Below are 115343 nucleotides of genomic sequence, written 5' to 3'. Positions count from 1 at the left end.
TGAGTAATACCAAGACAATATGCTACAGCCGAACCTGCGGCAGAACCACGTCCAGGACCGACAGACACATCAAGTTTGTTTCTCGCGGCAGAAATAAAGTCCTGTACAATGAGGAAGTATCCCGGGAAACCCATTGTCTTCATAATATGCAGCTCGAACTTTATTCGCTCGCTCACTTCCTCGTTCAAGACTTCGCCATATCTGCGTTTGGCACCGTCGTATGCCAACTTTGCAAGATAGTCGGCTTCCAGTTTTATACGATAAAGTTTCTCGTATCCGCCCAATCTCTTTATCTTGGCATTTGCAGACGCCTCGTCCATCACCACATTTCCATTCTCGTCCTGTGTAAACTCGTCGAACAAGTCTTTCTCAGTGAACTTCTGACGATATTCCTCCTCTGTGCCAAAATCTTTAGGAATCTCAAAAGTCGGCATGATAGGCGGATTATCTATTGAATAGAATTCCACGCTATTGCATATATCCACAGTATTGGACAAGGCTTCAGGGACGTCAGCAAATATCTCGTTCATTTCCTCACGAGTCTTCATCCATTCCTGCTTGGTATATAGCATACGGTTAGGGTCGTCAAGATCCTTACCGGTACTCAGACAGATAAGACGGTCGTGAGCCTCGGCATTCTCTTCATCCACAAAATGCACGTCGTTGGTACAAACCAGCTTAATATTATATTTCTTGGAATATTCAAGGAGTTTGGCGTTCACCACTTGCTGTAACCTATACGCCTCATGGTTGGCCCTCGGGACAGTAGCCTTATGGCGCTGCAATTCCAGATAATAATCATCGCCAAACAGATTCTTATACCATTGTATTGCCTCTTCAGCTTCCTCAAACTGTCCAGCAGTAATTCTTTTAGGGATTTCACCACCCAAACACGCAGAACACACAATCAGGCCTTCATGATATTTTTCAAGTTCCGTCCGGTCGGTACGCGGACGCATGTAGAAACCCTTAGTCCATGCCTTCGACACTAATTTGATAAGGTTGTGATAACCTTTCAGGTTCTTTGCCAACACTACAAGGTGGTAACCGCTCTGGTCTTGCTTTCCATCTTTGTCTTTAAGTCCACGGCGTGCCACATACATTTCACAGCCTATGATAGGTTTAAACAGCTTTTCCTGAGCAGCCTGCAACTGTTTTCTGCATTCTGCCAGCTCTTCTTCAGGATTTTCAGATTCAGTTTCTCCCTTCTCAAGAGCTGCAATTTTCTTCTTCAAATCCTTGATTTCGCCATTTGTTCCTCCGTTTTTCTTATTTACATAATTAAAAAACTCTTTTATGCCGAACATGGCACCATGGTCAGTCACGGCAATGCCTCGCATTCCATTTGCTATTGCCTTGTCAACTAACTTAGGGATTGAAGCCTGTCCGTCAAGTATAGAGTACTGTGTATGAACATGTAGATGAACAAAATCCTGCATATAATTATACTAAATTTACTTCTTCAGTTGATTAAAATAAACATCCAGCAGTTTTTTTGCCGCTGTAAATGATGTGGCCTGTCCGCTCAAGACCTCTCTTTCCTTGATTTCGAGCATGTCGGCTATCAACGGGTCCTGATAGAAACTGTCGCGAAGATGTTCGTTAATAGTTTCGTACATCCAATATTTGGCCTGTTCGTTTCGTCTGTAATCGAAATATCCGTTTTTCTTGACGAAATCAATATAGTTGTACACCATATCCCATATTTCCTTTACGCCAATGTTATAAAATCCGGAGTACGTAAGCACCTGTGGTGTCCATCCCGATTCAGGAGCGGGGAAAAGGTGAAGAGCATTACGGAAATGTGCGGCGGCAAGTTTAGCTTTCTCCACATTATTGCCGTCAGCCTTATTAATAACTATTCCATCAGCCATTTCCATTATACCTCTCTTGATGCCCTGCAGTTCGTCACCGGTACCGGCAAGCTGTATGAGAAGGAAAAAATCAACCATAGAATGAACAGCGGTCTCACTCTGGCCTACACCAACAGTCTCAACAAAAATCTTGTCGAATCCTGCAGCTTCGCATAATATTATGGTTTCACGTGTTTTACGGGCAACGCCTCCAAGCGAACCGGCAGACGGGCTGGGACGGATAAATGATTTAGGATGAACGGAGAGTTTCTCCATTCTGGTCTTGTCGCCAAGAATACTACCTTTAGAGCGTTCACTACTCGGGTCGATAGCCAAAACAGCAAGTTTACCTCCCTTTTCTTCGAGAACATGAAGTCCGAAAACATCAATAGAAGTACTCTTTCCGGCTCCGGGAACACCACTGATCCCAACCCTGACAGAATTGCCGGAATAAGGCAGACATTTCTCTATCACCTCCTGAGCAATCGTCTGATGTTCAGGTTTAATGCTCTCAACCAAAGTTACAGCACGGCTCAACATGGTGATATCACCTTTCACTATACCTTCTACATATTCACCTACAGAGAACTGTCTTTTCTTAGGTCTCTTCCTGAGGTTTATATAAGGATTTACAATCGAAGGCTGCTCCACTCCCTGATTTACAGTCAAGCCCTTATATTCTTCATTGTTTTCAGGATGTTCCATAATGGTAATATATTTAATGGTTAATAAGTCTGTATTGTTCCGTAACCGAAAACCATATCATTTTATCACGTCGGCATTTATGCTTATGGTTATCTTAGGACTCTTTGGATCGTTTGTTATCATCAGTACTCGTGGCTTGCCTTTTGAGCGTGAAAGATTATTAGCCAGGACTGTAACTTTCATTTTGGCAGATTCGCCCGGCTTGATAACACTCTTGTTAAGTTTCACATTCAAGGCCATCGTAAACACCTGCAAGTCCATTATTTCAAGATTGGAATTACCTTTGTTTGTGATAATAATAGTTTGAGTCTTCTTCTGTTTTGATTTCAGCCCGTGGAAATCAAGAACTTTAGAGCTTAATTCCGCAACAGGAGGGTTATTTTTCTGGAAATCAGTCTGTCCGGTAAGGTCAGGCAACAATACTATGGATACAGGTATCTCATTTTCGCTGTTAACCTTATCACCCATAAACCTTGAAAGGAAAACAGTAGTACGTGTTATTCCAAGTTTAGGCAATTTTTCCGTGTCAAGCGTAACAGTTATCTTTCCGTTCTTTTGCGAACCCAAAGTTTCAGGCTCTGCCTTTGCCGAAAGATAAGGAGGCAGATGCATCAATACCGGATTATAGGCTTTATTCGAAGTGTTTGCCACCAGGATTTCAAACTGCGGTTTATCACCCTTATTCACATCGTCGAAAACTATTTCATCTTCATTTGTCCTCACCGCTCCATAGCTATACTTATGAGTAAAGGCATAATCCTTCGAGTCGGCGGTAACCTCGCCCGAGAAATCAAGATAAAGAGGAACGTTCGAGGCATTGCAATACACTCCAACTTCCTTGTAGAACTTACCTATGGCCTCAGCATCAAATACTGCAGTAACTTCACCTTTTGCCCCTACGGCTATCGGCTCTTTAGTCCAATCGGCCTGCATACATCCGCACGATACGGTTACATTGGATATAACCAAAGGTTTGTCGCCTGTGTTCGTAAAAGAATATTTTACAGATACAGGATTACGCCAAAGGATGTATCCCAAGTCTTTTGAAGTATTATCGAATGATATTTGCGGTTGGGCATTAACGCACACAGCAACGGCAAACAATATGAATATCAATGAATATAATCTTTTCATTTTTCAGCAGTCTATTATATGTATAAAATCATAAAAATGCGGAAACAAAGATAGACAGAATTTTAATTCTTAACAAAAGTAGGGTTGCAATAAATCATAAGAAAAAGTAACAAATGTCAGATTGTCCCATACCAGCAAACATATAACAAAAACAAAAAAAGGCATTTGTGCTAACAGCATTGCATAATATTTATAAAAATAAGAATGCTAAAGCCAATAAGATTAAATATATAGATTAACTTTGTAGAATAAAATATCAAAAATATATGATTCCGTCAATATTAATAGTTGAAGACGACATAACTTTTTCCACCATGCTTAAGACCTGGTTAGGAAAGAAAGGTTTTGATGTACAGACAGCCGGCACATGCGCAAAGGCCAGAAAACTGATTACATCAAATGACTTCAGTTTGATTCTTTCCGATTTAAGATTACCTGACCATGACGGGATGCAGCTGCTTACGTGGATGAGAGACCTTGAAATATTCGCGCCATTCATAATGATGACAAGCTACGGAGAAATCCAGAATGCCGTAACAGCCATGAAACTTGGCGCTACAGACTATATCAAGAAACCTGTACAACCGGATGAACTATTAAATAAAATAAACGAAGCATTAGAATCATCGAAAAACAGGAAAGACACTGCCGGCAAGAAAGACGCTTCAAATCCATCAAAAACCGACAATTACAAGAATAATTTCCTTGAAGGCGAAAGCGAGGCCGCGCAAAAACTGTTCAGCTATGTAAACCTCGTGGCCCCTACGCAAATGTCTGTCCTTATTAGCGGGGCAAGCGGAACAGGAAAAGAGTATGTTGCCCATCGCATTCACCAGCTCAGCAAGCGAGGTGAAAAGCCTTTCATAGCTATCGACTGTGGCTCAATCCCCAAAGACCTTGCAGCATCCGAATTCTTCGGACATGTAAAAGGTTCATTCACCGGAGCGCTTACCGACAAGACAGGAGCCTTTGAAGAAGCAAACGGCGGTACACTTTTCCTCGACGAAATAGGTAACCTCAGCTATGAGGTACAAGTACAGCTGTTACGTGCCCTCCAGGAAAGAAGGATAAGGAAGATAGGCTCTACTAAGGAAATTGAGGTAGATGTAAGGCTGATAAGCGCAACCAATGAAAATCTGAAAGAAGCCATAGCAAAAGGCAGTTTCAGAGAAGACCTTTATCACCGAATCAACGAGTTCACATTACGCATGCCGTCGCTTAACGAACGCCGCGAAGACATACTTCTGTTTGCAAATTTCTTTTTAGACCAGGCAAACAAGGAACTTGACAAGAATCTGATTGGTTTCGATGCGGCAGCAAATGCCATACTCCAAAACTATTCATGGCCGGGAAATCTGAGACAGCTTAAGAATATAGTAAAGAGAGCGACACTGCTTGCCCGAGGTGAATTCATTACACCTGTAGAACTGGGAGACGAACTTACAGAACATAACAACAATAATGCAGACACGGGGAACACAATATCAACGCTTAACAAGGAAGAAGCCGAAAAACAGCTCATCATCAATGCCCTGAAACAAACGGCCAACAACAAATCGAAAGCCGCCGCAATACTTGGCATAGACAGAAAAACGCTATACAACAAACTTAAACATTATAATATTCCACAATAGTCTGTAGAAAAAATCCACATATTCCACAACATATTCCACACTCATTCATGCATGGGTGTGGATTTTTTTCATACAACACTTTGTTTTACAACACATTAAGAATGACATTCCATTCATGGCACGACATTTGCGAATATATTTATGAATAAGATTTTAAAATAAGATAAACTAGACTAAACAAAAGGATAAAAAACACACAAAACCCAACCCCATAGAATTGAATTTCTGAGATTGTGTATCAATATATACAAAACTACAATCTTATGATAATGAAGATGCCTATGTGTTAAAAACGGAAAAGAGCACGCTGTGAAGCATGCTCTTTTTTTTATATTCCGAATCCGTTCCATAAATTTCCAGACGGCAAATCCGCAGTAACATCTATAACTTCCTTCGACACCGGATGTATGAATTTCACTCTACGCGAATGCAGACATATACTTCCATCCGGATTAGAACGTGGAAATCCATATTTCAAATCGCCCTTGATAGGACAACCCATCTTTGCGAGCTGGCATCGTATCTGATGATGGCGTCCGGTATGCAGACGCACTTCAAGCAGGAAATAATTCTGCGAATGACCTATAAGTCTATAATCAAGTATAGCTTTTTTTGAGTCCTTCACTTCCTTATCGTACGCATACGATTTGTTCTGCTTTTCATTTTTCACCATATAATGTACGAGTGTTCCCTCTTCGGCAGCAGGTCTGTTCTTCACAACTGCCCAATATGTTTTCTCCACCTCACCATTTCTGAACATATCATTCAGCCTGCTCAGCGCCTTACTGGTTTTAGCGAAGACCACAAGTCCGCTCACTGGTCTGTCCAGTCTGTGAGTCACACCTACAAACACATTTCCCGGTTTGTTATATTTCTCCTTCAGATACTGTTTCACAGTTTCCGAAAGCGGAGTGTCACCAGTCTTATCGCCCTGCACAATTTCCGAAGCGGTCTTATTTACTATTATAATATGATTATCCTCGTAAACTACAGTCATAGATATTTATTTACAAAAAGAGGCACAGCGTCCATTATAAAAATGGAAACTGTGCCCGAAATTATAAAATGAAAATTACATATTCATACCGCCGTCAACCTGAATAACCTGTCCTGATACATAACCAGACAAATCAGAAGCAAGATACAACGCAGTATTTGCAACATCTTCAGGAGTACCTCCACGACGCAAAGGAATACGTTTGTTCCATTCAGCCTTAACTTCGTCAGAAAGCTGTGCTGTCATTTCGGTAATGATAAATCCAGGAGCGATTGCATTTGCACGGATACCGCGAGAGCCAAGTTCCTGAGCGATAGACTTAGCCAGACCAATCATACCTGCCTTAGAAGCAGAGTAGTTGCATTGACCGGCATTACCGTGTACACCTACTACAGATGCCATGTTGATGATGTTACCACTCTTCTGGCGCATCATGATAGGAGTGCAGGCATGAATGAAGTTGAAAGCAGATTTCAAGTTTACACCGATTACAGCATCCCACTGAGCTTCGCTCATACGCATCATCAGTCCGTCCTTAGTAATACCGGCATTGTTTACAAGAATATCGATTGTTCCGAATTCTTCCTTAATCTGTTCTACCACCTTAGCAGTATCTTCAAAGCTGGCAGCGTTTGAAGCATAGCCTTTAACCTTAACGCCATAAGCCGCAATTTCTTTTTCTGTGTTCAATCCGTTTTCGTCGATTACCAAATCAGTAAACGCAATGTTAGCTCCTTCAGAAGCAAACTTCAAAGCTATAGCCTTACCGATACCACGAGCAGCACCAGTAACAATAGCAGTTTTTCCAGTTAATAATCCCATAATTATTTAATTTAAAATATTACTGTCAGTTTATTTATAACTATTCTTCGGCTTTACAACCTAAAGCTCCATAAACTATTTTCTTTACATATCTCCACGATGTTTCGTCGTCAAGTTCCTCTGCAATCTGTCCTCTGATGAAAGGTACCTCAATGCCTTTTAAGCAGTAATGCAGGATAGAAGCTGTAATCTCCACATCATCAATATCGAATACCCCCGAATCCTTGCCTTCCTGGAGTATTTTCCTGAACAGAACCACTTCCTTAATGTCAAAATCCTTTCTTTCAGCCTCAACCTTCCATATATCGCGGAAAAAGTCGGCTCTTAAAGTGCCATTCCTGTAAACTATAGTCTTTGTAGTTTCAAGATGTGTAAAAATGAGTTCCAGAATTTTCTTTTCAGGCGAAATATCTTTACTGGCCACTTTATGAAGTGTATCGGACAACATTTCAATTTCAGCCTCCACTACAGCCATATAAATCTCTTCCTTACTTTTGAAATAAGTATAAAGAGTTCTGCGTCCCTTCTTGGAAGCAATGGCTATATCATTCATAGTAGTATCCTCAACTCCTTTTTTAGCAAAAAGCTGTCTGGCTACATCCACTAATTTGGCTCTTGTCTTTAATACTGTCATACTGTCCTTTCTATTGCACAACATCTGTATCTGTGTGCAAAAGTACATCTTTATATCATATTATACAAATATACAGTAAATTTTGTAGATTACCCAACAATCTTCATTTTCTAACAGCATTTTTTTAATGATCTACCTCGTAAAAATATGTGTAGTTTTATTGATTAAAAAACATGACCGTGTTTTATCTTGAACGCGGTCACGTTTTACTTTAAACGACAGGTCGTTTTTAAAAGAATGTATTACCTGCGTTTTTTAAAGAAATCTTTCATCAGTTTTCCACATTCATCGGCCATGATGCCGAACTGCACTTCAGTCCGTGGATGAAGTGAATCGGGTGCATATCTCATGAAACCGCGTTTCTCGTCAGACGCGCCGTAAACCAGTCTGCCCAATTGCGACCATGCTATCGCACCGGCACACATCACACAAGGTTCAACAGTGACATACAGCGAACAATCATTAAGATACTTTGCCCCCAACGCATTCTCGGCTGCAGTGATGGCCTGCATCTCGGCATGGGCAGTAACATCATTTAGAGTCTCTGTAAGATTATGCGAACGGGCTATTATACGGTCACGACAAACCACTACGGCTCCCACCGGAACCTCTCCCCTCTGTGCCGCACGTTCTGCCTCGGCAAGGGCCTGCTTCATATAATAATTATCGTCTGCCATATGACTATCTGCGCATTTCGTGTTCGTTGAAAAGAGTAGGATAATCATCGTCCAGCTGCTGATGGATATGAGCCAATACAGTCTCGCGAAGCCATCGCGCCTTGTTAGTTATCTTATATTTCTTGAGATAACATTCCACAATGCGGATTTCTTCTTCACTCATCAGACATACCATACGCTGCTTGCGCGGTGGGACAGATGACGGAACCTTATTTCTCGTTTTACCCTTTGATACCATTCAGGATACAAAAATAATCTACTTCCGGCTAATTAAGAAAAAATAAATAAGTATTTTTGCAAAAAACGGTAAAATGGCAAAACATAACATTTTGGGCAAAAGAGGAGAAGACATAGCCTGCCGGTTTCTCCAGGAAAATGGATATGAGATACTGGAAAGGAACTGGACTTGGAGAAGACTGGAGCTGGACATTATAGCCCGGAAAGGGAACTGTCTGATTATAGCCGAAATAAGAACCAGGAGCACAGACCTTTACGGTGAGCCTGAATATACCGTTTCCGACAAGAAAATCAGGAGAATAATCAATGCCGCCGACGTTTATATAAAGAAAAACATGATTGACCTTGATGTCAGGTTCGACATAATATCCATAACCGGACATGAGGGGGATTTCAAAATCAAACATATCGAAGATGCATTTGTATCTCCGGTATGGTAAAATTAATATATTAAAAGACTCACAATGAATTATCCTAAACCTATTTATATACCACAAACCACATCGACCAACGTTAGTCTTGCTGATATCTGTTCGAAAGGCGAAGCAGACAACCTCACCTCGGTTTACTCATCGTTTCAGACCGACGGCAGAGGACAGCGGGGCAACAAATGGGAATCGGAAGACAGAAAAAACCTGCTGTTCAGCTTTGTAATTTTTCCCAAAGGACTGCCTGCAAAGGAACACTTCATACTGCTGCAAATTACTGCGCTTGCCCTGTTCGAAACTCTGACTGAATATACAGACGGGATAAGCATAAAATGGCCGAATGACATTTACTGGATGGACAAGAAGATTTGCGGGACACTGATTGAAAACGACTTGAGCGGTATGAACATAGAACGTTCCATTTCCGGAACGGGGGTAAACCTGAACCAAAAGATATTCAGAAGCGGCGCCCCAAATCCTGTCTCATTATCGCAAATCACAGGCAAGGAATACGACATAGAGACCGTTCTATACAAGATTATGGATTACGTAAACGGATATTACGGCATGTTCTGTAACGGAGAAAGCGAAACCATAAGGAAGAAATACTTTGACGCGATATACAGAAAAGACGGATTTCACACCTATAAAGACGATAACGGCACGTTTGAGGCCATGATAGAAGACATAGAAAAAGACGGAAGATTCATACTGAAAGACAAAGAAGGAAACGTAAGAAAGTATCTGTTTAAGGAAGTGTCGTACATTATATAATATATCACACAAAAACATGAACCAGACAAACAAGGAAATACTTCAGATAGCCATACCATCAATCATCTCGAACATCACTGTACCGCTGTTAGGATTAGTGGATGTAACAATAACAGGACATTTGGGCAATGTGGCTTATATAGGCGCTATAGCTGTTGGGGGTATGCTCTTCAATATGATTTATTGGATTTTCGGTTTTCTGAGAATGGGAACAGGAGGAATGACATCGCAGGCATACGGAAGCAGAAACGGCGACGAATGCAGGAATATACTGCTACGCTCGCTAAGTATCAGTGTCTTACTGGCTTTGTCGCTCATAATATTACAATCTATAATTGTCAGCACAGCATTCATTTTCATTGATACCGGTACAGAAGTAAAGGCTTATGCCACAAAGTATTTCCATATATGTATCTGGGGAGCACCCGCCGTGCTTGGACTATACAGTTTCACCGGATGGTTCTTAGGCATGCAAAATTCCAGATACCCAATGTTCATAGCCATAACTCAGAATGTAATAAACATAGCCGCCAGCCTTTTCTTAGTCAGAGAAATGGGAATGAAAATTGAAGGAGTGGCATACGGCACTCTGATTGCGCAATACGCCGGATTGCTGATGGCCATACTTTTAGGACTTAAATATACAAAAAACTATACGTGGAATATTTCCGCGAGACAATTATTCTGCAGGAAAAGCATGTCGGTATTCTTCAGGGTGAACAGAGATATATTTTTCCGCACATTATGCATCGTGGCGGTCACAGTGTTCTTCACATCATCCGGAGCAGGATATGGCGACACCACATTGGCAGTCAACACCCTACTGATGCAGATGTTCACTATTTTCTCTTACATTATGGACGGATTCGCATACGCCGGCGAGGCTCTTGTGGGAAAACATGTAGGTAGCAGAAATAATTTGTTGCTACGCACCACAATAAGACATCTTTTATACTGGGGAACAGGAGTAGCCGTATTATTCACATTATTATATTGTGTTGGAGGCAGAGATTTCCTCCGGCTGCTCACCGACGATACAGATGTTATACAGAATTCATCCGAATATTATTACTGGGTTCTTGCAATACCTTTTGCCGGGTTTATGGCCTTCATACTGGACGGTATATGTATAGGAGCCACCGCTACAGGAATAATGCTCCGTTCGATATCCGTTGCCTCGGTTATATTTTTTGCCGTATATTATATATCGGAAAGTACTTTGGGCAATCATTCTCTGTGGTTGGCGTTCATCATATACCTGTTCGTCAGAGGAAATGTTCAAGCCCTTCTCACCTATCGTTTTATTCAGTCTGACTTTCGGGCCAGTTGACCAGGTAAAGTTTCTCGCTTGCTCTGGTCAGTGCCGTATAAAGCCAGCGGTAATAGTCTGGAGTAAAGGTTTCATCGGTGATGTATCCCTGATCGATAAAAATTCTTTTCCACTGTCCGCCCTGAGCTTTATGACATGTCACGGCGTATGCATACTTTACCTGTAGAGCATTATAGAAGCTGTCTTCCTTGAGTTTCTTCATCCGTTCCCTCTTGTTCGTAATGTCCGAATAGTCTTCCATAACAGCATTGAACAGCCGGTCGCTGTCTTCTTTCGACAAAGAAGGATAATCGGAGTGAAGAGTGTCAAGCAATATCTTCAGTTCGAGTTCTATATCATTATGGTCGGAGAAAGACAGAACCACATCGGCAAACCTGAACCCGTACATTTCACGGGTGCGACGCACCCGGCGTACCACAGCAATGTCGCCGTTGGCAATGAAATCCATCTCTTTACAGTCCGCCGTCCAATGATAATTATTCTTTGCTATCATAAGGATGTCGCCAGTATTCAACTCATCTTCCCTATACAAGATAGTATTCCGGATACCTTTATTATACAGATAAGCCCTTTTGTTGGAACGGCATATTATCATTGTCTCATCCATACCGGCCTCATTATATGAAGTATTTATGGCTTCTATCAATTCGCTGCCAGGCACTGAAGATATATCCCCGTATCCTTTAAGACTCAGTTTAGGAAGATCGTAAATATCATCGGCTGCCATCCTTTCGCGAAGCATCGTCGCATTCGAAAGAATTCCATTCCTGCCGGAATATCTGATAACCTCCGTGAGAAGACATTCTGTAACATCAAGCCCATATCCGCCCAATATTTCGGCACTCAGAGCGGGGCTCTCCTCTTCGCCCACCGGTGGCAACTGCGCTTCATCGCCGATAATCAGAAGGCGGCACCCATGGCCTGAATATACATACTCAATCAAATCGTCAAGAAGCCTGCCGCTTCCGAATGACGCGCCGGAAAGCCCGTCGTTCGAAATCATGGAAGCCTCATCAACAATAAACAACGTATTTTTGTGAAGATTATCATTTAAAGAAAAATTATCAAGCTCGTTTGAAAAGTTTTTCTGCCGGTAAATTTTCTTGTGAATGGTATAAGCCGAAAAACCGGAATAGCGCGAAAACACCTTGGCTGCCCTTCCGGTAGAAGCCATCAGAACGTAACCCGCATGGAACTCTGACAAAGTCCTGACTACCGCGCCAACAAGAGTGGTTTTACCTGTTCCGGCATACCCTTTCAGCAACAGCAACGCATCATTTTGGGGCTTAAACAAGAAATCTGCTATACATTGCATTGCTTTTTCTTGTTCATCTGTTGGTTTATAACAAAAATTTCGCTTAATTTGTTGCGTTAAATAGTTATTTAACATAAAAGTAGATAAAAAGATTGAGTAATATTTACGTTGTTCAAGTTATTTATTTTATTTTTGCGCTACGAATATAAACTAAAAAAATAATATTATCATGAAAACAGTTATTAATCTTGTTTTAGCAGCCTGCGTTGTAGGTTTGGTTTACATCTGCTACGGCAGTGTTATGGGTCCTATCAATTTTGACAAAGAAAGAGACATTAGAGAAAAAGCAATCATCGCTCGTCTTATCGACATCCGTAAGGCACAGCAGGAATACCGTGGTATGCACCAGGGTGCTTATACTGCAGACTTCGATTCTTTGATTGACTTCGTAAAAACTGCCAAACTTCCATTTATCCTTAAAGTAGGATCTCTTACAGACGCTCAGCTTGAAGCCGGTATGACTGAAAAGAAAGCAATGGCTATCATCAACAAGGCTAAAAAAACAGGTAATTATAAAGAAGTTGAAAAAGAAGGACTACAGAACTTCCGTCGTGATACAATGTGGGTAGCTGTACTTGACACAATCTTCCAGAAAGGTTTCAACGCTGATTCACTTTGCTATGTTCCTTACGGTAACGGAGCTAAATTTGAGATGGCTGTCCGCAAAGATACTATGAAGTCTGGTGCTCCTCTTAACTTGTTCCAGGCACAGGTTGCATATGATGTTTACTTGGATGGTATTAACCGTCAGGAATTGGCTAACTTGAAAGACATGCAGTCTAAACTTGGTAAATATTGCGGTTTGAGAGTCGGCGACATCGAACAGCCAAACAACAATGCCGGAAACTGGGAATAATCAATCTCACTCATAAATGACAAAAGATTTAGATTTTAATAAATCAGAACAATATACATTATCCATCCGTCTCAGTACGGATGGATTTTCTTTTTCTATCTATAACCCTATTGACGGCAACGACTTCTACCATAGGACGTTCCCCGTAAACACCCAGAGGTCAATGGCTGCAAACGTAAAGGCTTTCCTTGCAGCTACAGAAGAGCTCAAACATAAATTCAAGCAGACAAACATTCTTATTCACTCGCCTCGATATACGATAATTCCTTTGGAATTCTTTGAGGATGACTCGATGGAAAGTATCTTCTATCAGAACGTCAGAGAAAAAAAGAATGAAATCATTCTGTGCAATATTCTGAGTAACAGCAGTTCCGTTGTCATCTTCTCATTGGACAAACTGACACACGTATTCCTGTCCGAACAATTTCCCGGGGCAAGATTTTTCTCATCGATAAGCCCTCAGATAGAACATCTGACAATAAAGAGCAAACTTGGAAATTGCAAAAAGCTCTACACTAACATTCATCATGACAGTATTGACGTCACAGCGTTGGACAAAGGAAGGCTTTTGCTTGTAAACACTTACCCTACTCCATCTAAAAACGATATTGAATATTTTATACTCAACATCTGGCAACAGGCAGGTTTCGACCAACAGAGAGACGAACTGCATATTGCGGGAGCAACAGAAACAAAAAAAATAATTATCCCTGAGCTGAGGAAATACATCAGCCACGTTTACAGTATTAACCCACAGGCGGAATTCAACGATTCATCAACAACTGAAATCGAGAATATCCCGTTTGATGTACAATCACTAATTTTATGCGAGTAATAAGCGGCATATACAAAAGAAGAAGATTCGACGTTCCACACACATTCAAGGCAAGACCGACAACTGATTTCGCAAAAGAAAACCTGTTCAACGTTCTTAGCAACTACATTGATTTTGAAGACAATGTCACTGCTCTGGATTTGTTTGCAGGTACGGGAAGCATCAGCATCGAACTTGTATCCAGAGGATGCGATAAAGTTATCTCTATAGAAAAAGACCCTCTGCATCTTTCATTCATCAATAAAATAATGAAAGAAGTAAAGACAGACAAATGCTTTGTACTAAGGGCCGACGTATTCAAATATATAGAAAAATGTCAGGAAAAGTTCGATTTCATATTCGCCGACCCTCCATACGCGTTAGAAAGGCTGTCGGAAATACCGGATATGGTTTTCAAATACGAACTTCTGAAAAAGGACGGTATGTTTGTTTTGGAGCATGGTAAAGATCTGAGTTTCGAATCTCATCCTTACTTTATCGAACACAGACATTACGGCAGTGTAAACTTTTCTTTCTTCGGCTATCCTTCCGACGAAAGTTCAGATAAAGCAGAGGAGGATACTAAAGAAGAGGAGACAACAGTCTTATAACAGACTCAGTAATCCTGTTCTTTCCCGAACGGGACTTCCAGACTTTCTGTGTAAGCAGAATACTTGACTTCATATCATTAAAAAAAATATTTTTCAGGGCCAACGCAGTTTTTTTGTCATAAAAAAATGCATTGGCCTCAAAATTATGCTCAAAACTCCTGAAGTCCATATTTGTTGAACCAACAGTAGAAAGCTCGTCGTCGCTCACCATAAGCTTTGAATGCAGAAAACCGGACTTGTAAAGATAAACCTTAACTCCTGCCTCAAGCATATCGCCTATATACGACATTGTTCCTTTATGAATAAACCATGAATCACCACGTTTTGGTATCATAATCCTTACATCTACGCCTGAGAGAGCAGCCGACTGTAAAGCAGTAAGCACAGGTTCAGTAGGAAGCAAATAAGGAGTTTGTATATAAACATAGCTTTTCGCGTTATTAATGGCCATAACATAACCCTGCATAATGTCTCTCCACTCGCCTACAGGATCGGACGTCACAATTTGTGCAACAGAACTATAAGCATCGCTTCCACACGGTTCTGGAGATGACATTTTAGGAAAGTATTCAGGGGCAGTAATCAGCGATCGTTCAACAGTAAACCAATCTGTCAGAAACGCTGTCTGCAAGCCATATACAGCCTTACCGCTTATTTTGACATGAGTATCTCTCCATATACCCCAATTCAAACCATAAAGATACCTATAAGCTATATTCATACCGCCAATAAATCCCACCTTACCATCTATTACAACTATCTTTCTATGATTTCTATAATTGACTTTCGATGTAAACACCGGGAAGCGGACCTTTAGAAAACTTTGTACTTCTATACCTTCGCACAGCATCTGTTCGTAAAATTCATGATTCACCTTCCAGCATCCCACATCGTCATAAAGCACCCTTACCCGGACCCCCTTCCTTGACATATCAATCAGCGCATCCCTGAGCAAACGGCCAACCGGATCGTTTTCTATTATGTAGAACTCAACATGGATATGGTGGCGGGCACTGTAAATAGATTTCAACAATGACATATACATAGACTTTCCGTCGGTATATACTTCGACATTATTGCCATCGAACGGCAAAGCCCTGTTTACATTCATAAAAAAAGACATTATCCTGGACTTTTCAGTCTTGATGTTCAATGACTCCTGCATTTGGAATTCAGCCATAGGCCTTTTTATCAGTCTGGAATAACCTTTCCTGCTTATCAGCCTTCCTTTTCTGTTACTCTTACCCAAAAAGAAATACAGTATAAGTCCTACCAACGGAAGAAATGTAAGCACAAGTATCCACGCCATCGTCCTTACAGGATTTCTGTTATCAAGCACAACATATACTACAGTCGAAAACACTATCAACATGTAAGTGAAATAAATCAGTGCAAAGAATATATCATTCATAATAACATCATATCAGGTTAAAAACAAAAATACATGTTTTTCATGAAAATATATCGCTTTTTACCAACATAAAAACAGAGAGCCGCATAAAATCTTGTCTCATTTTATGCGGCTCTCTGAAAGTAGCGTTATCTTCTTGGTCCGAATCCAGGTCCATGTCCTCCCGGAGGGCCAAATCCAGGACCTCCCATAGGACGTCCGCCTTGTTTTCCACCAAAGAGGTTAAGACGATAGATAAAGTGTACCATACAATAACTGTATATAGCATTATATTCTGTATCAGAACGCATAGCGGCTGATATCGCACGGCTTATATTACTCTGATTACGCAAAATATCATAGAACTGAACGCTGATTGTAGCAGCATTTCCTTTCAGGAAGTTCTGTGAAATCTGAGCATTCCACAGCAGTTCATCACGGTTCATTGAAGCATCGGTATAACCTCGTCTGGAATTCTGTGACAAATCTGTTGAAATCGACATATTCCACGGCAGGTCTATATTAGTGCTGGCACCGTAAGAGAACTGATAGGTATCCATATTGCTTGATTCCTGATAACTGTTTCTGGAATGCATGTAATTGATAGAACCATTCAAAGAAACCTCCCACCAATCTGACCTGTAAGTACCTCTCAACCTTTCACCAAGATTCAGCTGTTTGGTGATATTCTTATCCGAATCTGTTGTAACTTCCTTACTGCTGATATAGCTTACCATATTACTATATCTTGTATTAGTGAATGTATTAATGGTAAATTTCTTATTCTTTAAAGCAATATTTCCACCCACCATTCCAAAGATATTCCAGTTACCGTTAATATTCTCCGGCCTTGTAGTATATCCACCGGTGGTCACATCGTATGTACGTCGGTTACTAATACTGTTAAGCGTATTGTTATATGAGAAATGCGTCATCACACCTCGCTGAGTATCCACATTAAACGTATTATACATAACTCGCAATGTATTCATAAACGCCGGTTTCAGATTAGGATTTCCCACTCTGACATTCAACGGGTCGGTATTGTCGCTTATCGGCAACAGGTCTGTCATACTTGGCTGTGAACTACGGCCTCTATAATCCACCCTCAACTGGCTTGTCTTCGAGAACTTATATCTGAAATCCAGAGTCGGTGTGAAATTGAACACCTTACGTGTGCTAATGGTATCGAGCTCACCCTTCTTATAATCCAATTTGGTATTTTGCGGCTGGAATGAAACACCTAAATTAAACTGTGATTTCTCAGTAATCCATTTATAGGATACATCGACCTGATGATTAAAGTAATTATACGCCGCACTCTTACTCAAGTCATTATTATAAGTACCGTTTATTTCGCCAGCCAATCCATTATCAACTGTCCATCCGTTAGGCATATCGTATGTGGAATTATCCGAAGTATTACGCTTGTACTGGAAGTTATAGCTGAACTGCAGGAACATATTCTTGAATATAGGTTCGCTATATGAGACGCGCGCACTATAATTATAACTCTTTGTTGGAGTTGTTATATAACGGTTCAATATTTCCAACTGCTCTTCAGGGGTTTTCTGGAAATAATTAGTCTCTGATGTTGAAAACTGTTCGGATTTACTATTTGTATAGTTATAATATAACCTAAATGTTATATTCCTTCCGGCCTTACCAAGACGCCTGTTATACATCAATGACGCGCCATGAGTAAACGAATTGGAACGCGAAAGGCTGTTACGAGCTATTGTATTTATGATATTTTCTTCAGGAACCAATTCCGTCAGATTCCCCTGTTCATCAGCATCTATCAGCTCGTCTGTTGAATATACCGGATCCTGGTTGAAAGTATAAGTGTTTGATTTTGTTCCATTATCAGTATCTCCATATTGGATTCTCGGTCGGAAAAGAACCATAGTCATAGTGTCAGGATTCCATTCTATTCTGAAATCGGCAGTAAGATTCAGGGTCTTATTATCCTGAAGACTCATAGCATTAGTAAATGAACTTGAAGAACTCGATACGAAAGTTTCAGATGCGCTCTTACTCCTTATGTCGGAATTTTTCATATTAAAGTTCACACTACCGTTATTCTGCCATTTTTCAGTTTCTGTAGCGAAGTTAAAACCAGCCATGTGGATAGTATTCAATCCGTTCTGACTTCTCCAACGTCCACCACCTCCACCGCCTGGGAAACCGTTATCATTAACATTATTGGATGAGCCAATTACAGTAAACTGATTACCGTCATAGAAACGATTTAAAAGGACCTTACCGCTATATCTGTCCTGAGTTCCTCCGGCAACATCGGCGTTACCGAACCAACCCCTATTCATTCCAGGTTTTACTGTAAGATCAAGTACAGTTTCTTCTTCACCATCCTGAATACCTGTAGCTTTTGCCATATCAGACTGCTTGTCGTAAGCACGAAGTTTATCAATAATGTTTACAGGCAAATTCTTAAGTGCTATATTAGGATCGTCGGCAAAAAATTCTTTACCGTCTATCATAATCTTGCTTACTTCCTTACCATTTATAGTTATCTTACCTTCATCATCAATTTCCGCTCCCGGAAGTTTCTTTACCAACTCCTCAAGAGCCGAACCTTCAGGTAGTCTGTACGCCGATGAATTATAGACTAAAGTATCGGCTACAGCAGTAACTTCAGGGGCCTGCGCAACTATCACAGCTCCCTCCAGCATTATCGCATCCGAAGCTAATTCTATATTACCAACTGCAGTCTTAGGCTTCTGACGGGTAATCTCAATATTTTTATAAACAGGCCTATAACCAACGAATGAAACCTTAAGCAGATACTTGCCTACACGTGCATTAAGCGAGAACTTACCGTCTATATCGGTAATATTACCTGTAACCATACTACTGTCCTTAGGCGACAGTATCTGTACGGTAGCCTGCATGACCGGCATCTTATCTTCTGCATCAACAACTGTTCCAGAAACAGTTCCTCGAGGTGTCCTTCCTTGCGGAAAGATTAGCAAAGGGGTAAAAATCCCTATCAAAAAACACAAAACCCAACTTTTCATAGTCCCAAAATCATCATTCCATATTTTATTTAATAAATTATTTTCAATACGCTTTTGACAGATATATTGGGAAAAGGTTTAATACCGTAAACATCATTTTAATTTTTCCTACCAATTTTTTTCTCAATTTTACGTTTTTGCACCAAAAACTCAAAACAGATAACATTCATTACCATATAAAAGATTCCAACGGAATTATCTGCACTCTGATAGTTCAAGTCAAAAGCAGATTTGCCAAGTGCAAAAAGATAATACAGCCCCCAAATCAACAAAGCTAATTTGGCAGCTTTAGCACGAAGAGACGAAGTAACCTCGTCTTCATCATCAGATTTGGCGAAAAATATAAAAAACAAAGAAATCCATATTACTGATTTAGCCCCAAGCTTTACGTATATCAAACCGGCATCAGTGGTTATCATTCCAAACATATACATCAACATAGGGAGAAACACAGATAAAATGAGAAGCGTATAACCTAATACACGAAAACAAATTGGGAAAAGTCCTTTCATAATCTTTATCATTTAGTTTTTAATCATTGGTACAAAAATAATTATTTGTAAACATTATAAAGTTATTTTCTAACTTTTTTTCTATTTTTGCCATCAAATTTGTATAATTATGAATAAACAAGAAGTAATCATCTGCAAGAATCTGGAAGAGGATTTAAGAAATGTAATTTCATCACATAAATTTGACAAGCTGTTCATTCTTACAGACAACAATACGTCACAATTCTGTCTGCCATTGACGGAAAATATAGACACAGTAAAAAATGCGACCAAAATCACAATAGGTGTTGAAGACAGCAACAAAAATCTTGAAACACTGACTCATGTATGGTCCGAACTCAGCAATGGTGGAGCGACCAGACATTCGCTGTTAATAAACCTTGGTGGAGGAATGGTTACTGACCTTGGCGGTTTTGCCGCTGCCACTTTCAAAAGAGGTATATCGTTCATAAACATACCGACTACACTCTTATCGATGGTTGACGCAGCCGTAGGTGGTAAAACCGGCATTAACTTCAATGGTCTGAAAAACGAAATAGGCGCTTTTGCACCGGCATCGGAAGTTATTATAGACAGTGAATTTTTAAAAACACTTGACTATGAAAATATCATGTCCGGATATGCCGAAATGCTTAAGCATGGACTAATCAGTAATCATGAAAACTGGCGTGAGCTTTTATTATTCAATTTTAATGACAATATTGACTACAAATCATTACAAGAGCTGATAGGTAAATCAGTAGCAATAAAAGAGAATGTAGTGGAACAGGATCCATTCGAAAAGAATATAAGAAAGTCTTTGAATCTTGGACACACTGTAGGACATGCCTTTGAAAGCTATTCATTGAAGGGAGAACATCATGCTCTTCACGGATATGCAGTAGCATGGGGACTGGTATGCGAATTGTACTTATCACACATCAAGACAGGATTTCCAAGTGAGAGACTAAGACAAACAGTGACATTTATAAAGGAGCATTACGGCAAACTGCATTTCACATGCAAAGACTATGAAGCTCTATACGAATTAATGACACACGACAAGAAAAATGAATCTGCAAATTCTGTAAACTTCACCCTACTGAGTGATGTCGGAGAAATAAAAATAAACCAAATAGTATCAAAAGAAGAAATCTTCGAAAGCCTTGACTTCTATTCAGAAACAATGGGATGATTTTTCAATAATAGATATTCATGACACATAACACTTCTAAAACAGGTTTTATTTGGTTTTTAAGAAAAAAACAGTAAATTTGCGCCAGCAATTCGGGGTGTAGCTCAGCCCGGTTAGAGTACGCGTCTGGGGGGCGTGTGGTCGCTGGTTCGAATCCAGTCACCCCGACTGGTGAAAATAAAGGAGTTAAGTGATAAACTTAGCTCCTTCATTTTTTATTCCTACAACAAATCTACAACATTTTTACGTTGCTCCCCCTTGACCCCTTGTTTCTGACAAAATGGCAACAAAAAAGGAGTCTCTCTTGAGACTCCTAAATTATTCATTAGTTGCGGAGGCCTGACTCGAACAGACGACCTTTGGGTTATGAGCCCAACGAGCTACCAACTGCTCCACTCCGCGATGTTATTTCCTAATTGCGAGTGCAAAGGTACGGCATTAAATTGTAAAAAACAAATTTTACCAAAAGAAAAAAGCCGTCTTAGAGTTAAATTAGGTAAACTATGACGTAAAAGAATAAAAAAAGAGATGAATGTCAATCCTTTATCTCTTCAAAATCAATATACTCACCTTCATTGTCATCGAATACCTTATTCTTAGACTTGGATTCATTCGTTTTCTTATATTCCGTATGATCTGAATCTCTATAATTATCGAATTGTTCCGATCGTTTTCTTGAACTTTTTCCTATTCCAGATACCGTCTTTATTATCTTATACAGAATGAAGAATCCTATAATTACTATAAAAAAGATTATGAAAAATATCAAACCTAAAATTTGAAACATAGTTATTGCGTTTTTAAGTATTAATATACAATAACCGTGCCACGATTATTATATTATGATTTTCTGTTTGTTAAAGCTGATAATACTATATACCAAACAATTACTGCCGCCAAACCGCTTATGCCAAATAATACAAGCAATATAATGCTAACTACAAGGAATATATATCTAATCTTATTGTTCTGCCATTTAAGGTTCTTGAATTTCAATGAAAACATTGGAAGTTCGGATACCAAAAGCAAAGACATTACTACAACCAAAAGAAGCAAACACAATGCATTAAACAGCTGAGCTACATACTGATGTTCATGAACGAATATTGCCAGTGAGCTCCAAAATAATGCATTTGCCGGTGTGGGCATTCCAATAAAAGATGTAGTCTGTCGTTCGTCAAGATTAAACTTTGCAAGGCGTAATGCAGAAAAAACTGAGATCAAAAATGCCGTATATGGTAAGTAATCAGAGATACCGGAAATGAAATCAGGGATATAGACTTCCTTGAATAAAGAGAAAACTATTGCCGAAGGAGCCAAGCCAAAAGTAATATTATCTGCCAAAGAATCAAGTTCCTTACCAATAGGTGAAGATACATCCAACAATCTTGCGCTCATCCCGTCGAAAAAATCAAATACTGCACCTAATACGATAAACAACATTGCCATTTGAAAATCGGACATAAAAGCCATATAGGATGCTATACACCCACAAAAAAGGTTACAGCTGGTAATACTATTAGGGATATTCTTAGTTATTATATTCGGCATAAAGCAACAGATTATTTAAGTTTTGCAATAACAGTTTCGTTACCGGTAGTTTTTTGGTTCATTTTTACACAAACCTCTGTACCTAAAGGCAGATATACATCAACTCTGGAACCGAATTTTATAAATCCCATGTGTTCGTCTATGTAACAATCTTCACCGGGAGTTGCATAAGTAACAATTCTTCTTGCCACAGCACCTGCAATCTGTCTTGCCATTACAGTCTCGCCTTCAGGAGTCTCTATTATTATAGTTGATCGTTCGTTTTCAGTACTGGCCTTAGGGAGCCAAGCTTTCATAAATCTTCCGTTATGATGTTTAACCATCTTCACGACACCGTCAACAGGATACCAGTTGGCATGTACATTTGTTATGTCCATAAAAATAGAAATCATCAATCGGCGGTCATGAAAATATTCATGTTCTTCAACTTCTTCTATCACCACTACCCTTCCGTCGGCTGGAGCGACAACAGTTTTTTCCGTTTCACCTTTAAAAAGTCGTATAGGACACCGGAAAAAATTAACCATAAGAATATAGAGCACAATACTGACTGTTGTCAATGCATAAGACACTACATTAGTACCGAATATAAAATAAAATGCAAAATTAATAGCCAACAACACTATTGCACTACTGATTAATATATTTGTACCTTCATGGTGAAGGCGAATCTTTTTCAGTTTTTTAATTCTATTCATGATGATAAAAGTAATGAAATTTGTCTTTTAACATGCAAAAATAATTGTATTTTGATTACTCTGCAAATAATACATTGGAAAAAAGCATTTTTATGAATCATTTGTAACTTTCGGACTATAACTATTATTATATCACCAATATAAAAAAAATCCCAGACCATACAATTCATACAGTCCGGGAATAAATTATGTTATCTGTTTTTACAATCAAAAATAATGATTATCAAATTGAAAGCTCATTCAGAACATTAACAAGTTCACGATCGATTGGCTTATCATTCTTGATAGCTTTTGCGAACGGCACATAAACTATTTTGTCGTTCTCAATACCTATCATAACGTTTCTCTGACCTTCCATCAAAGCCTCAATACTTGCCACACCCATACGGCTTGCAATAATACGGTCATGAGCGGTAGGACTTCCGCCACGCTGAAGGTGACCAAGAATTGTCACACGCACGTCATACTGTGGATATTCGTTCTTAACACGTTCCGCATAATGCATTGCTCCTCCAGTGATTTCACTTTCAGCTACAAGAACAATAGAGCTGCTCTTTGACTTACGGAAACCGTTTTTGATAAATTCTTCAAGCTGGTCAACTTCTGTATTGAATTCGGGGATGATGGCAGCTTCCGCACCTGCTGCGATAGCTCCGTTAAGAGCAAGGAAACCGGCATCGCGCCCCATTACCTCAACAAAGAACAAACGTTCGTGTGATGTAGCAGTATCTCTGATTTTATCCACAGCATCAAGTATAGTATTCAATGCCGTATCATAACCGATAGTAGTATCTGTTCCATAAAGGTCGTTGTCAATAGTACCAGGCAAACCGATACAAGGTACGTCAAATTCCTCAGCCAAGAGTCTCGCACCCGTAAGAGAACCGTCACCACCTATAACTATGAGGGCATCAATGCCTTCACGAACCATAGTATCATAAGCTATCTGCCTTCCTTCTGGTGTCTTGAACTCCATACATCTTGCAGTCTTCAGGATTGTACCTCCCAACTGAATGATGTTACTTACATTTTGAGTTTTAAACTCCTGTATTTCACCGGTTATTAGGCCCTTATATCCTCTATAAATACCTTTGACCTTCAATCCGTTATAAATAGCCGCACGGGTCACAGCACGAATAGCAGCGTTCATACCCGGAGCATCTCCTCCCGAAGTGAGGATTCCAACACATTTAATACTTGCCATACAGTTAAATATCATTAGTTTGTTTCAACGCTACAAATTTACAAAATCTATAGTTAAGTTGTATTAAGATTATATGTATTTTAATTTTACCGGACAAAAACATTTTCAATCCATTTCCAATATTACATTTCTACATTTGTCCATGAGCCATTTAGGAGTAGAGGTAGCCCCACATATCCCGATTGATTTAGTTTCGGCAAACCATGATTTCTTTATATCTTCAGGCTTGTCAACCTGATATGTTCGCGGATTTACGTCCTTACACTCATGGTACAATATCTTTCCATTAGAACTTTTAGGTCCGCACACAAATAATATGACATCATGCGACGCGGCAAATTTTCTAATATTAGGCATTCGATTGGCAACCTGACGGCATATAGTATCAAAATACTGAAAAGTAGCTTCCGGCGATATATGTTGTTCAATGTACGAAACAATTCTCCTGAACCCATCGAGCGATTTTGTTGTCTGAGAATAAAGTCTGACATCCTTGCTCATGTCTATTTTATCAACTTCCTCAATTTTTTCTATTACTATCGCTTCGCCGTTAGTCTGACCGACAAGACCAAGAACCTCCGCATGACCGTTCTTCCCATAAATGACAATCTGCTTTTCTCTATCAGAAATCTTGGATATGTATTCCTGCTTGATTCTTTTCTGCAACCTCAGCACCACAGGACATGTAGCATCGATAATCTCAATATTGTTTTCTTCGGCTATCCTATAAGTCTCAGGGGGTTCTCCGTGGGCACGCAACAGCACTTTCACATTTTTAAGTTTCGAATATTCTTCATGATTTATCGTAATCAAGCCCATATCCTTAAGACGCTCACATTCACGGTCATTATGCACTATATCGCCCAAGCAGTATAAAGGGGTTCCTTTGGAAAGTTCCTCCTCAGCTTTCTTTATGGCTGTTGTTACTCCGAAACAAAAACCAGACTCCTTATCTATCTCAATATTATACATTTGTCACTTTATCGAATACATTTTTCAACCATATTTTCTGCTCAGGTATCGACATATCGCTATTATCGAGAACAATGGCATCATCAGCCTTCCTAAGTGGGCTGACTTCCCTTGTCTGGTCTATACGATCCCTTTCAACGACATTCGCAAGTATCTCCTCGTAAGAAACGGTTTGACCTTTTGCCGTCAATTCATCATATCTACGTTTCGCACGGATTTCGGCAGAGGCAATAACAAAAATCTTCAACTCCGCGTCTGGGAATACCACAGTTCCGATATCTCTTCCATCCATCACTATACCCTTGTTCTTACCCATTTCCTGCTGTAATTTCACAAGAGCTTCTCTTACAAACCCCAAAGCCGCCACGATGCTGACTTTGGAAGACACCTCCATAGTTCTAATTTCCGTTTCAACATTTTCACCATTCAGCAATGTCTCAGGTCTGGAAGTAATATCATTCAAGCGGAATGATATCTTTATATCACCAATATGCTTTTCCAATGCTACAGCATCTATTCCACCATCATCATTAAAAAGATTATTTCTAAGGCAATATAATGTGACAGCTCTATACATTGCACCGCTGTCTATATAGATATAACCTATTTCCTTCGCCAAATCTTTTGCCATTGTACTTTTGCCACATGACGAAAATCCGTCAATCGCTATGGTAATTTTCCTCATAATATGAATATTGTATAATATATTATAATGTGTAATTACACTGTTTCTAAGTCAAAGATATGTAAAAGTTTTTACTGATTTATACGCTTCACATGGAAAACTTTAAGTTTTAATCTATTTTTATCCTTTTAAGGTTGCTTTTTAAAATAAATGTACTACATTTGCAACCAGAGAATTATTAACCAATTAACAAAAACTTTATGGAAGTTAAAAAATCGCCCAAAGCAGACCTCGAAGGTAAGAAATCCACGTGGATGCTGATTGGTTACGTGCTGATATTGGCAGCAGTGTTTGTGGCTTTCGAATGGACAGAACGCGACAAACAGGTGACTACCGATACTGGTGTCGTTGAACCGATTTTTGAGGAAGAAATGATTCCTATTACAGAAGAGCCGGAGCAAAAGCAAGCACCTCCTCCACCAGAAGCTCCGAAAGTAGAAGAAGTAATTCAGATTGCAGAAAACGATGCGGATGTAGAAGAAACTACTATCAAATCAAGTGAAGATGACAATACAGCCGTAGAAATCAAGTACATCGAGCCTGTAGTTGAAGAAGAAGAGCCCGTTGAAGAAGAAATCTTCATGGTTGTAGAACAGATGCCTGAATTCCCAGGTGGTATGGCAGAATTGATGAAATTCCTCAGCAAGAACATCAAGTATCCTACAATCGCACAGGAAAACGGTATTCAGGGACGTGTAATCGTTCAGTTTGTCGTTAATCAGGACGGTTCTATCGTTGACCCTGTAGTTATGCGCTCTGTCGATCCATATCTTGACAAGGAAGCTCTTCGAGTTATCAGCACCATGCCAAAATGGAAACCAGGTATGCAGCGTGGTAAAGCTGTACGTGTAAAATACACAGTGCCTGTAACATTCAGATTGCAGTAATAACTTTATAACATTAAAAAGGCTGTCCGGAAAAGGGCAGCCTTTTTGTTTATCCTCAAACGTATCTTATGAAGCAGTATCAAGACAAACACATATTAGAGCAAATACAGGAGTACATCGGAAAACTTGGATATACTCACGAACCTGAAAATCTATACAAACCTATAGAATATGTATTAGGACTTGGAGGAAAACGTATCAGACCTGTATTGATGTTGATGGCATACAATCTGTACAAAGACGACTTGGAAACCATCTTCAAGCAAGCGGCAGCAATAGAAACTTATCATAACTTCACCTTGTTGCACGACGACCTTATGGACAATGCCGACATGAGAAGAAACAGACCTACTGTACACAAGAAGTGGGATAAAAACACTGCAATCCTGTCAGGTGATGCCATGCTGATATTATCATACAAACTCATGATGGAATCATGCCCGCCAGAACACATCACAGAAGTAATGACGACATTCAGCAAAGCCGCACTCGAAGTATGCGACGGTCAGCAATGGGATATGGAATTCGAAAAACGCAACGACGTTTCTGTTAATGAATACATGAATATGATTTGCCTGAAGACTTCTGTCCTACTTGCCGCTTCACTAAAAATAGGGGCTATACTTGGAGGAGCTACAAAGGAAGACGCAGACAGGCTATATAATTTCGGCATTAAAATGGGGCTGGCATTCCAGTTACAGGACGACTACCTCGACGTATATGCCGACTCGTCAGTTTTCGGAAAAAACATTGGAGGAGACATCTGCTCTAACAAAAAAACATTCATGCTTATCACAGCTTTAAACAAAGCCGGAGAGAAAGACAAAGCCGAGTTACAAAAATGGATTGACGCAGAGTCATTCGACTCCACAGAAAAAATCAAAGCCGTTACACAAATATATAATAACGTAGGTGTTCCTGCAATATGTATGGAAAAAATCAACTCACTATACTCCGAAGGCTTGAATATACTCAACGAGGTATCAGTTGACGATAACCTGAAAAACAATTTAAGAGATTTCACTGCAAAACTAATGAACAGAGTGTTATGACGGGACTTATAGATACACATACACACATTTTTTGCGAAGAATTCGACGAGGACAGGGATTTAGCAATAATCAGAGCCAAAGAGGCCGGAGTCACAAGACTGTTTATGCCTAATATAGACGATACAACCATTGACGCGCTTTTGAAACTATGCGATTCGAAAAGCAATTGCTATCCACTGATGGGATTCCATCCTACATCTGTTGATTCCAACTGGGGAAGCAGACTTGCCACAGTAGAAAAAGTATTGCGTTCAGGTAAAAAGTTCTATGGTATTGGCGAAGTCGGATTAGACTTATACTGGGATCAGACATACAAGGAAGAGCAAATAAAAGTATTCATAATCCAACTTGAATGGGCTTTGGAGCTCAATCTTCCACTTATCATACATTGCAGAAACGCACAAGCAGAGTTACTCAAAGCAATGCAACCATATAAGAACAGTAATCTTAGAGGTATATTCCACAGCTTCGGAGGATCACTCGAAGATGCGTTAAGCATGCTTGAGTTCAAGAATTTTATGCTTGGAATAAACGGTATAGTAACTTTCAAGAAAAGTACTCTACCTGACACTATAGCCAAACTTCCATTAGAAAGACTTGTTCTGGAGACAGACTCTCCATATCTTGCCCCTATACCCTACAGAGGAAAAAGGAATGAAAGCGCTTATCTTGTATCAATCGCTGAAAAATTGGCAACAATATACGACACTACACTCGATGAGATTGCATCGTTCACAACAGCCAATGCATTAAAAGTCTTCCAAAATGCCGACTAAACCCTTTAAATAATATTAATTTTAAGGATAATCGAAAACTTTTTCGTCATTTAGGCTATGTAAGAAAAAAAAAAAGAATACATTTGTGACTGAAAAAGGACAAATGAGTACCGATTACGGATATTATTAAATATGTAAGAAGGGAAAAACAGGTGCTGAGGAGAGGTGCTCGAGTGGTTGAAGAGGCACGCCTGGAAAGCGTGTATACGCCAAAAGCGTATCACGGGTTCGAATCCCGTTCTCTCCGCTATATCTAATTGAGAATAAATACAAATAAGAATAAACAATAAACTATTAATTAATTAATCTTAAAAAATTAGACACACAATGAAAAAGTTATTTGCAATTCTTGCAGTAATGGGAGTTCTCTCATTCGGAATGACTCAGTCTGTTATCGCACAGGACGCTCCTGCGGCAACTGAAACAGTAGTAGTTGAAGAAGGTGGTATGCACAAAGAACTTAAAACTAAGTTCATCGAAGGTGACGCTGGTTTCATGTCTTTGGTTGCTATCGCATTGGTACTTGGTTTGGCTTTCTGTATCGAACGTATCATTTACTTGAGCCTTGCTGAAGTTGACACTAAGAAATTGATGGCAAAACTTGAAGAAGCTTTGGAAAAAGGTGATGTAGAAGGTGCAAAAACTATCTGCCGTAACACTCGCGGACCTGTTGCCTCTATCTGCTATCAGGGATTGATGAGAGTTGACGAAGGTTTGGATGTTGTTGAACGTTCTGTAGTTTCTTACGGTGGTGTTCAGGCTGGTTACCTTGAAAAAGGATGCTCTTGGATTACATTGTTTATCGCGATGGCTCCGTCACTCGGATTCTTGGGTACTGTGATTGGTATGGTCATGGCGTTCGACCAAATCCAGATGGCAGGTGATATTTCTCCGACAGTCGTAGCAGGTGGTATGAAAGTGGCCTTGATTACTACTATCTTCGGTCTTATCGTAGCTTTGATTCTTCAAACTTTCTACAACTACATCTTGTCTAAGATTGAAGCTATCACAAGCCAGATGGAAGACTCTTCAATCACTTTGCTTGATATGATTATGAAGTACAACTTGAAATACAAAAAATAATAAGAACGATGACTAAATTATCATATAAAGTATCTTACTACGTATTCTATGTCTGCGTAGCACTTATCTTGGTGGTACTTGGCATGTTCTACGGTGTAGGATACAGCGAAACAAACGCAGCAGGTTTGACAGAACCTGCCAATACTCCGGCTTTGATGTATTTAATGTACGGATTGTTTGCATTATGCGTGGCTGTGACTATCATAGCAGCGGTTATCCAATTCGGTGCCGCACTAAAGGATGACCCAAAAGCTGCATTGAAATCATTCTTGGGATTTATTCTTTTGGTAGTTCTACTGATCGTAACTTATAATATGGGTTCTGACGAAACCGTAGTTTTAGGTGGTGGCGTAACCTATGACAATAAGTTCTTGATTAAGGTTACTGATATGTTCTTGTATTCAACCTATGTACTGCTCGTAATAGCAGCAATAGGTACTTTGCTGAATTTATTAGGCGTATTCAAGAAAAGATAAAGTTTTAATTTTATTGTAAGATAAAAAGATATGGCAAAAACAAAAAGAAAAGTGCCAGGAATCAATGCAAGTTCCACGGCCGATATTTCTTTTATGTTGCTTATTTTCTTCCTTATAACGACATCAATGGACACCGACCGTGGTTTGGCAAGGCGTCTGCCCCCACCACCGGAAAGTGAAGAACAAAAAAATGACATTATCATTAAGGAAAGAAACATTCTCCAGGTTAAAATTAACAAAGATGACAATTTGATGGTTAACGGAGAAATTGGTTTTGACATAAGACAACTTAAAGACAAAGCAAAAGAATTCATTGCCAATCCGAATGATGACCCTAATATGCCGGAAAAGCATAGAAAGAATCTACCATTCTTTGGCGATGTTATGATAACTGAAAAGCATGTAATTTCTGTACAGAACGACGTTGGTACAAGCTATGATGTTTATATCCAGGTTCAGAACGAATTGGTAGCTGCTTATAATGAATTGCGTAACGAATTAGCGATGTCACAATTCGGCAAATCATTTGCAGACTGTTCAGAAGAACAAAAAGAAGCTATCATAGATTACTATCCACAGAAGATATCTGAAGCAGAACCTAAAAAATATGGAGGAAAATAATAATGGGAAAGTTTAATAAAACAGGTAAGCGAGAAATGCCGGAGTTGAATACTTCGTCTCTGCCTGACCTTATTTTTACCATTTTGTTCTTCTTCATGATTGTGACTACTCTTCGTGAGGTTACATTAAAGGTTCAATTTAGGGTTCCACAGGCAACAGAATTGGAAAAGCTTGAAAAGAAGTCATTGGTTTCCTTCATCTACATAGGCAAACCGTTACCTGAGTTCCAAAAGAAAATGGGTACTACAGACCGTATCCAGCTGAACGATAAATTCGCTGAATCAAACGAAGTTCAGGATTATATCTATCAGGAACGTGAAAACATGAAAGAAGAGGACAAACCTTTTATGACAGTATCACTGAAAGTTGACGCAAAAACTAAGATGGGTATTGTACAGGAGGTTAAACAAGCACTTCGTCAAGCATACGCTTTGAAAATTAACTATTCTGCAACACAACGTCAGTAATAGTATTAAAGATAAAAAAGAGTTACTCAATCGAGTAACTCTTTTTTTTATACCTATAAGTTTATACCAAATAAACATTCTTATATATTTCGGATGTTATAGTGTCGAACATCCCATCAATTGAATCTGTTCCGGAAAACATGATGTACATTGGAATAGGACTACCTGATTTCCTATACGGCGGCTGCATGTATGGCTTTTCACAAAGAGTAAAACCGTTTCTTTCATAAAAACCAATACGACGCTTACATAACTCATCTTCGGGAAGCTCAACTTCAAGAACTATTTTGGAATCAGGAAAATTATTCAATAATGCCTGCATAATCATCTTTCCATATCCTTTGTTTCTAACACTGGGCGAAGTGGCAAGATGTTCTACATAAAGGAACCCTGACAGCATCCATAATGTAATAAGACCTATATTTTCAGCATCATCAGTAATCAGATATGCAGTAAACAAAGGATTATTGTCTGTATTATACCTCTGCATATCATCATCTCTTCTTTCTTCTTCCGGAAATGATTCATGCAATAAATTTTCTACAAAAGCATACGACACATCAGTTGTCTTAACTGGATTAAATTTAATCATAATGAATATATTAATTGATTATTTTTCTGTATAAAAATCTATTAACCGTTGTAGTGCTCTTTGGCAGACTGGGCAAAAGGCTTTTGCTTCATTTGTCCGCATCCTGCAGTCAGGAACAGGTCTGTAAATACCCTTCATACTATATCCAGCTCCCTCATAAACTCCCAAGGCTTCAGTTGAACTATAATTATCTTTTGTAATCTTGGTTGGAGAAGCAAATCCCTTGGGCAACATATCACTCCATTTACTTACAAAATCAACCAATGTAGTAATATTCTGTTCCCACGGTTCAACATCATACGGATAAAGCGGACTCGGTGCATCTGTATAAGCATATTCATCAGCCAAACCTCCAAAGCTGTGCCCGAACTCATGCACAACCACAGGCTCAAACTTTGAATGATGAGCGGTAGTCAGAGTAAACGAATTATATATTCCTCCTCCACCGTAAGTATCGGTATTAGCCAAAATTATTATATGCTCGTATGGTATACCGGCAAGCAAATCATGTATATCGTTAACATTACTAGAAGTCAGGTATCTGTCGGAATAAAACGTATCAAAATGCGAAGTTACAGCTGTAGATTTCCATACGTTTTCCCTAGGAATACTAACTCCACTGTCAATTGATTCGCTGCCTACAGCAACCACATTAAAATGATTTTTATTCTCTTTAAAAGGAGAATGACTGAAAATTGCATCACAAGCTTTCTGTGCATCACTGTAGAACATTTGCATATCTTCCCTAGAATATCCCTCTGCCATTATTACAACATCAATACAATTTTCAGGCGAACCGCTTTTCAACAAATATTTATGCTCGGTTACGTTGTTATGACCAATCTTTTTAATTAAAATATCATCAGGTCGAACAGTATGTGTAAACGAGGCTGAAACCTCATGTCGGGCATTAAATAGCTCAACTGTTACCAAAGCTTCTTTCTTCGGGAAAGGCATCAGGAACGTATTTTCATGTCCCTTACTTAAATTTTCCGCCTCACTTTCACCCAGCCACTCCTGGAACAGACTGGAAAAAGAAGTCTTGTAAATAACTACACCGGTTTCCTTGTCAACCATAGTCAACTGTCCGTTTCCGGATAGAGGAAGCTTGTCCAGATTATTTCTTCTGCCAGCCCACCCATCCATAGACTTAAGTTCGTCCAGAACAACTGACTGATTTTTTTTATTTCCTGTGAACAAATAGTCAGCCCTAAGTGTTTTATCAGCAAAGAACTCTTCAAAACTTTGGCAATATCCGGAGGTGCACACAGAAAATCCTAAAAAAAGAGATAAAAAAGTTTTTGTCATAATAATTTAAAACTGTTTTTATTTATAATATATAAAAAAATAAAGTATCTATTACAAAGATAATTAAATATAAAACAATTATAAGACATTAGTTAGATATAGTTTGAATAAAAACACTACCTTTGTATAAATTTAAATTTTAAGAAATGGGACATCATCAGTTGGATAGTTTGGATGAACAAATTCTGCGTATGATAGCAGATAATGCTCGAATTCCTTTTTTGGAAGTAGCTCGTGTGTGCAATGTATCTGGTGCCGCAATTCATCAGAGAATTCAGAAACTTACAAATTTAGGCATCTTAAAAGGTTCCGAATTTATAATTGACCCTGAAAAAATCGGATATGAGACATGCGCCTATATCGGTTTGTATTTGAAGGATCCTGAACAGTTTGATACAGTAACAGAAGAATTGAAAAAAATTCCTGAAGTAGTAGAATGCCATTTCACAACAGGACAATATGATATGTTTATAAAGATATATGCAAAGAACAATCACCATCTTCTGAGCATAATCCATGATAAACTCCAGCCTCTCGGCTTGTCGCGCTCCGAAACAATAATATCGTTCCATGAGGCAATCAAACGCCAGATGCCAATAATCGATCTGGCGGATGACGAAGAATAAAAATTATTTTATACGGTCGTAATCGCAAAAGCTATATGAGTAGAGATGCTTTTCATCTGTTGAATGGCATTCTCTACTTTTTTCTTCCCATATATCAAGAGATATTTCAGGAAAGAAAGCATCTGCCTCTTTTTCAGAATCATCTATCTCTGTTATATAAAGACGGTCGGCTATAGGCATTGCTTCCTTATACAGACTGGCACCACCGATAATAAACACCTCTATTTCATCTTTACATGCCTCAAGAGCATCATTCAGACTGTGAAAACACTCTGCACCGGGGAATGTAACATCCTGACTGCTCAGAACAATATTTCGTCTGTTAGGCAGAGCACCCTTGGGAAGAGATTCGAAAGTCTTGCGTCCCATGATTATGGTATGACCTGTAGTCAGAGTCTTGAATCTTTTCAGGTCATTCGGAAGCCAGTACAGAAGTTCGTTCTTATATCCTATACCGTTATTCTTATTTATAGCTACAATAATCGAAATCATAAATATCCTTCAGTTAATAATTATTATACAGAAACCTTACCGGCAATGTGTGGCCAAGGGTCATAGTTCTCAAGCTGGAAATCCTCATACTTGAAACTGAAAATATCCTTTACGTCAGGATTGATTTTCATCACAGGAAGAGGGCGCGGAGTTCTTGTCAGCTGCAGGTCAACCTGTTCCAAATGATTAAGATATATATGAGCGTCACCCAAAGTATGTATGAAATCGCCCGCTTTCAATCCTGTCACCTGTGCCATCATCTGAAGCAGGAGAGCGTACGAAGCTATATTGAACGGCACACCGAGGAATGTATCCGCACTTCTCTGATACATCTGCAGGCTCAAACGTCCGTTAGCCACGTAGAACTGGAAGAACATGTGACACGGAGGCAGATTCATATTATCAAGGTCGGCCACATTCCATGCATTCACGATTATACGTCTTGAATCAGGGTTATTCTTTATCATATTCACAGCTTCCGAAATCTGGTCGATAAACTTACCGTCGTAAGTAGGCCACGAACGCCACTGATAGCCGTATATATGTCCAAGATTACCATCCTCGTCTGCCCACTCATTCCATATTCTAACACCATTTTCCTGAAGATACTTCACGTTTGTATCACCTTTCAGAAACCAGAGAAGTTCGTGAATAATGGATTTAAGATGAAGTTTCTTGGTAGTTACGAGTGGAAAACCATCTTCAAGGTTGAAACGCATCTGATGTCCGAACACGCTGACAGTACCCGTTCCGGTACGGTCGTCTTTCCTTACGCCCTCGGTCTTTATGCGTTGAAGTAAGTCTAAATATTGCTTCATGAATCTTTAAGTTTTTAAGTTTGTAAGTTTTTAAGTTTGTTGGTTTATATGCAAACTTGAAAACTAAACATTTATTTGAGGGCAAAGTTAATCAAAAACATTATGAAAAACATTACCTTTGCAGATATTAATATATACTGAAATATATGAATTTCCCCGTTTCATTTATATCCCGGACATCAGCCCTTATGGGCGAGGAAAACTGTAAAGCCCTCTGCGAAGCGATGCAGAACGATACACCCGTGAGCATACGAATCAACGGAGCAAAGACCGGACAAGTACCGGACGAAGCAAAACTTATCCCCTGGACAACAGACGGATATTACCTTGCCGCACGCCCTACATTCACGTTCGACCCGCTGTTCCATGCCGGCAGCTATTACGTTCAGGAAGCATCATCCATGTTTCTCGAAAGAGCCTTGAGCCAGTATGTAGGATCACCGGTTGTCGCCCTCGACCTGTGTGCGGCTCCCGGAGGCAAGTCCACACTACTCCGCTCCTCACTCCCCGAAGGAAGTCTGCTCATAGCCAACGAAGTGATGCGAAACCGCTCGCAGATACTTGCCGAAAACATAGTAAAATGGGGAAATCCTGAAGTGATAGTAACCAACAACGACCCTTCGGACTTCACACCGCTTGAATCCCTTTTCGATGTGATTCTGACTGACGTACCATGTTCCGGCGAAGGAATGTTCCGAAAAGACGAAGTGGCTGTAGAAGAATGGAGCCCCGCCAACGTAGGACTATGCTGGGAACGCCAGCGCAGAATACTCCGCGATATATGGCCTTGCCTGAAACCAGGAGGACTGCTAATTTACAGCACATGTACATTCAACCGTGAAGAAAACGAAGACAACGTAGCCTGGATAGCAAGCGAACTTGGAGCAGAAGTACTTCCTGTAGAAACAAACGAGGAATGGAACATTACAGGCAACCTTGCCGGATACGACTTCCCGGTCTATCGCTTCCTGCCACACAAAACCATCGGTGAAGGACTCTTCATGGCCGTACTCCGCAAAAACGGAACATCAGACGAAGAATATGATATTCTGTCCGACTGCAATCCTAAAAAGAGCAATAAGAAAAACAACAAGAAGCAGGACAAGAAACAAAACACCCCGACCATAACCAGCGAAATAAAATCATGGATATGCGAAAGCGAAGATTTTGAATTCTCTATCGACGGAACTACAGCAGTGGCAAAATCACAAAGGCTGAACAGCCTGGAAAACCTTCTGAAAGACAAGGGAAACAACATCCGCATACTCCATCGCGGCATCACCCTTGCCGAAAACAAAGGCAAAGACTGGCAGCCTCATCACTCGCTCGCCATGAGCACAAGCCTCAACAGAGAGACTTTCCCAAAGGCAGAACTCACTTACGAACAGGCAATAGCATATCTCAGGAAGGAGGCTGTCACACTCGATGCTTCAGTTCCCAAAGGCTATGTACTCGTGACATACCGCGACACTCCTCTAGGCTTTGTGAAGAACATAGGAAACCGCGCGAACAATCTCTATCCGCAGGAATGGAGAATCCGCAGCGGATATATGCCCGACGAGGTTAGAACGGTTTTCTGAAACCACAACCGTTCTTCCACTCCGAACAACCGTATGCTGTTTTACCCTTTATGATGGTACCCTTACCGCATAAAGGGCAAACCTTCCCGACAATATCATCGCCCACGATTTCCGGTTCAACGGCTTTTTTCTCCACATTCGGAGCAGCTTTCTTGCGCGGAGTCTTTGCAGCAGCCGGTTTCGCAGCCGTATCTTTTCCTGCAGAACCTTTCTTCGCAGCAGCCTTCACGTCCTCCTCCGAAGTAACAGTCACACGGCGGTTACTCGTATCCCTTATCACGCTATATACAATCTCCGTAACCATCTGCTTCAGTTCGCTGATGAATGTAGCGGCATCATAACTTCTCTTCTCTATCTCGCGAAGCTTCTTTTCCCAGATACCAGTCAACTCGGCAGATTTCAGCAGTTCCTCATGAATAAGTTGTATCAGTTCCACCCCCGTAGGAGTAGCTATAAGATTCTTCTTCTCCTTACGGATATATCTTCTTTTGAACAAAGTCTCAATTATGGCGGCACGCGTAGAAGGACGACCTATACCGTTTTCCTTCATCGCATCGCGCAGTTCGTCGTTTTCCACCAGCTTACCGGCAGTTTCCATTGCCCTTAGGAGAGTAGCCTCAGTATATGGGCGTGGCGGCTGAGTCCACTTTTCGAAAAGCGAAGGATAGTGCGGTCCGCTCTCCCCTTTCGTGAATGCTGGCAGAGTCTTTTCCTCGTCATTCTCCTTCGTATCATCCTGCTGTTCCTTTGCGAACACCACTCTCCATCCCTGTTCCAGGATTTGCTTTCCCGTCACCTTGAACTCTATAGAATCCGCCTCGCCTATCACAGTAGTGGTAGAGAACTTACAGTCCGGATAGAACACAGCGATGAAACGCCTTGCAATAAGGTCGTAAACCGTTTTCTCCATATTCGTAAGTTCACGCGGCTGCACGCCCGTAGGAATAATGGCATGGTGGTCCGTAACCTTCGAATTATCGAACACCTTTTTCGATTTTATAAGCGGTTTGCCAGCCAGAGGAGCCGTATATACGGCATAATCCTTCAGTCCCTCAAGAATCTTCGGACACTTGGGATATATATCATCACTCAGGAAAGTAGTATCCACACGCGGATAAGTGGCCACCTTCTTTTCGTAAAGCGACTGTATGAGCTGTAAAGTCATATCGGCAGAATAACCGAATTTCTTGTTACATTCCACCTGGAGCGAAGTAAGGTCGAAAAGTCTTGGCGGTGCCTCAGTTCCTTTCTTCGATGAAATATCGGTGATAGTAAACGGAGCGTTCTTTATGCGTTCCAGCAATTGTTCGCCTGTAGCCTGGTCGATGATAGGCGGAATACCCCTGTTGGCATCCTCCTTTGCAGGAGTTTTCTTTTTCAGCTGCGGATTTTCCTTTTCAGCGGCAGCCTCTTCAGCCAGTTCCTCATCACTCTTGCGCACTATGGCAGAGAACACAGTATCCCTGTACGAAGTCTTCAGCTCCCAGTACTGTTTAGGTACGAAATTCTCTATCTCCTGCTGTCTTTTCACGATAAGAGCCAGCGTAGGAGTCTGCACGCGCCCGATGGACAACACCTGTTTGTTCTGTCCGTATTTCAGAGTATAAAGTCGTGTGGCATTCATTCCGAGCGTCCAGTCGCCTATCGCACGGCTTAGTCCCGCCTCATACAAAGGCTGAAATTCCGACTGGTCCTTCAAGTTTGCAAACCCTTCTCTGATAGCCTCTTCCGTAAGCGACGAAATCCACAGACGCTTCACCGGGCATTTCGCTCCCGCTTTCTGCATCACCCATCGCTGTATCAGTTCACCCTCCTGTCCGGCATCACCGCAGTTTATAATCATATCCGCCTTCTGCATCAACGATTCTATTATCTTGAACTGCTTTTCTATACCGGAGTCGTTTATCAGCTTTATCCCGAAGCGCGGCGGTATCATCGGCAGACTTGCAAGCGACCACGATTTCCACTGCGGAGTATATTCGTGCGGCTCTTTCAGCGTACACAGGTGTCCGAATGTCCATGTCACCTGATAACCGTTTCCTTCTATGAAACCATCCTTCTTATTGTGTGCGCCAAGCACTTCCGCTATGTCTCTCGCCACGCTGGGCTTTTCGGCTATGCAAACTATCATTCTCTGTCAGTATAAGCTTATAAAATCATTAAATGTCATGCAATTTTCGTGATTTTTTCCGATATAACCAAATAAAAGCCGGAATTATGGAATGAGGAGATTGGGTGAAAATTAAATTTTCCAAGGAAATAATCAGGGCAAAAATTGAAAAATCCAAGGAAATAATTAGGCTGATTTTTAAATTTTCCAAAGAAATAATGGATTTGTTTGTAGCGGATATTGGAAGAATCAAAGTAGCAAACAAGACTTTTTTATGATTTCCGACTATACTTATTTTGGTGCTGACTATAGTCAGCAGCATTGCCCACTATAGTCGGCAGCATTGCTGACTACAGTCGGCAGCTCTGCCCACTATAGTCGGCACCAAAAAATGTAGTGTATTTTATGCCTGCTTGTTCGAAATCCATTCAAATACTGTTTAAATACCGTTTAAATGACATAAAAATATAACAAAACACACATTGCTCCTCGCAGTGTGAAGGATGTGAAGGTGATTTGTACTATCATTTTGCAGATATCTGCAAAATAGTAATATTATAATCCGAAATAATCCAACATTTAATTATTTTTCATTTTGGAATAAAAAGATTAATTTTGTTGATGAACTGATTATTTTAAAAGAGTTATAAAGAAATTTCCACGAAATGAATATAATTACATGGCAAATAAAAATATGAATAAAGCTAAGGAAGCAAAGAAAGATGAATTTTATACACAACTATAAGATATTAATAATGAATTCTGTGTCTACAAAACAAATTTTTCCTCTTATTATGAAAGGCAAAATGTGGTTAGGAGCCAGTATTCATAGTGGCAACAGAAAATTCTGGGTTCCTGATAACTATGAATTGAATGCAGCAGGATGTGGTATAGATGCAAATGGAAGAAAATTCATTCGAGTAAAAGGTGTAAGATGGTTCACAAACCTCGACTATAAAGAACGACATGATGATTTGATATTATATAAAACCTATGACAGTTCATATTACCCATATTTTGATAATTTCGATGCAATAGAATCCTATTACATTTTATCTTGGCCCTAATGGAGAAATTGTACATTCTTCATATAAGAGAATATTAATCCGTAAAATCAAGAAGTAAACCTATGAAAGCCGAAGAAATAATAGAACTATTCCAACAGTTTGAATCCATCGCCAACGAATACGAAGGAGTGGAATGCTGGAGTGCAAGAGAACTCTCTACCTTATTGGGTTATGCTCAATGGCGTAACTTCGAGAATATCATAGAGAAAGCAAAGACAGCATGTGAAAATGCAGGCCAAGAAACAGCATATCATTTTGCTGACGTCAGCAAAATGATAGAATTGGCCAAAGGTGCTCAGCGTGAGATAAATGACTACATGCTGACGCGCTATGCCTGCTATCTTATAGCACAAAATGGGGACCCCCGCAAAGTACAAGTAGCATTTGCACAAAACTACTTTGCTGTACAGACACGCCGGGCCGAACTTGTGCAAAAAAGAATATTAGAGCATGAGCGAGTTGTAGCACGCAACAAATTGGCTGAAACAGAAAACCGCCTGTCTGGTATCCTTTATGAGCGCGGAGTTGATAACAAAGGATTCGGCATCATCCGTTCTAAAGGCGACAAGGCATTATTTCATTTAGACACAGCATTGTTGAAACGCAGATTAGGTGCTCCTGATAACCGTCCTTTAGCTGACTTCCTTCCAACAATCAGTATAAAAGCAAAAGATTTCGCCGCAGAAATGACTTCAGTGAATGTACAACAAAAAGATTTGCACGGACAAGAACAAATCACCCGTGAGCATGTAGACAACAATGCTGCTGTAAGGAATATGCTGCTTCAACGTGGAATTGTTCCAGAACAGTTGCCGCCGGGAGAGGACGTAAAAAAGGTAGAACGACGATTAAAATCTGAGGAAAAATCCTTGACCAAGAAACAAAGCACAAACAAAACTTCAAAAAAAGGAAAGGAGTAAGATATGCAGATAGAATTGAAATCAATAAAAATTGCAGATCTTATTAAATGTTCGACAAATATGGTGATGGTGTCTATGACACAGCTGCATTAGAAAAACAAATCCATGATTTGATGGAAGATGATGAAATCATGAAAAAATCCGGTATCTACCGTTATGTTCTGAGCGGTAATTTGCGTGATTTAAGTTTCCGTACGTTTGATAAAAAGCAGAAACGTGAAGCCTATGAACACCAAAAAGATATTTGCGTACATTGCGGCAAACACTTTGAACTTGAGAAATGGAAGCTGATCATATCACACCATGGAAAGATGGAGGTACTACTGTGGCTGAAAATTGCCAGATGCTTTGTAAGAATTGCAATAGGATTAAAGGAGGAAAATAGAAATTTGAAAATATTGGAAATAAGGAACTCGAAATACCCTATTTCCTTTCTGTATTGAACAATATAAACACAAGCATCAAATGAACGGAGATGAGACATATGGGATAATCTTTGATATATAAATATCAAGAAACAAGGAATTGATACGCATATATCGTGATATGGAATTAGTTGAATCTTTAGGCTCCGGAATACCTCGTATATTGAGAGCGTATGGGGGAAGATTGTTTTAAGTTCAAAAGGTTTGGCATTGAAGAAGACTTTGAAAAATAGCAAATAACGATGATGAACGAATAAAATAATCCTATTTAAGCAGTGCTTAAATAGCGTTTAAACACTGTTTAAATGGTTTTTAAGATAGCTGTCTTAACAATATATCCGAACTGTTTTTAGCTCCTTTGAATAGAGCTACCGCATCAGGATTCTCAAGAAAATTAATTTCGATGAAACTTTTGAATGTCCTTCCAAACTCACGGATTGAGTAGGTCTTACCAATTTGACGGGCTCCGGTAATCAAAAGAGCATTACAGTTAGTCGCGTAATAATCAGTCAGATATGTGTCTATTTTTCTCTTCAACATAATGCAACATCTTTATTTTTCCACTTTTCCAAGACAAAAATACATAGTTTTTGCCGCTTTTCCAAGGTATAAACGCGGTATTTTTGCCACTTTTCCAGGATTTCTTTATAATCAGCTACAATAAGAAGACATCATAAAAACTAAATGTATAATATTATAATTTAAAGTATTATCTGTATCTTTGTAACACACGCAACTAAAAGATACACAATGAATACCGAATCACAGAACATAGAATTCAAAGAATCATGGAGGGATGATTATCTGAAATGGATATGCGGTTTTGCAAACGCGCAAGGAGGAATACTCTATATCGGCATAAAAGACAATGGTGATATTTGCGGAGTACAAGATGCCCAAAAACTGATGGAAGATATACCTAATAAGATACGTGATATGCTCGGTATTCTGGTAGATGTAAATAAAAAAGAAAAAGAAGAAAAAGTATATCTGGAAATTGTGACTGAGGCATATCCTTATCCTATAAGTTATCGTGGCAAGTATTATCAGAGAAGCGGTTCTACAAATCAGGAATTGAAAGGTGCGTCACTCGACAGGTTCATGCTTCGCAAGCAGGGAAAGACTTGGGATGGTGTGCCTGTTCCATATTTGAATGAAAAAGACCTGGATAATGCCACTTTTGATTTATTTCGTAAATATGCCAAAAGAAGCGGGCGCATGGAGGAAGCCGACCTTATGGACGATAATCACGGGCTGTTAGAAAAATTACGACTTTACGAGGGTGATTATTTAAAGCGTGCTGCCGCCTTGCTGTTTCATCCTGACCCTGAACGATATGTTACAGGAGCTTTTGTCAAGATTGGTTTCTTTCGTGAAGGTATGGACTTGGTATATCAGGATGAAGTTCACGGAAATCTGTTTCAACAAATAGTGAAACTCATGGATTTACTGTGTACCAAATATATGAAAGCCATCATTACTTACGAGGGAATCCAACGTGTGGAAACTTTACCTGTACCAAGAGAAGCTCTGCGTGAAGCATTATTGAATGCGTGTATCAATAAAGATTATGCAGAACCATCACCGATACAAATCCGCGTTTATGAGAATAAAATGGAAATAGTAAATGGTGGTGTACTACCGGATGGTTGGACTGTAGAAACTTTACTTTCTTCACATCGAAGTTTCCCTTACAATCCTGATATAGCAAATACATTCTTCCGTTCCGGAGAAATTGAAGCCTGGGGGCGTGGTATTGAACGTATAATTACGGATTGTAAAAACGACGGATTCTCTACACCTGAATTCCGTTATGACGCATCCGGCATATGGACAATATTCAAATTTGAGTATCCTGAAAGGGCAACTACCCAAAAGACCATACAAAAGACCATACAAAAGACCATACAAAAGACCATACAAAACCTTACAGAACAACAAAAGAATATATTATCATATTTAAAAGAAAATCCTAATGCAACACGTAAAGAGCTATATGAGAATATCCCTGATGCAACAATGGGGGGCATTATTCATAATCTCTCACGCCTTCAAGAACTTGGACTACTTAAACGCATAGGGGGACGAAAACAAGGTTATTGGGAAATTATAGAAGAATAATCCTTTGATTCCATTTCAATACTATTAAGGAAAGAAACACTTTTCGAAAGGTGTTTTTTCAGTCAAAAGTCACTTTTCGAAAAGTGTTTTTTGTATTGTATAAAACTCACTTTTAAAACTTTGGCAAGGTTTTTGTACGTCAATTCATTGATTAATAATTATAAATAGAAAAGATATGGCATTAAGTTGGATTATTTTTATCGGAATCGCTATACTGAGTTTTATAGTGCAGTCCAGTTTGAAAAGCAAGTTTGACAAGTATTCTAAGGTTCCTCTCTACAGCGGGATGACAGGACGCGAGGTGGCAGAAAAGATGCTGCGCGACAATGGAATATACGATGTAAGGGTTATCAGCACTCCGGGAATGCTTACAGACCATTTTAACCCAACCAACAAGACTGTGAACCTGAGTGAAGGTGTTTACTCATCATGCAGCGTGGCTGCGGCTGCGGTTGCTGCCCACGAATGCGGTCACGCCGTACAGCATGCACGCGCGTACGCTCCTCTGCAGATGCGTTCGGCTCTGGTACCGGTGGTACAGTTCTCTTCATCTATAATGTCGTGGATACTGCTTGCAGGTATATTGCTCATAAATTCGTTCCCTCAGCTGTTGCTGATAGGTATCTGCCTTTTCGCAATGACAACACTTTTCAGTTTCATCACTCTTCCTGTGGAGATTGATGCCAGCCGCCGTGCACTGGTTTGGCTGAACAGCGCGGGTATCACAAATGCTTCGAATCACGGTATGGCTAAAGATGCGCTCAAGTCGGCTGCATACACATACGTGGTTGCCGCACTTGGCTCGCTTGCCACTCTGGTATATTATATAATGATATTCATGGGTCGCCGCGAAGAGTAATTTCCACGATTATTTCCTTCTTATAAAATAATTGTCTAATTTTGTGACCAAAAATAATTAAAACAGAAACAATATGGCTACAAAACCGGGAATACCGAAAGGAACAAGAGATTTCTCGCCTGTTGAAATGGCTAAGAGAAACTATATATTCGATACCATACGCGAAGTTTTCCACCTCTACGGATACAGTCAGATAGAAACTCCTTCTATGGAGAACCTCTCAACATTGATGGGTAAATACGGTGAGGAAGGCGACAAACTTCTTTTCAAGATACAGAACTCAGGCGACTACTTCTCAGGCATCACTGACGAAGAACTTCTGAGCAGAAACGCGGCTAAGCTTGCGAGCAAATTCTGCGAGAAAGGACTCCGTTATGACCTAACTGTACCTTTCGCCCGCTACGTGGTTATGCACCGCGACGAGATTACTTTCCCGTTCAAACGTTTCCAGATCCAGCCGGTATGGCGTGCCGACCGTCCTCAGAAGGGACGTTACCGCGAGTTCTATCAGTGTGACGCCGACGTTGTGGGAAGCAACTCCCTTATCAACGAGGTGGAACTGGTGCAGATGATTGATTCTGTGTTCAACAAGTTCGGAATTCGTGTTTCCATCAAGATAAACAACCGCAAAATCCTTACAGGTATAGCGGAAATCATCGGCGAGGCCGACAAGATTGTTGACATCACAGTAGCCATCGACAAGCTGGACAAGATTGGTCTGGAAAATGTAAATGCTGAACTTGCTTCGAAAGGTATCCCTCAGGAAGCTATCGACAAGTTGCAGCCTATAATCCTGCTGAGCGGAACGAACGAAGAGAAGCTTGAGACTCTGAAAACCGTTCTGGCTGCAAGCGAGACAGGACTTAAGGGTGTGGAGGAAAGTGAATTCATCCTGAAGCATGTAGCTCAGCTTGGTGTTAAGTCGGAAGTGGAACTCGACCTTACTCTTGCCCGCGGACTGAACTACTATACAGGCGCCATCTTCGAAGTGAAGGCTCTCGACGTTCAGATAGGAAGTATCAGTGGCGGTGGACGTTATGACAATTTGACAGGTGTATTCGGAATGGATGGTATGTCAGGTGTGGGTATCTCTTTCGGTGCCGACCGTATCTACGACGTACTGAACCAGTTGGATCTTTATCCTAAGGAAGCAGTAAACGGAACCCAGCTTCTGTTTGTCAACTTCGGTGAAAAGGAAACTGAATATTCTCTTCCTATATTGTTCAAGGCTCGTGAGGCAGGCATCCGCGCTGAAATCTATCCCGACAGCACAAAGATGAAAAAGCAGATGAGCTATGCCAACGCAAAACAGATTCCTTTCGTGGCTATAGTTGGTGAAAACGAGATGAACGAAGGCAAGGTTACTCTTAAGAATATGACAACAGGCGAACAGTTGCTTCTAACTCCTGATGAACTGGTAGCCGCCATCAAATAAAAACATACATTTTAATCATATACATTGATAACGTCACTATGGAACTTGTTTTCATGGTGGCGTTTTTTTATAAATTCCCAAATCTTTTCAGTTTTCATTAGTATGTTTGCGTTATAATAATTTTTAAACCAGACATTATGAAGAAATTTAAGTTAATTACTACCGCCCTGATTTGCGGAACTATAGCTCTCTCGTCATGTGACAAACAAAACAACGACGGTTATATTGACAATGCTGTTTACGAAGCATTCAATCGCGAATTTCCTGGCGCAAAGGATGTTTCATGGAAAATAAACGGCAATTACGCAATAGCGTCTTTCGACTGGAACGGTTCACGTGCCGGAAATGACACAGACTATACAGCATGGTTCGACAGAACAACCGCCGAATTCAAAATGCATGAATATGATATCCCTTTCTCTTTATTACCGCAGACTGTATCGGCCGCATTCAATGAAAGCGATTATTCAAAACTTCCATGGAGGCACGACGACGAGGTGGATGTAATAAAGAAAAACGGCGAAAATCTGGTTCTATATGTAATAGAGGTTGAAAAAGAAGAGAACAATAAGGAAACAGAAGCCGATTTGTATTACTCGGAAGACGGAGTTCTGGTGAAAGAAGTTCTTGATGCAAACCAGAATCCTGATTATACAGACCTGCTGCCTACACAGCCTGCCAACGATGCGTACTCATGGGTTGATAGCAAATATCCAGGTGCAAGGATAGTTGATGTGGAATTTGAGGATGGCGGTGTTGAAGTGGAATTCATCTATGAAAACATCAAGCACGATGCTTTGCTGACAGCCGGATATGAATGGATTTACACAAAAAAGGATTATAACAGAAACTCATCCGTACTGCCGGAAGCTGCAAAAACTTATATCGCCACAAACTATCCTAATTACTATATAGATGACATTGAATACTACGAAACAGCATCGAAAGGTAATTACTACAGCGTTGAGATAGAAGGAAGAAATGACAATGACATTGAATTGCAATTTAATGACGACGGAACTCTGAAAGCTGAATACAGAGACTGACAACATACTGTTACAATCCTGTTTCGCAAGACGCGATAAGCGTAGCGAAACAGGATTGTTTCATTTTAGAATATCAAATTATACATCAACTATTGCAAAAGAGCAAAAAAACACATACATTTGTTCACTTTAATTATTATTACATAACAGCATAACCTAAAAATTAAGAATAATGGCAGATTCAAAAACTATAATCAGCGAAGCTGAAGAGAAAATGGACATGGCAGCCATGTACCTTGACGAAGCATTGGCACATATCCGCGCAGGAAAAGCAGATGTACGTTTGTTGGACGGCATCAGAGTGGACTCATACGGAAGCATGGTTCCAATCAATAATGTGGCAGCAGTAACTACTCCTGATGCCAGAAGCATAGCTATCAAGCCTTGGGACAAGAGCATGTTCCGCGTGATTGAGAAAGCCATCATCGACTCAGAACTTGGAATTATGCCTGAAAACAATGGCGAAATCATTCGTATAGGAATACCTCCATTGACTGAGGAACGCCGTAAACAATTGTCAAAACAGTGTAAAGGCGAAGTTGAAACTGCAAAAGTAAGTATCCGTAACGCTCGCCGCGATGCAATCGACGCATTGAAGAAAGCTGTAAAAGACGGTATGCCTGAAGACGAACAGAAAAACAGCGAAGCAAAACTGCAGAAGATACACGACAAGTACATCAAGCAGATTGACGATATGTTTGCCGCCAAAGACAAAGAAATCATGACTGTATAATGTATTTCTGACGGTTAGTCAATTTGACAAATACCGGTTTCAGACAATCTTACTCAAATATAAAAGAAAGAAGAATCTGCACTACCATGAACCATACACAGTGATGCAGTTTCTTCTTTTCTTTATTTCATTTATCATATATTTATAATTACAAAAATCATTTCTTTTGGACAAAGGTTTAGTAATAAAAAACACCGGCAGCTGGTATCTTGTAAAGACTGACGACGGTAGCTGCGTAGAATGCAAAATAAAAGGCAACTTCCGTCTGAAAGGTATCAGAAGCACAAATCCGGTAGCCGTTGGCGACCGAGTGAAAATCATACGCAATCAGGAAGGTACAGCATTCATAACAGAAATAGAGGACCGTAAGAATTATATCATACGACGTTCGTCAAACCTGTCGAAGCAATCGCACATCATAGCGTCAAACCTTGACCAGTGCATGCTTATCGTGACTGTAAACTATCCGGAAACTTCAACCACCTTCATCGACCGCTTCTTAGCGTCGGCAGAAGCATACCGAGTGCCTGTATGCCTCGTTTTCAACAAGACTGACCGTTATTCGGAAGATGAAAACAGATACCTCGACGGACTTATAAACTTATATACCACTATAGGATACCAGTGTTACAAGACATCGGCCATTAACAATGAAGGCATAAACGAAATTAAACAGGCGCTGGCCGGAAAAATCACACTCTTCTCCGGGAACTCCGGAGTGGGAAAATCAACACTTATCAATTCCATATTGCCTGAACAGAACCTGAAGACAGGCGATATATCAAATGCGCATAATAAAGGTATGCATACCACTACATTCTCCGAAATGTTTCCTGTAGATGGCGGAGGTTATATAATAGACACACCGGGAATTAAAGGTTTCGGCACGTTCGATATGGAAGAAGAAGAAGTGGGACATTACTTCAAGGAGATATTCAAATTCTCAGCCGGATGTAAATATGGCAACTGTACGCACCGTCATGAGCCGGGATGCGCAGTGAGAGAGGCTGTGGAGAAACATTATATCAGCGAATCAAGATATACTTCTTATCTGAGTATCCTGGATGACAAAGAGGACGGCAAATACCGTTCGGCATATTAGAAAATATAAAAACATATACAACTAAAACAGAATGGGACTATTTATAAGAAAAAGTATTGAAGTTCTGCAAGCAGAAGCACAGGCTTCAGGCAGCAAGACTCTGAAAAGAGTGCTTGGTCCTATAAGCCTTATAGCTCTTGGAGTGGGAGTAATAATAGGTGCAGGACTTTTCTCAATCACCGGAACAGTAGCTTCAGAATTTACCGGACCTGCCATAACACTGTCGTTCATCATTGCAGCAATAGGATGTTGTTTTGCAGGTCTGTGTTATGCAGAATTTGCATCCATGATTCCTGTGTCGGGCAGTGCATACACATATTCGTATGCCACTATGGGTGAGCTCATTGCATGGATTATAGGCTGGGACCTTGTGTTGGAATACACCGTCGCCGCAACTACCGTAAGCATTAGCTGGAGTAGGTACATGGTAGTCTTTCTGGAAAGTATAGGCATATCACTCCCCCATCATCTTACGGCTTGTCCATGGGACGGAGGTATAATAAACATACCTGCAATACTTATTGTAATAATGATGAGTATCATACTGATGCGGGGTACAGCTGGAAGCTCCATATTCAACGGTTTTATAGTATTTCTGAAAATAGCGGTAATTCTGGTGTTCGTAGTTCTGGGGTGGAAATTCATTCAGGCAGACAATTATATTCCATATATTCCTGAAAATACCGGAAAACTTGGTGAATTCGGAATATCTGGAATATTTCGTGGAGCGGCAATAGTATTTTTCGCTTTTTTAGGATTCGATGCCGTAAGTACAGCCGCTCAGGAAACAAAAAATCCTAAACGTGACATGCCTATAGGAATTCTGGTTTCACTTCTGGTTTGTACTATCTTATATATTCTGTTTGCTCACGTGATGACTGGTGTGGCAAACTATACCGAGTTCAAAGGTCACGTAGGAATAGCTCCTGTTGCTGTAGCTATAGAAAATATGGGAACTGCTGATGCCTCAGGAATAATTACTCCTGCATATCCATGGCTTAACAAGGCCATCATACTCGCAATATTATTTGGATACTGCTCCGTTATAATGGTTACACTCATGGGGCAGAGCCGTGTTTTTCTCAGTATGAGCCACGACGGATTACTGCCAAAGTTTTTCTCAAAAATAAATGAAAAGACAAGGACACCTGTACATAGTAACTTCTTGTTCATGGTAATTGTAAGCCTGTTGGCAGGATTTGTCCCCGCACAAGTAGCTGGCGAAATGACAAGTATAGGAACACTGCTTGCATTTACACTGGTATGTGCAGGAATACTTGTAGTAAGGAAGACAATGCCAGACGCTCCAAGAGCTTTCAAGACTCCATTTGTACCTGCTGTACCAATATTGGGAATACTTACTTGCCTGTGTATGATGTGTTTCCTCCCTGCTGATACGTGGATAAGACTTGTACTTTGGATGCTTATCGGTCTTGACGTATATGCTTCGTATGGCATAAAACACAGTAAACTGGAATACGGGATAAGAATACGAAAAGGAGATATGATACTGAATATCATGGGTATATCACTGTCTGTACTGAGTATCATAACAGGGTTATGGCATCAACAGACTGTAGGCTGGGAAGCCGACAAAACATTATTGGCCATATCATTTGTATTTGCTGTCACACACTGTGCATACTACATGTACAGAATGTGGAAACATTCCAAACCAGCAGAAGTATAATCAATGTTTTCTTAAAATAAGTTATAAAACTTAACTTAGTCCAGGATTTCAGAGTTTTCAACTATAGGCTTTTAGAAAAAAAGTACTTATTTTACAGCGATTTATAGATTATGGATAAAAATATATTGATGGTCGCAGTCCGTGCTGCAATAGAAGCAGGTGCGAAAATTATGAGCGTATATACAGATTCGAATGCGGATTTTGAAATAGAAAAGAAAGCTGACAATTCACCTCTGACAATAGCCGACAGGAAAGCGCATGAAGTTATCAGCGGAATACTTTCATCGACAAACATACCTGTGCTGAGTGAGGAAGGAAAGAAACTTCCGTTCGAAAACAGAAAGGAATGGGACGAGTTGTGGATAGTCGATCCGCTGGACGGAACAAAAGAATTCATAAAAAAGAACGGCGAATTCACCGTTAATATAGCATACGTAAAGAACGGTACGCCTCAAGCCGGAGTAATTTATATTCCGGTAAAGAAAGAATTATACCTTGGTGACTGTGAATATGGTGCATTCAAAGTGGAAAATATAAGTTCCATTTCTGAAGAAGAAACATTCTCTTCGCTGACATCAAGAGCAATCAGCCTTCCGATTAAAGAAGAGAGAAATACATTTGTCGTAGTGGCTTCTCGCTCACATCTTTCTCCTGAGACAGAAGAGTTTATCGAAAAGGTTAAAGAGTTACACCCAGACGTAGAGACTGTGTCAAAAGGCAGTTCCCTCAAACTATGTCTCATAGCCGAAGGCAAGGCTGATATTTATCCGCGTTTCGCTCCTACTATGGAATGGGATACCGCCGCAGGTCATGCCATAATACGAGCAGCCGGAAAAGAGGTTTATCATACAGACGGGGAAACTCCTCTCTCATACAATAAAGAAGATTTATTAAATCCGTGGTTTATAGCCAAGTAAGATAAGTAAAAGAAAATGTCGCACGAAATAATCATAGTACTTGTCTCACTTGTCGGAATGCTTGCCGCTCTTATTGCTGACAAAATGAGACCGGGGATGATATTATTCTCCGTACTGGTAATATTCCTATGTACTGGAATACTCAGCCCCAAAGAAATGCTCGAGGGCTTCAGCAACAAAGGCATGATAACTGTGGCCATGCTGTTCCTCGTCAGTGAAGGAGTGCGCCAAAGCGGGGCACTGACTAAACTTATTAAAAAACTGCTTCCGGTAGAAAATATCAACGTATTCAAGGCACAACTGAGAATGCTTCCAAGTATCGCTTTCATTTCGGCATTTCTAAACAATACTCCAGTAGTTGTTATTTTTGCTCCGATTATCAAGCGATGGGCAAACTATGTAAAGTTGCCAGCCACTTATTTCCTTATACCTCTTTCGTATGTAACCATACTCGGAGGTATGTGTACACTGATTGGTACATCTACCAACCTAGTGGTACACAGTATGATACAAGATGCCGGTATGGAAGGTTTCAGTATGTTTGAGTTGGGCAAAATAGGTATTTTCATTGCTTTGGCAGGAATAATATACCTGTTCATATTCTCAAGCAAACTATTGCCCGCACAACGTCCTGACCCGATTATGTCAGGTGAAGAAGATTCTCCACTACACCCAATTGAAGCTGTGATAGGAGCTCGTTTCCCTGGTATCAACCGCCGTATCTCCGATTTCGACTTCAAACGCCACTATGGTGCAGAGATTAAGGAATTGAGAAGAAACGGTAATACTTATACCAATCTTTCGAAGATGCACTTCCGCGAGAACGATACGCTGGTGATAATGGCAGACGACAGTTTCATCAAGACATGGGGTGAATCATCTGTCTTCATCATGCTGGCAAACGGGAAGGATGTGGAGCCTGTGGGACAGAAAAAACGCTGGCTTGCCCTGACATTATTGTTGATTATGATTATCGGAGCTACAGTGGGTGAGCTTCCTGCCGTTCAGAAGATGTTGCCCGAAGGAATTAAGCTGGATATGTTCTTTTTCGTGTCGGTAACTACAGTTATTATGGCATGGACAAAGATATTTCCTCCACGCAAATACACCAAATACATATCATGGGACGTGCTGATAACCATTGCATGTGCATTCGGTATCAGCAAGGCTATGGTGAATTCGGGGGTTTCCGACCTGATAGCGAGCCAGATTATAGGGCTTAGCCATAGTTATGGCCCGTATGTATTGCTGGCGGCAATGTTTATAATAACGAACATCTTTACCGAACTGATAACAAACAATGCAGCTGCGGCGTTGTCGTTTCCGCTTGCCTTGTCGCTATCGCAACAGCTTGGAGTAAGCCCTATGCCATTCTTTGTCATCGTATGTGTGGCAGCCTCGGCCAGTTTCTCAACTCCTATCGGTTATCAGACAAACCTTATAGTACAGGGTATCGGTAATTATAAGTTTACAGACTTTGTACGCATAGGTCTGCCGCTTAATATCATTACTTTCATAATTTCGGTACTGCTTATACCGCAAATTTGGCCATTTTAAGAAATAAATAAAAACTAGACATATATGGAAAATAAAAACAACATTTATCCTATATTCGACAAGATGCTCACCAGAGCCGACAAGGAAGCTCTGCTCAACCAGCACAGCGTGATGATATGGTTTACGGGGCTGAGCGGCTCAGGTAAAAGCACGATTGCAATAGCTCTTGAAAGGGAATTGCAAAAACGTGGTCTGCTATGCAGAATTCTTGATGGAGACAATATCCGCAGCGGAATAAACAACAACCTGGGTTTCTCTGAAGAAGACAGAGTGGAAAATATCCGACGCATAGCCGAAATAGGAAAACTGTTTGTAGATACCGGCATAATAACTATTGCAGCATTTATAAGCCCGAACAATGACATTCGTGAAATGGCTGCCAATATAATAGGCAAGGAAAATTTCCTTGAAATATTTGTTAGCACACCTATAGAGGAATGTGAGAGAAGAGACGTGAAAGGTCTTTATGCCAAGGCCAGACGTGGAGAAATAAAGAACTTCACAGGTATATCAGCACCTTTCGAAGCTCCGGCAAACCCGGCTTTGTCTATCGATACATCAAAACTGAGTGTTGAGGAGTCTGTAAACAAACTTTTGGAACTTATACTTCCTAAAATATCATTCAAAAAAGACTAAAAACAAAATAAAAATATGATCGAAGAATATAAACTTAGCCACTTGAAGGAACTGGAAGCTGAGTCTATCCACATTATACGTGAAGTGGCTGCCGAATTCGAAAATCCTGTCATGCTTTACAGTATAGGCAAGGATTCATCTGTAATGGTACGTCTGGCAGAAAAAGCTTTTGCACCTGGAAAAGTACCATTCCCTCTTATGCATATCGACTCAAAATGGAAATTCAAGGAAATGATTCAGTTCCGCGATGAATATGCAAAGAAATATGGTTGGAACCTCATAGTGGAAAGCAATATGGAAGCTTTCAAGGCAGGAGTAGGACCTTTTACTCATGGAAGTAAAGTTCACACTGACCTTATGAAAACACAGGCTCTGCTTAACGCACTCGACAAATATAAATTCGACGCCGCATTCGGTGGCGCACGCCGCGACGAGGAAAAGTCACGCGCAAAAGAACGTATATTCTCTTTCAGGAACGAGTTCCACCAGTGGGACCCTAAAAACCAGCGTCCTGAACTTTGGGACATTTATAATGCCCGCATCAGAAAAGGAGAAAGCATCCGTGTGTTCCCTCTGAGCAACTGGACCGAACTTGATATATGGCAGTACATACGTCTTGAAAATATTCCTATCGTTCCCCTATATTTCGCAAAGGAAAGACCGGTAATCAACCTCGACGGACAGCTAATTATGCCTGACGACGACCGTCTGCCTGAACAATACAAGGACAAGATAGAGATGAAAAAGATACGTTTCCGTACTCTTGGTTGCTGGCCGCTCACAGGAGCGATAGAAAGTGAAGCTGATACAATCGAAAAGATTGTTGAGGAAATGATGACTACCACAAAGAGCGAACGTACAACTCGTGTGATTGACTTCGACCAGGAAGCCAGCATGGAGCAGAAAAAACGCGAAGGATATTTTTAATTTAAGTTTTTGAGTTATTCAGTCTTTCAGTTTGTTATCATCAAACAACTTAAAAACTCATAAACTTATAAACTTACAAATTCAAACATAATGGAAACTATAGATAAAAACAAATCAGGAAACCCTATGGAAGGCGAAGCTCGCGGAAACATGTCCATAGAGGAATTCCTAAAGAAAGACGAACAGAAGGACTTGCTCCGTTTCCTTACAGCAGGATCTGTTGACGACGGAAAGTCAACACTTATCGGACGTCTGCTGTTCGACAGCAAGAAACTTTACGAAGACCAGCTTGACGCACTCGAACGCGACAGCAAGCGTGTAGGTAACGCAGGCGAACACATTGACTATGCCCTTCTGCTTGACGGTCTGAAAGCTGAACGCGAACAGGGTATCACTATCGACGTGGCATACAGATATTTCTCTACAAACAACCGTAAGTTCATCATAGCCGACACTCCGGGACACGAACAATATACACGCAACATGATTACAGGTGGTTCTACAGCCAATCTTGCAATCATCCTTGTTGATGCCCGTACAGGAGTTATCACACAGACCAAACGTCACTCCTACCTCGTTTCACTGTTAGGCATAAAGCATGTTGTGCTGGCTGTTAACAAGATGGACTTGGTGGACTTCTCAAAGGAAGTGTTCGACAAGATTGTCAGTGACTATAAGTCTTTCGTTGAGCCTCTTAATATTCCGGATATTCAGTGTATTCCTCTGTCAGCCCTCGAAGGTGACAACGTAGTGGAGAAATCAGACCGCACACCATGGTACGAAGGAACTTCACTGCTTGAATATCTTGAAACAGTACATATCGGAAATGACCACAATCTGAAAGATTTCCGTTATCCGGTTCAGTACGTTTTGCGTCCAAACCTTGATTTCCGCGGATTCTGTGGAAAGGTTTCTTCAGGTGTTATACACAAAGGCGACGAAGTGATGGCACTCCCATCAGGAAAGAAATCGCACGTTAAGAGTATCGTTACATACGAAGGTGAGATAGACTATGCGTTCCCTCCAATGTCGGTTACCATCACATTGGAAGACGAAATTGACGTATCAAGAGGTGAAATGCTGGTACATCCGGACAATGTACCTATGGTAGGCCGTAATTTCGAAGCCATGCTGGTATGGATGGATGAAGAGAAGATGGATATGGAGAAATCTTTCTTCCTGAAACATACCACAAACACAAGCCGTACACGTATTGACAGCATTGAATATAAGGTGGATATCAACACAATGGAACATCTGAGCGTAGAAAACGGCCGTTTGGCTAAAGAAGATGTTCCTATGCAGCTTAACCAGATAGCAAAAGTGGTTTTAACATCATCAAAGGAACTGTTCTTCGATGCATATTCAGACAACAAAGCTACAGGAGCATTCATCCTTATAGACCCTATTACCAACAATACAAGTGCCGTTGGTATGATAATCAATCAGGTAGCAGATAAGGACATGCACAACCAGATGGAATTGCCTGTTCTTGATTTACCTAAGTTGGGTATCGCTCCTGAACACTATGATGCTATAGATAAAGCAGTGAAAGAGCTGTCTCGCCAAGGTATTGATATTGAAATCAGAAAATAAGAATAATAATGGGATTATTAGAATTCAGCAAATTGCCTGTAAACACCATGGTTGGTGCTGACTGGAATACTTTCAAACAGATAACAGCAGGAAGAGTTATTGACGACAAATACAAAAACAAATACAGACTCACAAAGTTTGTTTGCCGCATTTTGTCTTCTCTAAAGCCATTACAGGACAAAAGATACGAAAAACTGCTTGCCGGCAAACCTCTGGAGCACGACCCGGTGTTCATCTTAGGACATTGGCGAAGCGGAACAACATTCATGCACAATGTATTCTCGTGCGACAAGCATTTCGGATACAACACTACATACCAGACTGTTTTCCCTCATCTCATGATGTGGGGACAACCATTCTTCAAGAAGAATATGAGCTGGCTGATGCCGGACAAACGTCCTACAGACAATATGGAACTGGCGGTTGACCTTCCACAGGAAGAGGAGTTCGCTTTGGCCAACATGATGCCATATACATATTATAATTTCTGGTTTCTGCCTAAACATACGATGGAATATGCAGACAAGTACCTGCTTTTCAATGACATCAGTGATGAAGAACTGAAAGTATTCGAAGATGTTTTCACTAAACTCATCAAAATATCTTTGTGGAATACTAACGGAACACAATTCCTGAGCAAAAATCCTCCTCACACAGGACGAGTAAAGGAACTGGTTAAGATGTTCCCTAATGCCAAGTTTATTTATCTGATGCGTAATCCTTACACAGTATTCGAATCGACAAGAAGCTTCTTTACAAACACTATCCAGCCTCTGATGTTGCAAAATATCAGCAATGAAGAACTTCAGGAAAATATATTGTCGGTATATTCAAAACTATACCACAAATATGAGGAAGATAAGAAATTCATCCCTGAAGGTAATCTTGTAGAAGTAAAATTCGAAGACTATGAACGAAATGCATTCGAAATGACAGAAGATATTTACAAGAAACTATCCATACCTGGTTTTGACGAATCAAGGGATGCCATCGAAGCATACGTAAACAAAAAGAAAGGATATAAAAAGAATAAGTACCAATATAAGCCTGAAACAGTAGAACTTGTTGAAAAGCATTGGTCGTTTGCACTTGAACAGTGGGATTATAAGCTTTAAAAACATATATAAATACAATAAGGTTATTATAATAAAAATATCGTTTGTAGGTTAAATCATATACAAACGATATTTTTTATTTATATTCTATAATAAACATGCAATTCGTGTGCGATAACGAAAAATATGTTGTATATTTGTGGAGTAATCAAGATATAAGGAAAACAAATCTGATATTACAATAAAATACATTATTGTGGCAAATAAAATAATAAATAAAATCTCATAAGGTAAAAATCTGTAGAAAGCATGGAACAAGTTTTCAGTTATATTATCGGGCTGGGTGCCGCGGTAATGATGCCTATCATTTTTACAATTTTAGGCGTTTGTATCGGTATTATATTTGGTAAAGCTCTTAAGAGTGGACTGTTAGTAGGTGTCGGTTTCGTGGGCTTGTCTGTAGTGACAGCTCTGCTGACAAGCAGCCTTGGCGACCCGCTTAAAAAAGTTACCGAGATTTATGGTTTAAGCTTGGGTATCTTCGATATGGGTTGGCCCGCTGCGGCATCTGTTGCATACAACACTTCTGTAGGAGCATTCATTATACCTGTATGTTTGGCTGTAAACATTGTCATGCTTCTTACGAAAACAACTAAAACAGTTAATATCGACTTGTGGAACTACTGGCATTTTGCCTTTATAGGCGCTGTAGTATATTTTGCGACAGAAAATATTTGGTGGGGATTTTTTGCTGCCATCATTTGTTATATAATTACGCTGGTAATGGCAGACCTTACATGCAAACAGTTCCAGGGATATTACGACAAGATGGACGGTATTTCTATCCCACAGCCATTCTGTCAGGGCTTTGTACCTTTCGCTCTTGTAATAAACAAAGCATTGGACAAGATTCCTGGTTTCGACAAGCTTTATATAGATGCCGAAGGCATGAAGAAGAAATTCGGTATCATGGGGGAACCTCTTTTCCTCGGTATCGTAGTTGGTTGCGGTATCGGCATGCTTGCTTGCAAAAACGGTCAGGAAATGGTTGACAACATTCTACACGCGAACTTATTGCCCGTAAGTTCAAGAACGGCGCCAACCTCAACATCGGTATGATCCCTGCATTGGTTATCGGTCATCCGACAACTTTGGTTGTTTCGCTACTTCTTATCCCGGTAACACTATTCCTTTCAGTAGTTCTTCCAGGCAACCAGTTTCTTCCATTGGCATCACTTGCAGGTATGTTCTACCTGTTCCCTGCGGTACTTCCCATTACTAAGGGTAAAGTACTGAAAACATTCCTCATCGGATTGGTTAGCCTCATCGTCGGTTTGTACTTCGTTACAGATTTGGCTCCATTCTTCACACAGGCCGCTCACGACGTATTTGTCAAGACTGGCGATGCAGCAGTTAAGATTCCGGAAGGATTTCAGGGAGGCGCACTTGACTTTGCCTCAAGTATCTTCTCATGGTGTATATTCCACCTTATCTATAACTTCAAATATGTTGGTTCGGCTATCCTGGTAGCTGTCGCTCTTATTATGGCAATCTACAACAGATCACGTATTATAAAAGAACCTAAAGCTCATAGCAACAATTAATCTAAACTAAATAAATTCGCACATGAAAAAATTAGCATTAGCAATGATGATGGGGGTAGCTGCCCTCTCTGCAAACGCACAGATTAACTACACTGTTCAGACAGCTTGCCATCCTCAGGATGTTAAGCACTATGACACTGAACGTCTACGCAACTCGTTCGTTATGGAAAAAGTCTTGTCACCGGACGAAATCAATTTAACTTACACTCTTTACGACCGTCTGATTTACGGTGGTGTAATGCCTGTAAACAAGGTGTTGAAACTGGAGACTTTCCGTGAATTAGGTCCTGAAATCACTTACTTCCTCGAACGTCGCGAGCTCGGGGTTGTCAATATCGGTGGTGATGGTGTAGTAACTGTTGACGGAAAGGAATATCCAATGAAATATAAAGAAGCATTGTACGTTGGCTGCGGCAACAAAGAAGTTACTTTCAAGAGTAACGACGCAAGCAAACCGGCAAAATTCTATATCAACTCTGCTCCTGCTTACAAACAATACGTTACACAGTTGATTACAACTGACGTTAAGGTACAGAAAGCTGAACCTAAGAAATATGCTTTGGCCATTTCTGACCACTATGGCAAGATGGAAGACAGCAACGACCGTGTAGTAAACCAGCTTATCGTAAAAGACGTTCTTGAAAGAGTAAAGAACGGTGGTACTAACCAGTTGCAGATGGGTCTTACTGAATTGGCTCCGGGTTCTGTATGGAACACAATGCCTGCCCACACTCACACTCGCCGTATGGAAGCTTACTTCTACTTCAATGTTGAAGAAGGTAACGCAATCTGCCACCTGATGGGAGAACCTAAAGAAGAACGTCTGGTATGGCTTCACAACGAGCAGGCTATCACTTCTCCGGAATGGAGTATCCATGCAGCAGCAGGTACCCGTAACTATACTTTCATCTGGGGCATGGCTGGTGAAAACCTGAAATACAGCGATAAAGACGAAATCAAATATACTGATATGAGATAATAAAAGTATATAAGTCATATTTATAGTCTGTCTGTTCCGGTTTCCGGACAGGCAGATTTTTTTGTGCATAAAAAAATATGTCTGTTCTTTTGCTTTTATATATATGCCTATGACAGACTTCAAACAAGACAGAGCCATTTATCTGCAGATGGCAGAAAGGATATGCGACGAGATACTTGCAGGCAAATATAATGAGAACCTTCCCGAGCTGTTCCGTCAGATGGAACTGCTTGACATACCAATAGAAACCATAGTCAAGCAATGGAAGGAATTTAAAGAAAAAAAATAGCCTTGAGACATCATAAAAAAACGAGCTGTCATTTTACTTAAAACGCCTTGTCGTTTTAGGTAAAATGACAGCTCATTTTTTTTCATATAATTATCAATCCTGATAATACACTCTTTTCACACGCATGGATACACTTGTAAGAATCTCGTAAGGTATAGTGTCAAGCCACTCCGCCAATTTTGTAACAGGCAGATTCTCGCCGAATATTTCCACCTTATCGCCTTCCTTGCAATCAATATCTGTAACATCAATCATACATACATCCATACATATATTACCCACGTAAGGAGCTTTCTGACCGTTTACAAGACAATATCCATTGCCATTGCCTAATTTCCTGTTCAGACCGTCAGCATAACCTATAGGAATTGCAGCGATACGCGAATCACGATCAAGCCTTCCTTTACGGCTGTAACCTACAGTATCTTCAGCCTTTACGTCGTGTATCTGCAGTATTGTAGTCCTTAGCGTACTTACGTTGTTTATCATTTTTCCGGTATAAGGGTCAATTCCATAAAGTCCAATGCCGAGACGGACCATATCGAACTGCGCTCCAGGATATCTTTCTATACCGGCTGTATTACAGATATGTCTTAAAATCTTGAATGAGAAACCTTCCTGCAATATCGCAGCGGCGGCTTCGAATGTTTCAATTTGCTTGCGGGTAAAGGAATCAAAATGATTAGAATCGCTTCCTACAAGATGAGAGAACACAGAACGGGGAATAACAGCAGACTGACGCTTCAAACGTTCAACCAGTTGAGGCAACTGCTCCGGTTCAAAGCCCAATCTGTTCATTCCTGTATTTATCTTTATATGTATAGGGAAGTTGCTTACACCCTCTCTTTCCGCAGATTTTATAAGTTCTTCCAATAGGCTGAAACTATAGACTTCTGGCTCCAGACGATAGTCGAACATTGTCTTGAAAGCTGTAAGTTCAGGGTTCATAATTATTATCGGACAATATATACCCGCCTTACGCAAATCTGCCCCCTCATCGGCTACAGCCACAGCAAGATAGTCAACCCTGTGTTCCTCAAGGGTTTTTGCAATTTCAAACGGTCCAGCTCCGTATGCCGAAGCCTTTACCATACATACCATCTTTGTTTCAGGCTTAAGTTTGTTCTTGAAATAATTCAAATTGGCAGTAAGAGCTCCCAGATTTATTTCAAGAATCGTTTCGTGTACCTTCAGTTCAAGATAGTCGGTTATATCATCAAAATGGAACACACGCGCTCCCTTGATAAGTACAACTTCATTCCTCAGTGTATCCAGCAAGCCCGACTCCATCAATTCTGATGTCTTGTTGAAAAAATATTTCTCTATCTGGAATCGTGATGCAGAAGCGGATATTTCAGGTCCAACACCTATAATCTTGTCAACTCCACGGTTATGTATAAGCTCAGCGACCTGCCTGTATAGCAGTTTGCTGGTTTGTCCGCTTTCTAATATGTCAGATAAAATAAGTGTACGTTTTCTTCCCTTGTCTTCAGTCCTGCGCGACATAAAATCAAGCGCGATATCCAATGATGCAAAATCGGAATTATAACTGTCGTTGATAAGAATACAACCGTTCTTTCCTTCTTTCACCTCCATACGCATGGCAACAGGTTCGAGCGTAAGCATTCTTTCGGCAATTTCTTCTGGAGAAATCATCAGATAAAGAGATACCGCAAGACAGTTGATTGAATTTTCTATTGAAGCATCGTCAATGAACGGGATACGATACTCTTTCATAAATCCCAGATAACGGTATTTGATAACGGTATAATCGCTAAATTTATCCACACTCTCGATAAATAGCGGACGTTCCATATCTTTTCTCGACCATGCTATTTCTCTGGCACCGAACAGTGACTTTGTAACACAACTGCTGATAAGCTCGTTGTCGCCGTTATAAACAACTACGTCACAATCCTTGAAAAGCAGTAGTTTCTCCATACATTTATCCTGTAGGGATGTGAAGTTTTCCTGATGAGCGCCACCTATATTTGTAAGTACTCCTATCGTAGGACGGATAATTGGCTTAAGTTCTTCCATCTCACCCATCTCCGATATTCCGGCCTCGAATATACCTATCTCGGTATTATCATTCATCAACCATACAGATAGCGGAACGCCAATCTGCGAGTTATAACTTCTCGGTGAACGAGTGACGACCTTATTTGGACTGATGATATGATAAAGCCACTCCTTGACTACAGTCTTTCCGTTACTTCCGGTAATTCCTATCACCGGAATATCAAACATATCACGATGATGTGCCGCAAGCCGCTGTAATGATTTCAGAGGATTGGCAACCTTAAGGAAATTACATTCCTTATAGGCCGAGACATCTTCAGGAATATCGTTTACTACGAAATTCCTAACTCCACGATTATATAGTTCTTCAATATATTTGTGTCCGTCGTTCCTTTTTGTCTTTAAAGCAAAAAACAGAGTTTCTTCCGGAAAACACAAAGACCGACTGTCAGTAAGTATCCAATCTATATTTGCCGGAGAATCACCCAAACGCTCAGCATTTAATATTGAGGTTATTTCTTCAATAGTGTTCGACATAATTTTATTTCCTTTTCGACATCTAAGTACGTGAATTTTTCCTTTAGTGTCTCTATTTTTAACAGTATTTGACTTAAAAAGTCACGATATGCTTCACTTTCCGGATTGAAAGGCTTATGTCCCAAAGCTCGTCTGATTTCATTCCACGACTTGATTATATTCAGTGTGTCTTTATTGAAATAAGACTCAGAAAATCTTTCCCATATATATTCGACAGCCATAGACGACGGATGGAGCATATCGTCCGAATAGAAACGATAGTCACGCAATTCGTCCATCATGATTTCGTATGAAGGGAAATAGTAACAACCTGCATTGGCCGAACAAATTCTGTCTATGGCTAAAAGTAACACCGACTTGCTTATCTGATTTCCGTGCATGCCATCCTTTGCGTGTCTGATAGGACTGACTGTAAACATTATTTTTATATCCGGATTGACAGACCTCAGGCGCGATATAAGTTCCATATAAGAATTTACTATCTCTTCAACATCGAGAAGGCTACGGGTAAACAATTTTTCGTTCAACTTATGGCAATTACCGACTATACATCCACTTTCATTCCATTTATATACACGGGCAGTGCCAAAGGTTAGGAGAAGCCAGCCTGTCCTACGAAGAAACTCTGAACTGGAACCAATACGGCTGTTTATATTATCAAGACAGACATACTTATCGGGCGAAGAGAACGAACTATGATGCATCAGACTGAACCATACGCCCCGCGACTGCATAACATCATCCTCCCCATAAGACTTATTTTCAAGCAATTGGCTTAATGCCACGTATATTGACATCGGATTATATAACACTCCGAAAGGGTTTATATCACATCTGAATTTATTGTCGGAAAGTTTGTTCCCGATATTGTCTGTAAAACATGAGCCCATAAGCATCAATGTATCAGAATGCTTTATTTCACACTGTCCTACAGGCAATTCTGCCTTGGTTATCAGTTCCATAATATTCAGTTTTTGTTATTTTTTGGTACAAATGTAATTACATTATATATATTTATAGTACTTTTGTGGAAGAAATGTATAATTAATGTATAGATGGAACATAACACATCATATAAATTTCTTAATAAGATTGACAGTCCCGAAGATTTACGCAAACTTCAGCTTGAAGATTTACCCGAAGTTTGCCGTGAACTACGTGAAATGATAATAGACGAATTATCACGCAATCCGGGACATTTCGGTTCCAGTTTAGGAGTAATAGAACTTACAGTTGCATTACATTACACATTTTCCACACCATACGACCGCATAGTTTGGGATGTGGGACACCAGGCTTACGCCCATAAGATATTGACCGGCAGACGCGACAGATTTTCCACAAACAGAAAATTAAACGGGCTTGCCCCTTTCCCTACCCCCTCGGAAAGCGAATACGATACGTTTACTTGCGGACATGCTTCGAACTCAATTTCAGCCGCATTAGGTATGGCGGTTGCCGCAAATCTTAAGAACGAAAAAAACAGACATATCGTAGCTGTTATAGGTGATGGTTCTATGAGCGGAGGTCTTGCGTTCGAAGGGCTAAACAATGCCTCCTCGACTCCTAATAATTTACTTATCATTCTGAATGACAATAACATGGCCATAGACCGAAGTGTAGGTGGCATGAAGCAATATCTTCTCAATCTTCATACATCCGAAGGATATAACCGTTTCCGCAATAATGTGTCGAAACAAATGTCCAAGTGGGGATTACTGACTGAAGAGAGAAAAAAAGCTATAGTACGTTTCAACAATAGCCTGAAATCACTGCTCATGCAGCAACAAAACATTTTTGAAGGCATGGACATAAGATATTTCGGACCTGTTGACGGACATGACACACTATCTCTTATAAAAGTCATGAACGAGATAAAGGACATGACCGGTCCGAAACTGCTACATATACATACTATAAAAGGTAAAGGATATAAGCCTGCTGAAGAATGTGCCACCGAATGGCATGCCCCGGGATTATTCGACAAGGAAACAGGTGAAAAAATAAAAATCTCCACAGAAGGAATGCCTCCTTTATTTCAGGAAGTATTCGGAAACACACTGCTCGAACTGGCTCAGGCGAACGAAAAGATAGTAGGTGTAACTCCTGCAATGCCTTCGGGATGTTCTATGAACATCATGATGAAAAAGATGCCTGACAGAGTATTCGACGTAGGAATAGCAGAAGGACATGCAGTAACATTCTCGGCCGGAATGGCTAAGGACGGACTCATACCATTCTGCAATATATATTCCACTTTCATGCAAAGGGCATACGACAATGTAATACACGATGTGGCTATTCAGAAGCTCAATGTTGTGATGTGTCTCGACAGAGCAGGACTGGTAGGTGAAGATGGTGCTACCCACCACGGTATATTCGACATAGCGTATATGCGGATTATTCCTAATCTGACAATTGCGGCACCTATGGATGAGCATGAACTCAGAAAGCTCATGTACACGGCACAATTACCGGACATGGGACCTTTCGTAATACGGTATCCTCGAGGCAGAGTAATGACTACAGACTGGAAGTGTGAGTTTGAGGCTATTCCTATTGGAAAAGGAAGAAAACTCAAAGACGGTAACGACATTGCGGTAATTACCTTAGGCCCTATAGGATATAGAGTCCAGAAAGCCATAGCAAAAGCAGAAAACGAGACCGGCATAAGTGTAGCGCACTACGATTTAAGGTTTGTAAAACCATTGGATGCCGATATGCTTAATGAAATAGGCAAGAATTTCAAGAAAATAATTACTATTGAAGATGGCATAATATCAGGCGGTGCGGGAAGTGCGGTAATGGAATTTATGGCAGATGGAGGATATGATGTCGAAATTAAAAGAGTTGGTATCAAAGACTGTTTCGTCCAGCATGGCGCTGTGAATGAACTTTATAAGATTTGTGGACTTGATGAAGACAGCATATATCAGTTGATAAAAAATTATAAGCAATAACAATTAAAATTCAGGAATCGTGAAAATAATAATAGCAGGTGCTGGTGCAGTAGGAACACATCTGGCAAAACTACTTGCCGGAGAAGATCAGGACATCATACTGATAGACGAAAATCAGGAAAGATTAGGGAAAATGAGCAGTAATCTTGACATGATGACTGTTAACTATTCGCCTACCTCTATTAATGGACTGAAAGAAGCAGGTGTAGCAGGTGCTGACCTCTTTATAGGAGTAACTCCGGACGAAAGCCGGAATATGACAGCATGCATGTTGGCCAACAACTTAGGAGCTAAAAAGACTGTCGCGCGTATTGACAATTACGAATATCTTCTGCCTAAGCACAAGGAATTCTTCAGCGGTCTTGGAGTCCATTCACTAATTTATCCGGAAATGCTGGCCGCCAAAGAAATAGTAGATGCCGTAAAGATGAGTTGGATAAAACAATGGTGGGAATTCGCCGGCGGAGCACTGATTATGATTGGTGTAAAGATGAGAGAACAGGCGGAAATTCTGAATGTTCCTTTCCATGAACTTGGTGGACAAGGAATCCCTTTCCACATTGTAGCGATAAAAAGAGGAAACGAGACCATTATACCAAGAGGTGATGACTACGTCAAACTAAATGATATAGTTTACTTCACCACTACAAAAAAATACATACCATACATCAGAAAAATATCAGGTCGAGAGAATGAAGCAGACGTAAGAAGTGTAATGATAATGGGAGGTGGAAGAATTGCTGTACGTACAGCACAATACCTGCCGGAATACATGAAAATAAAAATAATAGAACTCGACGAAAACAGATGTAACAGACTTACTGAAATTGTTGACGACGGAGTTATGGTGATAAATGGTGACGGACGTGACATGGAACTTCTTATTGAAGAAGGAATTAAGAACACTGAAGCATTTGTAGCACTTACCGGTAACTCTGAGACCAACATACTGGCATGTCTTGCCGCAAAACGTATGGGTGTGAACAAGACTGTCGCAGAAGTCGAGAATGTGGACTATATCAGTATGGCAGAAAGTCTTGATATAGGTACAGTGATAAATAAAAAATTCATAGCCGCGAGCCACATATACCAGATGATGCTTAAGGCGGACGTATCAAACGTTAAATGTCTTACCTTCGCAAATGCCGACGTGGCAGAATTCATAGTAAAAGAAGGTTCAAGAATAACCAAAGCACCGGTAAAAGACATAGGGTTGCCTAAAGGTGCAACTATCGGAGGGCTGATAAGGAACGGTGAAGGTGTGCTCGTAACCGGTAACACTACAATCCAAAAAGACGACCATGTAGTAGTTTTTTGTCTTGGAGCAATGATAAAAAAATTAGAAAAATATTTCGGATAATATGTTTTTTAACATAGAAACAACTTTTTTCCGCAAAATATATTCTAACTTTGCAGGCACGATTGAATAAGGTAACAGTTTTATATGATTTATTGGATAAGGGTAATATTAATAGGCATACTGTCTTTTTTCGCTTTTCAGGCGATGTCGGAAGAAATTCCTTCCGCATATCAGGCAGAGATATGCCCGGACAATATATCGGCCTCCAATAATGAAAAAGAACTGTCGTTCTTGGAATCTTCGTCCGAGAACTACATTACGCGTACTATAAATCACATTCTGAAATCAAGATACGCCGATATTTCTATACCTGTATGCGTTATTACATCGAATACAAAAGACAATAATGACTATAAATCCATATTTCCCTTAATCGGAGGATTACAGAAAGGAAGTATGGCGGACAGACATAACGGCATCAAACAGCATCGGCATTCGAAATCGGACTGCCTGCCCCAATCGCCCAAAGACTATTATATTTTCACATTGGAAAAAATCATCATTTAGAGCTTTTCCGGACGTTTTTATCTTCATATTAACTTGAAGATAAAAGGCGTGTGTGCGCACGCGGACGTGATATTCATCTATCATCATGTTATCGTAAATAAATAACTAAATCAAAATAAATCATGTATTTTATTTTTTTAATCGTAGTGATTCTTACGGCAATCGCTCTGGTTGTTGCGGCCATGACAATTGCCAAACTGATCGCTCCACGTTCATTCAATCCGCAAAAAGGAGAGCCATACGAATGCGGTATCCCTACCAGAGGTGAATCGTGGGTAAAATTCAAGGCCGGCTACTACCTGTTTGCCATTCTGTTTCTGATGTTCGACATCGAGACGGTATTCCTGTTTCCCTGGGCAGTGGTAGTGGCACAGACAGGAGTATATGCACTCTGTGGAGCGGCATTCTTCCTGGGGATTCTTATTTTAGGCCTGGCGTATGCGTGGCGGAAAGGAGCGTTGGAATGGAAGTAAAAAAACGCGCGCAGATACGCAGTATGCAGTATGACGAGTTCCGCAACAACGATTATCTGGAGCGGATGGTAGATCAGCTCAATCGTGACGGCGCGGGAGTGATTGTAGGTTCGGCGGACGAACTGATAAACTGGGGACGAAGCAACTCGCTATGGTCGCTCACATTCGGAACAAGCTGTTGCGCCATAGAATTCATGGCACTTGGAGCAGCACGGTACGACATGGCACGTTTCGGATTCGAAGTGACACGTAACTCTCCCCGCCAGGCGGATATGATTATGGTGCTTGGAACCATAACTTACCGTATGGCGCCGGTACTGAAACGTCTGTACGACCAGATGGCGGAGCCTAAATACGTGGTGGCTGTGGGCGGATGTACCATCAGCGGCGGTCCGTTCAGAAAATCGTATCATGTGGTGAACGGTATAGACAAGATTATTCCGGTGGACGTGTTCATTCCTGGATGTCCTCCACGTCCGGAAGCTTTCTATTACGGCATGATGCAGTTGCAGAGAAAGATTAAGGTGGAACGCTTCATGGGGGGAGTAAACCGCAAGGAAAGCAAACCGGAATTTGAAAAATCAGAGAAACTGAAAGAGGATAAATGACTATGAGTGCAGACAACATTATACTGATAAAGCCGGAAGAACTCTATAACGAGGCTTCCAGACTGAGATACGATGCCAAGGAGCCTATGGACTATCTGCGCGACATCGTAGGCATGGACTGGGGAGAAGAAGGACTGGGCGCGCTGTATTATCTTGAGAGTACTTCTACGGGGGCGCGCCGTGTGCTGAAAGTTGTGGCCGCGGACAGGGAAAATCCGTTTGGCTGTGCCGAACATGCGTTTCTGCCTTCTGTATGCAGCCTTTGGAAAACCGCGCGTATCAAGGAACGTGAGGTGTTCGATTTCTTCGGCATCCGCTTCACGGGCAATCCTGACATGCGACGTCTGTTCCTGCGCGAGGACTGGAAAGGGTATCCGCTGCGCAAGGACTACGATATGGACTCGAATCCGCTGAACATGGATAATGAGACGAATGCGGACGTTACGGAAGAATATACCCTACGCCCTGACGGAACAATAGAAGGGCATGAAAATGTGGTGTTCAGCAAGGAGGATTTCGTGGTTAACATCGGTCCTCAGCATCCTTCCACTCATGGTGTGTTGCGTATGCGTACTTCCATCGACGGTGAGAATATCCGCCGTATAGACCCTATTCTGGGATATATTCACCGCGGTATAGAAAAGATGAACGAGAGTCTTACTTATCCGCAGACTCTGGCTCTGACTGACAGACTGGACTATCTGAGTGCTCATCAGAACCGTCATGCCCTGTGTATGTGTATAGAACAGGCTGCAGGCATCGAGATTTCGGAACGCGCACAGTATATCCGTACGATAATGGACGAGCTGCAGCGCATCGACTCGCATCTGCTGTTCTACTCGTGTCTGGTGATGGATATGGGCGGACTTACTCCTTTCTTCTATGGTTTCAGGGAGAGGGAGATGATTCTCGACATTATGGAGGAGACTACGGGCGGACGCCTGATTCAGAACTATAATGTGATAGGCGGTGTGCAGGCGGACCTTCATCCGGACTTCCGGCGCAAGGTGAAGGAATTTATCAAGCACCTGCGCAGCGTGATAAAGGATTATCATGATATCTTTACTGGCAATGTCATCGCGCGTCAGCGACTGGTGGGTGTAGGCGTGCTTTCGCGTGAGGATGCGATATCACTTGGGGCTACGGGCGGTACGGGACGCGCTTCGGGATGGAGCAACGACGTGAGGAAGCGTCATCCGTATGCCATGTACGGCAAGGTGGATTTCCGCGAGATCACGCGCACGGAAGGCGACTCGTTTGCGCGCTACATGGTACGTATGGACGAAATAATGGAATCTTGCCACATCATAGAACAGCTCGTCGACAATATCCCGGAAGGGGAATTCCGCGTGAAGACCAAGGCTATCATCAAACTGCCGGAAGGTAACTTCTCTACTTCGGTGGAGAGCAGCCGCGGCGAGTTCGGAGTGATGCTGGAGAGTCATGGCGACAAGTATCCTTACCGCCTGCACTACCGCTCTACGGGTCTGCCGCTGGTGGATACGATGGACACCGTGTGCCGCGGACAGAAGATTGCGGACCTGATAGCGATAGGCGGTACGCTGGACTTTGTGATTCCGGACATCGACAGGTGATATTCAGTTACTAGGGACTAGATACGAGATACTAGGGACTAGATACGAGATACTAGGGAACCTAGTCAACTAGTATCTAGTACCTAACTTAAAAACCTAGTCAACTAGTATCTAACTTAAAAACTAAAAAACTAAAAAACTAAAAAAATGTTTGACTATTATAATCTTGAGCCGCTCCTGATGTGGATACACAGCACGATGTGCAGCCTGATGCCCGAATGGCTGGCCTTCACCATCGAAGGTATTGCCGTGGGTGTGTTCATCATGGTGATGTATGCCGTGCTGGCCATCATCCTGATATATATGGAGCGTAAGGTGTGCGCGGCTTTCCAATGCCGTATCGGACCGGACCGTGTGGGGGGTCGTGGAGGGCTTCTGCAGGTTCCGGCGGACGTTATAAAAATTCTGACGAAAGAGATTATCTCGCTGAAAAACTCTGATAAGTTTCTGTACGGGCTGGCTCCGTTCCTGGTGATCATGGCGTCGATACTGACATTCTCGTGTCTGCCATGGAACAAGGGGGGAGAGATTCTGCACATGAACATCGGTATCTTCTTCGTGCTGGCGGCTTCGTCCATCGGTGTGCTGGGCATCCTGCTGGCGGGATGGAGCAGCAACAGCAAATATACGCTTATCGGTGCCGTGCGAAGCGGTGCGATGATTATCAGCTACGAGCTTTCCATCGGCCTGAGCGTGCTGACTATGGTTATCCTGTGCGGGACGATGGACATCCAGGAGATTGTGGCGTATCAGGAGAACGGGTGGAACATCTTCAAGGGACACGTCCCGGCGGTGATGGCTTTCATCATTTATCTGATAGCGGGAAATGCGGAGGCCAACCGCGCTCCGTTCGACCTGGCGGAAGCGGAACAGGAACTTACAGCGGGGTATCATACTGAATACTCGGGTATGCACTTCGGTTTCTTCTATCTGGCGGAATACCTGAACCTGTTCATTACTGCGGGCATTGCGGTAACGCTTTTCTTCGGAGGATGGATGCCGCTGCACATTGCGGGGCTGGAAGGACTGAACATGGCGATGGACTGCATTCCGGGAGTGATATGGTTCGTGGGCAAGACTTTCTTCGTGGTGTTCCTGCTGATGTGGATAAGATGGACTTTCCCACGGTTGAGAATTGACCAGGTGCTGATCCTGGAATGGAAGTATCTGATGCCGCTGTCGCTGCTGGTGCTGATGGTGATGACGGTAATGAAGGTGTTCGGACTGGTGTTTTAATACCGTAAACTAAAAACTGAAAAAACTGAAAAAACTGAAAAAACTCAAAAACTTAAGATGAGTACTTTTAAAGATTATATAAGCGGATATGCGTTCGGAGTGAAAAGCCTGCTGGTGGGTATGCGCACCTCGATGAAGGTGTTCATGCAGAAGAAGGTGACGGAACGCTATCCGGAGAACAGACACACTACTCTGTACATACCGGAACGTCACCGCGCCATGCTGGTGATGCCCAAGGACGAGAACGGAGAGAACAGATGCGTGGCGTGCGGACTGTGCCAGATGGCCTGCCCGAACGGCACGATAAACATAACAAGCGAGACACGCGAAACCGAAGACGGAAAGAAAAAGAAGGTCCTGCTGAAATATGAATACGATCTGGGGGCATGTATGTTCTGCCAACTGTGTGTGAACGCATGTCCGCACGACGCGATACGTTTCAGCAATCATTTCGAAAACGCCGTGTTCGAGAGAGAAAAGCTGGTGATGACTTTGAATGAACCATCGGTCAGCGAAGCTAGCCAGCAGTCAGCGAAGCTAATAACTAAAAACTAAAAAAACATGTTTTCACTTTTTGAAATAGCATTTTATGTAGTGGCGCTGTGCATAATAGTTTTCTCAGTGCTGGCTGTCACTACCAACAGCATCCTGCGGTCTGCCACTTATCTGCTGTTCGTGCTGCTTGCCACAGGGGGGATATATGCCATCCTGGGCTACACATTCCTGAGCGCGGTGCAGCTGATGGTGTATGCCGGAGGTATCATCGTACTGTATGTGTTCTCCATCCTGCTGACACGCTCGTCGGGAACCATGAAATATAAAATAGGACGTGGCAAAATGATAAGCGTGCTGCTCACCACGCTGGTGGGTATGGCACTGGTGATGTTCATTATCGCCACAAACGGATTCGCCCTGAACATCATTCCTCAGGGAGTGGAGCTGCCGGTGAAGAATATCGGCGAGGCACTTATCGGAACAGGGAAATATCAGTTCGTACTACCTTTCGAGGTTATGAGCGTGCTGCTGCTGGCCTGTATGATAGGTGCAATCATGATTGCCAGAAAAAGAAAATGATGAAAAAATAAGAATCGGAATTATGGAAATTGAAATAGAAGTACACGTTATACACTATCTGGTGATAAGCGCCGTGATGCTGTTCTGCGGAATTTACGGGTTCTTCACACGAAAGAACCTGCTGGCTCTGCTTATCTCGGCCGAACTTATGCTTAACGCCACGAACATCAACTTTGCGGTGTTCAACAGATATCTCTTTCCGGGACAGCTGGAAGGACATTTCTTCAGTCTGTTCGGCATTGCCATAGCCGCTGCCGAAACTGCTGTGGCAATAGCGATAATAATAAATGTATACAGGAATATCAATAAGATTCTGACTGACGATATTTCGGAAATGAAGGGATAATAATAGTTGTAAGTTTGTTAGTTTGTCAGTTTGTTAGTTTGTTAGTTTGTTAGTTTGTAAGTTTGTTGACGACAACCAACTAAAAAACTTAAAAACTAAAAAACTCATAACAAAAAACTTAAAAACTCAAAAACTTAAAAACTCAAAAACTTAAAAACTCAAAAAATGGAATATACAATACTTATACTGGCTCTGCCGGTGCTGAGCTTCCTGGTTCTGGCTCTGGCAGGAATGAAAATGCCTCATAAGGTGGCGGGAACGATAGGTACACTGTCGCTGGCGGCTGTCGCTGTACTGAGCTACATCACGGCCATCGGATATTTCGGCGCGCCACGTACTGCCGAAGGATTGCTGCCTGTCTCTACTCCGTGGAACTTCCGGTGGCTGCCGTTCACCGAGTCGCTGCACATCGACATGGGCATCATGCTCGACCCTATCTCGGTGATGATGCTGGTGGTTATCTCCACGGTGTCGCTCATGGTGCATATCTATTCGTTCGGATATATGAAGGGCGAACGCGGATTCCAGCGCTACTATGCTTTCCTCTCGCTGTTCACTTTCTCAATGCTCGGACTGGTGGTGGCTACGAATATCTTCCAGATGTACGTGTTCTGGGAGCTTGTGGGAGTTTCGTCTTATCTGTTGATAGGTTTCTACTACACCAAGCCTGAGGCTATCGCGGCTTCGAAAAAGGCCTTTATCGTTACACGCTTTGCCGACCTGGGCTTCCTTATCGGTATCCTGATTTACGGCTACTACATGCAGACTTTCACTTTCTCTCCTTCCGAAGAGCAGCTGATGAAGGCGGGTATGGTGTTGCCATGGGCTCTGGGACTGATGTTCGTGGGTGGTGCCGGAAAGAGTGCGATGTTTCCGCTGCACATCTGGCTGCCGGACGCGATGGAAGGTCCTACTCCGGTGTCGGCGCTGATTCATGCGGCTACGATGGTTGTGGCAGGTGTGTATCTCGTGGCGAGGATGTTCCCGCTGTTTATCGGTTTCGCTCCCGAGACTCTTCACTGGGTGGCATACATCGGCATGTTCACTGCTTTCTATGCGGCTACGGTGGCTTGCGTGCAGAGCGACATCAAGCGCGTGCTGGCTTTCTCTACCATATCGCAGATTGGCTTCATGATGGTTGCGCTGGGCGTATCTACAAGTCTTGACCCGCACGAAGGCGGACTGGGTTATATGGCATCTATGTTCCATCTGTTCACTCACGCCATGTTCAAGGCACTGCTGTTCCTCGGCGCAGGCTGTGTGATACATGCTGTCCACAGCAACGAGATGTCGTTCATGGGCGGACTCAGGAAATATATGCCTGTCACTCACATCACATTCCTCATAGCGTGTCTTGCCATCGCGGGTATTCCTCCTTTCTCAGGCTTCTTCTCGAAAGATGAAATCCTGGCGGCTTGTTTCCGCTTCAGTCCTGTAGCCGGATGGATAATGACCATCATCGCCGGAATGACTGCTTTCTATATGTTCCGTCTGTACTATTGCATCTTCTGGGGAAAGACAAACGACAACTATGCGCACCACACTCCGCACGAAAGTCCTGTGGTTATGACATTGCCTCTCGTCATCCTTGCGGCTATCACGGTTGTGGCCGGATGGGCGATGCCTTTCGGACATTTCGTTTCGAGCAACGGACATGCGTACGACATTCATCTTGATGCCACAGTGGCAACTACAAGTATCGTGGTGGCTGTGCTGGCTATCATCCTGGCTACATGGATGTACGCCGGAAAGACTCAGCCTGTGGCAGACATGCTCCAGAAAAGGTTCAGCCGTCTGCACCATGCCGCCTACAAGCGTTTCTTCATGGACGAACTCTGGCTGTTCGTGACGAAGAAGATTATCTTCCGCTGCGTCTCTACTCCGCTTGCATGGTTCGACCGCCACGTAATCGACCAGTTCATGAACTTCATGGCATGGGGCACGAACGCGGCCGGCGAAACTGCACAGCCTGTACAGAGCGGAAAGATCCAGACTTACACAATGTGGTTCCTGGGAGGTATCATCATCCTGACTGCGGCACTTATCCTGCTGTGATAAAACCACATTTACTCAACAAGCTTTCTGCTTTTAATTATTAATTTTTAATTATTAATTGAAACAATGAATATATTAAGTTTATTTGTAATCATCCCTCTGGTAATGCTGCTGGGCCTGTGGCTGGCGAAAGGCATAAATCAGGTAAGAGCGGTTATGGTAGCCGGATCTACCGTATTGCTGGGATTGTCAGTATGGCTCACTGTAGCGTATATCGGTTTGAGAAACGGAGGAGCTACAGAAGAAATGCTCTTCACCGCAAGCACTCCATGGTATGAGCCATTGAATATATGCTATTCCGTGGGAGTGGACGGTATCTCCGTAGTGATGCTGCTGCTAAGCTCGATAATAGTATTCACCGGTACATTCGCTTCATGGCGTCTGCAGCCGATGACAAAAGAATATTTCCTCTGGTTCACACTGCTGAGCACCGGAGTTTTCGGTTTCTTCATCTCTACCGACCTCTTCACCATGTTCATGTTCTACGAGGTGGCGCTCATCCCTATGTATCTGCTCATCGGAGTATGGGGAAGCGGAAAGAAGGAATACGCGGCCATGAAGCTTACTCTTATGCTGATGGGTGGTTCGGCATTCCTGCTTATCGGTATCCTGGGTATCTACTACGGTGCCGGAGCCGAGACGATGAACATTCTAGAGATTGTGAACCACAAGATACCTACCGAGTTCCAGCGTCTGTTCTTCCCGCTGGTTTTTGTCGGCTTCGGCGTGCTGGGAGCTCTTTTCCCGTTCCACACATGGAGCCCTGACGGTCACGCGTCAGCACCTACAGCAGTGTCTATGCTTCATGCCGGTGTATTGATGAAACTTGGCGGTTACGGATGTTTCCGTATTGCCATGTATCTTATGCCTACAGGTGCCGCTATCTGGGGAGATTTCTTCCTCGTGCTGACTACAATCTCCGTGGTGTACGGAGCATTCAGCGCCGTGGTTCAGACAGACTTGAAGTACATCAACGCTTATTCTTCGGTAAGCCACTGCGGTCTGGTTCTCTTCGCCCTGCTTATGATGACTAAGGTAAGTGCCACAGGAGCCATCCTTCAGATGCTCAGCCACGGACTTATGACAGCCCTCTTCTTTGCTCTTATCGGTATGATTTACGGAAGAACCCACACACGTGACATCCGCCAGCTCAGAGGTCTGATGAAGATTATGCCTTTCCTTGCAGTGGGATACGTCATTGCCGGCCTTGCCAACCTCGGTCTTCCCGGATTGAGCGGCTTCATTGCCGAAATGACTGTATTTGTAGGTTCGTTCCAGAACCCTGATAACTTCCACCGTGTCTGTACAGTGATTGCTACAATGAGTATTGTGATAACTGCCGTGTATATCCTCCGTGTGGTAGGAAAGATTCTGTACGGAACTTGCGAAAATCCGGAACATCTGAAACTTACAGACGCCACATGGGACGAACGCTTCACTGTTATCTGCCTTATCGCTGCTGTAGCCGGACTCGGACTTGCTCCGTTCTGGGTAAGCAATGTGATAAGCCACAGTGTGGAACCTATTATTTCGGCAATAGTAAGGTAAGTTTATAAGTTTGTAAGTTTGTAAGTTTGTTGATGATAACATAAGCAAACAGAAGAACTTAAGAACTAAAAAACTAAAGAACTTAAGAACTTAAAAACTCAAAAAGATATGTTTCAATTTATACCAATGCAGGCAGAAATCACTCTGGCAGCCATGATGGTGATAATCCTCCTGGCCGACCTCATAATGAAAGAGCCTCATCACAAGACATTACGGACAATGGCCTGCACGCTGATGGTGATACAAATCATTCTGAACATACAGCCGTCAGCCGGAGAATATTTCGGCGGGATGTATCACTGCACTCCTGTCGCATCCGTAGTAAAGACTATACTCACTGCAGGAACATTGCTCGTGTTCATGCAGGCAGGCGAATGGATTTCATCGCCGGACTCACGCCACAAGGCAGGCGAGTTCTACGTAATCACAATGAGCACACTGCTGGGAATGTATTTCATGGTGAGTGCCGGAAGCTTCATCCTGTTCTATGTGGGACTTGAGCTTGCCAGCATTCCGATGGCATGTCTCATCGCATTCGACAAATGGAAGCACCACAGTGCCGAAGCAGGGGCAAAGTTCATACTGAACTCTATGTTCTCGTCCGGACTCATGCTATACGGACTCTCACTGATTTACGGAACATGCGGAACAACCTATTTTGCCGACATGACTGCCGGCATCACAGGCACACCGCTGCAAATTCTGGCCATGGTGTTCTTCTTTGCAGGCCTGGGTTTCAAGCTGAGTCTTGTCCCATTCCACATGTGGACGCCGGACACATACCAGGGCGCGCCCACAGCCGTGGCAGGCTATCTGTCAGTCATCTCGAAAGGAGCCGCGGCCTTCGCGCTGATGAGCATCCTGACTAAAGTGTTCGCACAGATGTCCGACCGCTGGGAACTGATGCTCAGCATCGTGATAGTAGCCACAATAACACTGGCAAATATCTTCGCCATCCTTCAGGACAACATGAAGCGTTTCATGGCCTACAGCAGTATCTCGCAGGCCGGCTATATCATGCTGGCTGTGATGGCAGGCAGCACCCAGGGAACAACTTCGCTGATATATTACATCACAGTATATATAGTAGCCAATCTGGCCGTGTTCGGAGTGATAGGAGCAATAGAGAGACATACCCTTGGCGATAACTATGCCGATGCAAACAATGTAGAAGGCGAACTTCCCGAGAATGCACTTTCACGCTCGGAAGAAACAGTAAAATCGGAATATGCCGTAAGCCGTGCGGCATACGCAGGACTTTACCGCACAAATCCGAAACTCACTTTCGTAATGACTCTAGCCATGTTCTCCCTTGCCGGAATTCCTCCATTCGCAGGATTCTTCAGCAAGTTCTTCGTATTCGCTTCAGCATTCAATGCAGGCCACTGGCTGGTAGTGTTCCTAGCCCTTGTCAATACAGTGATTTCGCTTTATTACTATCTGCTGGTAGTAAAAGCCATGTTTATCACCCCTAACGACAGTCCGCTGCCATACTTCCGCAGCCCATGGCTGACACGCGCATCGCTTGCCATCTGCCTTGCAGGAATAATTCTGCTGGGAATATTGAGCAGTGTGTACGGAGGAATAGAGGCAGTGGCAGGAATGTAAGTATCCGCTCTTTAATTGACAAAATTCTGTAAACAACTTAATAACATATATATATTAAAGTCTATATAGACATAAGAATCGCCGGCTGGGACAAATATTCAGCCGGCGATTCTTGTTTATCCCCCGAAAGCAATGTAATTATATTGTAACCGATACGTAAACGTATTATAAACATATGGAAACATCCAAGTAACACCGCTGCCATAATTTTGCCCACGGAAACAAAAGGGTAAAAAAGAATGAATGACATTAAGAAACTGATGCTTGCATCTCCCCTGCTGATGGCAGCAGTAACAGCACAGGCCATTGATTTCAAGGGAGTGATAATTGACAAAGCTACGGGCGAGCCGCTTATCGGGGCAACAGTGCAGATAGAAGGAACAACAACAGGCGCGGTGACAGACATCGACGGAAAATTCGAGATTAAGAACGTCACTGACAAAGATGTACTGATAATCCAATACGTGGCATACGAAACCCGAAGAATAACAGTCGATAAAAGTGTAAAAGGGGAAACAGTAATAGCACTGAACACCGACAACCAGCAGCTGGACGAGGTGACAGTGGTGGCAAAGAAAAACCTTGAGGGAGAACGCGCACTGATGATGGAGAGACAGAAATCGAGCGTGGCTATAGAGAACCTCGGTGCAAAGGAGATGAGCACAAAAGGTATTTCGAACGTGGCAGAAGGAGTGAAGAAAATCTCAGGAATATCAATCGCGTCGGCAGGACAGATTATCGTGCGCGGCCTGGGCGACAGATACAGCACCACCACACTGAACGGACTTCCGATAGCATCGCCTAATCCGGACAACAAACTTATCCAGCTCGACATATTCCCTACATCCACAGTGAAGAACATCACAGTGAGCAAGGTATATGAGGCAAACACCTTCGCCGACTATTCCGGAGCGCACATCGATATAGGCACGAAAGAACAGACAGGCGAAGATTTCTTCAACATTTCATTCAATACAGGCGGCAAATTCAATACTCTGGGCCAGGATATGTACCGCATGGACCACGAAGGAACTCTCTTCAGAACTCCAAAGCTGAACAGCACATATACAGAAATGGATCTGACAGATTTCGAAAACTATGCCCGCCACAACAAGCTTTTCAATACATCATTTGATGTTTCCAAGAGAAAAGCCCTGCCCGAGTTCGGCGGAAACATAGGTTTCGGCAAGAACATCGACCTGGCAGGAAACAACCTGAGCGTACTGGCATCCGTAGGCGTGAGCAACGGACAGCAGCTGATGAAGGACGCATACGTACGCACGCTTGAAGCTACAGGAAACACACTGAACAACTTCGCATACGACAGCTATACAAACGAACTTAAACTGGCCTCACTCGCCAGCATAGGCTACTCGTTCAGGAAGCAGGACCTGCTGAGCTACACATTCTTCTACGCCCGCAACGCCTCGGACACATACATGCGCCGCGAGGGTGTGGACTACGAGGACCACAATCTGATAGGCAGCAACAGCGTGTCGCACATCTACAGCCTGCAGAACCACCAGCTGAGCGGCAAGCACTACATAAAGGACGCATGGAGCATCAACTGGAGCGGCTCGTACAGCAAGACATCGAGTGCCGAACCGGACAGACGCCAGGTGATGTTCGAAGTGCAGGACGACAACTCGCTGGAGCTCTTCAAGCTGAACCGCCAGGAGACGATGAGATACTTCGGATCGCTGGACGAAAACGAATGGGTGGCAAACCTCATGAGCGACTATAAATTCGGCGACAGCAACAAGATACAGGCCGGAGTGACCTACAAGGACAAGCAGCGCGACTACAAGGCCACACGCTTCTACTACAATCTGAACAAGCTGAACCCGACAATCACCGACATTTACAATCCGAGCGACTACATAAACCAGGAGAACATCGAGAACGAACTTCTCACCATCAACCTGGTGAATCAGCCGAAGGACCAGTACAAGGCAGGCAACAGCATCATTGCCGGATACCTCCTTGCCGACTACTACCCGATGGAAGCTCTGCTGATAAACCTCGGAGTGAGATACGAATACTCCCGCCAGTGGGTTGACTACCACACCGACGGCGGACGCCCCGAGAGAAGCGAGCTGAACACAGGAGACCTCTTCCCGGCAGCCAACTTCCGCTATCAGATGAACAGCGAGAACAGCCTTCGCCTCTCATTCTCGCGCACAGTGACACGCCCTTCGTTCATCGAGATGGCCCCCTTCCTCTACCAGGAATCATACGGAGCGTCGCAGATCCGCGGTAACGCCGACCTGCAGAACGGCTACAACTACAACTTCGACCTCCGCTACGAACTCTTCAAGGAAAACGGCGACATGCTTTCCGTAACCGCCTACTACAAGCACCTTGAGAGCCCGATAGAACGAATCCAGGAACTTTCAGGAGGAGCCACAATCCAGTCGTTCCGAAATGCCGACAACGGTATGGCAGCCGGAGTGGAAGTGGAGTTCCGCAAGGAGATAGTCAAAGACCTGCGCCTGGGAGCAAACGCCTCGTTCATGTACACCAACGTGAAGCTTCCCGAAGGAGGAGTATATACCAACGCCCAGCGCGCCTTGCAGGGAGCATCGCCATACCTGGTAAATGCTGACATCACATACAGCCCGCGCATAGACGAAGACAGACAGATATCAGCCGCCATTCTATACAATCTGCAGGGCCCACGCATCCACACAGTAGGTATCTCAGGCCTTGGCGACGTAAAGCAGCAGGCAGTCCACACCCTGAACTTTGCCGGAAGCATGAAGCTGAACAGCCGTGTAGCGGTAAAACTCCAGATAAACGACCTGCTCAACCAGCCTGTAATCTTCCGTCAGGAGGTACCGAAGACAGGCGAGACACTTGAAGTGGAAAAGTTCAAGCGTGGAAGCAGCTTCGAAATAGGAGTATCGTACACGCTATAAAAGAAAAACCTGATTAAGGCGATAAGAGATAATCCTGACTAAGGAAATCAGAGACTATCCTGACTAAGGCAATAAGAGATAAACCTGACTAAGGTAAATTGAATAAGATAACATCAAAAACATTTCAAAATTAAAACTGTTTATGAAAAAGAATTGGAAACTTGCCACTCTTGCACTGGCAACCACAGGAATGATGCTCACAACAGCATGTACCGAGGACACTATCGGCGACGGCGGTAACGGCGACATCGCCAACAATCTCCTGAACGCCGACATCACAGAAGACGTGACTCTGAAAGCAGGCGAAACCTACACCCTCGACGGAGGTATCCACGTAAAGAACGGAGCCACCCTGAAGATTGAGCCGGGAGTAAAGATCGAGGCAAAACACGACAATAAAGTAGACTACATCCTCGTAGAGCAGGGAGCAAAAATCGATGCGCAGGGTACAGCCTCACAGCCCATCGTAATGACATCCGAGAAGAAGGAAGCCGGAGCATGGGGCGGACTTCACATCTGCGGATACGCACCTACAAACGTGGGCACAGGCACATCAGAAATCGGTGACGCCACATACGGAGGCGACAAAGCTGACGACAATTCCGGCGTTCTGAAATACGTCCGCATGGAATACACCGGCTATGCCTTCAGCGAAGACAAGGAATCAAACGGTATCACATTCTACGGAGTTGGTAATGGTACAACAGTAGACTACGTTCAGGCTTTCATGGGTTCCGACGACGGTTTCGAGTTCTTCGGCGGCTCGGTAAATATCCGCCATGCGGTAGTGACCGACTGTAGCGACGACTCTTTCGACTGGACAGAAGGCTGGAACGGCAAAGGCCAGTACCTCGTGGCATACCAGGGCAGCAAGGACGAGATAGGCTACGACTGCGACTGCCTGATGGAATGCGACAACCACAGCACCAACTTCGAAGCCACTCCGACGTCATTCCCTACACTGGCCAACGTAACCCTTGTGGGTAACGGCGGAGAGAAACAGGGCGTACGCCTTCGTGCCGGAACAAAGGTCAATCTCTATAACACCATCATCACAGGCAAGGGACAATGCCTCACAGTAGAAACCGCACCTACTGAAAACGCCCTGAAGAACGGCGAGTCAAAACTCAACTACGTAACCATCGGTTCAGGTTTCACAAGCAAGGAAAACATCTACACACAGAGCGACTTCCTCGCTGCAGGAAACAACAACGAAGTGAAAGACCTTGCGCCCGTGCTCGAGTCATTCTACGTCGGCACAGCCGAAGGAGGCCGGAATATGAGCACAGCAGATTCATTCTTCGATGCCGCAGAATATCGCGGAGCCGTTCCGTCGGACAACGACTGGACAGCAGGATGGACACTTTCAAGCGGATCGGAAGCTCAGGAGATAGAAGAGCTGAAAGGCACAGTGACATCCGATGTCACCCTGGCTGCAGGAAAGACATACTATCTGACAGGCGACTACACAGTGAAAAGCCCTGCCACACTCACCATAGAAGAAGGAGTGACAATCATAGCCAAACACGACAACACCGTTGACTACATCCTGGTGGAACAGGGAGCCAAAATCAATGCCGCGGGTACAGCCGAAAACCCAATCGTCATGACATCCGAAAAGAAGGAAGCCGGAGCATGGGGCGGACTCCACATCTGCGGAAAAGCGCCTATCAACGTACAGGGCGGCAAGGGAACATCCGAAATAGGTGACGCCGCATACGGCGGCAACGACGCGGCCGACAACTCCGGAAAATTGAGCTATATCCGTCTGGAATACACAGGATATGCATTCAGCGAAGATAAGGAAGCCAACGGAGTGACATTCTACGGCGTGGGCAGCGGAACCTCAGTAGACCATCTGCAGGCATACCGCGGTTCCGACGACGGTTTTGAATTCTTCGGAGGAACAGTAAACGTAAAATACATGGTAGCTACAAGCTGTAGCGACGACTCGTTCGACTGGACAGAAGGCTGGTGCGGAAAAGGTCAGTTCATGGTGGCATACCAGGAAAACGAAGAGACACTGGGCTATGACTGCGACTGCCTTATGGAATGCGACAGCAACGACAAGGACAACTCGCTCACACCCGTATCACATCCGGTACTGTCGAATCTGACACTCGTGGGCAACGGCAACGACGGCCGCGGAGTACGCCTGCGTGCCGGCACCGAAGTAGAACTCTACAACGCCATCATCACAGGCAAGGAGCAGCCTCTCACAGTGGAAACCGACAACACAGAAAACGCGCTGAAAAACGGAATATCCCGATTGAACTTCGTAGAAATATCAGGCGTATTGTCATCAAAACAGAACATCTACACCAACGATCTTTTCGAGGCAGCCGAAGGCAACAAGACAAACGCCACTTTCGAACTTGAAGACAAATTCATAGGTACAACAGACGGAGGAAAAGACATGTCCGCCGACTCATTCTTCACCGCAACCGACTACAAAGGAGCCGTTCCGACAGACGACAACTGGACCGCAGGATGGACCCTCTGATTCTCCGGAAACACGGAAATACACATACCCCCACGGGAAAACACACACCGGGACCGCCGCCACACAGCGCGACGGCCCCGGCTCTTTTATCAGAAAATCCTCCCGACAGCAACCACGGTAATGATTTTTGACGTATCTTTACGTCCGTAATCATAACCTATAAAAACCATAAAAATTATGTATCCGTTGAAATTCCGTCCCATCCTGAAAACCACAATCTGGGGTGGCGACAAAATCATTCCGTTCAAACACCTTGACTGCACACAGCCCAACGTAGGCGAAAGCTGGGAGATATCCGACGTCCCGGGCGACGAATCGGTAGTGGCAAACGGAGCCGATGCCGGAAAGAACCTCACACAGATGGTTCAGGAATATAAAGGAGCCCTGGTGGGCGAAGCCAACTACACACGCTTCGGCGGCAAGTTCCCGCTGCTGATAAAATTCATCGATGCCCGTGACGATCTTTCAATCCAGGTTCACCCTGACGACGAACTCGCCATGCGGCGCCACAACTCCATGGGCAAAACCGAGATGTGGTACGTGATAGACAATGCCGGAGGCCGCGCCCACCTGCGCTCGGGTCTGAGCCGCAGCATCACGCCCGAACAGTACGAACAGATGATAGCCGACAACACCATCTGCGACGCCCTGGCAGACTATGCCGTCCGTCCCGGCGACGTATTCTTCCTCCCTGCAGGACGGATACACAGCATCGGAGCCGGATGTTTCATAGCCGAAATACAGCAGACATCGAACATCACATACCGCATCTACGACTTCAACCGCAAGGACAAGAACGGCCGTACACGCGAGCTGCACACCGAACTGTCAAAACAGGCAATAGACTACAGCGTACAGCCGGACTACCGCACCGCCTACACTCCTTGCAAGGACCGCCCTGTAGAATTGGTGACGTGCCCATATTTCACTACTTCGGTATATCATCTTTCACAGCCGATGACCATGGATTATTCAGAACTCGATTCATTTGTCATCTATATCTGCATGGAAGGTTCATGTACGATAAAAGACAACGAAGGAAACAGCATCCGCATGCAGGCCGGCGAATCAGTTCTTTTCCCGGCTACAATCAGGAATCTGGAAGTAACACCAGATGGCGAGGTCAAGTTCCTTGAAACCTACGTATAACATATCATAAAATAAAAAACAATCCCCGAAAGGATTGTTTTTTATTTTATCCATCTCACGCAGACCGGAGCCTTGACCGGTATCCTTTTTCCTGTATCCACGGGCATTCCCGTATCCTTATCCACTTCGTATATCTCTATAGCATCCTCGTCGCGACACGCCACAAGGATATATCTCCCGTTCGGAGTTATCGCGAAATTGCGCGGATGCTTTCCCGTAGGGCAATACCCCGTCCGTTCTATCTTTCCCGTTTCCGCAGAAACTCTGAACACTGCCAGTCCGTCCCCCTTCAGACGACAGGAAGCATAAAGGAATCTTCCGTCAGGCGACAAATGGATATCGGCACTTCCCTCTCCTCCCGCCGTATCGGCCTTCGCCGTCTGGATTATCTCCGCCATACCGCCGTCTTTAATATCCAGCACCACCACATCACCGCTCAGCTCCGTTATCACATATGCGCGCTTCCCGTTCGGATGAAAACACATATGCCTGGGTCCGCTGCCATCCGGCAACACTATATCTTCCTCGCCCGTATATGTAAAATCATCCGCACGAATCACCCTTATCCTGTCCGTTCCCAAATCGCATGCCCAGATACGGCTGCTGTCAGGCGAATAATACACCGAATGAACGTGCGGCTTCTCCTGTCTGGAAGGATGAACGCCCCTACCCCGGAAATTCAGGACCTTCCGCCGCGCCACATTCCCTCCGCCATCCGCATCGAACACAGTAAGACTCCCGCCGGAGTAATTCGCGGTGAAGGCTTTGCCTCTACTCCAGTCCGCCATGACGAAACACGGCGACGCTCCCCCCGTCATATCCCTGCCTGCAACCTCAAGCCTCATGCTGTCCGGACTGTATTTCAGAGAATAAAGAAACGAACTGTCACCTCCGCCCTCGGATACGGAGTATATGATATTCCGTGCGGTCAGTTCCGAAAGAAACGAAGGATTAGGTACTCCGCTGATGCCGCCCTTGCAGGCCCATCCGGCATCGTCTTGAGAAAATGTGAATACCTTGATGCCTTCCTCATTCTCGGCGGAATAACTGCCGGTCACGAACACCAGCGAATCCTTATTCGCACCGTCTGCTTCCTTTCCTTTTTTATTTACAGAAGTACATCCCATAAACAATAATGAGAGTGACAATAGAACAATTTGGTTTCTTTTCTTCATAATATTAAACTTTGGATATGATTTGAATGTTCAAAAATATATATTTTATACATAGGAATTGGTACTTAGAGAGTTTTTTATTATTTTTGCAGACAATTTAATACTAACGTCTGGGGTTGTTTGGTTTTGACAGCGAGAGATGTGGTATGTAAGCATGCAGTGCGTCAGTGATTTGCACTATAATCTCAGTTACTGAACAATTATCTGGCAACGAAAATTATGCTCTCGCTGCTTAATCGAAGTATAGTAGATTAGCTTTATTTCTGTCACAGTGACAGAAACGAGACATCGCTCAAAAGCTCTTGTTCCGAAGCGTTTGATATAGCGGTGCAGCAAAATCGGGAATAGCTTGAGTCTTGTCCTGCGGCTCGGGTGAGATTTAAGGACTAAGGTATAAGTGGGTGGCTCTGGTCTTGCTTATGCACGAAAACCGAAGGCAGAGATAAGCATGTAGAAAGCATATGGCTTCCTTGTTTGGACGAGGGTTCGACTCCCTCCAGCTCCACGAAGTAATTACCCGATTTTTACTAAAAGTAAAGGTCGGGTAATTTTTTTATCGAGACATAGTTAGCGTGACACGTTCGTGTTACGACCGTTACACATACGTATCACACGCGTCACACGTTCGTGTCACGCTCGTTACACGTACGTGTAACGCCAAATATTACAAGACAAATATAACAAAAACAAGCCAGCTAATTCATAATAAACGTACTATGAATTAGCTGGCTTAATTTATTTTAAGACACTGCTTACTTTACCGGAGTATTCTCCAAAGTAGCGATAAGGAAATCATAGAATTTCTTTACTGAAGGTATGTTGCAACGTTCTTCCGGAGTGTGAGGACACTGCAATGTAGGACCGAATGAAATCATATCCAGACCTGGCATCACGGCACCGATGATACCGCATTCCAGTCCGGCATGTATAACCTTCACTTCAGGTTCTTCTCCGAATTGTGCCTTATATGATGCCTTCATCGCATGAAGGATTGGCGAATTGACGTTAGGTTCCCAACCTGAATAGCCTCCCGAACGAACTACATGCATACCTGCCATTGAGAAACAGCTTTCAATAGCTGTATTACGATAATCCTTCATAGATTCACGTGAGCTGCGTGTAAGGACTTTTATAGCCGCCTTACCTCCACCAATCTCAACAATAGCGAGATTAGAAGATGTTTCCACTGTATCAGGAATAGTAGGTATAAAGCGCTCCACTCCATTAGGACAGGCAAATATCGCATCTACAAGATTGTCTCTGATTTCATCAGGTACCATATATTTAGGAAGTTCCACACGTTCGGCAGTGAAAGTTATGCCGTCTTCGATAGTGGCAAATTCATCGCGCCATACCTGTTCGCATTCGCCTACGAAAGCTATAACATCTTCAACTTCTGTTTCAGGAACAGTAATTACCACTTCGCATTCACGCGGAATAGCATTTCTCATATTTCCGCCTTCCCACGAAACAAGACAAGCCTCATCGTATGTAATAACCTGATTGAGGAAGCGCGCCATCAATTTATTGGCATTTGCATGTCCCCAACCTATCTGGATGCCAGAATGTCCGCCACGCAATCCCTTAAGCGTAACCTTCAAAGCCACATCTTCGGGATCAGTTTCTTCTTCTTTATATTCCAAAGTAGCGGTAAGATCTTCTCCACCGGCACAACCTATATAAAGTTCACCTTCTTCTTCTGAATCAAGATTCAGCAAAATATCACCTTCAATAGTACCAGGCTTCAAACCAAAGGCACCATACATTCCAGTTTCTTCATCTGATGTGATAAGAGCTACCAACGGACCATGCTTCAACGATTTGTCCTCCATTACAGCCATTATTGCAGCCACACCCATACCATTGTCGGAACCCAAAGTAGTACCTTTGGCCTTGACCCATTCGCCATCGACAACAGTCTGTATAGGATCTTTCACGAAATCATGTTCAGTTTCCTTATTCTTCTGAGGTACCATATCCATGTGCGCCTGAAGAATAACAGTCTTGCGGTTTTCCATTCCTGGAGTAGCCGGTTTACGATAAATAATATTTCCAGCCTCATCCTGAAAAGCTTCAACACCGGCACTCTTACCGAAATCCAGTAAGAATGACTGAATTTTCTCCAAATGTCCTGACGGACGAGGTATTTGTGTAATAGAATGAAAATGTTTCCACACATTCTGTGGAGCTAAAGAAAGAATTTCGCTCATAGAGTTTGTTTTTTGATTATGAGTTTGTTGGTTTATTTTGTTTATTGGTAAGCGGCAAAGCCACTAATCCATATATTCCTAACAAAATTAGTAAAAAAGTTTGAATTCCATGCACTAAAAGCGCAAATATTCCTGCATCATCCTTGCTTATGCCATACATCATCATCATTGTGATAACAGCAAAATGCCAAGGTCCGGCTCCATTGGGAGTTGGAACAACTACAGCAATACTTCCCACAACGAACATCACCAACCCGGCCATAAGTCCTAAATCGGATGAAAAATCGAAACTGAAAAATGCTACATAGAACTGCAGGAAATAGCATAACCATATTCCTATGGTATATATAATGAACAGTGGAAGATTATCGACATGACGCAAAGACATACAACCAAGCCATATATCATTCAATATCCCCTTTACCTTGGCGAACACGGAAAGCTTTCTGAATAGATAATATGCCAATAATATAAGCGCGATGATACAAGCAAGCGTAATATAGAAATTAGTTGAAGTGAAAAGATGGAATATAAACGATGTATCTGTCCCTGTTTCTTTAATAAATCTTGCGAAAACACCAGACTGAAGTAATAATGTTACAAATGTTATCATTACCACACATAACGAATCTATAATACGTTCGGTCACTACCGTTCCAAGAGATTTCGAAAATGAAACGCCATCGTATTTCGCCAGCACTCCACATCTGGAAACTTCTCCTATCCTCGGTATCACAAGATTAGCCGCATAGGATACAAAAATGGCATAGACACTATTAGACAATTTCGGATATTCATTCAGAGGAGCCAAAGACAAATTCCATCTCCATCCGCGGAATAAATGCCCAAACACTCCAAACACAAGTGAAAAAAGCATCCACCAATAATTAACTTCTCCATCCAAAACAGACCATACTCTTTCAAAATCAAATCCCTTGTATGTCCATAAAAGTATAGCCACGCCTAAAACTACAGGCAAAAGCACCTGCCAAAGTTTATTTAGTAGTTTTTTTGACTCACTTCGTTCCAAAATCTGAATTTATTTAGATATTATTATGTAACTTTGCACAATGCAAATATACAATGCTTAACTGAATAAATACCACATTATCTCAAAGAAATATTTTTATAAAGAATGAAATTAGTTAAACCAAAGAAATTTTTAGGACAGCACTTCCTCAAAGACCTCCAAGTAGCAAAAGACATAGCAGATACAGTTGACTCATGTCCGGATATTCCTGTGCTTGAAGTTGGCCCTGGAATGGGAGTACTAACACAATATTTAATAGCAAAAAACAGGCCTTTAAAAGTAGTGGAACTGGATTTCGAATCGGTTGCCTATCTTAAAGAAAACTTTGGTGAATTGGGAGACAATATAATTGAAAAAGATTTCCTTAAAATGGAACTTTCAAATCTGTTCGACGGAAAACCATTCGTATTGACAGGCAATTACCCATACAATATTTCAAGCCAGATATTCTTTAAGATGCTTGACAACAAGGAGATTATTCCTTGCTGTACCGGTATGATACAAAAAGAAGTGGCAGAACGTATCGCCGCCAAGCCGGGAAATAAAACATACGGAATACTAAGTGTAATGATTCAGGCATGGTATAATGTAGAATATCTGTTTACCGTACACGAACATGTATTCAATCCACCTCCTAAAGTCAAAAGCGCTGTTATCAGAATGACCAGAAACGACACACATGACCTTGGATGTGACGAAAAGCTGTTCAAACAGATAGTAAAAACCACTTTCAACCAAAGACGAAAAACTTTAAGAAATTCCATTTCACCGATATTGGCAAAAGACAATCCATTAAGCGCAGACCCTATATTCAACAAAAGACCTGAGCAATTGTCTGTACAGGAATTTATAGAACTAACCAATAAGGTAGAAAAAGCTCTGGCTGACAATGTAAAAACAGTAGGCCAAGAGTAAAAATACTTTTATTTCAAAGAACCACTAAAAGCTGACCAGGATGAACAGTGAAGAAATCAAAAGAATAACGGAACTAATCGAGAATAAGGAGACTGACAAAGTTAAAGAACTTCTTAATGATTTACATCCTGCCGACATTGCAGAACTCTGTAATGAGCTTAATGCAGAGAACGCGAGATTTGTCTATTTACTATTGGACAATGAAACCGCAGCGGACGTACTTGTGGAAATGGACGAGGACGCCCGTAAAGAATTTTTGGATATACTGCCTTCAGAAACTATCGCCAAACGTTTTGTTGACTACATGGATTCGGACGATGCCGTTGACATCATCCGCGAAATGGACGAAGACAAGCAGGAAGAAGTACTTTCGCATATTGAAGATATTGAACAAGCCGGAGATATCGTCGATCTTCTGAAATACGACGAAGATACAGCCGGTGGACTCATGGGTACAGAAATGGTTATCGTAAAAGAGAACTGGAGTATGCCAGAGTGTCTCCGGGAAATGCGAATACAGGCTGAAGACATGGACGAAATCTACTATGTTTACGTAGTTGACGATGATGAAAGACTAAGAGGAGTTTTCCCATTGAAAAAAATGATTACAAGCCCCTCTGTGTCGAAAGTCAAACATGTAATGAAAAAAGATCCGGTATCGGTTCATGTTGACACCCCTATAGAAGAAGTGGTTCAGATTATTGAGAAATACGACCTTGTAGCAGTCCCCGTGGTTGACAGTATAGGCCGTTTGGTCGGACGTATCACTGTCGATGACGTTATGGACGAGGTTCGTGAACAGGCTGAACGTGATTATCAATTGGCATCCGGTCTCTCGCAAGACGTAGAATCGGACGATAATGTATTCAGACAGACCACAGCACGATTACCCTGGCTGCTTATAGGAATGCTCGGAGGAATAGGCAACTCCATGATTTTAGGGAATTTCGACAGTACTTTTGCAGCACATCCGGAAATGGCATTATACATTCCATTGATTGGCGGTACCGGAGGTAATGTCGGTACACAGTCTTCGGCGCTTGTGGTTCAAGGACTTGCAAACAGTTCGCTCGATTCTGCCAACACATTCAAGCAGATTGCCAAAGAATCGGTTGTAGCATTAATCAACGCATCCATTATCTCACTATTGGTATATATATATAATTTCATACGATTTGGCGCTACAGCAACTGTAAGCTATTCAGTATCTATAAGCTTGTTTGCAGTAGTAATGTTTGCATCAATATTCGGAACGTTAGTTCCAATGACATTGGAGAAGCTGAAAATAGACCCTGCTATAGCTACAGGTCCGTTTATTTCCATTACAAACGACATCATTGGAATGATGTTGTATATGGGTATCACAGTTCTACTTTCGTAAAAGGAACTATCAAACCATTTAAACACAAGTATATTCCAATATATTATTTTTATATATTTTACACCTGAAATTCAAATTTACTGACACAAAATTATGTTTTTTAAATATTATTTCTTTAATTTGTAATTATAACTTTTTTATAAAGCAACATTCTTAAATATCTATATACGCATGGAAGTTAATGAAACAAACCGCCCAACCGAAGTTCAGACTAATGAAGCTGAAAATTTGGTTCCTACTGTTGAACAATCAACAGATAACGTAAAGTATGAACCTAAACAAACAAAAGAAGAGGTTATACAGCGTTTAAAAGAAATAAACAGCAATGCCTGTGAAGCTGAAAAACAGGAAATAGACTTGCTTAAACAGACTTACTACAAACTGCATAAAGCCGAACAGGAAGCAAGTCGTAAAGCATATATTGAATCGGGCGGTGAACCTGACACCTTTGTTCCGGCAACGGATCCTCTGGAAGCCGAATTAAAATCCGTATTGTCTGAAATAAAGGAAAAAAGAAACTCCATGGTAGCTGCAATTGAAAAAGAAAAGGAAGACAATCTGCAAAAGAAACTGGAAATTCTGGAGAAAATGAAAAATCTTACAGAACTCTCAGAAGATACAGGAAAGAACTACAATGAGTTCAAAAGTCTCCAGCAGGAATGGAACGAAATTAAACTCATTCCGGCAAACAAGATTAACGAAATATGGAGAACTTATCAGTTATATACTGAAAAGTTCTATGACATGCTCAAACTAAACAACGAGTTCAGAGAGTATGATTTCAAAAAAAATCTTGAACAGAAAACACGTATCTGCGAAGCAGCCGAAAAACTTGCAGACGAACCGGACGTAATTTCAGCATTCCATCAATTACAGAAACTTCATCAGGAATTCCGCGAAATAGGTCCTGTAGCAAAAGAAATGCGCGAAAGCATTTGGGCAAGATTTAAAGCAGCATCTACTACTGTTAACAGACGACACCAGAAACATTTTGAGGACCTGAAAGAACAAGAACAAAATAACCTTGACCAGAAAACTGTGATTTGCGAGATAGCTGAAGCTATGGAATACGACAAGCTCACAACTTTCACCGACTGGGAAGACAAAACCCAGGAGATACTTGCACTTCAGACCAAATGGAAAACCATTGGATATGCTCCCCAGAAAATGAATCTTAAAATATTCGAAAGATTCAGGGCGGCATGCGACGAATTCTTCAAGCGAAAAGCCGAATTCTTCAAAATGGCCAAGGAAAATATGGCATTGAATCTGGAAAAGAAAAAAGAATTATGCGAAAAGGCGGAGTCACTGAAAGACAGCACTGCATGGAAAGAAACCGCAGAAATATTAGCAAAGCTCCAGAAAGAGTGGAAGACTATAGGACCTGTGCCTAAAAAATATTCAGACTCTGTATGGAAAAGATTTATCGGTGCCTGCGACTACTTCTTCGAACAGAAATCAAAAGCGACTTCATCACAACGTACTGAAGAGCTTGAAAATCTTAAGAAGAAAGAAAATCTGCTTAAGGAAATAGAAGAGCTCGAAAAAACAGAAGTATATGATGAAACTATTGCAGACAAAATAAAATCACTGATTACTGAATGGAACAGCATTGGATTTGTACCTTTCAAAGACAAAGACAGGCTATACAAAGAATTCCATAATTTAGTAAACAAGATTTATGATAAAGCCAATCTTTCGGCAAGCGAAAAGAAACTGAGCAATTATAAATCAGGACTTAAAAAAGAGAATAACTTATATAAGGAAAGAGAAAAACTTGTGAGAATATACGAGAGAATTAAAGGTGAAATCAAGACTTACGAAAACAATCTTGGATTCCTTAACTCATCTTCAAAGAAAGGTAACTCTCTTGTAAACGATATAGCAAGAAAAATAGAAAAACTAAAAAACGATTTAACATTGACTCAGAAGAAAATCGAAGCTATAGACGAAACTATAAACAATTAATCATAATGGCGAGTTCAATCTCGCCATTATTTTTTTGAACTATATACAACAAAAAAGAGCAGTTAAAAACTGCTCTTTCAGTTGGGTTACTAGGATTCGAACCTAGAAAAACAGGACCAGAATCTGTTGTGTTACCATTACACCATAACCCAATTATAAAAAAACTAAATTAAAGAGTTGGGCTACTAGGATTCGAACCTAGAAAAACAGGACCAGAATCTGTTGTGTTACCATTACACCATAGCCCAATTATACTCTGCTTGTCAACCTTTCCTGTTTGACGCTGCAAAGGTACAACTTTTTCATTACATACAAACATTTTCTCCGTTTTTTTTCAAAAAAAATCATATAAATCCACCTTTACACCTTTATAAATAGTGGATAAATCCAAAAATCACTCTAAAAAGTACAAAAAGAAAAAGAAAACTTTATCTATATTTCGTGGAATACAGAAAACCAAGTATATTTGCCATATATTATGTATATTAACTTAAAAGTCTATATTTTAGAATAATGAACGAAACTAAAGATTTAATAGAAAAATTAGTAGAAGGCATTCAAGAAAAAAAAGGTAAAAATATTGTAATAGCAGACCTTTCGGACATAGAAGACACTATCTGTAATTATTTCATAATCTGCAATGGAAATTCACCAAGTCAGGTAATGGCTATCACAGAATCAATAAAAGACCATCTAAGAGAAGAAATCGGCATTAAGCCTTATGCCATTGATGGTACTAAAAACGCCCAATGGGTTGCAATGGACTATAACGATGTGGTTGCACACATATTCCTGCCGGAGCAAAGGGATTTTTATAATCTGGAACATCTATGGGCTGATGCAAAACTGACAAGAATTCCTGATTTAGACTAATCATCATTAATTCACATTTAAACGCGACATGAACAATAATTCGAATAAGCAAAAAATCAATATGCCAAGACCAAACCTAAGCTGGCTATACATAATAATAGCATTGTTTATAGGCTATTTATATTTTACCAGCGACGAAGGCAGTATGAGCAAGGAAATAACTTATACTGAATTTAAGGATATGGTAAGTAAAGGATATGCAGACAAAATCATTGCATACGACAACAACTCTGTAGAAATGTACATCAAACCTGAAAACATAGTTGATGTATTCAAGAAAGATGCTACAAAAGTAGGGAAAAGTCCATCCGTAAAAACCCAAATAGGTTCAATGGAGTCTTTAGATAAGTTCTTGGACGAAGAACAAAAAAACGGGAACTTTACCGGCTCTATAAGATATGAAAAAGACAGTGACTACTTTGGAGTAGTGTTTTGGAATCTGTTACCTATAATTTTCTTTATAGGTCTATGGATATTCATTATGCGCCGAATGGGAGGAGCCGGTAATGGCGGTGGAGCCGGAAACGTATTCAATGTAGGCAAAAGTAAAGCCCAATTGTTTGAAAAAGGTGCAAACAGAGTAACATTCAAGGATGTTGCCGGACAGTCAGCCGCCAAACAAGAAGTTCAGGAAATTGTTGAGTTCCTGAAACAGCCACAAAAATATACAGAATTAGGAGGTAAAATTCCTAAAGGCGCATTACTTGTCGGTCCTCCGGGAACAGGTAAGACACTTCTTGCAAAAGCTGTGGCAGGAGAAGCAGATGTACCATTCTTCTCAATGTCAGGTTCCGATTTCGTAGAAATGTTTGTCGGAGTAGGTGCCTCAAGAGTACGCGACTTGTTCCGTCAAGCTAAGGAAAAGGCTCCTTGCATTATCTTTATTGATGAAATTGATGCTGTAGGACGTGCAAGAGGAAAGAATCCAAGTATGGGAGGTAATGACGAAAGAGAAAACACTCTGAACCAGCTGCTTACTGAGATGGACGGTTTCGGTACTAACAGTGGTGTTATTATCCTTGCAGCAACCAACAGAGCTGATATATTGGACAAAGCCTTGTTAAGAGCCGGACGTTTCGACAGACAAATACATGTTGACCTGCCGGACCTTAATGAAAGAAAAGAGGTATTCGGGGTTCATATTCGTCCGCTTAAGCTCGACAACACTGTAGATATAGATTTACTTGCACGCCAGACTCCAGGTTTCAGTGGTGCGGATATTGCCAATGTTTGTAACGAAGCCGCACTTATTGCCGCAAGACATGACAAATCATCTGTAAGCAAGGATGATTTCATGGCTGCAATAGACAGAATAGTAGGTGGTTTGGAGAAAAAGACCAAAGTTATGACTGCTGCCGAAAAAAGATCAATAGCTTTACACGAAGCGGGTCATGCCACTATTTCATGGTTTCTTGAGTATGCCAATCCTCTGATTAAAGTTACTATCGTACCTCGAGGCAGAGCATTAGGCGCAGCATGGTATTTACCTGAAGAAAGACAGATTACTACCAAGGAACAGATGTTAGACGAAATGTGTGCTACACTTGGCGGACGTGCCGCAGAAGAATTGTTCATCAAACAGATCTCTACAGGAGCAATGAACGATTTGGAAAGAGTTACCAAGCAGGCATACGGCATGATTGCTTACGCCGGCATGAGCGACAAACTCCCGAACCTATGCTATTACAACAACGATGAATACAGTTTCAACAAACCGTATAGCGAACATACAGCCGAACTTATTGACAGCGAAGTAAAGAAGATGATTGCTGAACAATATGAACGCGCAAAAGAAATACTGAAGGAACATCAGGAAGGCCATAACCGCCTTGCTGAGTTACTGATTGAAAAAGAAGTAATCTTTGCCGAAGATGTTGAAGCAATATTCGGAAAGCGCCCTTGGGCTTCACGTTCAGAAGAAATAATGGCTGAAAGTGAAAACGAAGAGAAAAAAAGTATAGAACATAAAGAAGAAAATGCGACCAGTGCGCTTCCAAACAAGAAAGAAGAAAACAACGTAAACAACAATACTGTCGCTGAATAAAAGTTTTTGTTAAAACTGAATTATAGGATATAATAATATTCCCAAAGCCATGAAAAGTAATTTTATAACAAGAGCATTAACAGGTGCTATCTTCGTAGCCGTATTAGTAGGATGTATATTAGGTGGTCCTATCACATTTTCTGTGTTATTTGCTATAATATGTGCTTTGACTGTAAATGAATTTGGGAATATCATTCATAAAAGCGGGTTTGCACAGATAAACAAGCCAATAAACATGTTGGCTGCAGTATTTCTATTTTTCGGATTTGCATATCTCGGCATATCACCGGGAAACAATGAAATATTGATACCATATTTATTCCTGATAATGTATATTATGATCAGCGAATTGTATCTGAAAAGAGATAATCCGGTAAACAATATCGCATACTCCCTGATGTCGCAAATGTATATCGCATTGCCGTTCGCATTATTAAATGTCATTGCGTTTCAGACTTCCGAAGGAGAAAGCATATCCGTTTACAATCCTATATTACCACTTTCAATATTCATTTTTACATGGGTAAACGACAGTGGAGCATATTGCGCCGGAGTACTATTCGGAAAGCATAGACTGTTCGAACGTATATCTCCTAAAAAATCGTGGGAAGGTTCATTCGGTGGAGGAATCTTCAGTATAATAGCTGCTATAATAATATCAATGTACTTCCCGATACTGTCTATTGCCGAATGGATTGGATTATCACTCACGGTAGTGGTATTCGGTACTTGGGGCGACTTGGTAGAGTCATTAATAAAGCGAAAAATTGGCATTAAAGACTCTGGTAACATTCTGCCAGGACATGGAGGCATGTTAGACAGATTCGACAGCACTCTTATGGCAATACCGGCAGCAGTACTTTATTTGTATATTATTTCTTTATTATAATAATAGACTATTAATCAACAATCATTAATTGACTCCAAAGGTTGATTAATGATTTTTTTATAACAAATAATCAAGTAAAAATGAATATAATAGGAAAACTTTTTTCAGGTTCACTGATTATTTTATACACAGTATCAGTTACAGCATGCGGAAGCAGCAAAAAGAGTGACGGCTCATCAATAAAAGAAGAAGAATCAGCCTTAGAAGTACAGGCTCCTACATTCAATGCCGACAGTGCTTACAGTTACGTAAAAGCTCAGGTAGATTTCGGACCACGCGTACCCAATACTAAAGCGCACAAAGAATGCGGTGACTATCTGGCTTCTGAACTTGAACGTTTCGGAGCGAAGGTATATAACCAATATGCAGACCTTGTCGCGTACGACGGTACGCTTCTAAAATCCCGCAACATAATAGGAGCATACAATCCTGAAGCAAAGAAGAGAGTAATACTTTTTGCACATTGGGACAGCCGTCCATATGCCGACTACGACGAGGAAAAATACCATCATACAGCCATAGACGGAGCCAATGACGGAGCCAGCGGTGTAGGTGTATTGCTTGAAATAGCCAGACAGATTCAAAAGCAATCTCCGGCAATAGGCATTGATATAGCCTTTTTCGACGCCGAAGATTACGGTATTCCTGAGTTCTATCAGGGAAACTATAAGGCAGACACATGGTGTCTGGGCTCGCAATACTGGGGAAGAATTCCTCATGTATCAAACTACAAGGCACGCTACGGAATACTTCTTGACATGGTAGGAGGTAAAAATGCAACTTTCTATTATGAGGGATATTCACAGCGCACAGCCAACAATGTAATGAAGAAAATCTGGAATGCGGCACACGAACTTGGCTACGGCAACACATTCATAAAAGAAAAAGGCGGAGAAATAACAGACGACCATATATATGTGAACCGTTTCAGACAAATCCCGTGTGTAGATATCATTCATTACGATACCAACAGCGATACAGGATTTAACCCTACATGGCATACCATAGATGATACGATGGAGAATATAGACCGTGCCACTCTACAGGCAGTAGGACAGACAGTTCTCCAGGTGATTTACAATGAGAAATAACATAAAAGCAAAATAACGATGAAAACAATAAACGAACTTCAGGACGAAGTAATAGAAGAATTCAGCGATTTCGATGATTGGATGGACAAGTACCAGCTTTTGATAGATCTTGGAAACGAACAGGAACCGCTCAATCCGGAATATAAGACAGACCAGAACCTTATTGACGGTTGCCAAAGCCGTGTATGGCTTCAGGCTGATATGGAAGACGGAAAGATAATATTCCAGGCAGAAAGTGATGCTTTGATTGTAAAAGGTATCATTGCCCTCCTCATAAAAGTAGTGTCAGGACATACTCCTGACGAGATACTAGAATCCGATTTGTACTTCATTGAGAAGATCGGACTGAAAGAACATCTTTCGCCTACAAGAAGCAACGGACTTCTTGCAATGGTGAAACAGATGCGTATGTACGCACTGGCTTTCAAAGCTAAAAACGCTTGAGAACAACCACAACACAAAATAACAGCCGCCGCATTATCCGGGATTTCCGGTAATACGGCGGCTGTATTTTTTTCAATTATCTCTTAAAGATTAAGATAACTCTTGGCATTGCAATAGCAGATATCTTCTATCATACCTTTTATTCTTCCCATTTCCGATTCCGGAAGTATTCCGTTCACCACGTCATTACCAATCATATTACACAAGATTCTGCGGAAATATTCATGACGAGGATATGAAAGGAACGAACGCGAGTCTGTAAGCATACCAACAAAACGGCTCAACAAGCCCTGTTCAGACAAGGCATTCATCTGGCGGAGCATTCCTCCCATCTGGTCGTTGAACCACCAGCCTGAACCGAACTGCATCTTGCCCGGCACACTTCCGTCCTGATAGTTGGCTATCATTGCAGCCACCATATCATTCTCCGACGGATTAATATTATAGAGTATTGTCTTTGCCAGCTTACCTTCTGAGTTCAGACGGTCGAAAATCTTAACCATGGCCTCAGCACATCTGAAATCGCCGATAGTATCAAAGCCTGTATCAGGACCAAGCTTGGCCATCATTCTTGAATTTGTGTTACGCAACGGTCCGTAATGATACTGCTGTGTCCATCCAGCCTCTGCATTCATCTCGGAAAGGATAATCAACAGGGCTGTCTGATATTTTGTTTTTTCGTCCTTAGTCAGTTCATTACCGCCATATACCTTGTCGAATATCGCTGATATTTCAGCCATAGTATAATCAGCAGCAGGTATATCAGCAAGACCGTGGTCGGCAAGCTTACATCCGTGGTCGGCAAAATACTGATGACGCACTTTCAAAGCCTCAACCAAATCATCAAACTTGGAGATTGTCACGCCACTAGCCTGTGAAAGTTTTTCCAGATATGCCCTGTATTCGGCTGCTGTAGTTACGTTCATAGCCTTGTCGGGACGCCATGTAGGAAGGACTTTTATTTCAAATCCGGAATCAGCTATAGCCTTATGATACTCAAGGGAATCTATAGGGTCGTCAGTAGTACAGACAGACTCAACATTGTACCTTCTCATCAATCCGCATGCCGAGAACTCCGGAGTAGCGAGCTTTTCATTACATTTCTCGTAAATTCTTCTCGCTGAAGCCGGATTCAATGTTTCACCAATACCGAAAGCCGTTTTCAGTTCAAGGTGAGTCCAGTGATAAAGTGGGTTACGCAAAGTATAAGGAACAGTCTCAGCCCATTTTTCAAACTTTTCCCAGTCGGAAGTTTCCTTACCTGTAATATATTTTTCATCCACACCATTGGCACGCATCGCACGCCATTTATAATGGTCGCCGCCAAGCCATATTTCGGTTATTGAACTGAACTTATAATCATCCGCTATCATTTTCGGATTTAGATGGCAATGATAGTCTATGATAGGCATCTTTTCCGCATGTTCATGATACAGCATCTTTGCCACATCACTTTGCAGAAGAAAATCTTCGTTTATAAAATCTTTCATTTTGAGTTTGTAAGTTTATGAGTTTATGAGTTTAACTTCGTTGATCTTTGGTTGTAAGGTTGTCAGCTTGTTGATAATAACCAACTGAAAAACTTAAAAACTAAAGAACTAATATCACACTTCTATTATCTTATATTTCGGAACAAGTATCTTTATCATTATCCAGCTGAACAGATAAGCCACTGAAGCTATAAGGAATACTATCATATAGCCGGCGTGTATGCCTTCGAATCCCATAAAAGACATATTTGTTTCTTTGGAATATGTAAACAGGATACCCGAACCCTGATTAAACAGCAAACTGCCTATACCACCTGCCATACCACCTATACCCGTTACAGTAGCTACTGCAGATTTTGGAAACATATCGCTTACCACAGTATATGTGTTAGCACTCCAGCTCTGGTGAGCCGCTCCTATTATACCTATAATAATAATAGGGAACCAACATGAAATGTTTCCTAATGGCTGTGCAAAGAGTCCGAGCAAAGGGAATAGCGAGAATATAAGCATAGCACGCATACGTCCAGCAAACGGGTTCATACCAAGGCGTGTGATAAACACAGTAGGCAGATAACCACCGATAATAGACAGCATAGATATCAGGTATAATGTAAAGATAAGCAGCATACCCATAGTAGAGTCCGAACTGTATCCATAAACATCCTTTACGTATGCAGGTGCCCAGAAAAGGAAGAACCACCACACACCGTCAGGAAGGCAACGACCGAATATCACAGCCCATGTCTGACGGAAAGTAAAGCATTTCCACAGACTTATGCCTTTTTCTTTCTTCTCTTCCGTTTCAGAGCTTGCAGTATCCTTAGCTTCTGCCAGACGGTCCTGCTCAATATATTCAAGTTCAGCCTTGTTCACCTTCTTGTGCTTTGAAGGAGCATCATACATTCTTACCCAAAATCCCATCCAGAAGAAACCTAAAGCACCGATGATAAGGAATGACATTTCCCAACCCATATAACGCGCTATGACAGGAATGGTGAAAGGTGCGAGCAAGGCACCAAGCTGTGCTCCGGCATTGAACACACTGGTTGCGAAAGCACGGTCTTTCTTAGGGAAATATTCGGCAGTCACCTTTATGGCGCAAGGGAAGTTACCAGACTCTCCTACTGCCAGTATGGAACGTGCGGCAAGGAAAAGCCATATACTTACGGTCGATACACTCCATATCACTGTACCTGCAGTTTCGGCAGCCTCGATAGCCTCACGCGCACCTTCGAAAGTAAAAGCCCATGTACCAGTAGATATTCCGGCAGTAACTATTCCGCAGAAAGTGTGAAGACAGGCACCCACAGACCATATACCTATGGCCCACAAATAACCTTTTTTTGTTCCAATCTTATCAACAAACTTTCCTACGAAAAGCATACTGATAGAATACAGTATAGAAAAGAAACCTGCTATTGTTCCGTAATTTGCATCCGTCCAGTTAAATTCAGGAGCGATAAAATCCTTCCATGTAAGTGAAAGGACCTGTCTGTCCATATAGTTTACCGTTGTTGCAATGAAAAGCATCATACAAATCATCCAACGGTAATTTGTCATTTTCATACTATTATCTTGTGTATTCATGGTATTATTCAATTAAGAATTAAAAATTAAGAATTAATAATGGGTGGGTACGACATTATTAATTCTTAATTTTTAATTATTCATTATCTTTTATACTAATCCATTTTTCATTTCGTCTTCCACTACAGCCATCATGCCTTCTACCTGGCCTAATGCAAGCATACGTCCGTGGAATGAATATCCGGCATTGTAGCCTTTGTCTTCGTCGCCAAGCATCATGCGTCCGTGGTCAACACGCATAGGCAATCCAGGATTTTCCTTCTCAAAAATTCTGATAAGGTCAATCAGATGTCCGCGTCCAGACAGATGGGTGCTTTCGATAAAGTTACCTCCAGGCATGGCTGCTGTACTGCGTAGATGCACGAAATGAGTACGTTTGGCAAATTTCTTAGCAAGCTCGCGAGTGTCGTTATGTTCGCCCGCACTCAATGATCCGGCACAGAAAGTCAATCCGTTATGAGGATTGTCAACAGCATTGAGGAACCATGCTATATCTTCCTCGTTTGTAACAATACGAGGCAATCCAAGAATCTGGAAAGGAGGGTCGTCAGGATGTACACACATGTTTACTCCATACTCCTCGCACACCGGCATTATCGCGGCAAGGAAGTAACGCATATTCTCACGCAATGCGTCTCTGTCTATACCTTTATAAAGAGAAAGCAGACGTTTGAATATCGCAACCGGATTCTTGTCACCCTCACGAATATTTCCGTTTACAAATCCCTGGGTCTTAACGATGATAGCATCAATAAGTTCATCCTTTTCAGCTTCGGTAATAACCTTGTCCAGCTCTTCCACCTTACGAAGTTCTTCATCTGAATAATCCTTCTCAGCACCTTCACGCTGAAGAATCTTCACATCAAAATAAGCAAAGCGGACTCTGTCATAATACAATGAGCTTGTTCCGTCTGCCCAAGGATGCTGCAAGTCTGTTCTGACCCAGTCGATAACAGGCATAAAGTTGTAACATACAGTCTTTACACCACATTTACCAAGATTAGCAAGACTCACTTTATAATTTTCAATTAATTGGTCACGTTCTGGACCTGCATATTTTATTGCTTCACAAACAGGAAGACTTTCAACTACCGACCATCTCAATCCGTATGATTCGATATACGACTTCAAATCGTTGATAGCCTCAACAGTCCAAATCTCACCGTTTGGAACATCATGCAAAGCTGTTACTATTCCTTCTACTCCTATCTGACGCAGCATGGAAAGGGTAATCTTATCCTTCTTTCCAAACCATCTCCAAGTTTTTTCCATCATAGATTATGAGTTTTTGAGTTTGTAAGTTTGTAAGTTTAAAAGTTTGTAAGTTTGTAGATTTGTGAACATAAACAAACTAAAAAACTTAAAAACTAAAGAACTTAAATTTATACTCCACTAAATGCGCTGAAACCACCATCTATTGCCAATGTAGCACCAGTGATAAAGCTTGCAGCATCACTGCACAGGAACTGTACGGCACCATTCAATTCAGAGATATCACCAAATCGTCTCATCGGAGTCTTGGCGATAACCTTCTTACTGCGTTCTGTGAGCGAACCGTCAGGGTTAATCAGAATAGCGCGGTTCTGGTTTCCGATAAAGAATCCTGGAGCAATAGCGTTTACACGAATCTTTTCGCTGAACTTGATAGCCATTTCCTGAGCCATCCAGCGAGTGAAGTTTTCAACAGCGCTCTTTGCCATTGAATAGCCTGGTACACGAGTAATAGATTCGTAAGCGGCCATAGACGAAACGTTAACGATAACTCCACTCTGCTGTTTTGCCATAATTTCACCAAATACGAGACATGGATAAACTGTTCCGTTAAGATTAAGATCAACCACCTTGTTAAGGTCTTCAACCTTCATATCGAAGATATTCTGGTCAACAGTAAGTGTACCGCCAGGAATGTTACCACCCGCAGCATTGATAAGGAAGTCCACACGTCCCCATTTTGAAAGTACAGTGTCTTTTACAGAACGAAGGCTTTCGATGTCGAGTACATTGCAAACAGTTCCTGCGACATTTTCACTCACCGCTTTAAGACGTTCCAATGCGGCATCTACCCTATCCTGATGGGCACCAATGATTATGACTTTAGCTCCGGCTTTCAAAAGACCTTCAGCTATATTACTACCCAAAACTCCGGAACCACCGGTAACGACCGCCACTTTTCCGGCAATATCAAACATGTTATTCATATATATAAGTTTTAATTTTTTTTCAATGCAAAAATACTACAGAAAGAAATAAGTATACAGACATATTTTTGCAAGATATTTACGTATATTTGCATCTAAGGCAAATCTTGAGACTCACAATGAAAAAGATAGTAAACGAACAACTCTACATATCCGACTCAAACCCTATAAAGGCAAGAGCTTACGATTATAAATCGTTCACTTACCCGTGGCATTTCCATGGCGAATATGAGATACTTTATGTGGAAAAAGGATTCGGACAATGCATAATAGGTGACGGAATCATAGATTATACAGACGAGACATTGCTGCTGTTCGGTTCATCACTGCCACACTGCATGCAGAATCCTCCGGAATATGATAACGACGAAAGCCTGAGAGTAAACGGAGCGATTATACAGTTCGAAAAAGATTTTATGCAATATTCATTCGCCCACTACGTACAGTTTACCAACATAAACAATCTTCTAAACGAGTCGAACAGAGGAGTAAAAATTTCCATAAAGAACAAACCTGAGATAGCGACACTACTGAAACAGATACCGGAAACTGAAGGAATGGAACAGATTATATCATTCCTACGCCTGTTGCAGTCGCTATCAATGATAAGGAAAAGAGAATTTGCCGCCTCGCCCAACTACAATCCGGTACCAGCCGAATTCAAAAACAAAAAAATAGAAAAGATTATTGCATATTTAAACAAGAAATACACCGGCAATATCACACTTGACGAAATAGCATCGTATGCCGCCATGAATCCCTCGGCATTTTGCAGATATTTTAAGGACAATACCGGCAAGACACTGAAACAGTACATCACTGACATGAGAATAGGATATGCATGTAAGCTTTTGGCAGATGACCGTTTCAATATTTTGGAGATAAGCATGGAATGTGGTTTTGAGTCGGCAGTACATTTCAACAGATGCTTCAAGGCTGTCACCGGAGTAACCCCCACAGAGTATAGAAAGAAAATACTCGAGCTATGATACTTTTCCCATAGCTCCATTACAAAGTTAGCGCAACGCTCACATGTTACGCTAACCATATCTACCGATTTATTATTTTGTCTGGGTATCTTCTGTTACAGAAAGTATCTTATTATATTCATCCTTATTCTGAAGAACCTCAATCGCACTTTCAAGATCGGCATCACCTTTCAAACGCTCCATAGCGGCTCCTCGCTGATAGAAATATCTTGTTATGATTTCCTGCGACAAATATTCACTTATTTGCTTTTTGAATGTATCAAGATCCCTCTCAAGATTATGGTTCAATTTTTTCTCGAGAGCAGCAAATTCCTCTTTCGCTTCATCCATATAACCTTCGAACTCAGCCATTTCCTTCAACGATTTAAGCATCTTCTCGCTTTGGCGGTCGTAAGTGAAATTGCGTGATTTCACCAGATTCTTGAATGCCTCATAATCTTCGTCTGTCAATTTGAAATCAGCGACCGAAGCCGGAGCCTGATGAGTCCAACAATACTGTGTGGCATAATCGAACACAAGGTCCTCATTCATAAGATAGAAGATAATGTTAGGGAATTTAGGAGCCTTAACCTCAATGTCAGGACGAATTCCACCACCATCACGTACTTCACGGCCGATAGCGGTATGAAAAACATTTGTCAAGCTGTCCGGTGTACGGGCTACAGAACCATCAGCATTTTTCTTTGAGTAATCAATAGCCTGAATACATCTTCCACTTGGAATATAATATTTAGATGTTGTAACCTTAAGAGTCCCGTTATAAGGCAGTGGACGTGTAGTTTGTACAAGTCCTTTGCCGTATGTACGGCTGCCTACTATTACCGCACGGTCAAGGTCCTGAAGCGAACCGCTCAGAATTTCTGAAGCAGAAGCGGACGAGCCATTTACAAGTACGACCAGAGGAATCTCAGTATCCACAGGCTCAAAACGGGTATTGAACGAATTATCCGCCTGCTTGATTTTTCCTTTTGTATAAACCACTTGCTGACCTTTTGGGACAAACATCCCTACTATATCAACAGCCTCGGGCAATGAGCCGCCGCCATTATTTCTCAAATCAATAATGAGCGATTTCGCTCCATTCTGCTTCAACTCTATAAAAGCCTTCTTAAAATCCTTAGAACAGTTGTCAGTAAATCCGTTGAGAGCTATATATCCTATACTGTCGCGCACCATTCCATGATACGTCACAGGATTTGTACGTATATTCTTTCGAGTAATCTTGAACTCCATCTCGGTACTGTCGTTCTGCATAGGACGAAGTACTTTAAGAACAAAAGAAGTCCCTGGCTCGCCGCGCAAAGCTTCGCTCACCTTACTTGAAAATTCCTGGGGTTTCATTTCGCCACGAAGCATCTCCTTCCCTCCAACTTCGAGTATAATATCCCCAGCCTTAACTCCGGCCTCGGCAGCCGGCATACCTTCAGTAGGTTCAACAACGACTATACGATCGTAAGCCTCATAATATCTGATTGCAGATCCTATACCTCCATATTTCCCTGTAATCATTTCTTTAAGGCTGCTCACTTCTTCCTCAGGATAATATTCTGTATATGGATCGGTTAGCGCCAACATACCATTAACACCATTCTGAATCATCTTTTCCACATCAATGGTGTCAACATAAAACAGGTCCAGTTCCTTAAATATGGAATTGAACAAATCCAGATTTTTTGATATTTTGAAATTACGGTCATCTCCTTTAAAGCTAACAAGTCCAAAACCTATCAGAACAGCAAAAGCTGCAATTAGAGTTCTTTTTGTATTCATATCTTTATTAAGTAATAATATTATGTGTCCATAAATACGATTTGCAAAGAAAAGCATTATTCTGCTTCATACAAGAGAAAATATCTAATATTTAACTTAATTTCGTCAAGGAAAGGAAGATACATATTACAAACATGCTCAGAAACACCATAGGGGAAAGACAAAAGAAATTTTTTTATATTTTTTTTCGCTAAAGCTATTGCACAATTCAAAACATCGTCGTATCTTTGCACCGCAATCGAGAAAATAACCTTCTTCAGTAGCTCAGTCGGTTAGAGCATCTGACTGTTAATCAGAGGGTCGTTGGTTCAAGTCCAACCTGAAGAGCAAAAAGGTTCACTTTCCAGTGAGCCTTTTTTGTTTATATCAGAATCGTTTTATCAGAAAACTGAAATCAGTTCTGAGATATACCCCCGCCAGAAAACTTATAGAATTAGGTACTCTGGTAAATGTTATTTCGGTTGTACCGTCTTCGAGCGAAACAGTATTTTTTGTATCGGCAGCAAAAGTATTATATACATCAGCATGTACACCCAAAGCAAACCCCTTCCCTATCTTATGTGAATATTCCAGGCTCAAATATACTGTCTTAGGATTCTTATAAGTCTGTCCTGAATATGCCATTGATACCGCGCCAAACAAAGGATCGCCCATCAAGGATACAAAATTATGACACTGCCAATATCCGGCATTCAGACGGAAGTTCCGCATATCGGCTCCCAACTTCCCATATATTCCAAAACCCTTGTCAAAAGGAAAAGCCTCCCCTTTCTGCTGGGCATAATACGCAGCATCAGCTTCAAAATTGAGCTTGCTGAAATTTCTGAACGGCATTTTTATATCAAAGCCAAAACCAGCCGCAGCATTAAGCCATGTTTTCACACCACGAATGGCAGCCGAAGTATTTATTTCACCACCCTGATGTTTGAAAAGCAACTGCAACGGTACATAAAAATGAACATTTCCTTCGTCCAAATATTCGTTTGCAGTCTTTATGCGCGAAGATATTCCGTAAGTAAACTCCTCCTGCTTGTCATCGCCCTGAAAAATAAAGCTCTCCCAGTTTATCCACATATCAAGATTAAAATGACGGGTATTCCACAAGAACTGCACACCGGCTTCAGGATCGGCAGTCATTGCCAACTCCTTATTATACAGTGGCTCTATCAGACTATGATTATTCTGCCCGTAAATATTACCCAGCACCAAAGCCATGCCTGGAAGTGGGGCATAATGAACCCTGAAAAAAGGAACCGCATGAAACGCGCTCTGAGTATATTCATTATCATATCCGGGCAAGTTAATATAATGAGTGTTAGGATATCTGTTCCCTCCCCAATACCGCAACATATACGCTCCTGCCTCGACCTTCAGGTTTCTCAAAGGCTGATACGAGACAGTAGGCAAAATCCACAAACCAGGAAGTGTATAGCCTTTTACAAGATTTCCCTTATATTCATTATTGCGGAAAAAATTCAGGTTCCTGAATCGCAACTTCAACTCACGTACCTCATTTGCAGAAAATGTTGTATCCTCTGCATAAATAAGCTGCGACATTCTCTGCGGGAAAACGTCTTCCACAGGAATGAATAAAAAAGCCGCAATCGCAGCCAGGTAACCTACTACTGATGTTTTCATCGTAAAAATTGTCCTAATAAAACGGTTGAACATTATAGCATCATCTATCGCGGTGCAAAAATAAGAAGTAAAATCTTTCCTATATTTATTTTACTCATTAAATATTGCCAATCATATCATAATTATTTGCCTTCCGATACTTCAAGGACAACAAGTACAACCTCGCTCGGGGTGAAAAGCCGTACATCCTTGCGCGATGTGCCCAATCCGTTACTTATTATTATCGGTATTCCTGCCGAGTTATGTTTCATGCCGGTAAGAAAACGATTTCCGTATTTTGAGAACTTTGCCGGAGCCCACCTTCGGAAGAAACTCACTTGCCCGCCATGTGTATGTCCGGCCAAAGCCAAGTCCGTATTACCAATATCTGTATCTTCCGCGTAATCTGGAGTATGAGTAAGCATGACGACAAAATCGTCCGGTTTCAGCGACAATGTAGGTGAAACGCTGTTTCGTTTCAGATCAAAAGGATTTCTTATACCGGTAATCAATATAAAATCATCTCCGTTCACTATCGTATCAGTCGTGTGTTCCAACAGCTTTACCCCTGTTTCAGCCATAGCTTTACGGACTAACGTATCGTTTTCGCCACGCTCGTGATTACCCATTACGGCATACGTACCATACCTCGTATCAACACGGCTTAAGGCCGCGAACAGCTCATCCACATCGCCGCCATTACGTCCCCTATAATCGCCTCCAAGAAGGAGTATGTCGGCATCCAACGAACGAAGCGCATCGACCAAAGACTGGAGGCGTTTATGCGAAAAGCGGCTTTCATAATGAAAATCGGTTGCAAAAGCCATACGGAAACCGTCGAATGAAGGCGGTAAATCAGAGGACGATACACGATATGTCTTTATACGCCCTATACCTTTATATTTTGAGAAAGAAGCTGTTGCGCACGAAGACAAGAGCAACACAGCCGCAATCAATAAAAAAACAATAAACTTCAGAATCCTCATAATGAATATTAAATCTGTTTTTACACAAAAGTAGCATTTTATATACTAACTTTGCGGCATATTCAAGAAAAAAGATTATGACAGTAAAAACCAATTCAATAAAGGCATGGATACTGGCGGCACGCCCAAAGACACTTACCGGAGCCGCCATACCGGTAATGATTGGCTGCGCCTTAGCTTTCGCATACGGACATTTTCAAACTGCCCCTGCAGTTCTGTGTTTCATTTTCGCGTTTCTGATGCAGATAGACGCAAACTTCATCAACGACCTTTTCGACTATCTGAAAGGGACCGACAGAGAAGACAGACTGGGACCTGAACGCGCCTGCGCACAAGGATGGATTTCGCCAAAGGCAATGAAGACCGGTATAGCCGTTACCACCGTCTTGGCCGGTATAACAGGTTTATCGCTTCTGAACTTTGGAGGGTGGGAATTAATTCCCGTAGGCGTTGCATGCATGATTTTCGCATTCCTGTACACGGCAGGACCTTATCCGCTTGCATACCATGGATGGGGGGATTTACTCGTACTTGTATTCTTCGGTTTTGTACCTGTAGGATGCACATATTATGTGATGGCGCACGACTGGAACACATCCGTTACAATAGCTTCACTTGCCTGCGGACTTATCATAGATACATTATTGATGATAAACAACTTCCGCGACAGAGAGCAGGATGCAATAAGCGGTAAAAAAACAATTGTAGTAAGATTAGGAGCAAGAGCGGGACTGATATTATATTTCCTGTTAGGACTTTTCGCATGCTGGCTTTGTTTCTACTTCCTTACCTTAGGGAAATTATACGCAGTACTGCTTCCGCAGTTTTATCTGGTAATGCATATTCTGACAACTTTCAAAATGGCAAAAATAAATAAGGGAAAAGCGTTGAATATGATTCTCGGTGAAACATCCAGAAACATGCTGATATTCGGAATAATGCTAACATTGGGACTGATATTATAAGCCACATTATTGATGTCCGGGGAAAATTTTTGAACTCGCCAATAACTTATTGAATTACAGCGCAATAAGAGAATCACTCCGGATATAAGGATTTGTACCTGCGAAACTTAAATAAAACGCGGTCACGTTTTGATTAAAACATGACCGTGTTTTAATCAAAACGTGACCGCGTTTTTTCAGCCTAAACAAAATCTTATTTTTTTTCTATAAGCACAGTAGCGTAGGCAGATATACCCTCTTCACGACCGGTAAAGCCCAACTTTTCTGTAGTGGTAGCCTTAATAGAGACATCATCCACATCTATACCTATAACATCCGCAAGCACCTCCTGCATTTCCGGTATTCTGGCTTTAAGCTTCGGACGTTCAGCACAGACAGTCGCGTCAATATTACCTACAGTATAACCTTTTCCTGCAATCAGCTTAACCGTACGCGCAAGGAGTATTTTGCTGTCAATATTCTTGAACTCACCTGCTGTATCCGGAAAATGGTATCCTATATCACGCATATTGGCAGCCCCCAAAAGAGCGTCACAGATGGCATGAATCAACACATCGGCATCAGAATGCCCCAACAAGCCAAGCTCGTGTTCCAATTTTATACCACCAAGCCAAAGTTCTCTATCCGGCACAAGGCGGTGAACATCAAAACCAAATCCTACCCTTATCTTCATCGTATATAAAAATCAAGAACTTTTTCGTTTTCAAGATAACCTTCCAGATGATTGTTTATGCTTACCGGACCTACACCTACAGGAGTTCCGGTAAACAGCAAATCTCCGATTTTCAGTGTACAGAACTGACTGACATACGCAATAATCTTATCAACTCCCAAAAGCATATCGCGCGTATTGCCTGACTGCACAGTCTTACCGTCAATATCAAGATGAAAATTGATATTCTGTATATTATCGAATTTTTCTATTTCAATCCAGTCGCCAATTGCCGCAGAATTATCAAAACCTTTACACAACTCCCATGGCTTACCTTCGGCACGGAACTTTCTCTGCAAATCGCGTGCTGTAAAATCTATTCCTACGGTTACCGCGTCATAATACCTGTGAGCAAAGCGTTCGGATATATTTTTCCCAAGTCTGTTGATACGTACCACAAGTTCGGTTTCGTAGTCAATCTGTTGTGAGAAATCAGGAATAAAGAAAGGTTTGCTGTCTTTCAAAAGAGCCGAATCAGGTTTCATGAAAATCACCGGTTCATCCGGCAATGACTCGTCGGCATGCAATTCCTTGCAATGCAGGGAATAATTCATCCCTATAGCTATTATCTTCATATTTATTGTCTTATTAATTCTTCATTCAAACGGTTGAACATGACAGCCAGATGCGCGTACAGGGAAGTATTCTGAACCACAATATCCTCCGGTACACGAATACGGAACGGAGTAAAGTTCCATACAGCCTTAATACCTCCGTCCACCATATAATCTGTAATCATCTGGGCTATACTGATTGGGACTGTAAGTATCCCTATATTTACATCAGACTGTTTCATTATTTTCGGAAATTCTTCAGTGTGATAAACAGGTATTCCGGATATCACCGTTCCAACCTTATCGGGATCAATATCGAACGCACCGACAATCTCAAGTCCAAAATGCGAAAGACCTGTATCCTGAAGCAAAGCCGCTCCAAGGCTACCTACGCCGAACAAAAAAGCCTTATGCATATTTGTAAATCCAAGAAAATCCTCCAGAACACTTATCAGACAATCTATATCATAACCCACACGTGTACGCCCGGAAACAGCGACATACGACAAGTCCTTTGCCACCTGAGAAGCATCTATATTTATCTGTCTTGAAATCTGTGTAGATGATACATTTGTTTCACCCTGGTTTTTCATCAGCTTTGCACAAGACAAATACCAAGGCAAACGACGGAGTGTAGGTTCCGGTACTTTATCCGATATTTTACTAACAGGCGCTGTCATGACATAAATAAAACTAAACTGTTAATTGCAAAATTACTCTATTTATTGGGAAACGCACACATAATAAAGAAAAAGTTTATATCTTTGATTGAATTTAAATTTAAATGAGAACATGAAAAATAACGACTGGAAAGAAAGGCTAAACATTGTTTATTCCACCAATCCCGACTTCAGATACGAAACAGAGGAAGACAACGAGACCGAGACACTTGATAAAAAGCAACAAAAACTCAGAGTGTCAATGGAAAAGAAAGGAAGAGGAGGAAAAACGGTAACCTTAGTAACCGGATTTATTGGCAATGAAGAGGACCTTAAAGAAATTGGCAGAATATTAAAGTCAAAATGCGGCGTAGGAGGCTCTGTTAAAGATGGAGAAATAATTATACAAGGCGACTTAAAACAAAAAATTATAGAACTCCTGAAAGCTGAAGGTTATTCACAAACAAAATAAAAAAACGCTGTTCATCACTGAGCAACGTTTTTAGAATGAATGAAAAACAAGTGAATGTGATTTTTTTCTTAGGATAGAATGTTTTTTTTAAAACTATCGATTAAATAGATACGGGGTTATTTAATATATAAAACAAATATGCAATTATTTTCTTATCAACTTCGATGCAAATGTATAAATATTTTTTGTATGCGCAATAAATCGCACCATATTTTTCAAAATATTTAATAATAAAAGCCATAAATGCCAACCTGTTTCCTTCTAAACACACCATTTAGTACAAAATAAATTATGAAGTGGAGTCGTTCGCAAAGAATTAATTTGTACTTTTGTCCATAATATACAACAATATAAATATGGCACTTATTAAATCAGTAAGAGGATTTACACCCCAAATAGGCGAAAACTGCTATTTGGCTGACAATGCAACCATTATTGGCGATGTCATAATGGGCAATGACTGTAGCGTTTGGTTCAATACAGTATTAAGAGGGGATGTAAACTCAATACGTATAGGAAATAGAGTAAACATACAGGATGGAACAGTACTGCATACACTTTACGAAAAATCTGTAGTTGAGATAGGAGATGATGTCTCTATAGGACATAACGTAACACTACACGGAGCTTGTATTAAAGACAATGCTTTGGTAGGCATGGGATCAACTTTATTGGACCACGCCGTAGTAGGCGAAGGAGCAATAGTAGCCGCAGGAGCACTTGTACTGGCCAACACAATAATTGAACCACATACGCTTTGGGGAGGAGTCCCTGCCAAATTCATAAAAAAGGTTGATCCTGAGCAAAGCAAGGAACTCAACCAGAAGATTGCTAACGGTTATCTCATGTATTCTTCATGGTTTAAGGAAGAAGATAAAAACAAATAACAATTACATAATTATATCTATATACAGATGAAAGAATTTTTCAACCTACTGACGAGATTCGTATCTCCATATAAAAGATTTGTATTATGGGCTATTTTACTAAATATACTTTCTGCCGTATTCAACGTTTTCTCATTTTCGCTACTTATACCTATTCTGAACATCCTGTTCAAAACAGACGGAGGAAATAAAGTATATACGTTCATGGAATGGGGAAGCGCTCCATTGAAAGATACCGCAGTAAACAATTTCTACTATTACGTATCAAAACTAATAGATGTATTCGGCCCATCCACTACTCTTCTATGGCTTGGATTGTTCCTTGCGGGAATGACATTGCTTAAAACAGCATGTTATTTCGGTTCATCGGCCGTAATGATTCCACTACGCACCGGAGTGGTACGCGACATAAGGACATTGGTCTATTCAAAAATAATGTATCTTCCACTGAATTTCTTTTCATCTGAAAGAAAAGGTGATATTATAGCCAGAATGAGCGGCGACGTCAGCGAAATAGAAAACTCTATAACAAGTTCACTTGACATGCTCCTTAAAAATCCGATATTAATCATTTCATATTTCACTACATTGTTCATTACAAGCTGGCAACTTACGGTATTTACACTGTTAGTACTTCCAACAATGGGATGGGTAATGGGACAAGTTGGCAGAAAGCTGAAAAGACAATCACTGGAAGCTCAGGAAAAGTGGAGTGAAACGATGTCCCAATTGGAGGAAACGCTTGGCGGACTGAGAATCATAAAGGCTTTTGTGGCTGAAGAAAAAATGATTAACAGGTTCAACAAATGCAGCAACGAGTTCAGACAAGCCACAAACAAGGTTGCTACGCGACAATCACTCGCCCACCCGATGAGCGAATTTCTTGGTACAATCCTTATTGTTATAGTATTATGGTTTGGAGGTTCCCTAATATTAGGCGAAAAATCTACTATTGATGCCCCTACTTTTATATTCTACATGGTTATACTATATAGTGTGATAAATCCGCTCAAGGACTTTTCGAAGGCAGGATATAGCATACCTAAAGGTTTGGCGTCAATGGAAAGAGTTGACAAAATCCTTAAAGCCGAAAACAATATCGTTGAAAAGAAAGATGCAGTCCACATTACTGAGCTTAAAGATGGAATAGCTTTCGACAATATATCGTTCAGCTATGGAGAAAACGAAGTCTTACACGAGATAAACCTGAAAATTAAGAAAGGTGAAACTATTGCCTTAGTAGGACAAAGTGGTTCTGGAAAATCTACATTGGTCGATTTGATACCTCGTTTCCATGATGTACAAAAAGGAAAAGTCATGATTGACGGAGTCGATGTGAAGGACTTGGTAGTCAAAGATTTGCGTTCGCTGATAGGTAATGTTAATCAGGAGGCTATATTGTTCAACGACTCTTTCTTTAACAACATAACGTTCGGTGTGGAAAATGCGACAATGGAGCAGGTTATCGAAGCCGCAAAAATAGCAAACGCACACGATTTCATCATGGAAACAGAAGAAGGATACAACACAAATATAGGCGACAGAGGCTGCAGACTGTCTGGAGGTCAAAGACAAAGAATTTCTATTGCCAGAGCGATACTCAAGAACCCTCCTATCCTTATCCTCGACGAAGCCACTTCCGCACTCGACACTGAAAGCGAAAGACTTGTACAGGAAGCTCTTGAAAGACTGATGAAAACCCGTACAACAATTGCTATTGCTCACAGGCTATCTACAATTAAGAATGCAAATACTATTTACGTATTGTATGAAGGAAGAATTGTAGAAAGTGGAAAACATGAAGAATTACTGAAGAAAAACGGATATTATAAAAGACTTAACGATATGCAAGCATTGTAAAATCGGAAAGATATAATATGTAAAGATGAGAATAGTTGTTGACAATAAGATTCCTTATATAAAGGAAGCATTAGCAAGAATTACAGATGATGTGGTATATCTGCCTGGTAGAGAAATTACTGCTGACACTATAAAAGAAGCTGATGCCCTGTTAATAAGAACAAGAACAAAGTGCGACAGCAAA

General features: G+C 41.7%; 103 protein-coding genes, 6 tRNA genes, 1 other RNA gene and 2 pseudogenes (2 of these 112 cut by a window edge). 70 read left to right on the top strand and 42 right to left on the bottom strand.

The window, feature by feature from the left end:
• The 3 genes in view from dnaE to H6A27_RS00810 are tightly spaced (at most 57 nt apart) and all read right to left on the bottom strand, a layout consistent with a single transcriptional unit that may run on beyond the window.
• Positions 1-1439 carry the start of a DNA polymerase III subunit alpha gene (dnaE, locus tag H6A27_RS00820; RefSeq protein WP_204404436.1) on the bottom strand. 2359 nt of this gene lie to the left of the window's left edge, so only the first 1439 of its 3798 coding nucleotides appear in the window; the start codon lies at positions 1437-1439; the stop codon falls past the left edge of the window.
• Between the two features lie 15 nt (positions 1440-1454).
• Positions 1455-2558: a methylmalonyl Co-A mutase-associated GTPase MeaB gene (gene meaB / locus H6A27_RS00815; protein ID WP_204404434.1), complete on the bottom strand. Its 1104-nt coding sequence runs from the start codon at positions 2556-2558 to the stop codon at positions 1455-1457.
• A gap of 57 nt (positions 2559-2615) precedes the next feature.
• Positions 2616-3692, bottom strand: coding sequence for a DUF1573 domain-containing protein (locus H6A27_RS00810; protein WP_204507332.1), 1077 nt, complete (start codon positions 3690-3692; stop codon positions 2616-2618).
• Positions 3693-3958: 266 nt separating this feature from the next.
• Between H6A27_RS00810 and H6A27_RS00805 the strand changes: the two genes are divergently transcribed.
• Positions 3959-5326 (top strand): sigma-54-dependent transcriptional regulator, encoded by a 1368-nt coding sequence (locus H6A27_RS00805; protein ID WP_204507331.1) that lies wholly within the window; start codon positions 3959-3961, stop codon positions 5324-5326.
• A 328-nt stretch (positions 5327-5654) separates the two neighbouring features.
• On the opposite strand, the gene H6A27_RS00800 is transcribed toward H6A27_RS00805, so the two are convergent.
• The 5 genes from H6A27_RS00800 to H6A27_RS00780 all read right to left on the bottom strand — a co-directional run bounded on the left by H6A27_RS00800 (position 5655) and on the right by H6A27_RS00780 (position 8694).
• On the bottom strand, positions 5655-6323 hold the full coding sequence (locus H6A27_RS00800) for an RluA family pseudouridine synthase (protein ID WP_204404428.1): 669 nt from the start codon (positions 6321-6323) through the stop codon (positions 5655-5657).
• 75 nt (positions 6324-6398) lie between these two features.
• On the bottom strand, positions 6399-7145 hold the full coding sequence (gene fabG, locus H6A27_RS00795; protein WP_204404426.1) for a 3-oxoacyl-[acyl-carrier-protein] reductase: 747 nt from the start codon (positions 7143-7145) through the stop codon (positions 6399-6401).
• A gap of 40 nt (positions 7146-7185) precedes the next feature.
• Positions 7186-7779, bottom strand: a complete 594-nt coding sequence (locus H6A27_RS00790) for a TetR/AcrR family transcriptional regulator (protein ID WP_204404424.1) — start codon at positions 7777-7779, stop codon at positions 7186-7188.
• A gap of 242 nt (positions 7780-8021) precedes the next feature.
• Positions 8022-8456 carry a nucleoside deaminase gene (locus H6A27_RS00785; protein ID WP_204507330.1) on the bottom strand — a complete coding sequence of 145 codons (435 nt, stop codon included), beginning with the start codon at positions 8454-8456 and terminating at the stop codon, positions 8022-8024.
• A gap of 4 nt (positions 8457-8460) precedes the next feature.
• Entirely contained in the window at positions 8461-8694 is a 234-nt protein-coding gene (locus tag H6A27_RS00780; RefSeq protein ID WP_204404420.1) for a hypothetical protein, read from the bottom strand.
• Positions 8695-8767: 73 nt separating this feature from the next.
• Here H6A27_RS00780 and H6A27_RS00775 point away from each other — a divergent pair, with 73 nt between their 5' ends.
• From H6A27_RS00775 to H6A27_RS00765, 3 genes are read left to right on the top strand one after another with little or no spacing between them, the layout of a single operon-like run.
• On the top strand, positions 8768-9133 hold the full coding sequence (locus H6A27_RS00775; RefSeq protein WP_204404418.1) for a YraN family protein: 366 nt from the start codon (positions 8768-8770) through the stop codon (positions 9131-9133).
• 24 nt (positions 9134-9157) lie between these two features.
• Entirely contained in the window at positions 9158-9895 is a 738-nt protein-coding gene (locus tag H6A27_RS00770) for a biotin--[acetyl-CoA-carboxylase] ligase (protein ID WP_204507329.1), read from the top strand.
• A gap of 16 nt (positions 9896-9911) precedes the next feature.
• Entirely contained in the window at positions 9912-11225 is a 1314-nt protein-coding gene (locus H6A27_RS00765) for an MATE family efflux transporter (protein ID WP_204404413.1), read from the top strand.
• Here H6A27_RS00765 and H6A27_RS00760 read toward each other — a convergent pair.
• On the bottom strand, positions 11197-12615 hold the full coding sequence (locus tag H6A27_RS00760; RefSeq protein ID WP_204507328.1) for an ATP-dependent DNA helicase: 1419 nt from the start codon (positions 12613-12615) through the stop codon (positions 11197-11199). The two genes, H6A27_RS00765 and H6A27_RS00760, sit on opposite strands and share 29 nt — an antisense overlap.
• Positions 12616-12709: 94 nt before the next feature.
• Between H6A27_RS00760 and H6A27_RS00755 the strand changes: the two genes are divergently transcribed.
• From H6A27_RS00755 to H6A27_RS00745, 3 genes are read left to right on the top strand one after another with little or no spacing between them, the layout of a single operon-like run.
• Positions 12710-13396, top strand: a complete 687-nt coding sequence (locus tag H6A27_RS00755) for a hypothetical protein (protein WP_204507327.1) — start codon at positions 12710-12712, stop codon at positions 13394-13396.
• Positions 13397-13412: 16 nt separating this feature from the next.
• Entirely contained in the window at positions 13413-14231 is an 819-nt protein-coding gene (locus H6A27_RS00750) for a DUF3822 family protein (RefSeq protein WP_204404408.1), read from the top strand.
• Positions 14222-14821: an RsmD family RNA methyltransferase gene (locus H6A27_RS00745; RefSeq protein ID WP_204404406.1), complete on the top strand. Its 600-nt coding sequence runs from the start codon at positions 14222-14224 to the stop codon at positions 14819-14821. The genes H6A27_RS00750 and H6A27_RS00745 overlap by 10 nt, the downstream gene beginning before the upstream one ends.
• Here H6A27_RS00745 and cls read toward each other — a convergent pair.
• The 3 genes from cls to H6A27_RS00730 form a co-directional block, all read right to left on the bottom strand.
• On the bottom strand, positions 14793-16232 hold the full coding sequence (gene cls, locus H6A27_RS00740) for a cardiolipin synthase (protein ID WP_204507326.1): 1440 nt from the start codon (positions 16230-16232) through the stop codon (positions 14793-14795). The two genes, H6A27_RS00745 and cls, sit on opposite strands and share 29 nt — an antisense overlap.
• 128 nt (positions 16233-16360) lie before the next feature.
• Positions 16361-19249 carry a TonB-dependent receptor gene (locus H6A27_RS00735; protein ID WP_204507325.1) on the bottom strand — a complete coding sequence of 963 codons (2889 nt, stop codon included), beginning with the start codon at positions 19247-19249 and terminating at the stop codon, positions 16361-16363.
• Between the two features lie 98 nt (positions 19250-19347).
• Positions 19348-19761 (bottom strand): hypothetical protein, encoded by a 414-nt coding sequence (locus H6A27_RS00730; protein WP_204507324.1) that lies wholly within the window; start codon positions 19759-19761, stop codon positions 19348-19350.
• 109 nt (positions 19762-19870) lie between these two features.
• Here H6A27_RS00730 and aroB point away from each other — a divergent pair, with 109 nt between their 5' ends.
• Together aroB and H6A27_RS00720 are read left to right on the top strand one after the other, a co-directional pair.
• Entirely contained in the window at positions 19871-20935 is a 1065-nt protein-coding gene (gene aroB / locus H6A27_RS00725) for a 3-dehydroquinate synthase (protein ID WP_204507323.1), read from the top strand.
• A 93-nt stretch (positions 20936-21028) separates the two neighbouring features.
• A tRNA-Pro gene (locus H6A27_RS00720) sits at positions 21029-21103 on the top strand.
• Between the two features lie 161 nt (positions 21104-21264).
• Here the strand turns inward: H6A27_RS00720 and H6A27_RS00715 are convergent.
• The 7 genes from H6A27_RS00715 to cmk form a co-directional block, all read right to left on the bottom strand.
• Positions 21265-21337 (bottom strand) — tRNA-Met (locus H6A27_RS00715).
• A gap of 133 nt (positions 21338-21470) precedes the next feature.
• Positions 21471-21722, bottom strand: coding sequence for a DUF4834 family protein (locus H6A27_RS00710; RefSeq protein ID WP_204507322.1), 252 nt, complete (start codon positions 21720-21722; stop codon positions 21471-21473).
• A 53-nt stretch (positions 21723-21775) separates the two neighbouring features.
• Complete coding sequence (pssA, locus tag H6A27_RS00705; RefSeq protein ID WP_204404393.1) at positions 21776-22486, bottom strand: CDP-diacylglycerol--serine O-phosphatidyltransferase; 711 nt, start codon at positions 22484-22486, stop codon at positions 21776-21778.
• A gap of 11 nt (positions 22487-22497) precedes the next feature.
• A complete protein-coding gene (locus tag H6A27_RS00700) occupies positions 22498-23184 on the bottom strand; it encodes a phosphatidylserine decarboxylase family protein (RefSeq protein ID WP_204404391.1) in 687 nt (228 codons plus the stop codon).
• 223 nt (positions 23185-23407) lie between these two features.
• Positions 23408-24388, bottom strand: coding sequence for a 6-phosphofructokinase (gene pfkA / locus H6A27_RS00695; RefSeq protein ID WP_204404389.1), 981 nt, complete (start codon positions 24386-24388; stop codon positions 23408-23410).
• A 105-nt stretch (positions 24389-24493) separates the two neighbouring features.
• Entirely contained in the window at positions 24494-25360 is an 867-nt protein-coding gene (locus H6A27_RS00690) for a 4-hydroxy-3-methylbut-2-enyl diphosphate reductase (protein WP_204507321.1), read from the bottom strand.
• Entirely contained in the window at positions 25353-26045 is a 693-nt protein-coding gene (cmk, locus tag H6A27_RS00685) for a (d)CMP kinase (protein ID WP_204404385.1), read from the bottom strand. The genes H6A27_RS00690 and cmk overlap by 8 nt, the downstream gene beginning before the upstream one ends.
• Before the next feature lie 200 nt (positions 26046-26245).
• Between cmk and H6A27_RS00680 the strand changes: the two genes are divergently transcribed.
• The 8 genes from H6A27_RS00680 (at position 26246) to H6A27_RS00645 (ending at position 31407) form a co-directional block, all read left to right on the top strand.
• On the top strand, positions 26246-26932 hold the full coding sequence (locus tag H6A27_RS00680) for an energy transducer TonB (RefSeq protein ID WP_204404383.1): 687 nt from the start codon (positions 26246-26248) through the stop codon (positions 26930-26932).
• A gap of 68 nt (positions 26933-27000) precedes the next feature.
• Positions 27001-27984: a polyprenyl synthetase family protein gene (locus tag H6A27_RS00675; protein ID WP_204507320.1), complete on the top strand. Its 984-nt coding sequence runs from the start codon at positions 27001-27003 to the stop codon at positions 27982-27984.
• On the top strand, positions 27981-28760 hold the full coding sequence (locus tag H6A27_RS00670; protein WP_204507319.1) for a TatD family hydrolase: 780 nt from the start codon (positions 27981-27983) through the stop codon (positions 28758-28760). Before H6A27_RS00675 ends, H6A27_RS00670 begins: the two co-directional genes overlap by 4 nt.
• A gap of 159 nt (positions 28761-28919) precedes the next feature.
• A tRNA-Ser gene (locus H6A27_RS00665) sits at positions 28920-29007 on the top strand.
• An 80-nt stretch (positions 29008-29087) separates the two neighbouring features.
• Complete coding sequence (locus tag H6A27_RS00660; RefSeq protein WP_154043203.1) at positions 29088-29843, top strand: MotA/TolQ/ExbB proton channel family protein; 756 nt, start codon at positions 29088-29090, stop codon at positions 29841-29843.
• An 8-nt stretch (positions 29844-29851) separates the two neighbouring features.
• The gene (locus H6A27_RS00655; RefSeq protein WP_204404377.1) at positions 29852-30319 is read left to right on the top strand and encodes a hypothetical protein; all 468 of its coding nucleotides are present in this window, start codon (positions 29852-29854) and stop codon (positions 30317-30319) included.
• Positions 30320-30349: 30 nt separating this feature from the next.
• Complete coding sequence (locus H6A27_RS00650; RefSeq protein WP_204404375.1) at positions 30350-30940, top strand: ExbD/TolR family protein; 591 nt, start codon at positions 30350-30352, stop codon at positions 30938-30940.
• Between the two features lie 2 nt (positions 30941-30942).
• Positions 30943-31407, top strand: coding sequence for an ExbD/TolR family protein (locus H6A27_RS00645; RefSeq protein WP_204404373.1), 465 nt, complete (start codon positions 30943-30945; stop codon positions 31405-31407).
• Between the two features lie 61 nt (positions 31408-31468).
• On the opposite strand, the gene H6A27_RS00640 is transcribed toward H6A27_RS00645, so the two are convergent.
• Together H6A27_RS00640 and H6A27_RS00635 are read right to left on the bottom strand one after the other, a co-directional pair.
• Complete coding sequence (locus H6A27_RS00640) at positions 31469-31999, bottom strand: GNAT family N-acetyltransferase (RefSeq protein WP_204507318.1); 531 nt, start codon at positions 31997-31999, stop codon at positions 31469-31471.
• A gap of 18 nt (positions 32000-32017) precedes the next feature.
• The gene (locus H6A27_RS00635; RefSeq protein WP_204507317.1) at positions 32018-33307 is read right to left on the bottom strand and encodes a M64 family metallopeptidase; all 1290 of its coding nucleotides are present in this window, start codon (positions 33305-33307) and stop codon (positions 32018-32020) included.
• 146 nt (positions 33308-33453) lie between these two features.
• On the opposite strand from H6A27_RS00635, the gene H6A27_RS00630 reads away from it, so the two are divergent.
• Entirely contained in the window at positions 33454-33933 is a 480-nt protein-coding gene (locus H6A27_RS00630; protein ID WP_204507316.1) for an Lrp/AsnC family transcriptional regulator, read from the top strand.
• A gap of 3 nt (positions 33934-33936) precedes the next feature.
• Here H6A27_RS00630 and H6A27_RS00625 read toward each other — a convergent pair whose 3' ends face one another.
• Together H6A27_RS00625 and H6A27_RS00620 are read right to left on the bottom strand one after the other, a co-directional pair.
• Complete coding sequence (locus H6A27_RS00625) at positions 33937-34425, bottom strand: dihydrofolate reductase (RefSeq protein WP_204507315.1); 489 nt, start codon at positions 34423-34425, stop codon at positions 33937-33939.
• Positions 34426-34448: 23 nt separating this feature from the next.
• Positions 34449-35243, bottom strand: a complete 795-nt coding sequence (locus H6A27_RS00620; RefSeq protein WP_204390518.1) for a thymidylate synthase — start codon at positions 35241-35243, stop codon at positions 34449-34451.
• A 146-nt stretch (positions 35244-35389) separates the two neighbouring features.
• Here H6A27_RS00620 and H6A27_RS00615 point away from each other — a divergent pair, with 146 nt between their 5' ends.
• On the top strand, positions 35390-36823 hold the full coding sequence (locus H6A27_RS00615) for a methyltransferase RsmF C-terminal domain-like protein (protein ID WP_204507314.1): 1434 nt from the start codon (positions 35390-35392) through the stop codon (positions 36821-36823).
• On the opposite strand, the gene H6A27_RS00610 is transcribed toward H6A27_RS00615, so the two are convergent.
• Positions 36807-38954: a DNA topoisomerase 3 gene (locus tag H6A27_RS00610; protein WP_204507313.1), complete on the bottom strand. Its 2148-nt coding sequence runs from the start codon at positions 38952-38954 to the stop codon at positions 36807-36809. The two genes, H6A27_RS00615 and H6A27_RS00610, sit on opposite strands and share 17 nt — an antisense overlap.
• A gap of 701 nt (positions 38955-39655) precedes the next feature.
• Between H6A27_RS00610 and H6A27_RS00605 the strand changes: the two genes are divergently transcribed.
• The 3 genes from H6A27_RS00605 to H6A27_RS15800 all read left to right on the top strand — a co-directional run bounded on the left by H6A27_RS00605 (position 39656) and on the right by H6A27_RS15800 (position 41363).
• Positions 39656-40000: an adenine-specific methyltransferase EcoRI family protein gene (locus H6A27_RS00605; RefSeq protein WP_338083589.1), complete on the top strand. Its 345-nt coding sequence runs from the start codon at positions 39656-39658 to the stop codon at positions 39998-40000.
• Positions 40001-40062: 62 nt separating this feature from the next.
• Positions 40063-40920: a DNA damage-inducible protein D gene (gene dinD / locus H6A27_RS00600; RefSeq protein ID WP_204507311.1), complete on the top strand. Its 858-nt coding sequence runs from the start codon at positions 40063-40065 to the stop codon at positions 40918-40920.
• A gap of 47 nt (positions 40921-40967) precedes the next feature.
• A complete protein-coding gene (locus H6A27_RS15800; protein WP_239469513.1) occupies positions 40968-41363 on the top strand; it encodes a hypothetical protein in 396 nt (131 codons plus the stop codon).
• 294 nt (positions 41364-41657) lie between these two features.
• Here the strand turns inward: H6A27_RS15800 and H6A27_RS00590 are convergent, their stop codons facing one another.
• Positions 41658-41885: an AAA family ATPase gene (locus H6A27_RS00590; RefSeq protein ID WP_204507309.1), complete on the bottom strand. Its 228-nt coding sequence runs from the start codon at positions 41883-41885 to the stop codon at positions 41658-41660.
• Positions 41886-42095: 210 nt separating this feature from the next.
• On the opposite strand from H6A27_RS00590, the gene H6A27_RS00585 reads away from it, so the two are divergent.
• The 16 genes and pseudogenes from H6A27_RS00585 to H6A27_RS00510 all read left to right on the top strand — a co-directional run bounded on the left by H6A27_RS00585 (position 42096) and on the right by H6A27_RS00510 (position 59891).
• Positions 42096-43466: an RNA-binding domain-containing protein gene (locus H6A27_RS00585; RefSeq protein WP_204507308.1), complete on the top strand. Its 1371-nt coding sequence runs from the start codon at positions 42096-42098 to the stop codon at positions 43464-43466.
• Between the two features lie 175 nt (positions 43467-43641).
• Positions 43642-44325 (top strand): zinc metallopeptidase, encoded by a 684-nt coding sequence (locus H6A27_RS00580; RefSeq protein WP_204507307.1) that lies wholly within the window; start codon positions 43642-43644, stop codon positions 44323-44325.
• A gap of 73 nt (positions 44326-44398) precedes the next feature.
• The gene (gene hisS / locus H6A27_RS00575; RefSeq protein WP_204507306.1) at positions 44399-45760 is read left to right on the top strand and encodes a histidine--tRNA ligase; all 1362 of its coding nucleotides are present in this window, start codon (positions 44399-44401) and stop codon (positions 45758-45760) included.
• A 137-nt stretch (positions 45761-45897) separates the two neighbouring features.
• On the top strand, positions 45898-46806 hold the full coding sequence (locus H6A27_RS00570) for a PepSY-like domain-containing protein (RefSeq protein WP_204507305.1): 909 nt from the start codon (positions 45898-45900) through the stop codon (positions 46804-46806).
• Between the two features lie 172 nt (positions 46807-46978).
• The gene (gene frr / locus H6A27_RS00565; RefSeq protein WP_204507304.1) at positions 46979-47539 is read left to right on the top strand and encodes a ribosome recycling factor; all 561 of its coding nucleotides are present in this window, start codon (positions 46979-46981) and stop codon (positions 47537-47539) included.
• 166 nt (positions 47540-47705) lie between these two features.
• Positions 47706-48641 (top strand): ribosome small subunit-dependent GTPase A, encoded by a 936-nt coding sequence (gene rsgA / locus H6A27_RS00560; protein WP_204507303.1) that lies wholly within the window; start codon positions 47706-47708, stop codon positions 48639-48641.
• A gap of 31 nt (positions 48642-48672) precedes the next feature.
• The gene (locus H6A27_RS00555; protein WP_204507302.1) at positions 48673-50331 is read left to right on the top strand and encodes an amino acid permease; all 1659 of its coding nucleotides are present in this window, start codon (positions 48673-48675) and stop codon (positions 50329-50331) included.
• A 110-nt stretch (positions 50332-50441) separates the two neighbouring features.
• Complete coding sequence (cysQ, locus tag H6A27_RS00550; RefSeq protein WP_204507301.1) at positions 50442-51248, top strand: 3'(2'),5'-bisphosphate nucleotidase CysQ; 807 nt, start codon at positions 50442-50444, stop codon at positions 51246-51248.
• A 15-nt stretch (positions 51249-51263) separates the two neighbouring features.
• Positions 51264-52805: an SLC13 family permease gene (locus tag H6A27_RS00545; protein WP_204507300.1), complete on the top strand. Its 1542-nt coding sequence runs from the start codon at positions 51264-51266 to the stop codon at positions 52803-52805.
• 24 nt (positions 52806-52829) lie between these two features.
• On the top strand, positions 52830-53441 hold the full coding sequence (gene cysC / locus H6A27_RS00540) for an adenylyl-sulfate kinase (RefSeq protein WP_204403267.1): 612 nt from the start codon (positions 52830-52832) through the stop codon (positions 53439-53441).
• A gap of 15 nt (positions 53442-53456) precedes the next feature.
• Positions 53457-54368: a sulfate adenylyltransferase subunit CysD gene (gene cysD / locus H6A27_RS00535; RefSeq protein WP_154043181.1), complete on the top strand. Its 912-nt coding sequence runs from the start codon at positions 53457-53459 to the stop codon at positions 54366-54368.
• Between the two features lie 90 nt (positions 54369-54458).
• Complete coding sequence (gene cysN, locus H6A27_RS00530) at positions 54459-55964, top strand: sulfate adenylyltransferase subunit CysN (protein ID WP_420867830.1); 1506 nt, start codon at positions 54459-54461, stop codon at positions 55962-55964.
• A gap of 8 nt (positions 55965-55972) precedes the next feature.
• Positions 55973-57079 (top strand): sulfotransferase family protein, encoded by a 1107-nt coding sequence (locus tag H6A27_RS00525; RefSeq protein ID WP_204403269.1) that lies wholly within the window; start codon positions 55973-55975, stop codon positions 57077-57079.
• A gap of 249 nt (positions 57080-57328) precedes the next feature.
• Positions 57329-58623 (top strand): annotated as a pseudogene (locus H6A27_RS00520) (PTS galactitol transporter subunit IIC).
• 22 nt (positions 58624-58645) lie between these two features.
• A complete protein-coding gene (kduI, locus tag H6A27_RS00515) occupies positions 58646-59602 on the top strand; it encodes a 5-dehydro-4-deoxy-D-glucuronate isomerase (protein ID WP_204507299.1) in 957 nt (318 codons plus the stop codon).
• Between the two features lie 109 nt (positions 59603-59711).
• Complete coding sequence (locus H6A27_RS00510; RefSeq protein WP_204403275.1) at positions 59712-59891, top strand: hypothetical protein; 180 nt, start codon at positions 59712-59714, stop codon at positions 59889-59891.
• A gap of 93 nt (positions 59892-59984) precedes the next feature.
• Here the strand turns inward: H6A27_RS00510 and H6A27_RS00505 are convergent, their stop codons facing one another.
• Both H6A27_RS00505 and H6A27_RS00500 read right to left on the bottom strand, forming a co-directional pair.
• The gene (locus tag H6A27_RS00505; protein ID WP_204507298.1) at positions 59985-62450 is read right to left on the bottom strand and encodes a bifunctional UDP-N-acetylmuramoyl-tripeptide:D-alanyl-D-alanine ligase/alanine racemase; all 2466 of its coding nucleotides are present in this window, start codon (positions 62448-62450) and stop codon (positions 59985-59987) included.
• Positions 62426-63412, bottom strand: a complete 987-nt coding sequence (locus H6A27_RS00500) for a GSCFA domain-containing protein (RefSeq protein ID WP_204507297.1) — start codon at positions 63410-63412, stop codon at positions 62426-62428. The genes H6A27_RS00505 and H6A27_RS00500 overlap by 25 nt, the downstream gene beginning before the upstream one ends.
• 93 nt (positions 63413-63505) lie before the next feature.
• On the opposite strand from H6A27_RS00500, the gene dxs reads away from it, so the two are divergent.
• The 16 genes and pseudogenes from dxs to H6A27_RS00420 all read left to right on the top strand — a co-directional run bounded on the left by dxs (position 63506) and on the right by H6A27_RS00420 (position 84390).
• Positions 63506-65410, top strand: coding sequence for a 1-deoxy-D-xylulose-5-phosphate synthase (gene dxs / locus H6A27_RS00495; protein WP_204507296.1), 1905 nt, complete (start codon positions 63506-63508; stop codon positions 65408-65410).
• Between the two features lie 19 nt (positions 65411-65429).
• Positions 65430-66770, top strand: a complete 1341-nt coding sequence (gene trkA, locus H6A27_RS00490) for a Trk system potassium transporter TrkA (protein ID WP_204507295.1) — start codon at positions 65430-65432, stop codon at positions 66768-66770.
• Positions 66771-66854: 84 nt separating this feature from the next.
• Positions 66855-67277: a hypothetical protein gene (locus H6A27_RS00485; RefSeq protein ID WP_204507294.1), complete on the top strand. Its 423-nt coding sequence runs from the start codon at positions 66855-66857 to the stop codon at positions 67275-67277.
• A gap of 122 nt (positions 67278-67399) precedes the next feature.
• On the top strand, positions 67400-67750 hold the full coding sequence (locus tag H6A27_RS00480; RefSeq protein ID WP_204403285.1) for an NADH-quinone oxidoreductase subunit A: 351 nt from the start codon (positions 67400-67402) through the stop codon (positions 67748-67750).
• Positions 67741-68358: an NADH-quinone oxidoreductase subunit B gene (locus H6A27_RS00475; RefSeq protein ID WP_204507293.1), complete on the top strand. Its 618-nt coding sequence runs from the start codon at positions 67741-67743 to the stop codon at positions 68356-68358. The genes H6A27_RS00480 and H6A27_RS00475 overlap by 10 nt, the downstream gene beginning before the upstream one ends.
• 2 nt (positions 68359-68360) lie before the next feature.
• Complete coding sequence (locus H6A27_RS00470) at positions 68361-69953, top strand: NADH-quinone oxidoreductase subunit D-related protein (protein WP_239469512.1); 1593 nt, start codon at positions 68361-68363, stop codon at positions 69951-69953.
• Positions 69954-70100: 147 nt separating this feature from the next.
• Entirely contained in the window at positions 70101-71189 is a 1089-nt protein-coding gene (gene nuoH / locus H6A27_RS00465) for an NADH-quinone oxidoreductase subunit NuoH (RefSeq protein WP_204507291.1), read from the top strand.
• 57 nt (positions 71190-71246) lie between these two features.
• The gene (locus H6A27_RS00460; RefSeq protein ID WP_204507290.1) at positions 71247-71744 is read left to right on the top strand and encodes a NuoI/complex I 23 kDa subunit family protein; all 498 of its coding nucleotides are present in this window, start codon (positions 71247-71249) and stop codon (positions 71742-71744) included.
• Positions 71745-71750: 6 nt separating this feature from the next.
• A complete protein-coding gene (locus tag H6A27_RS00455; protein ID WP_204403290.1) occupies positions 71751-72263 on the top strand; it encodes an NADH-quinone oxidoreductase subunit J family protein in 513 nt (170 codons plus the stop codon).
• Between the two features lie 22 nt (positions 72264-72285).
• Entirely contained in the window at positions 72286-72609 is a 324-nt protein-coding gene (gene nuoK, locus H6A27_RS00450; RefSeq protein ID WP_204403292.1) for an NADH-quinone oxidoreductase subunit NuoK, read from the top strand.
• 165 nt (positions 72610-72774) lie between these two features.
• Positions 72775-74664 (top strand): NADH-quinone oxidoreductase subunit L, encoded by a 1890-nt coding sequence (nuoL, locus tag H6A27_RS00445; RefSeq protein ID WP_204507289.1) that lies wholly within the window; start codon positions 72775-72777, stop codon positions 74662-74664.
• A 66-nt stretch (positions 74665-74730) separates the two neighbouring features.
• Positions 74731-76212, top strand: coding sequence for a complex I subunit 4 family protein (locus H6A27_RS00440; protein WP_204507288.1), 1482 nt, complete (start codon positions 74731-74733; stop codon positions 76210-76212).
• Positions 76213-76320: 108 nt separating this feature from the next.
• The gene (locus H6A27_RS00435) at positions 76321-77820 is read left to right on the top strand and encodes an NADH-quinone oxidoreductase subunit N (RefSeq protein ID WP_239469511.1); all 1500 of its coding nucleotides are present in this window, start codon (positions 76321-76323) and stop codon (positions 77818-77820) included.
• 239 nt (positions 77821-78059) lie between these two features.
• Positions 78060-80738 carry a TonB-dependent receptor gene (locus H6A27_RS00430; RefSeq protein WP_204507287.1) on the top strand — a complete coding sequence of 893 codons (2679 nt, stop codon included), beginning with the start codon at positions 78060-78062 and terminating at the stop codon, positions 80736-80738.
• A gap of 142 nt (positions 80739-80880) precedes the next feature.
• A pseudogene (locus H6A27_RS15070) lies at positions 80881-82107 on the top strand (hypothetical protein); the annotation flags it as partial.
• 1311 nt (positions 82108-83418) lie between these two features.
• Positions 83419-84390: a type I phosphomannose isomerase catalytic subunit gene (locus tag H6A27_RS00420; protein WP_204507285.1), complete on the top strand. Its 972-nt coding sequence runs from the start codon at positions 83419-83421 to the stop codon at positions 84388-84390.
• Between the two features lie 41 nt (positions 84391-84431).
• On the opposite strand, the gene H6A27_RS00415 is transcribed toward H6A27_RS00420, so the two are convergent.
• Positions 84432-85565: a lactonase family protein gene (locus tag H6A27_RS00415; RefSeq protein ID WP_204507284.1), complete on the bottom strand. Its 1134-nt coding sequence runs from the start codon at positions 85563-85565 to the stop codon at positions 84432-84434.
• 112 nt (positions 85566-85677) lie between these two features.
• Between H6A27_RS00415 and ssrA the strand changes: the two genes are divergently transcribed.
• Positions 85678-86073, top strand: a transfer-messenger RNA (tmRNA) gene (gene ssrA / locus H6A27_RS00410).
• A gap of 244 nt (positions 86074-86317) precedes the next feature.
• On the opposite strand, the gene H6A27_RS00405 is transcribed toward ssrA, so the two are convergent.
• Together H6A27_RS00405 and H6A27_RS00400 are read right to left on the bottom strand one after the other, a co-directional pair.
• A complete protein-coding gene (locus tag H6A27_RS00405) occupies positions 86318-87775 on the bottom strand; it encodes an aminoacyl-histidine dipeptidase (protein WP_204403306.1) in 1458 nt (485 codons plus the stop codon).
• Positions 87776-87791: 16 nt separating this feature from the next.
• A complete protein-coding gene (locus tag H6A27_RS00400) occupies positions 87792-88805 on the bottom strand; it encodes a lysylphosphatidylglycerol synthase transmembrane domain-containing protein (protein WP_204403308.1) in 1014 nt (337 codons plus the stop codon).
• Between the two features lie 105 nt (positions 88806-88910).
• On the opposite strand from H6A27_RS00400, the gene rsmA reads away from it, so the two are divergent.
• The 3 genes from rsmA (at position 88911) to H6A27_RS00385 (ending at position 93069) form a co-directional block, all read left to right on the top strand.
• Positions 88911-89720, top strand: a complete 810-nt coding sequence (rsmA, locus tag H6A27_RS00395) for a 16S rRNA (adenine(1518)-N(6)/adenine(1519)-N(6))-dimethyltransferase RsmA (protein ID WP_204403310.1) — start codon at positions 88911-88913, stop codon at positions 89718-89720.
• 40 nt (positions 89721-89760) lie between these two features.
• Positions 89761-91101, top strand: a complete 1341-nt coding sequence (gene mgtE / locus H6A27_RS00390) for a magnesium transporter (protein WP_204403312.1) — start codon at positions 89761-89763, stop codon at positions 91099-91101.
• A 171-nt stretch (positions 91102-91272) separates the two neighbouring features.
• Positions 91273-93069 (top strand): DUF349 domain-containing protein, encoded by a 1797-nt coding sequence (locus H6A27_RS00385; RefSeq protein WP_204507283.1) that lies wholly within the window; start codon positions 91273-91275, stop codon positions 93067-93069.
• Positions 93070-93150: 81 nt separating this feature from the next.
• On the opposite strand, the gene H6A27_RS00380 is transcribed toward H6A27_RS00385, so the two are convergent.
• Together H6A27_RS00380 and H6A27_RS00375 are read right to left on the bottom strand one after the other, a co-directional pair.
• A tRNA-Gln gene (locus H6A27_RS00380) sits at positions 93151-93221 on the bottom strand.
• A 25-nt stretch (positions 93222-93246) separates the two neighbouring features.
• Positions 93247-93317: transfer RNA gene (locus tag H6A27_RS00375), tRNA-Gln, on the bottom strand.
• Positions 93318-93582: 265 nt separating this feature from the next.
• On the opposite strand from H6A27_RS00375, the gene rsfS reads away from it, so the two are divergent.
• From rsfS to H6A27_RS00350, 5 genes are all read left to right on the top strand, one after another.
• Positions 93583-93942 (top strand): ribosome silencing factor, encoded by a 360-nt coding sequence (gene rsfS / locus H6A27_RS00370; RefSeq protein ID WP_204403316.1) that lies wholly within the window; start codon positions 93583-93585, stop codon positions 93940-93942.
• Between the two features lie 28 nt (positions 93943-93970).
• On the top strand, positions 93971-95986 hold the full coding sequence (ftsH, locus tag H6A27_RS00365; protein WP_477005001.1) for an ATP-dependent zinc metalloprotease FtsH: 2016 nt from the start codon (positions 93971-93973) through the stop codon (positions 95984-95986).
• A 49-nt stretch (positions 95987-96035) separates the two neighbouring features.
• A complete protein-coding gene (locus H6A27_RS00360; protein ID WP_204507282.1) occupies positions 96036-96875 on the top strand; it encodes a phosphatidate cytidylyltransferase in 840 nt (279 codons plus the stop codon).
• A gap of 80 nt (positions 96876-96955) precedes the next feature.
• Positions 96956-97966 (top strand): M20 family metallopeptidase, encoded by a 1011-nt coding sequence (locus H6A27_RS00355; protein WP_204403321.1) that lies wholly within the window; start codon positions 96956-96958, stop codon positions 97964-97966.
• 18 nt (positions 97967-97984) lie between these two features.
• Positions 97985-98410, top strand: a complete 426-nt coding sequence (locus tag H6A27_RS00350; protein WP_204390482.1) for a SufE family protein — start codon at positions 97985-97987, stop codon at positions 98408-98410.
• Between the two features lie 83 nt (positions 98411-98493).
• On the opposite strand, the gene uxaC is transcribed toward H6A27_RS00350, so the two are convergent.
• The 4 genes from uxaC to H6A27_RS00330 form a co-directional block, all read right to left on the bottom strand.
• Positions 98494-99900 carry a glucuronate isomerase gene (uxaC, locus tag H6A27_RS00345; protein WP_204507281.1) on the bottom strand — a complete coding sequence of 469 codons (1407 nt, stop codon included), beginning with the start codon at positions 99898-99900 and terminating at the stop codon, positions 98494-98496.
• A 114-nt stretch (positions 99901-100014) separates the two neighbouring features.
• Entirely contained in the window at positions 100015-101490 is a 1476-nt protein-coding gene (locus tag H6A27_RS00340; protein ID WP_204403324.1) for an MFS transporter, read from the bottom strand.
• Between the two features lie 90 nt (positions 101491-101580).
• Complete coding sequence (uxuA, locus tag H6A27_RS00335; protein WP_204507280.1) at positions 101581-102765, bottom strand: mannonate dehydratase; 1185 nt, start codon at positions 102763-102765, stop codon at positions 101581-101583.
• Positions 102766-102872: 107 nt separating this feature from the next.
• Complete coding sequence (locus tag H6A27_RS00330; protein ID WP_204403328.1) at positions 102873-103688, bottom strand: SDR family oxidoreductase; 816 nt, start codon at positions 103686-103688, stop codon at positions 102873-102875.
• A gap of 119 nt (positions 103689-103807) precedes the next feature.
• Between H6A27_RS00330 and H6A27_RS00325 the strand changes: the two genes are divergently transcribed.
• Positions 103808-104677 carry an AraC family transcriptional regulator gene (locus H6A27_RS00325; protein ID WP_204403330.1) on the top strand — a complete coding sequence of 290 codons (870 nt, stop codon included), beginning with the start codon at positions 103808-103810 and terminating at the stop codon, positions 104675-104677.
• A 72-nt stretch (positions 104678-104749) separates the two neighbouring features.
• Here H6A27_RS00325 and H6A27_RS00320 read toward each other — a convergent pair whose 3' ends face one another.
• Complete coding sequence (locus tag H6A27_RS00320) at positions 104750-106447, bottom strand: S41 family peptidase (RefSeq protein ID WP_204507279.1); 1698 nt, start codon at positions 106445-106447, stop codon at positions 104750-104752.
• Between the two features lie 253 nt (positions 106448-106700).
• On the opposite strand from H6A27_RS00320, the gene H6A27_RS00315 reads away from it, so the two are divergent.
• Positions 106701-106774 (top strand) — tRNA-Asn (locus H6A27_RS00315).
• 39 nt (positions 106775-106813) lie between these two features.
• Here H6A27_RS00315 and lpxZ read toward each other — a convergent pair.
• On the bottom strand, positions 106814-108085 hold the full coding sequence (gene lpxZ / locus H6A27_RS00310) for an LpxZ family protein (protein ID WP_204507278.1): 1272 nt from the start codon (positions 108083-108085) through the stop codon (positions 106814-106816).
• Positions 108086-108207: 122 nt separating this feature from the next.
• A complete protein-coding gene (locus tag H6A27_RS00305) occupies positions 108208-109050 on the bottom strand; it encodes a metallophosphoesterase (protein WP_239469510.1) in 843 nt (280 codons plus the stop codon).
• A 77-nt stretch (positions 109051-109127) separates the two neighbouring features.
• Between H6A27_RS00305 and H6A27_RS00300 the strand changes: the two genes are divergently transcribed.
• On the top strand, positions 109128-110015 hold the full coding sequence (locus tag H6A27_RS00300; protein WP_239469509.1) for a 1,4-dihydroxy-2-naphthoate polyprenyltransferase: 888 nt from the start codon (positions 109128-109130) through the stop codon (positions 110013-110015).
• Between the two features lie 193 nt (positions 110016-110208).
• Here the strand turns inward: H6A27_RS00300 and ispF are convergent, their stop codons facing one another.
• The 3 genes from ispF to H6A27_RS00285 are packed head-to-tail and all read right to left on the bottom strand — an operon-like array spanning position 110209 to position 111961.
• Positions 110209-110688, bottom strand: a complete 480-nt coding sequence (gene ispF / locus H6A27_RS00295) for a 2-C-methyl-D-erythritol 2,4-cyclodiphosphate synthase (protein ID WP_204507277.1) — start codon at positions 110686-110688, stop codon at positions 110209-110211.
• The gene (locus H6A27_RS00290) at positions 110685-111302 is read right to left on the bottom strand and encodes a fumarylacetoacetate hydrolase family protein (RefSeq protein WP_204507276.1); all 618 of its coding nucleotides are present in this window, start codon (positions 111300-111302) and stop codon (positions 110685-110687) included. Before H6A27_RS00290 ends, ispF begins: the two co-directional genes overlap by 4 nt.
• A 2-nt stretch (positions 111303-111304) precedes the next feature.
• Complete coding sequence (locus H6A27_RS00285) at positions 111305-111961, bottom strand: redox-sensing transcriptional repressor Rex (RefSeq protein WP_204507275.1); 657 nt, start codon at positions 111959-111961, stop codon at positions 111305-111307.
• A gap of 112 nt (positions 111962-112073) precedes the next feature.
• Between H6A27_RS00285 and H6A27_RS00280 the strand changes: the two genes are divergently transcribed.
• The 4 genes from H6A27_RS00280 to pdxB form a co-directional block, all read left to right on the top strand.
• Complete coding sequence (locus tag H6A27_RS00280; protein WP_204403343.1) at positions 112074-112412, top strand: translation initiation factor; 339 nt, start codon at positions 112074-112076, stop codon at positions 112410-112412.
• A 356-nt stretch (positions 112413-112768) separates the two neighbouring features.
• Complete coding sequence (locus tag H6A27_RS00275) at positions 112769-113299, top strand: gamma carbonic anhydrase family protein (protein ID WP_204403345.1); 531 nt, start codon at positions 112769-112771, stop codon at positions 113297-113299.
• 27 nt (positions 113300-113326) lie between these two features.
• Entirely contained in the window at positions 113327-115159 is a 1833-nt protein-coding gene (locus tag H6A27_RS00270) for an ABC transporter ATP-binding protein (protein WP_204507274.1), read from the top strand.
• 25 nt (positions 115160-115184) lie between these two features.
• Positions 115185-115343 carry the 5' portion of a 4-phosphoerythronate dehydrogenase PdxB gene (gene pdxB / locus H6A27_RS00265; protein WP_204507273.1) on the top strand. It continues 849 nt past the right edge of the window, so only the first 159 of its 1008 coding nucleotides appear in the window; the start codon lies at positions 115185-115187; its stop codon lies beyond the right edge, outside the window.

It is taken from the genome of Bacteroides caecigallinarum, assembly GCF_016902295.1.
In the GTDB taxonomy this organism is placed as follows: Bacteria; Bacteroidota; Bacteroidia; order Bacteroidales; family Bacteroidaceae; genus Phocaeicola; species Phocaeicola caecigallinarum_A.
The sequence above is the reverse complement of the archived record's forward strand: the minus strand, read 5'-3'. Positions and strand labels throughout refer to the sequence as shown.

Bases quoted from the DNA above. Each gene is read 5' to 3' on its own strand.
- meaB (WP_204404434.1), bottom strand. From the start codon at position 2,558: ATGGAACATCCTGAAAACAATGAAGAATATAAGGGCTTGACTGTAAAT.
- H6A27_RS00810 (WP_204507332.1), bottom strand. From the start codon at position 3,692: ATGAAAAGATTATATTCATTGATATTCATATTGTTTGCCGTTGCTGTG.
- H6A27_RS00805 (WP_204507331.1), top strand. From the start codon at position 3,959: ATGATTCCGTCAATATTAATAGTTGAAGACGACATAACTTTTTCCACC.
- H6A27_RS00800 (WP_204404428.1), bottom strand. From the start codon at position 6,323: ATGACTGTAGTTTACGAGGATAATCATATTATAATAGTAAATAAGACC.
- fabG (WP_204404426.1), bottom strand. From the start codon at position 7,145: ATGGGATTATTAACTGGAAAAACTGCTATTGTTACTGGTGCTGCTCGT.
- H6A27_RS00790 (WP_204404424.1), bottom strand. From the start codon at position 7,779: ATGACAGTATTAAAGACAAGAGCCAAATTAGTGGATGTAGCCAGACAG.
- H6A27_RS00785 (WP_204507330.1), bottom strand. From the start codon at position 8,456: ATGGCAGACGATAATTATTATATGAAGCAGGCCCTTGCCGAGGCAGAA.
- H6A27_RS00780 (WP_204404420.1), bottom strand. From the start codon at position 8,694: ATGGTATCAAAGGGTAAAACGAGAAATAAGGTTCCGTCATCTGTCCCA.
- H6A27_RS00775 (WP_204404418.1), top strand. From the start codon at position 8,768: ATGGCAAAACATAACATTTTGGGCAAAAGAGGAGAAGACATAGCCTGC.
- H6A27_RS00770 (WP_204507329.1), top strand. From the start codon at position 9,158: ATGAATTATCCTAAACCTATTTATATACCACAAACCACATCGACCAAC.
- H6A27_RS00765 (WP_204404413.1), top strand. From the start codon at position 9,912: ATGAACCAGACAAACAAGGAAATACTTCAGATAGCCATACCATCAATC.
- H6A27_RS00760 (WP_204507328.1), bottom strand. From the start codon at position 12,615: ATGTTAAATAACTATTTAACGCAACAAATTAAGCGAAATTTTTGTTAT.
- H6A27_RS00755 (WP_204507327.1), top strand. From the start codon at position 12,710: ATGAAAACAGTTATTAATCTTGTTTTAGCAGCCTGCGTTGTAGGTTTG.
- H6A27_RS00750 (WP_204404408.1), top strand. From the start codon at position 13,413: ATGACAAAAGATTTAGATTTTAATAAATCAGAACAATATACATTATCC.
- H6A27_RS00745 (WP_204404406.1), top strand. From the start codon at position 14,222: ATGCGAGTAATAAGCGGCATATACAAAAGAAGAAGATTCGACGTTCCA.
- cls (WP_204507326.1), bottom strand. From the start codon at position 16,232: ATGAATGATATATTCTTTGCACTGATTTATTTCACTTACATGTTGATA.
- H6A27_RS00735 (WP_204507325.1), bottom strand. From the start codon at position 19,249: ATGAAAAGTTGGGTTTTGTGTTTTTTGATAGGGATTTTTACCCCTTTG.
- H6A27_RS00730 (WP_204507324.1), bottom strand. From the start codon at position 19,761: ATGAAAGGACTTTTCCCAATTTGTTTTCGTGTATTAGGTTATACGCTT.
- aroB (WP_204507323.1), top strand. From the start codon at position 19,871: ATGAATAAACAAGAAGTAATCATCTGCAAGAATCTGGAAGAGGATTTA.
- H6A27_RS00710 (WP_204507322.1), bottom strand. From the start codon at position 21,722: ATGTTTCAAATTTTAGGTTTGATATTTTTCATAATCTTTTTTATAGTA.
- pssA (WP_204404393.1), bottom strand. From the start codon at position 22,486: ATGCCGAATATAATAACTAAGAATATCCCTAATAGTATTACCAGCTGT.
- H6A27_RS00700 (WP_204404391.1), bottom strand. From the start codon at position 23,184: ATGAATAGAATTAAAAAACTGAAAAAGATTCGCCTTCACCATGAAGGT.
- pfkA (WP_204404389.1), bottom strand. From the start codon at position 24,388: ATGGCAAGTATTAAATGTGTTGGAATCCTCACTTCGGGAGGAGATGCT.
- H6A27_RS00690 (WP_204507321.1), bottom strand. From the start codon at position 25,360: ATGTATAATATTGAGATAGATAAGGAGTCTGGTTTTTGTTTCGGAGTA.
- cmk (WP_204404385.1), bottom strand. From the start codon at position 26,045: ATGAGGAAAATTACCATAGCGATTGACGGATTTTCGTCATGTGGCAAA.
- H6A27_RS00680 (WP_204404383.1), top strand. From the start codon at position 26,246: ATGGAAGTTAAAAAATCGCCCAAAGCAGACCTCGAAGGTAAGAAATCC.
- H6A27_RS00675 (WP_204507320.1), top strand. From the start codon at position 27,001: ATGAAGCAGTATCAAGACAAACACATATTAGAGCAAATACAGGAGTAC.
- H6A27_RS00670 (WP_204507319.1), top strand. From the start codon at position 27,981: ATGACGGGACTTATAGATACACATACACACATTTTTTGCGAAGAATTC.
- H6A27_RS00660 (WP_154043203.1), top strand. From the start codon at position 29,088: ATGAAAAAGTTATTTGCAATTCTTGCAGTAATGGGAGTTCTCTCATTC.
- H6A27_RS00655 (WP_204404377.1), top strand. From the start codon at position 29,852: ATGACTAAATTATCATATAAAGTATCTTACTACGTATTCTATGTCTGC.
- H6A27_RS00650 (WP_204404375.1), top strand. From the start codon at position 30,350: ATGGCAAAAACAAAAAGAAAAGTGCCAGGAATCAATGCAAGTTCCACG.
- H6A27_RS00645 (WP_204404373.1), top strand. From the start codon at position 30,943: ATGGGAAAGTTTAATAAAACAGGTAAGCGAGAAATGCCGGAGTTGAAT.
- H6A27_RS00640 (WP_204507318.1), bottom strand. From the start codon at position 31,999: ATGATTAAATTTAATCCAGTTAAGACAACTGATGTGTCGTATGCTTTT.
- H6A27_RS00635 (WP_204507317.1), bottom strand. From the start codon at position 33,307: ATGACAAAAACTTTTTTATCTCTTTTTTTAGGATTTTCTGTGTGCACC.
- H6A27_RS00630 (WP_204507316.1), top strand. From the start codon at position 33,454: ATGGGACATCATCAGTTGGATAGTTTGGATGAACAAATTCTGCGTATG.
- H6A27_RS00625 (WP_204507315.1), bottom strand. From the start codon at position 34,425: ATGATTTCGATTATTGTAGCTATAAATAAGAATAACGGTATAGGATAT.
- H6A27_RS00620 (WP_204390518.1), bottom strand. From the start codon at position 35,243: ATGAAGCAATATTTAGACTTACTTCAACGCATAAAGACCGAGGGCGTA.
- H6A27_RS00615 (WP_204507314.1), top strand. From the start codon at position 35,390: ATGAATTTCCCCGTTTCATTTATATCCCGGACATCAGCCCTTATGGGC.
- H6A27_RS00610 (WP_204507313.1), bottom strand. From the start codon at position 38,954: ATGATAGTTTGCATAGCCGAAAAGCCCAGCGTGGCGAGAGACATAGCG.
- H6A27_RS00605 (WP_338083589.1), top strand. From the start codon at position 39,656: ATGAATTTTATACACAACTATAAGATATTAATAATGAATTCTGTGTCT.
- dinD (WP_204507311.1), top strand. From the start codon at position 40,063: ATGAAAGCCGAAGAAATAATAGAACTATTCCAACAGTTTGAATCCATC.
- H6A27_RS15800 (WP_239469513.1), top strand. From the start codon at position 40,968: ATGTTCGACAAATATGGTGATGGTGTCTATGACACAGCTGCATTAGAA.
- H6A27_RS00590 (WP_204507309.1), bottom strand. From the start codon at position 41,885: ATGTTGAAGAGAAAAATAGACACATATCTGACTGATTATTACGCGACT.
- H6A27_RS00585 (WP_204507308.1), top strand. From the start codon at position 42,096: ATGAATACCGAATCACAGAACATAGAATTCAAAGAATCATGGAGGGAT.
- H6A27_RS00580 (WP_204507307.1), top strand. From the start codon at position 43,642: ATGGCATTAAGTTGGATTATTTTTATCGGAATCGCTATACTGAGTTTT.
- hisS (WP_204507306.1), top strand. From the start codon at position 44,399: ATGGCTACAAAACCGGGAATACCGAAAGGAACAAGAGATTTCTCGCCT.
- H6A27_RS00570 (WP_204507305.1), top strand. From the start codon at position 45,898: ATGAAGAAATTTAAGTTAATTACTACCGCCCTGATTTGCGGAACTATA.
- frr (WP_204507304.1), top strand. From the start codon at position 46,979: ATGGCAGATTCAAAAACTATAATCAGCGAAGCTGAAGAGAAAATGGAC.
- H6A27_RS00555 (WP_204507302.1), top strand. From the start codon at position 48,673: ATGGGACTATTTATAAGAAAAAGTATTGAAGTTCTGCAAGCAGAAGCA.
- cysQ (WP_204507301.1), top strand. From the start codon at position 50,442: ATGGATAAAAATATATTGATGGTCGCAGTCCGTGCTGCAATAGAAGCA.
- H6A27_RS00545 (WP_204507300.1), top strand. From the start codon at position 51,264: ATGTCGCACGAAATAATCATAGTACTTGTCTCACTTGTCGGAATGCTT.
- cysC (WP_204403267.1), top strand. From the start codon at position 52,830: ATGGAAAATAAAAACAACATTTATCCTATATTCGACAAGATGCTCACC.
- cysD (WP_154043181.1), top strand. From the start codon at position 53,457: ATGATCGAAGAATATAAACTTAGCCACTTGAAGGAACTGGAAGCTGAG.
- cysN (WP_420867830.1), top strand. From the start codon at position 54,459: ATGGAAACTATAGATAAAAACAAATCAGGAAACCCTATGGAAGGCGAA.
- H6A27_RS00525 (WP_204403269.1), top strand. From the start codon at position 55,973: ATGGGATTATTAGAATTCAGCAAATTGCCTGTAAACACCATGGTTGGT.
- kduI (WP_204507299.1), top strand. From the start codon at position 58,646: ATGAAAAAATTAGCATTAGCAATGATGATGGGGGTAGCTGCCCTCTCT.
- H6A27_RS00510 (WP_204403275.1), top strand. From the start codon at position 59,712: ATGACAGACTTCAAACAAGACAGAGCCATTTATCTGCAGATGGCAGAA.
- H6A27_RS00505 (WP_204507298.1), bottom strand. From the start codon at position 62,450: ATGTCGAACACTATTGAAGAAATAACCTCAATATTAAATGCTGAGCGT.
- H6A27_RS00500 (WP_204507297.1), bottom strand. From the start codon at position 63,412: ATGGAACTGATAACCAAGGCAGAATTGCCTGTAGGACAGTGTGAAATA.
- dxs (WP_204507296.1), top strand. From the start codon at position 63,506: ATGGAACATAACACATCATATAAATTTCTTAATAAGATTGACAGTCCC.
- H6A27_RS00485 (WP_204507294.1), top strand. From the start codon at position 66,855: ATGATTTATTGGATAAGGGTAATATTAATAGGCATACTGTCTTTTTTC.
- H6A27_RS00480 (WP_204403285.1), top strand. From the start codon at position 67,400: ATGTATTTTATTTTTTTAATCGTAGTGATTCTTACGGCAATCGCTCTG.
- H6A27_RS00475 (WP_204507293.1), top strand. From the start codon at position 67,741: ATGGAAGTAAAAAAACGCGCGCAGATACGCAGTATGCAGTATGACGAG.
- H6A27_RS00470 (WP_239469512.1), top strand. From the start codon at position 68,361: ATGAGTGCAGACAACATTATACTGATAAAGCCGGAAGAACTCTATAAC.
- nuoH (WP_204507291.1), top strand. From the start codon at position 70,101: ATGTTTGACTATTATAATCTTGAGCCGCTCCTGATGTGGATACACAGC.
- H6A27_RS00460 (WP_204507290.1), top strand. From the start codon at position 71,247: ATGAGTACTTTTAAAGATTATATAAGCGGATATGCGTTCGGAGTGAAA.
- H6A27_RS00455 (WP_204403290.1), top strand. From the start codon at position 71,751: ATGTTTTCACTTTTTGAAATAGCATTTTATGTAGTGGCGCTGTGCATA.
- nuoK (WP_204403292.1), top strand. From the start codon at position 72,286: ATGGAAATTGAAATAGAAGTACACGTTATACACTATCTGGTGATAAGC.
- nuoL (WP_204507289.1), top strand. From the start codon at position 72,775: ATGGAATATACAATACTTATACTGGCTCTGCCGGTGCTGAGCTTCCTG.
- H6A27_RS00440 (WP_204507288.1), top strand. From the start codon at position 74,731: ATGAATATATTAAGTTTATTTGTAATCATCCCTCTGGTAATGCTGCTG.
- H6A27_RS00435 (WP_239469511.1), top strand. From the start codon at position 76,321: ATGTTTCAATTTATACCAATGCAGGCAGAAATCACTCTGGCAGCCATG.
- H6A27_RS00430 (WP_204507287.1), top strand. From the start codon at position 78,060: ATGAATGACATTAAGAAACTGATGCTTGCATCTCCCCTGCTGATGGCA.
- H6A27_RS00420 (WP_204507285.1), top strand. From the start codon at position 83,419: ATGTATCCGTTGAAATTCCGTCCCATCCTGAAAACCACAATCTGGGGT.
- H6A27_RS00415 (WP_204507284.1), bottom strand. From the start codon at position 85,565: ATGAAGAAAAGAAACCAAATTGTTCTATTGTCACTCTCATTATTGTTT.
- H6A27_RS00405 (WP_204403306.1), bottom strand. From the start codon at position 87,775: ATGAGCGAAATTCTTTCTTTAGCTCCACAGAATGTGTGGAAACATTTT.
- rsmA (WP_204403310.1), top strand. From the start codon at position 88,911: ATGAAATTAGTTAAACCAAAGAAATTTTTAGGACAGCACTTCCTCAAA.
- mgtE (WP_204403312.1), top strand. From the start codon at position 89,761: ATGAACAGTGAAGAAATCAAAAGAATAACGGAACTAATCGAGAATAAG.
- H6A27_RS00385 (WP_204507283.1), top strand. From the start codon at position 91,273: ATGGAAGTTAATGAAACAAACCGCCCAACCGAAGTTCAGACTAATGAA.
- rsfS (WP_204403316.1), top strand. From the start codon at position 93,583: ATGAACGAAACTAAAGATTTAATAGAAAAATTAGTAGAAGGCATTCAA.
- ftsH (WP_477005001.1), top strand. From the start codon at position 93,971: ATGAACAATAATTCGAATAAGCAAAAAATCAATATGCCAAGACCAAAC.
- H6A27_RS00360 (WP_204507282.1), top strand. From the start codon at position 96,036: ATGAAAAGTAATTTTATAACAAGAGCATTAACAGGTGCTATCTTCGTA.
- H6A27_RS00355 (WP_204403321.1), top strand. From the start codon at position 96,956: ATGAATATAATAGGAAAACTTTTTTCAGGTTCACTGATTATTTTATAC.
- H6A27_RS00350 (WP_204390482.1), top strand. From the start codon at position 97,985: ATGAAAACAATAAACGAACTTCAGGACGAAGTAATAGAAGAATTCAGC.
- uxaC (WP_204507281.1), bottom strand. From the start codon at position 99,900: ATGAAAGATTTTATAAACGAAGATTTTCTTCTGCAAAGTGATGTGGCA.
- H6A27_RS00340 (WP_204403324.1), bottom strand. From the start codon at position 101,490: ATGAATACACAAGATAATAGTATGAAAATGACAAATTACCGTTGGATG.
- uxuA (WP_204507280.1), bottom strand. From the start codon at position 102,765: ATGATGGAAAAAACTTGGAGATGGTTTGGAAAGAAGGATAAGATTACC.
- H6A27_RS00330 (WP_204403328.1), bottom strand. From the start codon at position 103,688: ATGAATAACATGTTTGATATTGCCGGAAAAGTGGCGGTCGTTACCGGT.
- H6A27_RS00325 (WP_204403330.1), top strand. From the start codon at position 103,808: ATGAAAAAGATAGTAAACGAACAACTCTACATATCCGACTCAAACCCT.
- H6A27_RS00320 (WP_204507279.1), bottom strand. From the start codon at position 106,447: ATGAATACAAAAAGAACTCTAATTGCAGCTTTTGCTGTTCTGATAGGT.
- lpxZ (WP_204507278.1), bottom strand. From the start codon at position 108,085: ATGAAAACATCAGTAGTAGGTTACCTGGCTGCGATTGCGGCTTTTTTA.
- H6A27_RS00305 (WP_239469510.1), bottom strand. From the start codon at position 109,050: ATGAGGATTCTGAAGTTTATTGTTTTTTTATTGATTGCGGCTGTGTTG.
- H6A27_RS00300 (WP_239469509.1), top strand. From the start codon at position 109,128: ATGACAGTAAAAACCAATTCAATAAAGGCATGGATACTGGCGGCACGC.
- ispF (WP_204507277.1), bottom strand. From the start codon at position 110,688: ATGAAGATAAGGGTAGGATTTGGTTTTGATGTTCACCGCCTTGTGCCG.
- H6A27_RS00290 (WP_204507276.1), bottom strand. From the start codon at position 111,302: ATGAAGATAATAGCTATAGGGATGAATTATTCCCTGCATTGCAAGGAA.
- H6A27_RS00285 (WP_204507275.1), bottom strand. From the start codon at position 111,961: ATGACAGCGCCTGTTAGTAAAATATCGGATAAAGTACCGGAACCTACA.
- H6A27_RS00280 (WP_204403343.1), top strand. From the start codon at position 112,074: ATGAAAAATAACGACTGGAAAGAAAGGCTAAACATTGTTTATTCCACC.
- H6A27_RS00275 (WP_204403345.1), top strand. From the start codon at position 112,769: ATGGCACTTATTAAATCAGTAAGAGGATTTACACCCCAAATAGGCGAA.
- H6A27_RS00270 (WP_204507274.1), top strand. From the start codon at position 113,327: ATGAAAGAATTTTTCAACCTACTGACGAGATTCGTATCTCCATATAAA.